This window comes from Gracilibacillus kekensis (genome assembly GCF_900143085.1).
Classification (GTDB): Bacteria; Bacillota; Bacilli; order Bacillales; family Amphibacillaceae; genus Gracilibacillus; species Gracilibacillus kekensis.
Window position 1 is genome coordinate 1 of the sequence record NZ_FRCZ01000002.1, and the last position, 115,343, is coordinate 115,343.

The following is a 115,343-nucleotide window of genomic DNA, read 5'->3' on the forward strand; positions in this document are numbered from 1 at the left end:
CTGTGGACCATTTTCCGACACGGCCGCAATTTAACCGACGTTCGTTATATTTCTCTTGAGCATATTCAGATTTATAGGATGCTTTTTGTGAATTACGCTTTAACTCTCTTGAAATGGTAGACGGCGAACGCTGAAGTTTTTCAGCGATGGTACGAATAGGTTTACCTTGTTCATATAGCGTTTCTATACGTGCTCGTTCAAATGTGGTAAGATGACTGTAGCTCATAACAGACCTCCGTGTATGTGTTTGTGTGGTTACTTACATTTTACACGAAGTCGTTATGGGCTGTTTTATTTTAGCCACATTTTTAGGTGTTGCACTTAATATTACAATTCGTCTTATAAAAAAAGTAGTGTAAAGGAGAATATCCTCTACACTACTTTTGGTAGTATCATATCAAATTATTGTTCAACTACTTGCTTTCCATCATATTGTCCACAAGATTTACATACGTGGTGTGGTTTTGTTAACTCACCACAATTAGAACATTCTACCATTCCTGGTACATGTAATTTTTTATGAGTACGACGTTGGTTTTTGACTTTTTTAGACGTTCTACGCTTAGGTACTGCCATACATTACACCTCCTTTAAAGAGAAGTAAAGATTTATCCTTTACTATCTTCCTCATTACTGTTGTCATCTAATAAAGACTTTAGCTTTTCGAGTCGTGGATCAACCTTTTCTGTAACTTCTTCTTCTGTTACAAGAGTCCATCCCTTTCCCTCTTTGACTGTATTTGCTTCTAATTTATCTTTTTCCGCAAACACTCGTAAAGGTATTTCTAATAATACATTTTCCTTGATATAAGGTGTTAAGTCAAGCACCTCACTATCAACTAAATGTACTTCAGCTTCCTCGCGATAAATAGAAGTGGTAAACGATTCGGCCGTATCAATGGAAAACTCAAACGGCACATCTACCAACGTCCTTGCACAAGGTAGAATCATCGTTCCTTGAATTTGAATATCACAGGTAATATCGTCACCATCTATTCTAGCTGTTCCTCTCACTAGAACAGGTTCAATACTTCGGATATCATTATCCATATTTGCTATATCTGAGATATCAATTTTTTCTTGAAAAGAAACGGGTTCTCCCTGTGATTGTTTAAGTTTTTGGATATATAATTTCATATAATTCACCTCAAGGCAACAAGAAATATTTTAAAAGGAAATTGCTTATTTGTCAATATATTTTCTTTACACTTTAAACTTTTGTTTATGAATATGCTATACTACATACTACAATATGCTTATCATAAACAGGTCACCAGAAATAATTCATTTTTTTCTATAGGAGGTACCCATGAAAGCTTGCGGACTAATTGTCGAGTACAACCCCTATCATAACGGACATCACTATCACTTTCAACAGGCAAAACAAATAACAGATTCTGATTGCGTGATCGCAGTAATGAGTGGTAATTTTTTACAAAGAGGCGAACCTGCAATCATCGATAAATTCAGTCGTGCTAAAATAGCGGTCGAACAAGGGATAGATCTAATCGTAGAGTTACCTTATTATTATGCGGTGCAGCATAGTGAGTTATTTGCTAAGGGCGCTATTAATATTTTAGACAGTCTTCAGGTTGATTCTATTTGTTTTGGCAGTGAACATGGAGATATACAGGACTTCACTCAAATGTATCAACTCATTAACACAAACCAAGAAGAGTATGATACCTATTTAAAAGATGCTTTAAAGAGTGGACATTCTTATCCGAAAGCAAATGAGTTAGCTTTTATAAAAATAGGTGGCAATACGCTATCCATTGATTTTACAAAACCTAACAACATTTTAGGTTTTCAATACATTAAAAACATTTATGATCTACATTCAAAAATAGAACCCTATACTATAAAGAGAATAAAAAATGACTATCATGACAAAGAAATTAATGATTCTATCGCGAGTGCAACAAGTATTAGAAAGCATCTATTGCATAAAAAGGAAGAAGATATAAAAAAAGCAGTGCCAAATAACACAAGAGAAATCATTGAAAATTATCAAGAAAAGTACGGTTCATGGCATGAATGGGGCATATATTTCCCTATACTGAAATACCGGATTTTAACGATGTCGAATGAGGAATTAAAGGCCGTTCATGGTATGAAAGAAGGCTTAGAGAATCGAATCATAGAAAAAGCAAGAGAAGCTAGTGACTTTGAAGAATTAATGGATTTAATCAAAACGAAAAGGTATACTTGGACAAGTTTGCAACGTATATTTGCCAATATTTTAACAAATACTAAGAAAATTACGATTGAAGAATTAGTAAATAAAGAAGAGTTACCAGGCATACGTGTATTGGCGATGTCCTCAACAGGTCAACAATGGCTGAACCAAAACAAAAAACAAATAAAAACGTGTATATATACAAGCAATAAAAAACCGTATCCGCTACAGGCATTGGATGATCGGATTGATCATGCATATTATAGTATCTTAGCGCCCACTATCCAACAAAAACTAATAAACCAATCCTACCAAAAACCAATATTTAAGACGCCCGAATAAGGCGTCTTTTAAAAGCACGAAAACTTATCATATAAAAACTAAACTGCGAAGTACCTGGAGTGGTAATTTTGAATGAAGGAATCTGTGTAACAACCGCTCCGGCTTGCCCACTTCGCTTTCCGGGGGGCATGCTCTTCAGCTAACTTTGAAAAGAAAAACACTTTTCAAAGTGGATCTTCAGATCATGCTAATCCCCCAGGAGTCGAAGTGGACGCCTGCGCTAGGTCAAATTCTACATTGAATGCGAGAATTGAAATTTCGACTATTTAACTCATTATTAAAATTAAATTCATATAGATAGCTCAGAATGATAACTGTCGCAACCGTTGCAGAATATATTTATAGCGTAGGCCGCCCACTTTCACTCCTGTGGGAATGTTTTCCCTGAAGATCCACTTTTTCAAGCGATCTGTGCTTGGAATAGTTAGCTGAAGGGAAAACCCCACTGCATAGAAAACACTACGAAAGCTTGCTTGAGTAGATGTTGCACTTGTGCCCGTGGTAAAAGGGAAGTGGGCAGCCGGAGCGGATGTCTAGTAAATAAAACATTTCAAAATTACTACTTTGGCTAATAAATTTACAACAGTTTACTTCGCAGTTTTTGTCTACTTAATTGAATGTTTAGTGTCTGAATTTATAGATTTTCCAGGTATTTGACTGCTTCGTCGAAATGATCGACAGGGACTATTTTCATGTCGGTTCCTATGTCATTCGCCACTTTTTTGGCTATTTCATAGTTAGATCCAGCTCTTCCATTTTCGTTCGGTGCAAAAAAGATATCACAACCAGCTCGATCTGCGGCCACTACTTTCTTATCCACCCCACCAATTCGTCCCACATTACCTTGATAATCCACTTCACCTGTACCTGCTACTTGATGACCTTTTGTCATATCTCGTTCTGTTAATTGATCATATATTTCTAACGAGAACATCAATCCGGCACTTGGACCACCGATGTCCCCACTTGAAAATTGTAATTCAGGTGAGACACTCACGGACCGATTCGTTACTAAACTAATACCAATTCCTGGTTGACCATCCAATTGTTCCAAAGCTTGTAAAGTGATTTCTTTCTCAATAGTCTGGTCTTCTCGCCGAATGGTCAATTCGATCTTATCTCCAGCTTGTTTCCCTGTCACATAGTCAATTAAATCTTTTGCTTCATTTATCTTTTGTTGATCTATTTTTATTATTTCATCTTCAGGTTGAAGTACTCCCTCTGCAGGCATATCCTCTACTACAGAAACAACATATACACCCTCGTATTCAATCTCTATTTCTTGATTCGCTGCTTCATAGGCAACAACTTTAGAGGACTCTTGAGAGTCTTCCATCATCATTAATTGCAATTCTCGGTATTCTTGATCTGTCATATCATCTGGTAATACATTTTCGACAGGTAATATATCATAATAGTCTCTCATTAACGCCATTAGATATTGAAAAGGAGTCGCCCTTCCGCCTTGAATTGTAACAAGATGCATATCTCCCTCACTCTCAAATCCTCCTTCAACCGCTACCACTGGATTCAACGGATCGGCATGACCAGGTTTATGGATATAATATGGTAATTGATAGCTAAAAAACAAAAAGATGCATACCAAAGCAATCATAAACATTATAATACGTGCTTTGCTTTTAAGTTGAAACATAAATACCCTTCTTTCTCTACATCACGATTTCCATAAAAACGTTATGAATTGTAATATTTCCTGTACAAGCTTGCGTATATATTAAATAGCAACTATTTTAAAACATACTATATTTTACTACTCATTCAAACAAAGGTACAGAAAAGTGCTACCAAAGGAGTGCAAAAGTTGAATCAAAAGTTATATTCTATTATCTATGCATCCATTTCCGTATTTATTGCGGTGATGGTAATATATTTCCCCCAGGAAGTACTAAAAGCTAGCCAAAGAGGATTGGAAGTTTGGGCAAATGTAGTATTCCCCTCCTTGCTCCCATTTTTCATCGTTGCAGAATTACTAATTGCTTTTGGAGTAGTACATTTTATCGGTGTCCTCTGTGAACCTATTATGAGGCCATTATTCAATGTTCCAGGAGTAGGGGGCTTTGTTTGGACAATGGGAATGGCAAGTGGTTATCCTTCTGGCGCAAAATTTACAGCACGATTAAGACAAGAAGGACAGTTAACTAAAACAGAGGCAGAACGACTTGTTACTTTTACTAATGCATCAAATCCATTATTTATTATCGGTGCCGTTTCTATCGGCTTTTTTTATGATCATCAACTAGGAATTTTATTAGCAATCACTCATTACCTGAGTAACTTTTGCGTCGGAGTATGCATGCGTTTTTATAAATATCATGAAAAAAAGAGCTATAGATTTCAAAATTTCTCCATTTCAAAAGCATTTCAACAACTACATCTTGCAAGGATCAAGGAAAAAAGAGCTCTTGGGAAGATTCTGGGTGATTCTGTTACAAACTCCATTCAAACACTATTAGTTATCGGTGGATTTATTATTTTATTTTCTGTTCTCACTGAGATAATGCGTGAAATACATTTGGCACATTTTTTTGCAGGTGGAATAGCTATTTTATTACAACTATTTCATTTACCGATAGAAATGGCACTTCCTTTATTCACAGGATTCTTTGAAATTACAATTGGTGCTAACGAAGTTTCACAGACGGAAAGTTCCATTCTTATAAAAGCAGTTTTTGTCTCGATTATATTAGCTTTTAATGGTTTTTCTGTACAGGCTCAGGTGGCTAGCATTTTAGCTGAAACAGATATCCGTTTTGCTCCCTATTTTTTAGCACGCATACTTCATGCTGTTTTTGCATGCTTTATTGTCATACTTTTATATGTACCGGTATACAAAAACCAGATCCATTCTACCATGGTTTCTTTTATGAAATGGGAGCAACCACCTCTAGAAAACATACAATTTTTATATCGAATAGTTGAACAATTCGGCTTTTTCTTCACTCTAATGGCATTATCTTTTTATCTCATCTTATTAATTAAGCAAAAATAGTCAACGAAACTTATTGATTAATGCATCTTCGACAACCTGTGGGACAAGATCTGAGACATTCGCTTGATATTTTGCTATTTCTTTAACCATACTTGAACTTAAAAAAGAATACTGATTGTTCGTCATCATAAAAAACGTTTCTATCTCTTCATTTAGTTTTCTGTTCATTGAGGTTATTTGCAGCTCATACTCAAAATCGGTTACAGCGCGAAGTCCTCTTAATACTGCTTGCGCATTCTTACTTTGGGCATAATCCATTAGTAACCCGCTGCATGAATCCACAGAAACATTATCCATATCTTTGGTCGCTTCTTCTAATAAATGCACTCTTTCTTCTACAGTAAAAAGTGGTTGTTTGGATTGATTATTAAAAACGGCAACAATGACTTCATCAAATATTTTTGAGCCTCGTCGAATAATATCTAAATGACCATTCGTCACAGGATCAAAACTGCCTGGACATATTGCTAATCTAGTCAATCTCGTTCACATCCTTTTGGAAAATGGTGATAGCTGTTGTATTGCTATATTCTTCATATTTAATCAAACTGTAATTATCAAATTTATCCTCTAGCTTTGTACTGGGATCGTGTTCACACACAATCCTTCCATTATCTTTTACGATATCCATTGATATAATACGGTCTATTAGCTTATCGTAAGAAACTTTATGATACGGCGGGTCTAAAAAAATCAAATTGAATTGAATATCTCTTTTTTTAATTGCTTTCAATGCTCTAAAGGCGTCATTACGATAAATTTCTACATTTTTTTCCAAACGCAAATGGTTAATATTTTGATGAATAGTAGCTATTGCTTTCGGATGATTATCAATAAGTATGGCTTGTTCCATCCCCCTGCTGAGTGCTTCAATAGCTAATGCCCCACTACCTGCAAATAAATCAAGGCAGTGTCCTCCATTAAAAAAAGGACCGATCATTTGAAATAAAGACTCCTTTATTTTATCACCTGTCGGTCGTGTTATTTTATTAGGAACTGGTTGTATTCTGTTTCCTTTAAATTCACCAGCAATTACTCTCAAAGCCTTTCCCTCTCTTCATTTTTTCTAAATCTCCCTTACTATAGCACGAAAGTAGTAAAATTCTCAAATTCATTGGTATAAAACGATCTGTCTTTGTACAAACTTTAAATACAGCAACGTTTATGGTTGCTTAAATTCGGAGAAGACTTACATTTCCCCATAAGTTCTTCCTCCGGTTTCTCCTCTCCCTTTATCTTTTTATTTTCTTTTTTTATGAAGAAAATAAAAAGAACCTGCAGTTAAAGGATAACTGCAGGTTTTTTTATATTCCCATTTTATAATCATATTCTTTTTCTTCTTTATCAAACACTTTTTGCTCATAATCGGTTTTAATAAAAGGTTTGTAAGATGGTTCAATTTTTGTAACGAAAGGTAATTTTATAAGCTTTTGATATGTATCATCCATTTGATCTTGATTGACATATATCATCGCATATTTTAATTTTTTAGATACATGAACCATGTGTCCAAATTTTTTTATGTGTTTGACATGTTTCATTTGATGAAACCAAACTACTAAACCTTGGCGTTTAACGATCATATAGATACCTCACTTCAAAATGGATTATACTTTAAGAGGCCTTGCAGCCACAACCGCTGCTTCCAGAACCACAGCCACAGCCGCCATCTGTTAGCGCAGCACCATCCATTGGAACTTTCACTTTATCACTCACACTAAAAGCAACAAGTTGGCTTACTTCATCAAGTAGTTTTTGCAAGTCTGTTTCAGCCATTTTATAAGCTGCAATGGTTTCATGCATATCCATTTCCCGTTTAGCTACACGAATTTCTTTCATAATTTTACTATAATCAGGATGATATCTGCCGAAGCGCTCCACCTCATCATAAGACTCCTTGACTTTAGTGAAGTGACTAATTAAGTCCTGTGCCTCTTGATCTTGATCCATCGTTTCTTTTGCTTTATTAAAATTCTGCATTATATCTGATTCGATAACCATTTGACCTAATGCTTCAGATTCATCTAAAATATCAACAATTTCCATTGTTGCTAACATGAATGACACACCTCCATATTTTTATCATAATGTAATCGTCCATAATACTCCAACAACATGGTGCTAAACGCTAAGTTGAAGATAAATATAGACGCTTACTTTCTGATAAATTTCGCCCACAATCAGTAAGAATTGAAAACATCTAGTGATTGAAGTCTTACTTTATCATACCAATAATTGAAGAGAAATAAAAGAGGCAGACTCTTAATCATTCCATGAGCCTGCCATTTCCATTAATAACCGTATCATTTGTATGTTTTGCTGTGTTTTTTCCAACCGTTGAGGTAATGTTTTTCCGTAATATTGCTTTGATGCTAACTCTAGTTCGCTTAATCTGTTAGGCTCTCTTGTTAGATAACGATACCATTGTGGATTTCTTCTGATAAAACGCCATATGTCTTCGCGCTGCTGTATCAATCGATAAGTGTCCGGTTCCATTCAAACCCCCCCTAATCTTTTGGACGATTGAACATCTGATCAGACGGAGAGGAAGATATTTGATTACTTCTAAATTGCTTAAATTGGTCAATTAAGGTTAATATATTGCCGATAGCTCCGTTCAAATCATTAATATGATTCTCAACTTGATTGACATCTAAGTGTTCTATGTGTTTCCATAACTTTTGATAAAGCTGACTGGAACTTGTGCTTTCTTCAGCCTTTACTTCACCATTTTTTTTATATTTTTCCCATGTAGGATCGTCTTCACCTAATAACACATATTTCTCATACGTTTCTTGCAGGTTTAATTCGCCCTCTCGCACTTTTTTTATCAATAAGGGGTGTTCATGAATAAACGTTTTAAATTGTTGAACAGAAGTATGAGATGAATTTTTCATTGTGCGTGCTCCTTCCCTCATGATCTTCCTATCTTAATATATGCGAATTACCTACATTTGTGTACTTACTTACTATTTTCCGAGAAAATTTTGTGTATAATACGATTGATAAACTCCTACACCTAAATGAGTATAATCTTCTTTTAATAAAGCCTCACGGTGTCCTTCACTGTTAAGCCAACCATGGATCACCGCTGGGCCATCGATATAATGAGCAGCGATGTTTTCACCCGCTACTAAATAATAGGCATTTGCAGCTAGCAAACGTTCCTTTAGACCATCTCCATTTTGACTATAATGTGAAAAGTAATTTTCTTTCACCATATCTTTACTGTGGTTCTTAGCTGCTTGAGCTGCCTGATCATCCCAAGTTAGCGTCTCTAGCTCATAAACCTTTCGAACTTCATTCGTTATTTCAAAAATCTGCTTCTCTATACTCAGTTCTATTTCTTCCATCTTACTTTCCGAAGGAGCATCAACTTCTTTTAACTTGCCCCAGTAAAATAGTTCATATGGTTTAAGTATTTCTAAAACTTCCTTATTTAACATTCGTATACCTACTAGTTTGTTTGAGAATTGATCCAGGTATAATTGAGCAAATACTTCTTCTGATAATGGAACTATCGGCCGTTGTTTAAGGTCTTGTTCCGATAATTTGAATTTAAGATGATCAACTTCTATTTCTTTAGTAAACGTATACGTGGTTTCTAAAGTTTCTACATCTTGTCCTATTTTTAAAGGTCTGAAATCCAGTGTAGACGAATTGGAATATATACTGATGACTTTATTATTTTTAACAGCGACCTGGATGTAATAATTTTCATTTTTATAAATCCACCAGTCATAGTTATACATAGATGGGTCTTTTCGCAGTGGGTCTCCAAACTCAGATTGGAATGTTTCTATATCCTGGTTAATATATTTCCAGATCGCATCCTGCTGTTCAATAAGTGTATGGTCTTTAGCAAATTGTTCTTTAATTTCTGTTGTCTGTACTAGTTTATTATGATAAATAGCTTCTTTCGGTTCTTCGTCTTGATCAAAATAAAATACACTAAAAGTGATTCCCACAAACAGAAAAAATATTACTGCTATAATTTTAAACTTCATCACACACCACCTAAATTGCTTGGAATTTATAATACTATTTTTATAACTATATGCATGTTCTTTTTATTGATGAAAGTTTTTATCAAGGAATATCCTTTTTAAATTGCATCTTTTCGCATTTCATACTATTATAGTTTTAGTGATAATTTTAGATGGGGTGAAAGTATGAAAATTACAGACACAGGAATTGAAGACAATTTAATCGATTTGAAGCCCTTAGACCATGCAATGGAAAAAGCTAACTTTGTACGTGCAGGGCAATGGGACTATGAAAGGGTTACATATGATTATAAAATCGGTTCACCAGAGAAAAACATTACGTATTACATAAGAGTGCAAGGATATGCGGTTGAAGGTGACGTAGATAAAGGTGATGCTGTCATCAAATTATTAACTCCTTTACTTGGGAAGCATTATTATCCTACGGGAATCGAATACGGCGAAAAGGAAGAGTTTCCACCTACAACAGTGGAGCGCGCTTCAACATTATTAAAAAACGCTAAGCAAAACTTCGAACCTTTTGTTAAAAACTAAGTTTCACTTTAAATGAGCGGCTGTATACGTAATACAGTCGTTTTTCATAATACATAAACATCTTCTTTCTGAAAGGAGTTATGATAGTAATTAAATGAAAAATATATCTAAAAAACATATAAAATTATTCTTTATTATACTTTTATTGATAGTAGCGGCTATTCTTATCTTGCCTGTATCTATCCCCTTAATTTTAGCTTTTATTACGGCATTAATTCTTAATCCTGTCGTACGCTGGATTATACAAAAACTTAGATTAAGCCGTAAACTAGCTGTAACAATTGTCTTTGTGATTTTTCTTGTAATTATTAGTACAATTGGTACTTATGCCGTTACTAAGATTATCGGACAAGTTGTAAATTTTGCTGAAAACGCACCTTCATATATGCTTTCAGTAAAAGACCAAGTATTAGAATGGGAAGAAGATTTGGATCATTTTACAGAAGATTTACCTAATGAATTCGTCATTGAAGTAAAAAAACAGATTCAATCAACTACAACATCCTTGAGTGATAACCTAAGAGATATGGTACGCATTGAAAAAATTGCTAATATAGCAAGTGAAATCCCTAATTATTTGGTTAGCTTTATCGTATATTTGATTGCTCTATTTATGTTTATGCTAGAGTTACCTCGATTAAAAGCAAATGCATATAAACATTTAAAAGAGACTACTGCTGAAAAAGTAAAATTCATGAATGATCGTTTGTCCTATGTAATATTTGGTTTCTTTAAAGCACAATTTTTAGTTAGTATTATCATATTTATTGTTTCCTTAATCGGATTATATATTATTGTGCCTGAATATGCGTTAATCATGTCCATTATTATTTGGATCATTGATTTTATACCTATCATTGGTTCTATTGTAATATTAGGACCATGGGCACTCTATATGTTAATCACAGGCGATTTATTTATTGGCAGTCAATTAGCCATACTTGCTGTCATCCTGTTAGCGATCCGAAGAACCGTGGAACCAAAAGTAATGGGTAAACATATAGGACTGTCTCCTTTAGCTACACTGATCGCCATGTATATCGGTTTAAAGCTATTAGGAATATTAGGATTTATTGTTGGACCGCTGATTGTTATCGCATTTAATTCTGCGAAAGAAGCAGGAATCTTTAAAACAAATTTTAAAATTTAGTATTTTCCTTAATTAAAATGCCCACAAGAAGTAGATCTTCTTGGGGGCATCCTTTGTTTGATTATTAAGTTCCGAGAATTGCTTTTAATAAGCTTGTGGTTTCTCCACCTTCATAAAATACATATAATAATAAATAGACAGCTACTCCTGTTATAGCAGTAAAAAACCATAACACACTAGTAACAGGACCAATTTTTTGATGCTTTTTTATATTTCGTTTAAAGGCTAATACCAAGGTTACAACGCCAAAAATAGCTCCTGTAGTTGCTAGCGTAATATGAAAGATTAGAAAAACTGTATAATAGATTTTTAAATCTTCCGGACCACCAAAGCTTGTATTACCGATAAAGATCGTCCTCGATATATAAATAATAAAAAAGCAAAGTGCGCTAATTGCTGCAGCAACCATTGTTTTTTTATGTGCCTTATATTGTTTTTTGACAATTAATCGCCAACCTATGGCAACGAGAATTGCACTTAAAACAATAAAAAAAGTACTTATTGTTGGTAAAATTTCCATTTTCCCAACTCCTTCCGACCTTATATTTGTTCTGTTTGATGATTTTCCGGTAACGGATCAATTTTATCTGTTCCACTTCTAAACCAAGGAAAGAAAATACGTGCCAGAATTGCTCCATAGATAATTTCTTGAGTGATCTTCATAACGATACCACCAAGTTGTTGATCTTCTAGTACCCCTATAGGGGAGAACATTTCAGGTCCACTTAATGACAGTCCACTTAACACATCTCCTGGCACACACAGTGCTAAAGCTTGAATCCATCCACCAGTTGCTCCATAAGTGGTGTAAATGGTATCTGTCGAAAATATAATAAGAGCACATGCAGGGGTGATTAATATCCCGTTGGCGGCAATATAACCTATTTTTAATAAAGGCGACATTGTATCCATTTCTTTTAATGGAGTGAAAATAGGCCACCATACTATAAAAGCAGTGAATAAAATAGTAAGTGAGATACTTGCATGTGCGATGTCATTTGCTTTGGCAAAATCAAAAATTACTGGGATATGATAAAAAGAAAATGTCCCATTGAACAATAATAATGCAATTAATGGTTTTGTTAGTAGTTTCAGTATTTGTTTCAATACTGGAACTTCAAATACTTTTCGCCAAAACCATGTAGGAATTCCTTTAATTATTAAAATTGGAAATAATAAATAGTACAAAGCCATTTGGATCATGTGTGCCGTAAACATTATATGTGATAATAAATCAATAGGAGATCCCTTAATAACATATAATAACAATAAACCGCCATAAAAAAACAGCATCTGTTGCATATCTGCTTTTTTTGAATCCTTTCGTCTTATAAAAAGAGCATAATAAACCAATGCTAATACTACAATGAACACGGCATAGTATGGACTCCATAATGCTCTAAAGCCGAATATTTGTAAATCCTCTAACATATATGATCACTCCAATTAATATCATGACAACTAGTCCTTATTATACCGAAGTTGCACAGGATTAAAAAGCAATATATCAACAATTATTCAACAATTTAATGAACAAAACAAAGCCCACTCAAAAAAACCAACCTTCAACAAAGTAGACAAAAACTGCGAAGTAAACTGTTGTAAATTTATTAACCAAAGTAGTAATTTTGAAATGTTTATTTACTAGACATCCGCTCCGGCTGCCCACTTCCCTTTTACCACAGGCACAAGTGCAACATCTACTCAAGCAAGCTTTCGTAGTGTTTTCTATGCAGTGGGGTTTTCCCTTCAGCTAACTTTTTAAGCATAGACCGCTTGAAAAAGTGGATCTTCAGAAAAAACATTCCCACAGGAGTGAAAGCGGGCGGCCTGCGCTATACATATATTCTGCAACGGTTGCGACAGTTATCATTCTGAGCTATCTATATGAATTTAATTTAAATAATGAGTTAAATAGTCGAAATTTCAATTCTCGCATTCATTGTAGAACTTCACCTTGCGCAAGCGTCCACTTCGACTCCTGGGGGACCAGCGCGATCTGAAGATCCACTTTGTAAAGTGACCTTCTTTACAAAGTTAGCTGAAGACGCGCCCCCTGGAAAGCGAAGTGGGCAAGCCGGAGCGGTTGTTACGCATATAATTACATTCAAAATTACCACTTCAGTTAATTCGCAGTTTAGTTTTATATATCATAAAAAAAGCTTGAGAAGTGTTTAGACTTCTCAAGCTTCATTTTTACCACCAAACTAATGCAGCTAATGCTAGAATGGTTAGAAAGGCTGCAAATGCTCCGCCGTAGAACATCATCGCTGGTAATTCATGTCCTTTATGACTCATATGCATGAAATAGTACAGTTGAAAACCTACTTGTATACCTGCTAATACGAGTAATATTGGAATTACGAATAATTTATCTAAGCCAGATGCTACCATTGCAAAAGCAATAATGGTGAAAATAATCATTAGAGCAAATGTAATTACCTGTTGTTTCATTTCTTCTTTTCTTTTTTGTTTTTCGTATTCAAATTGTACTGGAGATTCAGATACTTTTTCTGGCATTTAAAGCACCCCCATAAGATACACTACAGTAAAGATAAATACCCATACAACATCAATAAAGTGCCAATATAGACTCGCAACATAAAACTTAGGAGCGTTGTATAAATTTAAACCTCTTTTCGCGTTACGAATCATTAGGGAAACGATCCAAAGTAAACCGAATACAACGTGACCACCATGGAATCCGACTAACGTATAGAAAGCAGATCCAAAGGCAGAAGATCTCAACGTAAATTCATACTCATGAATATAATGATAGAACTCATAGATCTCAAATCCAAGGAATCCAAGACCAAGAGCTACCGTTATTCCCAACCAGATTTGCATCTTTTTAAAATCATTATTTTTCATATGATACATTGCATATACACTGGTCAGTGAACTTGTTAATAATAACATCGTCATGATAAATACTAACTCTAGACCAAACAACTCTTCTGAGGATTTACCACCATTTGTAGAATCATTAAGGGCTAGATACGTACCAAATAAACTAGCAAAAAGAACTGCTTCTCCACCTAAGAAAAACCAAAAACCCATAAATTTATTTTTACCTTCTAAGGTGGCTTTCTCAGGGTTTTGAGGCATTTGTCCTGGGTTTAATACATCATGTTCACTCATTATTCCCCTGCCTCCTTTTTCAAGTCTTCTTTATGGATATGGTATCCTAGATCATCTTTAACAGATCTGAGTAACATACACCCTAGAGTAATACCCATACCAACAAATACTAGTGATAACCATGCTATGTCTTGTTTTTGATAAATAAAACCAAATCCAGCGATAAACAAGCCTAGAGACATTACAAATGGTATGAAAGAATTGTTTGGCATATGGATATCTGTCAGTGGCTCTGCAGGTGTCATACCTTTTCTGCCTTCCATTTTTTCAATCCATAAAGGATCTAAACCACGTACTAATGGTAATTGTTTAAAGTTATAAAAAGGTGGTGGTGATGGAATTGCCCATTCTAAAGTACGTCCATCCCACGGATCTCCACTTACTTTTTCATTTTTTACAGATGTCTTAATAATATTAATTAATAAGACGATCGTACCAACTCCCATTAAGAAAGCACCTATTGTACTAATTAAATTACCTAAATCTAAATTCTGACCTTCTAAATAGGTCCAATAACGACGTGGCATCCCCATTAAACCTAAGAAATGTTGGATAAAAAATGTCAAATGGAAACCGACAAAGAATAACCAAAATGTTACTTTTCCTAATTTTTCATCTAAAATTGTTCCGAACATTTTCGGCCACCAATAATGGGTACCTGCAAATAAAGCAAATACTACACCACCAACTATTACATAATGGAAGTGAGCAACAACAAAGTACGTATCATGATATTGGAAGTCAGCAGATGCCGCTGCTACCATTACACCCGTCATACCTCCTAAAGTGAAGGTAGGTATAAATCCAAGTGCCCATAACATTGCTGTGTTAATTTGAATATTACCACCCCAAAGGGTAAATAACCAGTTAAAGATTTTGATACCTGTTGGTACAGCAATCGCCATTGTTGCTACAGCAAAGATTGAATTCGCTGCAGGTCCCATTCCAACTGTAAACATATGGTGAGCCCAAACCATGAACCCTAAAAACCCTATTAATACTGTCGCAAAAACCATTGCCGTATAACCAAATAGACGTTTTTTAGAAAAAGTTGAAATGATTTCACTAAATATACCAAAAGCAGGTAAGGCTAGAATGTACACTTCAGGGTGTCCAAAGATCCAGAATAAATGTTGCCAGATCACTGAATTACCACCCATTGAAGGATCAAAGAAACCTGAACCAAATAAACGGTCAAACATCATCAAAAATAAGCCAACCGTTAATGCCGGAAATGCAAATAAAATAAGTGCACTTGCAACAAAAGCAGTCCATGTAAATAAAGGCATACGCATATAAGTCATACCAGGGGCACGCATATTAACAATCGTTACTAGGAAGTTAATCCCCCCCATTAACGTCCCTGCACCTGAGATCTGAAGACCTAATACATAATAATCTACACCTTGACCAGGTGATGTTGTGGAAAGTGGCGCATAAGCTGTCCAACCAGCATCTGCCGCTCCACCAGTGAACCATCCTACGTTTAGCATGATACCACCAAATAAAAATAACCAGAAACTTAATGAGTTGACAAATGGAAATGCAACATCACGTGCCCCGATTTGCAAGGGCACTACTGCATTCATAAAAGCAAAAATTAACGGCATCGCTGCCAAAAATATCATGGTTGTTCCGTGCATGGTTATTAATTCATTGTAAAAACCCGCACTAACAAAGTCGTTCATCGGTTGCACTAATTGCCATCTAATTGCAAGTGCTTCTAAACCACCTAGGATAAAGAAGAAACCACCCGCAATTAAATACATAATAGCAATTTTTTTGTGGTCTACTGTTGTTAAGTAGTCCCAAATAGTAGAACCGAAGCTTTTTTTATTTGTAGCTACTAATGTACTCACGTTTAGTTAACCTCCCTTTAATTGTTGTTCTCTGTCTCATCTTTTTTAAATTGCTCTACACTATCTACAGGTTCATCTGTTGCTTTTAACTCCATCAAAAAGTCAGCAATTTTTTCTGCATCTTCTTCTTCCATTGAATTATCTTGTAAATATGGAGCGCTAAGCATACCATTACCTGGTTTTATTTCACCTGGATTCATAATCCAGTCTACAATAGCTTCTTTGCTGTAATTTTTGATACCAGCTACCATTGTTCGATTTCCAAAATCAGCTAAATTTGGTCCGACAACAGGGTTACTCGAACTAGCATCTATTGCATGACAGCTAATACAACTATTAGCGAACATTTCTTGTCCTTCTTGTGCTGTAGAAGATTCAGCTGTGTATTCAGGATCCGTGTTTTTCATACCTTCTACCCACTGATCATATTCTTCCTGACTAACCACTACAACTTTGAAATCCATTAAAGAGTGTGAATCACCACAAAACTCTGTACATTTCCCCCAATAAACGCCTTCTTCATATGCTTCAATGTACATCGTATTTTCATTATCAGGGTTTACATCCATTTTCCCTGAAATAGACGGTAACCAGAATGAATGAATCACATCACTTGATAACATGTTCAAATAAACTCTTTCATTTACTGGAATGTAAAGCTCCTGGCTTGTTTGTATTTCTTCATTTGCATATTCAAAATTCCACCAGAATTGCATCCCTTGCACATTAACATTAATACTGTCTTCTTTTTCTGATTCATCTGCTAAATCATATGTACTAGCAATGGTTGGAACCGCGATAATAATTAGAAGTAAAATAGGAATTACTGTCCAAACAACCTCTAACGTTTTGTTCCCCTCTGTTTGTTTCGGAATATGATTTTCTTGTCCTTTTCTTTGACGGAATTTAAAAATTACATACACATAAATCGCCATTACAACAATAAAGACAAAAATCATTACTAAAATTGATATCAAAATGACATTAAATGATTCCTCTGCTCCATATCCTTTTGGTACTAATGCAGTTAGATTGTCTTTACCGCACGCAGAAAGTATGATTACCAAAAAAGAAAATAATGACAGAGTTCGGATTTTTCCCATCCATTCTTTCATTTTTAACCCTCTCTTTCTCTTTTTAACTTAATATATTATTTAGAAAAACCTGAAAAAATTCAAGTTCTACTGACAAAAAACTCACACTAGCTATTATAACAAATTACTCGGAAAAGTAATAATAATCATTGAAAAGAAAATGATTGTTAAATATAACAAGGAATAGACAAACATTTGATTGGCCCATTTATGATCATCTTTTGCATAGAAACCCTTAATTGCTAAAACAAACCATCCGATATTTAAAATGGAAGCTAATACAATAAAAAGCAATCCCAACTGATGTAAGAAAAAAGGAATCGGGATTAAACAAATGATATAGATTAACATTTGTCGCTTCGTAATTTCAAAACCATGAATAACTGGGAGCATTGGTACATTAGCATTTCGATAATCTTCTACTTTTTTCATGGCTATTGCTAAAAAATGTGGTGTTTGCCAAATGAATATCAATAGGAATAACACCCATGCGATTGCGCCTGTATTAGGTTCTACGGCTGACCACCCGATTAATGGTGGTACGGCACCAGATAAACTTCCGATAGCTGTATTGATTGTATATTTGCGTTTAGACCAAATCGTATATAAAACCACATAGCTAAACCATCCTAATAAACCAAAAAGAGCCGTTTGAATAGATGCTAATGATAACACTAAAAGTCCTATTACGGAAAGTGCTATTCCGATCGTAAGCACATGGAAGATATTAATTGTGCCTGTCACAGTAGGTCTTGATTGAGTTCTTTTCATCATTTGATCAATATCACGATCATAATAATTATTAATCACACAACCTCCTGCTATAACAAATGCAGTTCCTATTAAAGTTACAAGCAAAACATGCCAATATTGTGATAAGGAGGAGCCAGTATAGAACAAGGCTAACCAAAAACCGGCAAATGCAGTCATTGTGTTCGAATTAATGATACCAACCTTCAACAATGATTTTAATTCTGACCAACTATACAAATATTCATTAGTGTGTGTTGATATAATCGGTTCATTCGAAGAAAACTCCATTTTATCCATTTTTATTGTTACCTCCTTTCCAATATTTCAATACTTAAAAGTATGTAAAATCAAGTAGATTACAAATAATAATCCCACTATGTAAAACATCAAACAATGATATTGTACCATGTATTACGCTGCTTCGCTATTTAAGTTGTCTAGAGATTTTTAAATATGACATTTTTGTGAACAATCAAATGAATAAGAATATATATGACACGAAGTAACTTTAATTTGTTATAATTAACAAGATTTTGATAAGATTCCTTCTATTATACCCTATTTATTTCTAGCATAATCCATTGTCATATTGCAAGATTTTTAACAAAGTGTATTTAGTAATGAAAGATGTTAAGCTATGAAAAGAATAATAGGTAATCAGCTAGACGAAGAGGTGTGTATATTCATGAAATTTTTAAAATATTTATCCGTTTTATCCACAATAGCTATGATGTTTGTACTCGTTGGAGGTGCCCTTGTAACTAAAACAGAGTCTGGTATGGGTTGTGGCGCTAATTGGCCATTCTGTTACGGTGATTGGTCTTTTGAAATGTTTATCGAGCTTAGTCACCGTTTAGTTTCAGGAGCCACAGGTTTTTTAGTACTGTTATTGTCCATTCTATCCTGGAAGTTAATCGGCCATATTCGAGAGACAAAATTTTTAGCATTTGTTTCGATTTTCTTTTTAGTTGCCCAAGGTTTAATAGGAGCTGCTGCAGTTCTTTGGTCACAGTCTGACTTTGTGTTGGCACTTCACTTTGGAATTTCTCTTATTTCTTTTGCTGCCGTTTTATTACTTACTTTATTAATTTTTGAAATAGACCAGAAGTTTGATGCATCCTCATTAAATATTACAGTAACTTACCGTAGACAGTTTATCTGGTTAACCGTTTATATAATGTTTGTAGTATATTCCGGAGCTTTAGTAAGACACATTGATTCTAGTCTAGCCTGTCAAAGCTGGCCATTTTGTAATAATAGTCAACCTTTTAGTTTTGACTATCATTTAGGCCAATGGGTACAAATGGGACATCGTTTATTAGCGGGAATTGCATTTGTTTGGACTTGGTTTATATTCTTTAGGATCAAACGTGATTATCGTCATCATCGAGTCATGTACCAAGGATGGATGATCGCGACTATTTTTATTTCCATCCAGGTTATTTTAGGAGCATTTATTATTTTTACCATTGGTAACTTAATCATAGCTTTATTACATGCATTATTTATTACATTGTATTTTGGATTGTTATGCTATTTCTTATTATTATCTTATCGGAGTAGTAAAATATAATACATTTAGGATTGTCAAACAACCTAAAAAAAGCAAAGCCTAATATTCTGGCTTTGCTTTTTTTATAGCTTATGACATTTTATCAAGACTTATTCGAAAGTAGAACTTATATTATCTTGAAGAATAGGTTTGTCTAAACCTATTGGAAGACACCTGTTTGTTTAATTCTAAATCTTCCGGCGTCGTTGAATTTTCATTGAATCGCTGATAATTTACATGTCTAGCAATGTTATTTAAAATACCAACAGAAAATAACAATACAACTAATGATGTTCCACCATAGCTAACAAATGGTAATGGTACACCTGTAATAGGCAATAACCCACTAATCGCTCCTAAGTTAATGATAGCCTGAATGCCTATCATAGCAGATATTCCTATCGCAAGGAGACTTCCAAATGCATTTTCGCACTTTTTAGCAATAAATAATCCTCTTAACACAATAATACTTAGATTAACGAGAACAAATAATACACCAAACAAACCAAGTTCCTCAGACACTACAGCCATAATAAAATCGCTTTCCGCTTGTGTTAAGTAACCTAATTTTTGTATGCCTTGTCCTATGCCTACTCCTGAAATACCTCCGGTACCGATTGCGATATAGGACTGAATAAGCTGATAACCGCTATCTTCAGGATCTTCAAATGGTTGATAGGCTCCAGTAAACCGTGATGCCTTTTCATCGGTTACCATTTGAAACCCGATTGCTACCAAAATAGTAATTCCGATAAAAATTAATAATGATAAGTGTCTGAATTTTATTCCTGAACTAAAGATAACCGTACAAGCAATTGAAAAAATGATAGCAGCTGTCCCTACATCAGGCTGCTTAATAATTAATGCTAGCAATAGACTGGTTATCGCAAGTGGTGGTAATACAGCTTTAAAAAAATCACCTATGTAAGCTTGTTTCTTTGTATAAATGGCTGCTAAATAGATAATTAAACCAATTTTAACAAGTTCAGATGGTTGAACTGATAAAGGTCCAAGGTGTATCCAAGATTTAGAGTAATTAATCGTAACCCCAAATAATTCAACAGCTACTAATGCCAGTAACATTCCTAGAACAATCCATTTGGTTAATTTCTGATAGACTTTATAATTAAAAAAACACGCAAATAAAAAACCAACTAATCCGATTACTAACCACATACCTTGCTTTAATGCCATACTATATGCGGGTTCACCTTTCACCAAAACAGATGTTACCATACTCGCACTATAAATCATTACAATACCAAACCCTGACAAAAGTAAAGGTGGTAGCATTAATAAAAAATCAAATGTCTTTGTTTTTCTTTTCATATTGTATACCTCGATATCTTCTATATCATTGTACTTATTCTATCACAAATAGAGCTTCTATTAATATAGGACATTTTATACAATATTAACTAGAAACATAAAAACTTTGCCAATAATGGCAAAGTTTTCGAACTTTTAAAATCACACGTTTTGTGATGCTTCGTGAAGTACATTTAGTTGTCTTTCCAAATTATCCAGTAACTCTTTACCATCCTCTTCTTGAATGAGATCTAATCGGACAGCAAAATCTATTTCTCTAGATAATCCAAACATCTGAGTATCTAATACTTCTTCGTATAAAGGGCACTGAGGCATGGTTAAATTATCTATTTGAACTTTGATTAATTGCAAAATCTTATCCGCATCTGCCTTTAGAAGGGCATAGGCTTGCTTCTCTTTACTTAAAGCCACTTCAGGTATCAAAAAATCCCCTCCGTCTATAAAACTTCTATTCTTAATTTTATCGTGAAAATTTCTAAATTGCAAGATAATAAAAATGTTCACAATCGATATTCAGAGTTATAACTACTTGAAATGCATTTTTTTCATGAGTCTGCTATCCTTAATAGTAACGTATAAATGAAGAGGTGAAAGATATTGATAATTCAAATTAAAGGAAATGTTAAATATCCTATAACATTAGACCCAAGTGTGTGGATCTTTGATGACAGAAAAGTCAAGTTGGAAGAGGCATTTAATGATACTCCTCCCTCAAACGAAGAAAAAATTGATTCTAACAGTAAGCTTAATAAACCACCTGTCAACAACAGCATCAAAAAATATAACAAAAAAGAATTACTCGAGAATTCGTATGTAATGCCTATCAAAGAATTTATTGAAAATGCTGAATTGAACGACAATGCTACCGAAGCTAACTTGATTATGAAAGAAAATAGTGAAAGAGTCTCAAAAGAGCAACTAATTAACAGTTATATGCTATTTTCTATCGATGGCAAACAAATAAATGATCAAGGTCCAGCATATTTGTATTTCGGCGATGGTTCAAATCAAAACAATCCAATAAAAGGTATTAAAGTGATCGAAATAATTTAAATAATTCATTCGTCCTTTCTTCTTCTCGTTAGTATATTTTATTATTTATTACAGAAAATATACGAAGAAGAAGGAGGGATTTTTTATGAGATATCTAATAGTGTGTATCATCCTGTTTTTGTTGTTAGGTTGTCAGCAGGACGTACAAGACAATGATCTATCCACTAGCACAGATGATTTTGGTGCAGTTCAAGTCAAAAACTCCGATCCATCTGTCACAGATGATTTGGATAATCAAGAAAAGGCTCAATATTTAGCTAACCTTGCAAGTAAAGTTCCAGATGTAAATGATGCTTCTGCTCTTATTACGAACAGAGGAGTAATTGTCAGTATTGATGTGAATGAAGATTTAGATAGGACGCATGTTGGATCAATAAAATACTCCGTGTTAGAAGCATTAGAACATGATCCATTCGGCAGAAAAGCAATCATTGTAGCTGATGCAGATTTGCATAAAAGAATACAAGGAATGGGAAATAAAATACAAGAAGGTCATCCTATTGAGGCAATAACTGAAGAACTTGCTAATATAACCAGTAGATGGATGCCTGAGCTACCTTTAAACAAAAATCAATCAGAAAATATAGATCAAAATAAACAAAAGATGGATGAAGAAGAAGAACAAGAATTGGAAAAAATAAATCAAGAGCAATCAAATCACCAGAAAGATCGGTAAATTAAAAACTTATAGAAAAACTCGGCATTAGTTAGTGCTGAGTTTTTCTTATAATTTGGACATTCGAACTTTCCTGATCGTCGAACTACTTCTTCGCTAATATTTTATGTTTTCGTAACCTACAATAATAAATTTTAATAAAAGAAGCCGTTATTTTTCGGCTTCTTTTGGTTAGGATTCTTTCACTTTATTATAATAATCAACGCCAAATTGAGAACCTTCAGCAACCATATCAGCGTTTTCTAAATTATCTCTTCCAGGGTCCCCTGCTTCTTCAATAGGCAACTCTGTGTCCTCATTAAGGAATGAGTTTCTTACTTCACTCCATTTATTCTTAAGCATATCTCTTCGGTTTTTATCCATTAATATATAGGATAAAGTAGCTACACCTGCAGCACCACCAACCATACTTATCATATTCCTTTTACGCATACCTAAACCATCCTTTCTGTAGTTCAATCTACTATAGTTTTACCCTGAGTTCCTAAAATAAAACCTGTTTTCGAATTTTATAAAGGTGTAAACTTCCAAAAGTGCGCTAGCATAAAAGGAAAATCACTTTATGGTTTTGTGCCGTTTTATGTTACAATTACAAAAAAGACAGACGAATAACTAGAGGTGATAACATGAGAGTGAAATGTGTAATATGTGATTCTATTAAAAAAATCGATAATGATTGCCCACAAGCTAAAAAGTTACGTAATCGTCTTATTCACACTTATATGTGCCCTGAATGTGACGAACGTATAAAGAAAAATACAATAGCAAGACATAAAACGGGTAATTTTAAACTATATAGAAAAAAAGAAGTACAAGATCAATATTTATCCTAATGATATAAGGGAAGAAAGCTTATAAAATAGTCAACTTTGTTTCATTGTTGTCACTTGAAACTTTTCGTTAAAACGATAAAACCGAGATAAACTCATAGGAAAGGCTGAGCAATCTTATTGCTCAGCCTTTTCGTTTGATTTATTTTGTTTTCGTTCTTGAGAAAGACGTAATCGATAAATCCCCATTACAACTGCTATAATAAATAAACTTTCTGCAAGTGGGAGATTCAATCCAAAAATAAGTGTTAAAATGAATACACCAATAAATAATAAGATATAAATAATTAAAGATTTTATAGGAGATAATTTTTTTGCAAACCCAAATTTATAAGCTAAAATTGCAAATAAAGCAACGGTCAGATAGAGTAATACAAACCCTCTAATTAAAATTGCCATCTCTCCATCATCTGCAACGTTTACCTCTCCGCCTAAATCCTTCATGAAAAAATCGGCCACTGGCCAAAGATTGTCGGGTACTTGAATAACTGTTTCTCTTTGCATGTGAAACCTCCAAAATTCTACATTCAAACAAATCTATTATACTTTAATCCACATATAAATACAATTTCTATAAAATTAAATTACTTTATGATATGCTTAAAAATAGTTCTATGTAGATGAGGTGACACAATGAAGTTTCAATTCTCGAAGTTTTTATTAGCAATTTGTGTGATTTTAGCATTTTCTGCAGCAGGCGTCGGTATTGCTCTTCGCAATATTTGGTTTATACTTGTAGCCTTTTTAATCGGATTTGCATTAATGGGTTTTGGAATCTCGCTAAAGAAAAAGGAATCCAAGTGAAAACTAGCAATCCTTTGACTGCTAGTTTTTTTCATTCATTTAGATTTATATTGTTTTACTTCAAATCAATATAATTGTCTAATAATTTCTCTTGTATTTGTTTATTTGTAGTTAATATGGTGTTCTTTTCTAAGATGTTAACTGGTTGTCCGTTTGCCTGGATAGTGACTCCGCCTACTTCATTCACTAAAATAAGTCCTGCAGCAAAATCCCATGGTGCTAAGCGCATAGTCAGATAAGCATCAACAATTCCTTCTGCTACGTATGCAAATTCTAAAGCTGCCGAACCATAAGATCTAGACCCACGACAATCCTTTATCAATTGCTGAACTTTTTTTTCATTAATGCGGCTATTTTCACATGCTAAAGAGCTATTTAAAGCGACAATACTTGTTTCTATATTTACTTGGTCAGACAATGGAGGTAACTTTATTGAATTTCGATAAGCTCCTTCTCCTCTAATTCCTGTATAAAGGACGTCATCCATGACATTATAGATAAAACCAATTTCACCAACTCCATTATGATATATACCTATTGAGATAGCAAAATTACGTTTTTGATGCACAAAGTTCATTGTTCCATCAATCGGATCGATAATCCATATCGTTCCATCCAGGGAGTCAACTTTATCTCCATATCCTTCTTCACCCACAATAAAATGGGAAGGATATTTTTCTCGTATTTTCTCGGCAAAAAACTTTTCCGTAGATCGATCTACTTCTGTTACTAAATCATTTACGTTTGACTTTGTATCGATTTGATAATTATCATGGATTTGTTCACGAATTAATTCACCCGCTTGATAAATCCATTTTTCTGCATCATTGTATATTTGTTGTCGGATTGGTATGTTCATCTACCTTCCTCCATTCTCCTTAGAGTACTTTCTATTTTAGCAAAGAAAGGAGTAATTGAAAAATATCAGGTATTTCTTTTGCATTTAAATAATAATTATTATAAAATTATAATGATAACAAACAGATAGAAAGGTGAAAATTATGACATTTAATGGTTTTAATAAGAAAGATTTTGCCACTTTCCATATTGAGGGGCTCGATCAAAGAATGGAAGCTATTCAAGAAAGAATTCAACCAAAATTTCAGAGTATTTACGAGGAAGTTGCCGATGATTTGAATGAAATCACCGGTCACCATATGTATTTACATATAGCCAAGCATGCTCGACGAACAGTAAATCCACCAAAAGATACTTGGTCTGCCTATTGCCATAACAAACGTGGATATAAAAAACACCCGCATTTTCAAGTAGGATTATGGAATGATAATTTATTTATTTGGTTAGCATATATATACGAATTGCCACACAAAAGTGAAATAGCAAAGAAATTTTTAAATGAATTAGAAGATATACAAAAAACAATTCCTAACGATTATCACATCTCGCTGGATCATATGAAAAATGAAGCATCACTAGTATCTGAAACGGATTTACAAGAATCATTAGAGAGATTTATGAAAGTAAAAAAAGGTGAACTGTTAATTGGAAGGAGAATTGCGGCAGATGATCCGATTGTTAAAGATGGAGAGCAATTAGTAGCAACAATCAAACAAACATTTCAGCAACTCGCGCCAATCTATCGCTCTTCATTGAATCTTTAAATAGTATCAAAGTGTCTCATAATGCTAAATAGAGACACCTTTTTGTCTATTTGTTGATACTTACATCTTTATCATCTCTTTATTGTCAAGCTCTTTTGCTTTCTTAATAACCCGAAAAGGGACATAACCAGACTGTTTTTCAAACTGTTTATCTAATTGTTTCTCTTCACTTTTAGATGGTACTATCTCTTTGTAACGATTGTAAGTGGCTATTAAATCTTGCTTCTGAACACCTTTTTCATAAGCTTTTTCAATCAAAGAATAATAATTAACCACATCTATAATTTCCTGAGTAGACCATGTTTCATCAATTGGATAGTTATAATTCATCGCATTACACCTCTTATTTAGATTCGATGATATTTTAACATGTTGTTTTATAGAAGTATAGCATCTAGCTATTCTTCTCATCAGAAGCGTGTATACTCGGTCTGATAACTCATTAATTAGTGGTTATTACACCATATTTTTATAAAACCAATAGCATTCCGTATATCCGGAAGTAAAGTGTGACATGCTTTTGTTCCTACCTTTATTTACTCTGGCAATTTTAATGTCATTGGATCAGCCATTTCATAGCCCTTCTCACGTAGACCTTTAACAATATCTTCTAATGCAGCGGCTGTCCACTCTCGGTCATGCATTAATAGATTAGCTCCTGGTTTTAGCAAGGAATATGTAACGTCTACTTCAGGACCTTCTCCGGAAATCATTGCCTCGGTTAATTTTTCAGCCTCCATATAAGGTTCAAAATAATCATAGCCATATGTCCAGTTCATTAATAACATTCCCTCGTCTTCTACTAGTTGCTTAGCATAATCAGTGTTTTCACCAAATGGGGCTCTGAAAAATTTTGGTTTTTCCCCTATGATTTGTTCAATGAGATTATTTAGATTAATTATTTCTTCCTTTTGCTTCTCTTTGGATAGATCGGTTAAATTAAAATGATTATATGTATGGTTCCCAATTGGAAAACCCATATCATGGATTTCACGTAACATTTCTTTATTTTCTTCACTTTCTAAGAAATGTCCATTTGCAAAAAAAATAGCTGATGCATCTAATTTTTTTAAAGTTTTTGCCATATCTAAGGCATAATCATCAGGTACGTCATCAATGGTTAGTAACACAACCTTTTCATTGGTACCCTCTTCTAATGGAATTAAATTCGACCCTTCATCTAATTCATACAGTGGTTCTTTAATTTCTTCATGAACAGAGGTTTGCTCTGTTTCATCTTCTATTTCAGTTTCTTCCTCAGATACTGTTTCTTCAGTCGGATTCGTTTCCTTGTTATTTGAATCTTGTTCTATTGCTTGACCTTCATCTGGTTTTTTTTCGTTTTCATGATTACTACATGCAACTACTAAAAGTAGTGAGCAAACTAATAGACACAATACTATACTTTTTCTAAACAAAACTAATTTCCTCCTAAAAAGTGTTATAATTTTTTGTAAAAAAAAGAGTCTGCACGCGCAGACTCTTTTTAACATTATTTTACAATGTGGATTGGTGTACCCATTGCAACTTCTGCTGCTTCCATTGTAATTTCACCTAACGTTGGGTGAGCGTGAATTGTGAGTGCTAAGTCTTCAGCTGTCATACCAGCTTCAATAGCTAGCCCAACTTCTGCAATCATATCACTAGCGTTAGGACCAGCGATTTGACCACCAATTAATAAACCGTCCTCTTTACGAGTAACAAGCTTAATAAAACCATCACTATCGTTCAATGATAAAGCACGACCATTTGCTGCAAATGGGAATTTAGATGCTACTGCATCATATCCTGCTTCTTTTGCATCTTCTTCTGTAAAACCTACAGATGCAAGTTCCGGATCAGAGAATACGACAGCTGGAATTGCATTGTAATCAATAACAGAATTCTCACCTGCAATAACTTCTGCGGCAATTTTACCTTCGTAAGATGCTTTGTGCGCTAATGGTGGTCCAGCTACAATATCACCAATTGCAAAAATATTATCTACACTTGTGCGACATTGCTCATCAATCTTAATAAGACCTTTGTCATCCATTTCAATTCCTACTTGCTCTAAGCCAATTTCTTCTGTATTTGGTTTACGACCAACCGTAACCAATACATAATCCGCATCAATGGTTTCTTCTTTACCTTTTGCTTCATATGTTACTTTTACACCATCTTTTGTTTCTTCTACACCCTTAGCCATAGCTTCGGTAACAATTGTCGCACCTTTATTTTTTAATTTCTTCTTCACTAAGGCACTCATTTGTTTTTCGAAACCACCAAGAATATCCTTCAATCCTTCAAGAATGATAACTTCCGTACCAAAATTGGCATAGGCTGTACCTAATTCTGTACCTACATATCCTCCACCAATTACTACCAGTTTCTTAGGAATTTCTTTTAAGTTAAGAGCACCTGTTGAATCCAGCACACGCTCAGAGTATTTAAAAGATGGTAATTCAATAGGAGTTGAACCTGTTGCAATAATACAGTTTTTGAAAGTGTATGTTTGAGAATTTTTATCATCCATCACTTTTGCTGTATTTTTGTCCACAAAATATACTTCACCGGATACAAGGTCCACTTTATTACCTTTTAATAATCCTTCTACACCGCCAGTTAATTTTTTAACCACGGAGCCTTTCCATTCTTGAACTTTAGAAAAGTCTACCGAAACATTTTCAGATTTAATTCCTAATGCTTCATCCCCATGTGCATGTTCTACACGGTGACCTGCTTGGATTAAGGCCTTAGACGGGATACAACCTACGTTAAGGCATACACCACCAACGTCACCTTTTTCTACTACTGTAACTTTTTGACCAGTCTGCGCTGCACGGATTGCTGCAACATAGCCCCCTGGCCCAGAACCTACTATTAGAGTATCTAATTCGATCGGAAAATCTCCTACTACCATTTGTTTACCCCTCCATCATAATTAATTGTGGGTCTTCTAATAAACGTTTGATTTGATTTAATGCGTACTGTGCAGTGGCACCATCCACAATTCTGTGATCAAAACTTAATGATAATGCTAATACTGGTGCTACAACAATTTCCCCATCACGCACTACTGGTTTCTCTGCAATACGTCCTATGCCTAAAATCGCTGCTTCTGGATAGTTAATGACTGGCGTAAACCATTGTCCACCTGCAGATCCAATATTTGTAATGGTACAAGATGCACCTTTCATTTCATTAGGAGCAAGTCTACCTTCTCTTGCTTTCCCAGCCAATTCATTAATTTCACTTGAAATATTAAAGATAGATTTAGCATCAGCATTTTTTACAACAGGTACGAGCAATCCTTTTTCCGTGTCTGCTGCAATACCGATATTATAATAATGCTTTTGAATAATTTCATCTGTATCATCATCTACAGAAGCATTTAAGATCGGATATTTACTTAATGCTGAAACCAACGCTTTTACAACATATGGTAAGTAAGTAAGCTTAATTTCTTGTTCAGCTGCAATTGGTTTAAATTTCTTACGGTGTGATACTAATTCTGTTACATCTACTTCATCATGCAATGTAACATGTGGTGCTTTGTGTTTTGAATTAACCATCGCATTCGCAATTGCTTTACGAATTCCACTCATTTTTTCGCGAGTTTCTGGGAATTCACCTTCAGGAACAGTACTCGCAGAAGTCTTTTCTTTTCCTTCACTAGACTGATCAGCAGACGCTGTTGATTCTGCTTTTTGATCACCGCCCAAGTAAGCTTCTATGTCTTCTTTTAATACACGATTATTTTTACCTGAACCTTGTACTTCCGTAATATTTACATCGTTATCACGTGCATATTTACGAACAGAAGGCATCGCAATTACGCGGTTGTTTGGATCTTTTGCTGCAGGCTCTTGGCTTTCTTGTTTATCCGCTTTTTCTTCAGAAGCTTCTTCTTTTTTCTCTTCCTTCGGTTCTTCTTTTGTTTCAGACTCTTGATTATCATCAGAAGAACCTTCATCTTCATAACCTTCTGCATCGATCGTGATAATGACTTCACCAACTGTCGCTACAGAACCTTCATCAAAATGAACTTCTTTAACTGTACCTTCTACTGGTGAAGGAATTTCAACCACAGCTTTGTCATTTTGAACTTCACAAAGGACATCGTCTTCTTTAATTTCTTCGCCAGCTTTTACAAACCATTTTACAATTTCACCTTCATGGATACCTTCACCAATGTCAGGCAATTTAAATTCAAAAGCCATTCAAATGACCTCCCGTCTCGATTTTGTTACTTAGAAATTAATAACTTTATTTACTTTTTCAATAATATCGTTATAGTTTGGTAACCATACTTCTTCTGCTTGAGTAAATGCATATACTGTATCAGGAGCGGCTACTGTTAAAATAGGAGCTTCTAAGTGTAGTATTGCTCTTTCTTGTACGTTAGATACCACATATGAAGCAATTCCTGCTTGACGTTGTGCTTCTTGTACCATAACCATACGATTGGTTTTTTCCACAGATTCGATAATTGTATCAAAATCTACTGGCATAACTGTGCGTAAATCTATTACTTCCGCATCGATACCGTCTTTTTCAAGGTCTTCAGCCGCTTTTAGTGCAGAGTGGACCATTGCCCCATACGCTACCAATGTTACATCATTACCTTCACGAACCACATTTGCTTTACCTAAATCAATCGTGTAATCATCTTCAGGTACTTCTTCACGGAAAGAACGATAAAGTTTCATGTGTTCTAAAAATACAACCGGATCATTGTCACGGATAGATTGAATAAGTAATCCTTTAGCATCATAAGGACCAGATGGAATTACCACTTTCATACCTGGCTGTTGTGTAATTAGTCCTTCTAGAGAATCAGCGTGAAGTTCCGGTGTATGTACACCTCCACCAAATGGTGAGCGAATAGTTACTGGCATACTAACAGTGTTACCAGAACGATAACGTAGACGAGCCATTTGACCATTAATCGCGTCCATTGCTTCATAGACGAAACCAAAGAATTGGATTTCAGGTACAGGACGGAACCCTTGTGTTGCAAGTCCTATAGATATACCAGCGATACCAGATTCTGCTAATGGTGTATCAAAGACACGATCTTCACCAAATTCATCTTGTAATCCTTCGGTAGCGCGGAAGACACCACCATTTTGTCCAACGTCTTCTCCATATACTAGAACATTTTCATCATTTTTCAATTCAACTCTTAAAGCATCAGTTATTGCTTGGATCATTGTCATTTGAGCCATGATTTACTTCGACTCCTTTGCTTTGTATTCTTCCATTTGTTCCTGCAAGTGAGCTGGAAGTTCTTCATACATATTGCTAATTAAGTCACTAACCTTTTGTTTTGGCTGCTCATCTGTTTTCTTAATAGCTGCTTTTATTTCTTCTTTTGCTTTTTCAATTACTTCATTTTCTTCTTCTTCTGTCCATAATCCTTTTTCTTCCAAGAATTTACGGAAACGTACGATGGGGTCTTTTTTCTCCCATTCACTGTCCATATCTTCTGTACGATAACGAGTTGGATCATCACCTGCCATCGTGTGCGGACCATAACGATATGTTAGAGTTTCAATTAAAGTCGGACCTTCACCGTTAACGGCACGTTCTCTGGCATCTTTAGTAGCAGCATAAACAGCTAAAATATCCATACCGTCAACCTGAATCCCTTCTATACCAGCTGCCACAGCTTTTTGCGCTAATGTTTTAGCAGCTGTTTGTTGTTCAACTGGAACAGAGATAGCAAACTGGTTGTTTTGTACAACAAAAATAGCTGGCGCTTGGTATGCACCTGCAAAGTTAATACCTTCATAGAAATCACCTTGAGACGTACCACCATCACCTGTATACGTGATCGCTACAGCTTTTTTGTCACGCTTTTTCATTCCTAAAGCAACACCAGCTGCTTGTGTATATTGTGCACCTATAATTATTTGTGGGCTAAATGCATTTACACCTTCAGGCATTTGATTTCCGTGATAATGACCACGAGAAAACAAAAACGCTTGGTATAATGGTAGACCATGCCAAATTAACTGTGGTACATCACGATAACCTGGTAAAATAAAGTCTTCTTTTTCAAGAGCAAACTGTGTACCTAATTGTGAAGCTTCCTGTCCTGCGGTTGGTGCATAAAATCCTAAACGTCCTTGACGATTAAGAGCAATTGAACGTTGATCAAGAATTCTCGTGTACACCATACGATACATTATTTCTTTTAAATCTTCATCTGAAAGTTCAGGCATTGCATCTTCATTAACAATTTTACCTTCTTCATTCAGAATTTGAAACGTTTCAAACTGTTCTTCAATATTTTCTAAACTACGTTTCAAAAGAATTCACCTCTTCCTTTCTCAATCCCTAATTTAAATTTATCAAAATTAGCTTTCCCAAAAGATTAAAAAATCTGTACCAAAGTCATTATTATTGCTATACCCAGTTAGGATAAAAATTAATCAGCATATGCACAATTCAAACTGTTACATATAAATGGACTATTTAAACTGGTACAATTTTTTCTCATTTATAGTTTAGCTTATTGAACTAAGTTGGTCAAACACTTTGCACATTTATTTATATTTTAACTAGCAGCTTTCGTACGGATGGTTCATTACAAATTAAAGCGCTTTTATATCATCTGTTTCATTTTGTTTTCATATCTGTACTATTTTTTTAAAATAAAAAATTTCAAAATAAAAAAGCTTTCGAATGATTCGAAAGCTTAGTTTTACTCATATACCACATTTAATTCTACTGATTGATAAAAATCTTCTTTTAATTGATTGTATTGATCAGTTAATTCGTTAAACTTATTGTTTATTTCCGTTACTTTATCATATGAATTATTGACAGTTTCTATTTGTGAACGTAAATCCTCTTCTGTTAACTCTTCATCCATAAATAATTCATATAATACTTTATCTTGATCTAAAGATGCATGATAAGCTTCATTAAGCTGACCGTATGTATTATAACGTTCTTCCATCGTTTGGATCATATCGCTCGCAATACTTTTTGGATCTTCTTCTAAATCTTCCACATAGTCGTTCACTTGAGAAAACTCTTGCTCTGCTGCTTCCATGCTTTCCAATTCTGTTTGCAGCAATTCTTTTCGCTCGTCGATGGTTGTAATTGCCTTTTCAGATAGTGACGTAATTTTATCCATCTCATCAGCTGACAATTCGATAATTTGATTATATAAATCCTGTTCTTCTTGCTCTAACTCCATGAATGGTTCTTGTTGCTCTACAAACGTCTTCTCAATTTCTACCGTTTCTTCAAGATGATTATACATGTCATTAGCTACTGTTTCTCCACTACACCCAACTAGAAAAAGGGTTAGTAAAAAAGCAATGAACAATAATTTTCTCATTCTTAAAATCCTCCTAAAACAACTTCTTTATTAATAAGCGAATTTATTATAACATAAAAATGACTATCTTTTAGTTGAAAAGTAAAAATTGCTTATTAGAATTCTATATTTTTATTTTATTTTTCGTTAAGATAGATATTACTACTATTTATGAAGAGGTGGATATCAATGATTACTATGAAGGATATCGTGAGAGAAGGGCATCCTGTTCTAACCCAAGTAGCCAAAGATGTGGAATTACCGTTAAATGAGAACGATAAAAAGACATTAGAAGAAATGCTTCTATTTTTAAAAAATAGCCAAGACGAAGAAATTGCTCAGAAATACGATTTGAGAGCCGGAGTGGGACTAGCAGCACCACAACTTGGTATTTCAAAGCGAATGATGGCTGTTCATTTTCAAGATTTTGACGAGAACGAGTATAGTTATGGCTTAATAAATCCCAAAATAGTCAGTCATTCCATTGCACAAACGTATTTATCAAGTGGTGAGGGTTGCTTGTCTGTAGATCGGGAAGTTCCAGGCTATGTTCCCAGATACCAGAAAATCACCATCAAAGCTACAGATTTAGATGGAAATGAAGTTAAATTAAAGCTGAGAGGATATGCTGCCATTGTTTTTCAACATGAATTGGATCATTTAAATGGTGTCATGTTCTATGACCATATTAACAAACAAGACCCTTTTACTATTCCAGAAAACGCAAAGGCCTGTGATCAATAAGAAAGTTAGGGCTATAACTTATTTAGAAGATTAGCTAAAGTCGGTATAGGAACTTTTGAGAGAGCTTGTATGCCGTGCTCCGGAAGGAGTACTATTCACTCGTTTCAAAGTTATCACTCTTATTAATAAATACTCATCAGTATATAGCTCAATATGCTCCTAAAACGTATGCAATCCAAACGATTCAAATACTTGAAATCGTTTGGATTTTTGTAATTGTAAATTTTAACTTTCCAGTCTCTTAACGATTTTTTTAGTTGATTAATGACAAATGTTTGATAGCTTTACTTAATCCATCATTATCTACATCATCAGTAACATAGTCGGCTACTGCTTTTACTGCATCTACACTGTTTCCCATTGCTACTCCCGTATTTACTTTTTCGATCATTTCTATGTCATTTAAGCCATCTCCAAAAGCATACGTATCCTTCCAGTCGATTTCCATCGCTTGAATAAATTGTTCGATCCCATGTGCTTTAGATCCTATAAAAGGCATAACATCACATGAAAATTGATGCCATCTCACAAATTTCAAGTGTTCAAATTTATCCTCATAGGTTGCTTGTTCATCTTCCGTGTTAAACAATAAAACCTGAAATATGGTTTGCTGTTTATAGTATTCAGTATCTACCAGAGGATGTTCTCTTTTTAGACTCTCCATTCCTTTAGTTATATAAGGATGATCACTTACAGATGATTTCATATCGTGAATACTTTGATAAACTAATGGGTGCTTATTTTTTATACTAAATTTTGTAATTTCTTCCAATTGATTTAATGCAATCGGGTTTTGATGAATTACCTCCCCTTCGTGCACAACAAACTGGCCATTAAAACTTATATAAGTAGAAATATTTAGTTCTGTTAATAAATCTTGAAACATAAATGGTGCTCTACCTGTGGCAATTGAAACAATTACACCATTATCCTGTAACTTTTTCACTGCTTTCTTTGTAGCAATTGGTATTTTTTTTTCATGATTATAGATTGTCCCATCAATATCAAGAAATACTACTTTTTGTCCCAAATCAATTCTCCTCTATCTATTTGTATTATGCATAAAACAATAGCAATTATATCACGAATAGAGTGAATAAGCATGTTTATCATTGTTAAAACTAAACAAAAGATCGCAGTGAAAATACTATTTAAATCAGCACTTATTGGCTGGTTATGAAAAATAATTCAGTTATTTCAGCCTTTTTTGTTTCAAATTTCGAAAAATCGTACTATACTATATAGTAATAGGGATTGGATCGGTTCGTTGAATTTGCTTTGCTTTTCTTTTCTATATCTGGATAGGAAGGAGTTGGCAGATATCATGTTAAAACGTTTAAGAGAGAAATTAAAACGACGCATGCGGGAAGCTTTACGGAGAAAACGTATACCAACAACAATTAATCGTTCTGGAAATGTAACAGGCAACACCAAACAAACCATAGAATCTAAAAACAAATAACAACTAAAGGAGAGATACCGTGATATATAAAGTACTTTATCAAGAAAATGCATTAGAAGTACCTGTACGGGAACATACGCAAAGCTTATATGTCGAAGCTACTTCAGAAAAAGATGTACGCGATATATTAAATGAAAAAAACTTAAACATAGAATTCATCCAATTATTAAATGAGGCACATTTAGAATATGAACAACAATCTCCTTCTTTTAAAGTGGAGAATGGCTAATTATGAAATTTGTAAAAAATGATCAAACTGCAGTTTTTGCACTAGGTGGTTTAGGCGAAATTGGTAAAAACACTTACGCTGTTCAATTTCAAGACGAAATCATCTTAATTGATGCAGGTATAAAGTTTCCAGAAGATGAATTATTGGGAATTGATTATGTAATACCTGATTACACCTACCTTGTGCAAAATCAAGACAAAATTAAAGGTTTATTTATTACCCACGGTCATGAAGACCATATTGGTGGTATTCCTTACCTGCTACGAGAGATCAATGTGCCGATCTATGCAGGTAAGTTAGCAATGGGACTAATTAGAAACAAATTGGATGAGCACGGATTATTAAGAACAGCTAAGCTTCACACTTATCAAGAAGAAGATGTATTTAAGTTTAGAAAAACATCTGTATCGTTTTTCCGAACGACCCATAGTATTCCAGATTCATATGGTATTGTTGTTAAAACACCTCCAGGTAACGTAGTCCATACTGGTGATTTTAAATTTGATTTTACACCTGTAGGTGAACCAGCTAATCTTTCTAAAATGGCTGAAATCGGTAAAGAAGGGGTTCTATGTCTACTATCCGATAGTACAAATAGTGAAGTGCCTGGATTTACATTGTCTGAACGTGTAGTTGGAGACAGCATAAATGATATATTTTCCAGAATAGATGGCAGACTAATTTTTGCCACATTTGCTTCCAATATTCACCGCTTACAACAAGTCGTTGAAGCAGCCGTTAAACATAACCGTAAAGTTGCCGTATTTGGTAGAAGCATGGAAGGTGCGATTAAAATTGGACAAGAGCTCGGTTATATTCGTGCACCGAAAAATACATTTATCGATGCACATCAAATTAATCAACTTCCAGCAAACGAAGTAACGATCCTATGTACTGGTTCTCAAGGTGAGCCTATGGCAGCATTATCAAGAATAGCTAACGGAACACACCGACAAATTCAAATAATACCTGGTGACACAGTTGTATTCTCTTCTTCACCAATCCCTGGGAATACATTAAGTGTTAGTCGTATTATTAACCAATTATACCGTGCAGGAGCTGAGGTCATTCATGGACCATTGAACGATATTCATACTTCAGGACATGGTGGTCAACAAGAACAGAAATTAATGTTACGATTAATTCAACCCAAGTTCTTTATGCCAATTCACGGTGAATATCGCATGCTAAAAGAACATACAAAATTAGCAGATGATTGCGGCATTTCACCTAAAGACAGCTTTATAATGGATAATGGAGAAGTACTAGCTTTAGGTAAAGATAATGCTACCATCGCTGGAAAAATCCCTTCAGGATCTGTATATGTTGATGGAAGTGGAATTGGCGACATAGGAAATATTGTATTACGTGACCGCCGAATTCTTTCTGAAGAAGGTCTAGTCATCGTAGTAGTAAGCATCAATATGAAAGAATTCCAAATTGCTTCAGGTCCAGATATTATTTCTCGCGGGTTCGTATATATGAGAGAATCCGAAGATCTAATTAATGAAGCCCAAAAACTTGTTTCCAAACACTTGAATAAAGTTATGGAACGCAGAACCACACAATGGTCCGAAATTAAAAATGAAATAACGGATACAATTGCTCCATTCCTATTTGATAAAACAAAACGTCGTCCAATGATCTTACCGATTATTATGGAAGTATAAGCAAAAAGCCCGATGTAAAATCATCGGGCTTTTGTTATTAACAAAAATAAAGAAAACTAAGCATAATATCTAAACTGCGAAGTAACTGAAGTGGTAATTTTGAATGAAGGAATCTGTGTAACAACCGCTCCGGCTTGCTCACTTCGCTTTCCAGGGGGCGCGTCTTCAGCTAACTTTGTAAAGAAGATCCACTTTTTCAAGCGATTTGTGCTTGGAAAAGTTAGCTGAAGAGAAAACCCCACGGAAAGGGAAGTGGGCAGCCGGAGCGGATATCTAGGAAATTAAACATTTCAAAATTACTACTTTGGCTAATAAATTTACAACAGTTTACTTTGCAGTTTTTGTCTACTATTGTCTATGATTTGATTAACACAGCAAGGGTGTAATAATTGGCTTTGGGTCAAGCTTGTAACATTAGTCTTCTACTACCAGCTGTTTTTCAAAACGGGAGATGTCTTTGTCTGCACCGATTACAATTAGAATATCGTCCTTTTCAATTTGTTGTGTGGCCATTGGTGATACATTGATACCTTTTTCATCTGCTTCTTTTATGGCGACAACGTTACATCCAAATTGAGCTCTAATATCTAACTCAATTAATGTCATGCCGTCCATTTTATCTCCTGCCTTCACTTCAACAATACTGTGATCATCTGACAACTCTAGATGATCCAAAATATTCGTTGAAATAATACTATGAGCAATTCTTCTACCCATATCACGTTCTGGATGAACAACATGATCTGCCCCGATTTTATTTAATACTTTTTCATGATAGTCATTTTGGGCTTTCACGGTAATTTTATTAATACCTAGTTCTTTTAACATCAACGTAGTTAATATACTTGCTTGAATATCGTCCCCAATTGCAACGATTACGTGATCAATATTACGAATTCCAATTTCTTTTAAGACATTTTCGTCAGTTGTATCAGCTATGACAGCATGCGCTGCTATATTTTTAAATTCTTTCACTTTATCTTCATGAATGTCGATTGCTAGCACATCCATACCTTCTGCACTTAACTCACGACATATACTTCCCCCAAATCGACCTAAACCTATGACTGCAAACTCACGTTTCATAATAACTCCTCCAAAAAATTAGAATCTATCTTATTTTACCATATCCATTAAAAAAGGAAACCAGTTTATCGTTAACTGGTTTCCTTATCATTATCACAGCGTAACCGTCCGTAAAACCCTAAACGAAAAGATTCGAATATAGACAGAGAAGCTAAGTGGGGGATAAACGGACGGTAACATCCTGATAAGTTTCGCTAACAATCAGCGGGAGTTAAAAACTCCCACTGATTGTAGTCTCACTTTATAACGCATCTAACATTTCAAATTGAGATTTAACAAGGTCATAATACTCCCCTTGCTTTTTCATTAACTCATCATGGTTACCTTGTTCTAATATTTTCCCATGTTCTAGAACGATGATATTATCTGACTCTCTAATGGTCGATAAACGGTGGGCAATCATAATTGCTGTCCGGCCTTCAAGCAGCTTTTTCAGGGCTTTCTGTATTTTAACTTCTGTTTCCGTATCAATACTTGCCGTCGCTTCATCTAATATTAAGATTCTAGGATCCGCTAATAAGGCACGAGCGAACGATAACAATTGTCTTTCACCAGCAGAGAGAATGTTTCCTCTCTCTTCTACTTCTGTTTGATAACCATTTGACAGACGTTTAATAAAGTCATCCGCGCCAACAACCTTTGCAGCCTCCATAACTTCATCGTCACTAGCTTCTGGTCTGCCAAATCGAATATTTTCCATAATCGTTCCAGAGAAAATAAAAGTATCTTGTAAGACAACAGAAATATTCGTACGAAGACTATCTAGTCGCATGTCTCGTAAATCATGACCATCAATTCGCACTTCCCCTTTTGTTGGGTCATAGAAACGACTAATCAAATTAGCTATCGTAGATTTACCTGAGCCAGTGTGCCCAACGAGTGCAACCGTTTGGCCTTGTTTCATTTCTAAGGAAATTTCATGTAAAGCAACTCGATCTTCATCATAAGAAAACTGCACTTTATCAAAAACGATATTCCCTTTCATATCTTTAAATGCTTTAGCATCTTTCTTCTCTTCAACGTTTGGTTGTTCGTCTAAAAATTCGAATATTCTTTCTGACGAAGCCATTGCTACAAGTAATTGATTATAAATTTGACCAAGTCTTGAAATAGGTTCCCAAAACATACCTAAAAAAAAGGCAAAAGTAACAAATGTACCAATATCAATTTGGCCAATGATGATTAAGTGAGCCCCATACGATATAAGGATCACAGTACCAACCGCATTGCTCATTTCAACAAACGGTCCAAAATAAGCACTTTTCTTCATGGCAAGTCGTTCTTTTTCATAATTATCCGTATTTACTCCGTTAAAGAATTCCGTATTTTCTTTTTCCTGTGAAAAAGATTGCGTAATTCGAATCCCTTGCATACTTTCATTTAAATGAGAGTTTAATCTTGATTTTTGAATACGAACATCCTGCCAAGTACGGCGAATTCTTCTTCTCAATTTAATAGAAATAAGAAACATAATCGGTAAAATAATTAACACTGCTAATGCTAACGGTGGGCTAAATACAAATAAGATAACGATAATACCCGATAACATTACTACATCCATAAGCAAATTAATAATACCATTCGTGAATAACTCTTGTAGTGAGTTTACATCATTTAGTATTCTTACTAAGATCGAACCAGCTGAACGCTTGTCGAAAAAGTTATGTGACAGTCGTTGTACATGTGAAAATAGACTTTTCCTTAAATTATGAATAACACGTTGTCCTAAAATATTTACCCATTTAATTCGATACATGTTGGCAACGTAACTTAATAAATATAAAATCGAAATTCCGATAATCATATAAGTTAACAGACTTACATCTTTATTTCCAATAGCCTTATTGATTACTACCTCCCCTATTATGATCGGAACAACTAAACGAACCATAGTCGAAATTAACATGGCAATTATAGCTGCTGGCATTAATGTCTTCGAATAGGGTTTTAAATAAAATAATAGTCTCAGCATTTGTTTCCAGTTAAAAGGTTTTTCTACCGCTTGATCTAAAGGATAATAAAATCTTTTTAAATGTGGACTATTCTTTTTCATCTCTTCTGCTGTCATAGATTTTGACACTAGTAGTACCCTCCTTTTTATTTAATCACGTTGTAATGTCCTTAATATCGACTTTAAGATTCAAACCTAAGCAAGAATGTTAAAGTCGGGATAAACGGATGCTAATTACATTTCGCTAATCCAGCAGAAGTTTATATCTCCCGCGGATTGAAGTCTTATTTTATTGATTGCATAACAATGTCTCTATCCTGATATTGAATATCATATATCCTTCGATATGGCCCATTCTGATTAATTAACTCATCATGCGTTCCACGTTCTTTAATTTTTCCCTCTTCTAAAACTAAAATTTCATCTGCATGTTTCAATGAAGAAATACGGTGCGCAATGATAAATGTGGTTCTGCCATCCATTACTTCTTTTAATGCTTTTTGAATACGAAATTCTGTTTCCATATCTACGGCTGAAGTAGCATCATCTAACACTAAAATACTAGGATCAATTAAGATAGCACGAGCAATTGCTATACGTTGTTTTTGACCACCCGATAACCCCATCCCTCTCTCTCCTAATAAGGTGTCATACCCTTTCGGCATCTGCATAATAAATTCATGAGCTTGTGCTCGTTTTGCAGCTGAAACAATTTCTTCCATAGAAGCTTCCGGGTTACCATAAGCAATGTTCTCTTTTATTGTAGTTGAAAATAAGAATGATTCTTGTAAAACAAAACCAATATGTCTTCGTAACCATTTCAAGGAATAGGAGCTCGTAGGTTTACCGTCTACCAACACGTCACCCTCTTCCGGTTCATAAAACCTTGTGATAAGTTGTGTAATACTTGTTTTACCTGCACCAGTCGGCCCAATTAGCCCAATTACTTTCCCTGGAGGAGCATCAAAAGAAATGTCCTTCAGTGCCGCATCATCATCTTCCGTATACGTTAACGTAACATTCTTAAACGCAACATGACCTTTAATGCGTTCGGGAATAATTGGATCTTTTTCTTCTTCAATATCTTCAGGAGCTTCTAGAATTTCTAACAAACGCTCACCAGAAGCTTTTGCTTGAGAAAATTGGTTAACAATAAAACCTAAGTGCATTAATGGTCCTAATATATAGGTGACTAAACTAAAGAATGCTACTAACTCTCCTAACATTAGTTCTCCATTAATAACTAAGTATCCTCCATATATCAACAATGCTACCATACATATGTTTCCGATAAATTCCATGAAAGGAAAATATCGAGCCCATATATTGGACGTGAAAATATTTACTTCCTTATAATGTGCATTACTACTTGTGAACCGATCGATTTCAAAATCCTCTTTAGATAAAGATTTAACCGTATTCATACCACTGACATTTTCTTGAATACGTGTATTTAATCTTCCTAAAGACTTTCTGATATTACGAAAAGCTGGGTGTACTTTTCTATCAAATTGAAATACAACTACTGCCAAGAAAGGCATTGCTGCCATGGTAACTAATGCCAAAGGCACGGAATAATAAAACATAACACCTAAACTAATGATAATTAACAACGATACTCTGATTAATTCTCTAAAACCTGCAGCTAAGAAAAATCTAAATCCTTCCACGTCCATTGTTAATCTCGACATTAGATCCCCAGTTCGAGCATTATCATAGTAAGTAAAAGAAAGCCTTTGCAATTTTTTGTATAATTCATCTCGTAACGTGTAAACTGATTTTACTCCAAATAGATCGCCTAAATATTGCTGCGAGAAGTTGGCGAAACCTTTTACAATCATAATTAATAAAAATCCAACTGCAAGATATGGAATTAATTGATATTCGCCAGGAGTTACGACGTCATCAATTGTAATTTGTAAAATGATTGGGTATATTACGGTAATACTTGTTACAATCATTACAAATAAAACGGAATAGAAAAAATACTTTCTAAAAGGCCAATAAAAATCTTTTAATTTTTTAAATGTTTCCATCTAGTTTGCACCCCCTATTTTTTTACGTATGTATAAATATAACGGCAACCGAAATAAATTTCCACCTTTTCGACTTATTTTCTTAATTTTTTTTCAGAAATGATTTCAAATATAAATTCCAGGCACATTTTTCTTGCGTTAGTGTGAATTAATTGCTCTGTCGTCCTACTTTATGTATCGCAAATTATTTCTTAGGTTATTAATGTAATAGTTGCTAGTTGTTTTTGTATTTAATATGATAGTACTATCACCGAAAGAGGAGGAAGATGGATGTTTGAAGATGGATTAGAAATAAATTGGGGCTACATTTTGGACAGTGTAATTACATACGGGATTCAAGTCGCAATCCTTATTATCGCTATATTAATAATAGCCCCTATAGGTAAAAAACTAATAAAAACTGCATTAAAAAAGTCTAGTGCAAAACAATCCGAGGCAAGAATACAGACATTAGAGAAATTGTTATTAAATGTTTTTTCTTATGTGTTAATCTTTATTTTCATTGTTATGTTTTTTGGTATCATTGAACAACCTATCGGCCCATTGCTAGCAGGTGCTGGTGTTATAGGGTTAGCAATAGGTTTCGGCGCCCAGGGATTAGTAAGCGATGTCGTGACTGGCTTTTTCATTTTATTAGAAAAACAGGTCGAAGTTGGAGATTATGTAACTGCTGCTGGTTATGACGGGATTGTTGAAGAAGTAGGTCTAAGAACAACGCAAATTCGTGGATTCGATGGTACGTTACACTTTGTACCAAATCGTGAAATTGCAGGTGTGAGTAACCACTCCAGAGGCAATATGCGTGCACTAGTTGATATTGGTATAAGTTATGATGATAATATTGACCAAGCTATGAATATATTGCAAGGTATTTGTGATGAATTTGCAGAGGACTCTCGTTTTGTTGAAGGACCTAATGTGCTTGGTGTACAAGCATTTGGTTCGAGTGAGATTGTACTTCGTATTCTTGGAAAAACGGTTAACATGGAACAATGGGGTGCTGAAAGAGATATTCGAAAACGCATAAAAGAGGCATTTGATCAAAATAACATCGAAATCCCTTTCCCACACCAAGTAAACATTCAAAAGAGTCAATAAGTAATAATTCTAAATGAAAATATTAACATAAATGAAAAACCCGAATGACATCAAATTTACATGTACATTCGGGTTTTTTCAATTTCTAAAATATAATTTCAACTTGCTACGTATAAGAAGGATTATACAACATAACCTGATGGAAATTTTGACATGATATATGAGTGTAGTACCCGCTCCGGCTTGGCCACTCCCCTTTCCATGGGGTTTTTCCTTCAGCTAACTTTTTAAGCGCACTTTGCTTAAAAAGTTAGCTGAGGAGAAAAAACCGCGGAAAGGGAATCGGACAAGCCGAAGCGGTTGTTACGCAGTTCTCAAATCTCATAATTACCACAAGAATTATATCGCATTGTCCTGCTTTTGTTCATTTTCATTTACAGATCTCTGATCATGGCGGTTACGGCGTTTATGCCTACTTTAATGGCATCTTCGTCAGGGTTTAGTTTACTATGGTGTAATCCATATGGGGAATCTACCCCAAGCCAGAACATAAAGCCTGGTATCTCTTTTAAGAAATAACCAAAATCTTCTCCTGTCATGGCAGCATTGGCTTCAACATATTCGATTCCTTCTTTCCCAACTACCTCTGCGAAGCGATTGACATATTCACCCTGATTACTGACTTGATAATACATTGCACCGTAATCAACATCTATTTTACAATCGTACACTATTTCAAATCCTCGTATAATATGTTCTAACTCTGTTTTTATAATCTCCATTGTCGCTGGTTGCAAAGTGCGAATGGTTCCTTCAAGTCGCGCTGTTTCCGCAATGATATTCTGGACAGTTCCTGCAGTCATTTTTCCGATGGTTATCACACCACTATCGAGTGGGTCAATTTTTCGAGAAATAATTTGTTGTAACTGCGTAACAAAACTGCTTGCGGTAACAATCATATCTTTCGTTAGATGTGGATATGCAGCATGTCCACCTTTTCCAGTAAAGTCTAAAAATAATTCACTCGTATTGGCAAATAATAATCCTTCACGACTTGAAACAGTACCTACTGGTAATTCTGGGGCAATGTGCAAAGCAAATATGCTATCCACCTTCCAATTCTTAAAGGTTTCAGATGCTAACATTGGCTCTGCTCCACCTGGCCCTTCCTCTGCCGGTTGAAAAATAAATAAAACATTATCATTAATTGGTTGTTCACTTATATGCTCTAACGCCCCTAAGGCAATCGTCATATGTAGATCGTGTCCACATGCATGCATATTTTCACTATGTTCTGAACGAAATTCTAAGCCTGTGTCTTCTTTTATTGGTAAACCGTCGATATCAGATCGATATGCAATCGTTTTGGTTGGATTTTTTCCCTTTACAAAAACAAAAAGACCTGTTTTCCATTTCATTATTTCAATGTTTGATCTACCCATTTCCTCAATCTTTTTTATTAATAAAGCTTGTGTTTTGAATTCTTGGAATCCTAGTTCAGGTATTTGATGTAATTGGCGTCGAGTAGCTAATAACTTTTCAATGTTCATTATAAACTCCTTCCTCTCTTTAATTAAGCGATAAAGAAGACAGGACCATTGACGATGATCCTGCCTGTTTTTGATAATTAATTATCTAATTTGCGTAATGCTTCCATAATTTCAGTTTTCGATTTTGTTTGATCATCGATATCTTTAATTACTTTTGCAGGAGTACCAGCAACTACTTTATTTGGTGGTACATCTTTTGTAACAATGGCACCAGCTGCTACAACAGCTCCTTCACCTACTCGTACACCTTCTAAAACGACCGCATTCGCACCGATCACAACACCATCTTCAATAATAACTGGTTGTGCAGATGGTGGCTCAATAACGCCTGCTAAAACAGCACCCGCACCAACGTGACAGTTTTTACCTACTGTAGCGCGTCCACCTAATGATGCATTCATATCAATCATAGTTCCTTCACCAATAACGGATCCGATATTAATCATCGCACCAAACATAATAACAGCACCATCACCAATTTCTACTTGTTCGCGGATAATTGCACCGGGCTCGATACGTGCATTAATGTCCTTCATATCTAATAATGGTATCGCAGAATTACGACGGTCATTTTCAACTACATAATCCTCAATTTTTTCGCTGTATGTATCAAGTAATGCTTTTACTTCTTTCCATTCTCCGAAAATTACACCATTCGTATCGTTTAAAAATGTTTGAATGGAATCTGTAGCTTCTATTGCAGCTAAGCCAGTCCCTTTTACATATACTTTAACAGGGGTTGATTTTTTACTGTTTGAAATAAATGATATTATCTCGTTTGCATCCATTTGTTTCATCTTTTAGTTCCTCCAATATGTTTGTTTTTATTAATGTAACAAAAAATCAATTACTTTTACAAGTAGAATTATTCACTAGCGTACATAGACTTGTTTACTTCCTTTAAAATAGCACGTCTGGTTAAAATACCGAGGAAATACCCTTCTTCGTCCACTACACATGCAAAAGCATGATCTATTACTATTTTTAAACTCGTTAAAAACTCTGTATCTTTCATTAATGTTGGTTGATCTTTTTGCATCACAGCTTCTACTTTTGTTTCTGATAGTTTTTCCATTTCAAACCGTTCAATTCCCATTATACTTTTAAGTATAGGTGTTTTTGCTATTGTACCTTTAAATTTATAATTTAGATCAAGTACAGGTACAGATGAATAACCCGATTCAACTAAAACGAGTAAGGCATGTTCAATCGGATTACCTTCTTGAACATGTGCTACCTTTTCCGCTGGTATCATGAGATCAGCTACCGTCAAATCGGTAAGTGTTCGTTTTAATACACTGGACATATAGACACTCCTTTATCTATTGGTGAAGGAGCTATGAAGACAATCACCTTAACTATTTTAACATATTATTAAATATTTTGTGTAAACTCAGCACTATATATTTTTATTGTTAAACTTCATGCTATAATGTCATCATATGTGAATATAGGAAGGGCATTGTGATTTTATGAAACGTAGAACTTTTTTAAAGAGACTCTTTGGCAGTTTCGTAACTTTATTCGGCCTAAGTGGTGGTACTTATTATTATGCAAGAGAGTTAGAGCCGAATATGTTAGATATTCATACTGTGAATATTGAATCACCAAAAATAACAAATACTTTTGAAAATTATAAAATACTGCAATTTTCTGATACACATCTAGGATTCAATTATACACTTCAACAATTAGAAGATTTGGTTAGTAAAATTAATCAACAAAATCCTGATATCGTCGTTTTTACAGGGGACTTAATTGATAATCCTAGAACATATAAAGTAACTCAAAAACTAGTAACCATACTCGATCAAATACAAACTAAAGATGGAAAGTACTGGATTTATGGCAACCATGATCATGGTGGTTATGGAACAGACATACTTAGAGATATTTTCAACCAAGGCGGTTTTGAATTGTTACAAAATAGACACAGACAGATTAATAAGAATGGTGATATCATCAATATACTAGGTGTTGATGATGTGTTATTAGGGAAACCCGATATAAAGCAAGCCTTACAAGAAGTAGATCAGAACTTTTTGACTATTCTCCTGGCACACGAACCTGATTTTGCGGATGTAGTAAAAAACTACCCAGTCGACATTCAATTATCTGGTCATAGTCACGGAGGTCAAGTTCAACTACCATTCATAGGTTATATATATACACCACATCTAGCTGAAAAATATGTGGAAGGTTTCTATTCTGTCGGTAGTTTTCCATTACAATTATATGTAAGTAGGGGAATCGGGACAACCCGGCTACCTTACCGATTCTTCTGCAAACCAGAAATTACCGTTTATCATTTAAAACAAATATGAAGTAATGAGGTGTTTATATATGTTAAAAAAGGTATGGATTGCATTACCATTCATTATTATTTTAACTGCTTGTGGTGGAAATAATATATTAGGGGAAAATAACCAAAGTAATAATGAGAATGAATTTTCATATGAAGTAGAAGACTTTACTTTCACGAATCAGGATGGTGAGGAATTTTCTAAAAGTGAATTAGACGGTAAATATTGGATTGCTAATATGATCTTTACGAATTGTGAAACGATTTGCCCACCTATGACAGCTAATATGGCTCGTTTACAAGGATTATTAGAAGAAGAAAACATGGATGCGGAACTTGTATCATTTAGTGTTGATCCTGACAATGATTCACCTAAAGTATTAAGAGAATACATTGAACAACGTGGAGGTACTTTTGATAATTGGCACGCACTAACCGGCTATTCAAATGAAGAAATAAAGAGCTTTGCCCAAAACTCTTTTAAAGCTTTTGTAGAAAAACCCGAAAATAGCGATCAAGTCATTCATGTTAAAACATTCTATTTAGTTTCCCCTGAGGGAAATGCTATTAAAGGATACAACGGAGAAAAAGCAGATAATATGAAAAAAATTGTTGAAGATATCAAGTCTTTGAATTAAAGTAAAAGTAGAAGGAACCCTATTCCTTCTACTTTTTTAATACAATATTATGGAAGGTGAATAAATGCCAAAACTAAACTGTACACTAGAAAATATAGGGCAAGCATTATTTATTGTGAATCGTCACGCTAAAACAGCACCTGACCCAACGTATCTTTATAAACTAAAGAAAGAAACGATGAAAAAGTTAATCAGTGAAGAAAAGGCTCACAAGATAGGATTGCATTATTCTAATAATCCGAAACTTAGTCGTCAGCATTCCGTTCTATTAGTACAAGTGGGCGATTACTATTTTCATATGCCTCCTACAAAGGAAGATATCAATTCATTAGAACATTTAGGACATTTAAATGACTCCTATCGAAACCCTAAACCCACCCTTTCACTTACTAAATCCAAAAAGATATTACAAGAATATCTGAATTGGATCGACCCAAAACGAAAATCAACAAGATCTCATTATTCTAACCAAACCTCTTCTCTCTCTCCTTTTTATCACAAAAGAAAACGATGGTAAGTTTGTAAGCACAGGAAGCATCAATGCGATTTACTTCCTGTGTTTAACCTAATCTCTCCTAATAACCAAATATACGATCAGTCCTATAACTGGAAAAAACAGCGTTCCAATTAACGCCAAAATTGCATACTCTTTACTATTACCATTACGAATCGCATCTCGATATGTCCAAATACTAGTAATAATATTTAGAATAAACAAAAGTAAAATGAATAATAAAGGAAAAAAGACAACTACCATTTCCATTTCAAACGCCTCCTTATATATTCATTTACGTAATGGCAATACATTTGGTTACAAATTCACTAAATAATTTTACTAGAACCTCCAACTCAAAAATCGATTATGTTAGGGTTTGTATTTGCTTGTTCTTAATTTAAGCCCTCTTTTTATGCTCAGGATGATCGAGAAGATTATGATTGCGTAAAGAACATAACGCCAATCTTCTACGTTGATCATTGCTGAGGTTAACCAGAACATGAGAATAACTGCCATAATATAGGTCAAAAACACACTCCATTCTAAGGCTATAACAAATTTAACAAATGGTTGTAATAATAAAAATAAAAGTGATAAACCTAATAAAACGTAGATAACAAAGAACATTTCTGTTTGCATTGTTAATAATAAATAGTCACTAATTCTTAACATTTCCTTCCACAGTTGTTCCAACAAATTGCATCCCCCCTTTACATATGTGATAAAATAATGCTAGATTTTTAATTTTAATATTATTATCACCATGCTACTCAATAGATATAAGTCATGTAGGAGGTATTTTTATGGAACAACTACTAAATAACCGTGTCAAAAATATAGAAATTTCAGGTATACGACAATTTTTTAATATGGTAGCAGACAAAAAAGATGTGTTATCTTTAACAATAGGTCAACCAGACTTTCCGACACCTCACCACGTAAAAGAGAAAACAAAAGATGCGATAGATAAAAACCATACCACTTATACACCGAATGCTGGCATTTTATCATTACGAAAAGCGATCACAGATTTTAACAATTATAATTATCATTTAAATTACAATTATGAGAGTGAAGTAATTGTAACAGTCGGTGCTTCCCAAGCGATTGACGTTACATTAAGAACCATTTTGAATGAAGGTGATGAAGTGATTCTTCCTGGACCTGTTTATCCAGGATATGAACCATTAATCACTTTAGCTGGAGGCATTCCTGTACATATTGATACTCGTGAGAACCAATTCAAAATTACCGCTCAACAAATTGAACAAATGATCACAGATAAAACAAAGGCTATTATTATTCCTTATCCTTCCAATCCTACTGGGGTTACTTTATCTAAAGCAGAATTAGAAGAGATAGCGTCTGTAATAAATAAACATGATGTATTTTTGATAGCGGACGAAATTTATAGTGAATTAATTTATAAAGACACACATGTATCTATTGGAAGTTTTATGAACATTAGAGATAAAGTTATTATCATAAATGGGGTATCGAAATCACATTCAATGACAGGCTTTCGAATCGGATACATACTAGCAGCAGAATGGCTGACTAAACAAATGTTAAAAGTTCATCAATATAATGTTTCATGTGCTTCTTCTATCAGTCAATACGGTGCCTTAGAAGCGATTGAAAATGGGCAAAATGATTCTATGGAAATGAAAGAGATTTATCAGCTAAGACGGGATTATGTATACGATAGGTTAAAAAAAATGAATGTGGTGACTTATCTACCGACTGGAGGATTTTATTTCTTTGTTGACATTAGTCACTTAAAAGAAGATTCATTTACGGTTGCTTTAAAGTTAGTAGAAGAAGCAAAAGTTGCTCTCGTTCCTGGAAGTGCATTTTCCCGATTCGGAGAAGGATTTTTACGTTTATCTTATGCTTATGACTTAGAAACAATTAAAGAAGGGTTAGACAGAATAGAGCCATTTATTAAAAAGAATACAAAGTAACAAATCGGAAATAATTCCAAAAAATTAACGTACATCAGAAATATAACTATTAAGTCATCCCTGGTGTTTTTGCTTATCGTTCGTTTGCTGTTTATATTGTTCATAATCATTTAATAATTCATCTAATTCTTGACTTATATGTAAAGACTCTTTACTCGTTATCCCTTTTTTAAGAGCAACATCGGTCATTTCTTTGCGCAATTTCTCTATTTTACTTATTAATTTAACTGAATTTAGTGACATTATACCGAGTTACCCCCTATATAATATTTGCTTGGTTTCAAGAAAAAGTGATTGGTAAACGCTATTGATTATCCCAAATAATTTAATTAATGTAAAGTAAACCGCAAAATAAGACACGTTTTTCACAAGAATTAACAATATTCTTTTCATTTCTATGAGGATTCGACAAATTCACCCTATTTTATGATATAGTATGTGTAATCTGGATTTTTAAGGGTGATTTTTTCAATGCATTATAAAAGAAATGAAGCATTCCGCTATCAATTCAAAGAGAAGATTACAGCAGAAATTACAATTGACAGATTATATACTATTGAAATTATACTCATTGATGTTAGTCCAAAAGGAATGAGATTTAGTAGCACGAAAAAGATCCCGATAGATTCGAATATATGTATTGAATATAAAATTGTTCATGAAAAATTACAAATTAATGGATTCATTGTATGGCAAATTGATTATGGAACATTTTATCAATATGGAGCTTCTTTAGAAGATAATAAAATATATCAAAAACAATTAATAAATGAACTAAAAAAACTTGCTAAGACAAAACCTCAATAGTCTATATCTATTGAGGTTTTTAATGTTTTTTAAATTATTTAACACGATCAAACAAACTAAATCCGACACAACCAATCAAAATGATAAAACATAATATTCCAAAAATTGTAGAACCCACAAGTTCACTCCTCTTTTTTCTTAATTTTTCTATATTAATAGTATACCTAATTGAATAATTTTATTAAAGAATATTGTTCTTTATTTTATAAAGATTTTCCATTTTCATGCTATAATATGTATAACTATCTTGAACGAATTGCAGAAGGTGAGGTCTTACATTGTCTTTTTGTCCTAAATGTGGTGGCCAGGTTCAGGAGATGGAGAGTTTTTGTGTCTCTTGTGGAAAAAGGCTACCTGAAGATTTAAAGGAAAGAAACCTGCCCGAAAAACCAACAAAAAAATGGTGGTTTCTCCCTGTTTTTTCTTTAGTAATTGCTTCTATTATTCTATTTTCTATTTATATTTTTACTAATTATCAATCTAATAAAGCATTAGAATATTATGAAGAAGCAGAAGAAATGGCTTTAATAGGAGATTACGATCAGGCAAAAGAATTATTGCAGCAAGCTTTGCAATATAAGGATAAGTTTCCATCCGCTAAAGAAGTATTAAGTTTTTTACAGGTGGCTTCTGAAGTGGAAAACAACTTACAAAATGTGCACCAACTAAATGAGGACAAGAATTTTCCCGAAGCATTTGATGCGATTCGACAAACAGAAAATGAACTAAAGAAATATAACGGGAACTTAGTCGATCAAATGACAGAAAAAACGATAAACATTAAAGATCAAACTTTATTGAATCAAGCCACTTATAAGTTAAATAATGACCCTACTATAGAAGATTTAAAGACATTAGTTTGGGAAACAGAAGATTTATCACATGAACAAGCTCCAGAATTAATAGATCAAGTACAACAAAAATTAGTTGCTATGACTTATCAAGAAGCTACTAATTCATTAGATAACCTTCAATTCTCACATGCTTTACGTATTATAGAAGATACATTGATGGTTATCGAAAATTCCGAACAATTGGAGAGCTTAAAAACTACAATAAATAAAGAAAAAACTGCTTTTGAATCGGCGCAAGAACAGCGTATAGAGCAAGCACTCTCTGTATTTGAAGAAGAACAGGAATTAAATGAAAGTCACGCTATTGAATTAATTGATATCCAATTAAAAACAGAGGAAGACAAATGGCTGATCAGTGGTCAATTAAAAAGTGTCGCAACCGTACCTATTCATTCTATTTTAGTTAGTTATTCCATTATAGACGAAAACGATAAAATCATACTGGAAAATGACGTCTATGTCTATCCTGAGACGCTTTACCCAGAAGAAGTTGGAAACTTTGACTTCACTCATTTTGATGCCAATACAGAAAATACCAGATTAACAGCTAAAGTAGAGGAAATCACGTGGTATCTGGAATAAAGTGATACTCCGATCAAAGAAAATCTAAGCCACTTTGATTTGCGAAACTTATCGGGAGCTAGTGTCCGTATATTCCTCACTTAATTCGTTGCAAAAGTCAGATACAATAAGTGACGATATACGGACGATTACACCGTGATACACAACGGAGGAATATAATGTACAAGAAGAGGAAATTTATCCCTGTTTTTATATCTATTCTCATTTTACTTACAGCACTAATTATCGCCTTCTTTCATGTTCATGATTGGCGTAGCCAACCCTATTTATTGGATAATACACTTGCAACAAATATAGAAAATAGTAAAAATGAAATCAATTTAAAAAATATTATTCACGAATCTCAAAAATCTGTTGTACAAATTGAAACAACGAACAAATTAAATAATAAAACAGGGTCAGGATTTGTGATTAATAATGAGGGCGATATCATCACTAACGCGCACGTCATTGAAGATGCTGAGTCTATTGTTGTAAAATTATCAAATGGCAGGCAATATCCTGCAGCAATTGTAGGTATTGGCAAAGAACAAGACTTTGCTGTTATTAGAGTCCCTGAATTACACAATTTAGAACCTATTACAATCGATTCAGAATATCAAGCAGAAATCGGAGACGAGATAATAGCAATAGGGAGTCCCGTAGGCATTCAAAATAGTGTATCCTTAGGTTTGGTAGTTGGAACAGATCGCTCCTTCACGATTAACAATTTTCAATATGATAATGTATTTCAAATATCCGCAAATATCACGTACGGAAACAGTGGAGGTCCACTTATTTTACGAAATAGTGGTAAAGTAATTGGCATTAATTCTGCTGGCATTTCAGATACTGATATCGGCTTTAGTATCCCCGTAACACAAGCTAAAGACCAAGTAGAGAAATGGATTAAAAATGCAAATAATAAGGAATTAGAGTACCTACCGGTTGTGGGTCAACAAATTAACCAACAACAATTAGAAGAAGATGCATTGTATCTTGTAGATTATCTGTTCGATAATATATCTTTAAGAGATTACGTGAATGCTTACTCTATGTTTGGCAGCGAATATCAAAGTCTGACAAGTTATACTGAATTTCGTCAATCTTTTCAATCTTTACTTGGTTTAAATACTAAAGAAAAATCAATCCTTGAAAAAAAGAATGGTATTGTCCAAATTAAAGTAGATTTGGAAGTGACAGTAAGAGATGAGTCATACCAGGAAGTACAGGAAGATTGGCACTATACAATAGTAATTGGATATGAGAACGATCAGTTAAAAATTCTGAAAATGTCAAGATCCACGTAATATAGGTTGGAGGTGTTTTTATGAAGAAATTACTTTGTTTATTGCTTTTATTCTTAATAGCATGCAGCAACCATGAATCAGAGCCGATGATAACCAAAGAAGAACCGCAAGAACCTGTTGAAGAATTATTAGAAAAAGAAGAGATAACGGATATACCTCAAGAAAAGCAAAATCTTGAGATAGAATTTATCTTGAAAGATGAAATTATTACTTTGAATACTAAAAACATTACGATTTTGGGCTCATTTTTAAAAACCGTAAAAAATAAGCAAAGCGCGATAGCAAATATGGAGTTAAAAAAACTTGAATTGGATAGACTCTATTTATTATCATTTAATTGCAGTGAGGATACTTGTTCCTACCTTCTATTAGATAGAAACGAGCCCAATCGCTCCTTTCTGATCGATGATTTAGCATATATAAAAGAAATAAACTACTCTCCTGAGGAGTCAAAGCTGTTATTTATAATTGAAACATATCATACAGATACATATAAAGTTTTTCATTTAGAAGACTGGACACCGAAGTCGTATGAACCTAAACTTCCAGAAGAAAACATTAGAATTGAAAATGCAATGTGGTTGGATGAGGAGACAATAAAGTTGGAATATCTGCTTCGTTCAGATAATACATCACATGAGATGACATTAAGACAAAGTCAAAAAGCGCTCTTTGATTAACTTGAGTCCTTAAAAGAAACCTGAAACCTAAATATCCTTTAATGTATAAAATCCAAGCGATAGTTCAATCGCTTGGATTTTTGTACGGTAAATTCTTTTTATTTAGTTTCCGTCTCTTTAATTAAATTTTATTTCACTTTTTGTTTTAATATCAATTCTCTTTTCTTCTATAAAAAATTGTGTGTGGACATAAACTTTATGAACACCTTTATCAAGTGACGGAAATTTCAAAGGCTCTTGTGGATGATATTGCAAACCAGGTTCCATTTGTTTTGAAATCGGACTTCCTGTAAAAACCGCATTATCAGCATTAATCGTTACTTGAGTAAGTGGTGTTCGATGTCTTACCATAATGTCTTCTTTCCCAATATATTCAATTGACCGTAATACTTGAAATCCTTCCTCTGTTTTTTCAATCCTAATATGTACAATAAAATCCTCATATTGCTCCTCAATCTTGACGGATTCATCTAAAGACGGTTTTACAATACCTTTAAGAATCAACAATGAGATTGCTCCAATACATGCTATTATAGCGATGACAATCGTGATTTTTTTCCACATTTGTCACTCCCCCCTCGCTACGTTTTTTATAAAGTATGACTTTAATCTAAAGGAATTATGAACTTCTACTGATCATTAACGAATTATATCAGTTAGTTAAGGTCCGCTTTTCCCCATTTAGCTTATACTTATATCTTGAAATGAGGATTTTATGGACGATTGATCATCCTTTCATAAATATATAGACGAATTTATTACCCTATAGGTTTCATTTGTGATGTATACTTTCTTCAAAATTCTGCAATATATATATATAGTTTATTAAGCAAAAGGAAGGAAGTAAAAAATGAAGCGCATATATTTAGTACTTATTTTCACTTTCATGAGCCTAGTAGCATGTAATAATCCCGAACAATCTACCCATAATAATTCTACAGATATAGTGATGCTAAATTCTGAAACATCAACTAATTTTGAGCAAAATTCCATTCCAAGAATAGCACAGTCCTATTTAGACGACCAATCAAATGGCATTTCTACCTATAAAGCCATTCATGTAAATGACCAACTTTTTGTAGCATTTAATGCAACACCATTAAAACAAGCGACAGAACAGAAAGTAGAGAAGAAAGTCAAAAAGGATCTTAAAGAGCTAACACAAATTAACAATATACATGTAACCTCTGATCAGAAGTTTTTTTTTGAACTAACAAAGCTTGAGAATGAAGAATTAACAAAAGAAGAGGTTGTTAAACGCCTTAAAAAACTTAAAAAATTATCTAAAGAACAAACCTGACGGAGGATATTAAAATGAAATACAAAGACTATGAAAAAACGATAGAGCCTAAAAGACCTCTTTTAAAAAACTGTATTAAAGCATTCTTAGTAGGTGGCTTCATTTGTGTTATTGGGCAAGCAATCTCTACTTTTTACATGTACTTTTTTTCATTTACCGAACAAACTGTCGGTAATCCAACAGTGGCAACCTTAATATTTATCACGATGTTACTGACTGGTTTTGGTTATTATGATCGCATCGCACAATTTGCAGGCGCAGGTACAGCTGTCCCAGTTACTGGATTTGGTAATGCTGTTATATCTGCCGCGATTGAACACAGGACAGAAGGTTTCGTACAAGGTGTTGGTGGCAATATGTTTAAATTAGCTGGATCTGTTATATTATTCGGCGTCTTTTCAGCTTTCATAGTTGCTCTTATTAAAACAATCTTTTCTTATATAGGTGGTGCATCATGATAACCGGAAAACAAACATTGGAATTTGAATATCCCCCCTCTATTATATCTACAGGAGTCGTAGGCGGTCCGTTTGAAGAATTAGGTAATATCCCTGCTGATTTTGATTATTTTTATTCCGATCAATGGATGGATGAAAAATCGTTTGAAATTGCTCATCAGCATATGATAGAGGATGCATGTCACTTTGCGATTGAGAAGGCGAACTTAGAAACAAGTGATATGCAGTTTTTCTTGCATGGCGATCTTATAAATCAATTAACTCCCTCAAATTTTGCAGCTAAGAATCTTGCTATTCCTTACTTAGGTCTATTTAGTGCTTGTGCAACATCTATGGAAGGCTTGGCATTATCTGCACTAATTATCAACCAAATGAAAGCAGGCTATATTATAACTGGGGCTGCGAGTCATAATTCAGCGGTAGAAAGACAATTTCGCTACCCCACCGAATATGGCAGTCAGAAACCTGATACTTCTCAATGGACTGTGACAGGAGCAGGCATTGCTATCATTTCATCAAAGGGAGAAGGACCTAAAGTTACTTCAGCAACTATTGGAAAAGTAGTGGATCGTGAGCTCAAAGACCCCTTTAATATGGGGGGAGCAATGGCTCCTGCAGCTTATGACACAATTACAAGACATTTAAAGGATAGAAATCTTGAACCAGATTATTATGATTATATAATCACCGGGGACCTAGCAAAAATAGGAAGAGATATTTGCCTCGACTTATTTGAACAAAACAAAATAAATATAAACAATGATCAGTTTATTGATTGTGGTTTAACCATTTATAAACCCGAACAGCAAGTTTTCGCAGGTGCTAGTGGTGCAGCATGTTCTGCTATTGTTACTTATGGTCATTTTCTAAACAAACTGAATAAAGGTGAATGTGATCGTATCTTAGTTGTTGCTACCGGTGCTCTACTGTCTCCTTTAACCGTTCAACAAAAACAAACGATTCCATGTATCGCACATGCGGTTTCTATCGAAAATATATAATTAATTTTATTTTTACTAGTATAGATTAAAATAAGAACTCACAACCATTAACGGATGTTAAAAGAGGTGATAATTTATGGTGTTTTTATGGGCTTTTATTGTTGGTGGACTAATTTGTGTGATTGGTCAACTTTTACTTGATGTGGCGAAGCTCACTCCAGGACATACGCTAAGTATGTTGGTCGTAGCTGGTGCTATACTCGATGGATTCGGTTTATATGAACCGTTAATTGATTTTGCTGGTGCCGGTGCGACCGTACCGATCACTAGCTTTGGTAATTCCCTAGTACATGGTGCTTTAGCTGAAGCAGAAAAACACGGAATAATAGGTGTTGTCACAGGAATGTTTGAAGTAACAAGCTCCGGCATCTCTGCTGCTATTATCTTCGGAATGATAGGTGCTATTTTTTTCAAAGCAAAAGGCTAAACCCTTTAAGAAACTTCGATATACCAATTTAATACGATTACAAATGAGATTGTGACTATAGCTGAACATAAGAATGATTATACGACATAAAACAGGTGGCAATTATGAGATGATATAACTGCATAACAACCGCTCAGGCTTGTCCGTTTCGCTTTCCGCGGGTTTTTCTCCTCAGCTAACTTTTTAAGCAAAGCTCGCTTAAAAAGTGGATCTTCAGATAAAAACTTCCCGCAGGAGTCGAAACGGACGCCTGCGCTTTTTAATGCTCTACAACTAAAGTAAGGATAATCATATTGGCGTTACTCAATATCGCCTATGAAGTTGTCTTTAGATTACTTATCATTATTTAACAAATAAACTCATATCTGTAACATTCCAAAATGCTAGCATTTACAATCTTTGTAGAAATCATATTCAGCGTAGGCGACCACTTCCACTCCTGTGGGATCGTTTTCCCTGAAGATCCACTTTTCCTTGCGGTTTTTGCGTGGAAAAGTTAGCTGAGGGGAAAACCCCACGGAAAGGGAAGTGGTCAAGCCGGAGCGGTTACTACGCACATTTATCATTTCAAAATGGATACCAGAGTTTTGTCGTATAATCCTGCTTTTATGCAATTGTAAAAATCTGATTATTAACTTATTTTTATCCTTGGTCTTTCTCTCATCTTCGGTGTTATTTTGCAAAGTCTATATATACCTTCCCTAGTTGTTCTTGTGAAGCTAAATAAGAGAAGGCTTGATCAATTTGATCGAATGCAAATCCTTTGTCAATTATCGGACTAATTTTATATTGATTTATTAATTTAATTAACTCGTGTAGTTCTTCCCTGCTCCCCATAGTAGAGCCGATTAATTTATATTGACCATAGAAAAATTGCCTTAAATTAAACGTGAACTCATCATTCGTCGAAGAGCCATAAGTTACGATTCGTCCTCCCTTTTTTAATACATCTAAAGATTTGTTAAATGTAGCGCCACCAATACTTTCAATCACCATATCTATTTGTTCATCCGCTAATTCTCTCTTCCAAACACCCGTTGTTAATACGCCACGGTCAAAACCCAACTTTTCTGCTTCTTCAAGCTTTTTCGGATCTCTGGAACTGGTAATGACTCTTGCTCCTAGTGCTTTAGCCATTTGTATTATAAAGGAGTTTACTCCCCCACCGACACCAGGTATAAACAATGTTTCTCCTTTTTCTAATCCTCCCTGCGTAACTAAAGCGCGATAACCTGTCAACGCCGATAAAGCAAAGACACCTGCTTCCTCCCATGAAAGATGCTTTGGCTTCGGTTCAATAAAATCTTTATGTATTAGGATGCTATCAGCGAACGTACCTGCAAATGGCACACCTACTATCTCAAATTCTTTTGGCGGTGCCTCTGATTTATGATACCAATTCAAACTAGGATTAATGATTACCTCTTCACCAATTTGATAACGAGTAACATTATCTCCCAATTTTTCAATAGTTCCTGCACCATCTGAACCTAAAGTGAAGGACTTGCTTTTATCCTTAACTCGATCTTTTATCTTTAAATCACGATGATTTAATCCTGCCACTTTTAATTTCACCAATACTTCGTTGTTTTTTGGGCTTGTCTTTGGAACATCACTTACACGATATTCTCCGTCTATTACAACATAAGCTTTCATATCAAATTTCACCTTCCTTATTTATGTAAAGGAACATTTGAAGTAATGCTCTCTTTTAATAATCGTTGCATATCACCAATCCCTTTCGACCCTAACAATGGAAATTGAATCGAATCCGCGTGCGAAAAAGTGTTATTAATAATTGGACGATATTTTTGTCCAGTTAATACAATGATATCATTAAAATGTTCCAGTTTCTTTTCTTTTAGCTGCCGTTGCAATGTCTTAACAGAAACCACTCTAGGATCATTTGGTCTAAACGTAACATCATAGTTTTCTGGCACAATATCATCTGGCAATAATATTCCGTGTTTTCCCGAAATAATCACCCAGTTATTAAAATAGTTTGTTACATATTGCTGACATAAATTATGCAGTACACCTATATATGCATTTTGTGCTTCTGTCTCTGCAACATCAGGGAACTTATCCCATATTTTCCTTTTACCACATGGTATAATACAAAGTTGATTCATCTAATACCTCTCTTAGTGTTAGTACATTAAAGCAATTGTAATAAACAATCATCCGTTTCTCCATTTATTATACAAAATTATTAATAGGAAGAAAAACAAGTAATTTATTATAAATAATTACTAGAAATAAAAAGCAGACAACGACAACATTGTAATCGCTTACTGTTGTATTCTCTAAAATAAATGTCAGAAAATTATCAAAAAACGGTTGACCAAACAGCATTTTGGTTGTATGATTGTCGTCAATCAGATATTTCTGAAAAGTTAATCATTTTCAAGAATTACCTGTAGACAGGATATAATCAATCGTATAGTATAAACTATAGAAGGTTAAATATAATTTTAAAAACGTTGACGGGAACAAAAGAACAGGACCCTGTATTAATAGAGAGCCAAGGATGGTGGAAGCTTGGTAATACACCCTATTCTGATTACTCATCCCTGAGTGTTATGTTGAAAAGTTTTCTTAGTAAACATAACCAGGTGAATTATTCACCTGTTATCAAAATGAAGCTAGTAAAGTATTAGCTTCATAAGGCAATATTTGTAAAAATATTGTAAATCAGGGTGGTACCGTGAAAAGAAAGGCCTTTTCTCCCTTGTTGATTGCTGATTATTGGCAATTACAAGTTAGAAATGGCCTTTTTTCTATATTCTAATGATAATAAAGATATCAAATAAAATTTTCTAGATTCTATAATTTAGGAGGGATTAGAATGGAAAGATCACAAAAACAAGAACAATCAGCTGCAGAAACAAAAGAACCAAAAACAGGTGCTGATCTACTTGTCGAATCGTTAATCAACGAAGGTGTTGAGACTTTATTCGGTTATCCTGGTGGAGCCGCTTTACCAATATTTGATGCGTTATACAAAGCTCAAAACTCTTTTGATCAAATTCTTGCACGACATGAACAAGGTTCGATTCATGCTGCCGAAGGATACGCTAGAGTATCTGGGAAACCAGGTGTTGTAGTAGCTACTTCAGGTCCGGGTGCAACGAATCTTGTGACAGGAATTGCTGATGCAATGATTGATTCCTTACCGTTAATTGTTATCACAGGTCAAGTTGCCCAAGGAGTAATCGGAACCGATGCCTTTCAAGAGGTTGATGTAATGGGAGTGACTACACCGATTACGAAGCATAACTATCAAGTACGTGACGTTAAGGATCTACCTCGAATTGTTAAGGAAGCATTCCATATTGCAACAACTGGTAGACCTGGACCTGTTTTGATTGATATGCCAAAAGATATCTCAGCAGAAGTAATTGAAGCAGAATTTCAAGCAAATGTGGAATTAGATTTACCTGGCTATCAACCAACAACAAAACCTAATCCACTACAAACCAAAAAATTAGCAGAGGCAATCGGAAACGCTAAAAAGCCTGTACTATTAACTGGGGCTGGGATCCTGTTCGCAGAAGCTTCCGAACAGGTTAGAGAATTTGCAGAGAAGTATTCACTACCTGTTGCTTCTACCCTTCTAGGCTTAGGTGCATTCCCAGGGGACCATCCATTATTTATGGGGATGGCAGGTATGCATGGGACATATACTTCAAACACTGCGCTTTATGAATGTGATTTACTAATCAACATCGGTGCTCGTTTTGATGACCGTCTAACAGGAAAACTAACTTCTTTTGCGCCAAATGCGACCGTTGCTCATATAGATATTGATCCGGCAGAAATTGGTAAAAATGTACCAACTGATATTCCGATTGTTGGCGATGCAAAAGAAGCCTTAACAAAATTATTGACACATGATATCAAGCAACCAGAACATGATGAATGGCTTGTTCAGATTCATGAAAACAAAGAAAATTATCCGTTATGGTTTAATACCCCTGATCAAGAGATGATTGGTCAATGGGTAATCAAGAAAGTTCATGAAGCAACAAAAGGAAATGCGATTGTCACTACAGATGTTGGTCAACACCAAATGTGGACTGCCCAGTACTATACGTTTACACAACCAGATCGTTGGGTTTCATCCGGTGGTTTAGGAACAATGGGATTTGGCTTCCCTGCGGCAATAGGTGCTCAATTAGCAAAACCAGATGATACTGTAGTTGCTATTGTAGGTGATGGTGGCTTTCAAATGACGTTGCAAGAGCTATCCATCCTACAGGAGAAAGGTTTACCTGTAAAAGTCATTATCGTTAATAACCAGGCATTAGGGATGGTAAGACAATGGCAAGAAGCATTCTATTCAGAACGTTATTCTCAATCTATCTTTAGCATACAACCTGATTTTGTAAAATTAGCAGAATCTTACAACATTAAAGGAATGCAACTTAAAACACAAGATGAATTTATCAAAGCATTGCCTGAAATTTTTAATTATGAAGGCCCTGTAGTTGTGGATGCTCGCGTGTTGCAGCAAGAAAATGTATTCCCTATGATTGCTCCAGGTTCAGGAATAAATGAAATGATTGGGGTGAAACCATGAAACGAATTATAACAGCAACCGTTCGAAATCGTAGTGGTGTTCTAAATCGAGTAACAAGTCTTCTTCAACGTCGACAGTTTAATATTGAAAGTATTTCTGTAGGAAGAACGGAAACAGAAGGTATGAGTAAAATGACTTTTGTGGTCGATGTAGAGGATTTTCAAAAGCTCGAACAAGTAACCAAACAATTAAACAAACAAATTGATGTCATTAAAGTCTCAGACATTACTGATAAAGCGATTGTTGCTCGAGAATTAGCATTAATTAAAATCGTGAGCAATAGTCAGTTACGCGCCGAAATACAAGGTATTATTGAACCATTTCGTGCTACAATAATTGACGTAAGCAAAGATAGCTTATCGATTCAAGTCACAGGAAAACCAGATAAGGTCGAAGCATTAATTGAATTGTTGAAACCCTATGGCATTAAAGAGTTAGCAAGAACCGGATTGACTGCTTTTGTTCGTGGTCACCAACCGAATACACAAGATGGCAGTTTTCAATCTCTATTAGGTTAATAATAAGTAAAATTATTATATAAAAAATACAAATTATTTGAGAGGATGTAGTTTTTCATGACTAAAGTACTTTATAACAACAATATTAACGAAGAGGTATTACAATCTAAAAAAATCGCGATAATTGGGTATGGCTCCCAAGGGCATGCACATGCGTTAAATTTAAAAGAAAGTGGATTTGACGTTGTCGTTGGTCTACGTAAAGGTCGTTCTTGGGATAAAGCAGTTGAAGATGGTGTTGAAGTAAAATCTGTTGCAGATGCATCTAAAGAAGCAGATGTAATTATGATTCTTCTTCCAGATGAGTATCAACCATCGATCTACAAAGAAGCAATTGAACCAAACCTAGAAGCTGGAAATGCATTAGTATTTGCTCACGGTTTCAATATTCATTTCAACCAAATCGTACCTCCAGCAGACGTTGATGTCTTCTTAGTTGCACCTAAAGGTCCTGGTCATTTAGTACGTAGAACTTATGAAGAAGGTGCTGGTGTACCTGCTCTTTATGGTATTTTCCAAAATGCTACTGGTAGCGCTGTTGATGTTGCCCTAGCGTATGCGAAAGGAATCGGAGCTGGTCGTGCTGGAATTCTTGAAACTACTTTCCAAGAAGAAACAGAAACAGACTTGTTCGGTGAGCAAGCGGTACTTTGTGGTGGTACTTCTGCATTAGTTAAAGCAGGATTTGAAACACTAGTAGAGGCTGGTTACCAACCAGAAGTTGCTTATTTCGAATGTCTGCACGAATTAAAACTAATCGTTGATTTACTATATGAAGGTGGACTAGAAGGTATGCGCCATTCTATCTCTGACACTGCTGAGTGGGGTGACTTTGTTTCTGGACCACGTGTTGTTGATCAAGATACGAAAGCACGCATGAAAGACGTTCTTACGGATATTCAAACAGGTAAATTCGCTCAAGGATGGATCCTTGAAAACCAAGCAAATCGTCCTCGCTACACTGCAACTAAAAAAGCAGAGAGCGAACACCAAATTGAAAAGGTAGGGAGAGAGCTACGTGAATTAATGCCATTTGTAAAGCAAAAGGCGATTAATAAAAAGGAAGTGGTCTCTAATGACTCAAATTAAGATTTTTGATACGACACTAAGAGATGGTGAACAATCACCAGGTGTCAATCTAAATCAGCTAGAAAAGTTAGAGCTTGCAAAACAATTAGAACGCTTTGGGATAGATGTAATGGAAGCAGGATTTCCTGCTTCCTCCCAGGGTGATTTTGATGCAGTTAAAAAAATTGCTGAAACTGTCAAAAATGTCTCGGTAACTGGTCTTGCTCGTGCGGTAAAGTCAGATATCGATGCATGTAGAGACGCATTAAAAAATGCTACTTACCCAAGACTTCACGTTTTTATCGCTACCTCCCCTATTCATATGGAATATAAACTAAAGAAAACTCCTGAAGAAGTGATCGATACTGCTGTAGAAATGGTTACTTACGGTAAACAGTTCTTTGACCATGTAGAATGGTCAGCAGAAGATGCTTCTCGTTCAGATTTAGCGTTTTTAGCAAAAATTATTGAAAAAGTGATTGATGCTGGAGCGACAGTAATTAATTTGCCAGATACTGTTGGTTACACGATGCCTCGTGAATATGGAGCAATGTTTAAATATATTAAAGAAAATGTGCCAAACATTGATAAAGCTGACCTTTCCTGCCACTGTCATGATGACTTAGGAATGGCATTAGCAAATTCGTTTGCAGCAATTGAAAATGGTGCCACTCAAGTTGAAGGTACGATTAATGGTATTGGTGAACGTGCAGGCAATGCTTCATTAGAAGAGTTTGCAGTAGCCTTGAAAATTCGCAATGATTATTATCCTTATCATACTAATTTAGTATTAAATGAAATTAAACGAACAAGTGACATGGTAGGTAAATTTACAGGTATGACTGTTCCTGGCAACAAAGCGGTTGTCGGACGCAATGCTTTTGCACACGAATCAGGTATCCATCAAGATGGTGTGTTAAAAAATGCCGAAACGTATGAAATTATCACTCCTGAACTTGTTGGAGTGCATTCGAACAACCTAGTCTTAGGTAAACATTCTGGTCGTCATGCTTTTACTGATAAAATTAAACAGCTTGGTTATGAGCTTCCAGAGGCTAAACTAAAAGAAGCTTTTAAAGCGTTTAAATTGCTTACAGATCGTAAAAAGGAAGTTACGGATGATGATTTGTTTGCGATCCTTACTGACATACAAACAGATACTTCGAATGTGAAACGTTATAAACTAGAACATTTCCAGGTACAATATGGTTCTAATGATCAACCTAGTGCCACTGTATCTTTATCGACACCTAGTGATGAGATCGTTGAAGAATCCAGCACAGGTTCTGGTAGTGTTGAAGCACTTTACAATACTCTAGATCAAATAATTACAGAGGAAACACATCTAACAGACTTTCAACTAAATTCAATTGGTCAAGGTCGTGATGCTTTAGCTGAGGTTCATGTTAGTCTAACAGTCGATAACAAAACCGTTAGTGGACGTGGATCAGCACAAGATGTTTTAGAGGCCGCAGTTCAGGCATACTTAAATGGAGTGAATCGTGCCATTTATCGAAAGAAAGCAAACTAAGCCCGTTTGGAGGTTATAGAATTGAGCAATAAAATCGTACTGCTTCCGGGTGATGGAATTGGAGCAGAAGTAATCTACGCTGCCAAAGATGTCCTCGAAGCTGTAAGTAAAAAATTTAATACAACTTTTGAATTTTCTTCACACGATATTGGCGGGATTGCCATTGATAATCACGGCACTCCCCTGCCAAATGAAACCGTTAATGCATGTAAAAATGCTGATGCCGTTTTATTAGGAGCTGTTGGTGGACCAAAATGGGACAATAATCCATCTGACTTGAGACCAGAACGTGGCTTATTAGGTATTCGTAAAGCATTAGATCTATATGCTAATTTACGTCCTGTTAAAGGGTTTCCCAAGTTATTACACGCATCGCCTTTGAAAGAAGAAATTATCCAAGGCAGTGACCTTCTCATCGTTCGTGAATTAACTGGTGGTTTGTATTTTGGCCAACCAAGTGAACGATTAGATAATGGCAATGCTGTCGTAGATACGTTGTCGTATACTAAAAGTGAAATGGAACGTATTATTGATAAAGCTTTTCAAAGTGCCCAATTACGTAATAAGCATCTAACTTCTGTTGATAAAGCAAACGTGTTAGAATCTAGTAAACTATGGCGAGAAATTGTTGAAGAAAAGAAAAACGATTATCCTGATGTAACGGTGGAACATGTTTTGGTGGATGCTGCAGCGATGAAACTAATCACAAACCCAACTCAATTTGATGTTATTGTTACAGAAAACATGTTTGGTGATATTTTAAGTGATGAGGCTTCAGTATTAACCGGATCACTGGGAATGCTCCCTTCGGCAAGTCTTGCTGAAGATGGTGTTGGGCTTTATGAACCAGCACATGGTTCTGCACCAGATATTGCTGGTAAAGGCATTGCTAACCCAATTGCGATGATCCAGTCAGCTGCTATGATGCTTCGCTATTCGTTTGATAAAAATGAAGAAGCACAAGCAATTGAAGATGCTGTTGAGAAAGTTTTAAATCAGAATTACCATACAGCCGATTTAAAAAATGACAACGGAACTTTAGTCAGCACAACAGAAATGACCCAACTAATTGTCGATGCTATCTAAGTTCTTGAATAATGGAAAAAGTCTTTGAAAAACTTCGGCGTTACCAATCATATACTTTGGTCGCCGATGTTTTTCTACCCATAACAACAGGTAAGGAGTGAAAACGATGAGAAAACCAAAAACAATTGTTGAAAAAATTTGGGAAAAGCACATGGTGCATCAAGAAGCAGGTAAACCAGACCTTTTATATATTGATTTGCATTTAGTTCATGAAGTTACCTCCCCTCAAGCTTTTGAAGGGTTACGAATGAACAACCGAAAAGTGCGTCAACCTGATCGTACTTTTGCTACGATGGATCATAATGTGCCAACCATTCATCGTAATGTCATCAAAGATGAAGTGTCAAAAACACAAATGGAAACATTAAAAGCAAACTGTGATGAATTCGGAGTACCTTTAGCAGATATCCATCATCCAGATCAAGGAATCGTGCATGTTATTGGTCCTGAACTTGGTTTAACACAACCAGGCAAAACGATCGTTTGTGGTGACAGCCATACCTCAACACATGGTGCATTTGGTGCCTTAGCATTTGGTATTGGTACAAGTGAAGTCGAACACGTTTTAGCAACGCAAACAATCTGGCAGCAAAAACCGAAGACCTTAAACGTAAAAGTGAATGGTAAATTAGGTACTGGTGTTACCGCAAAAGACTTAATTTTAGCGATTATCGGAAAATATGGGGTTAGATTTGGAACTGGTTATGTCCTTGAATATACAGGTGAAGCTATTCGCGATTTATCAATGGAAGGTCGTATGACAGTATGTAACATGTCGATAGAAGCTGGTGCACGTGCCGGTTTAATTAGTCCTGATGATACCACTGTAGAATTCTTAAGAGGAAAACGACATGTTCCTGATGGTGAAGCATTTGATAAACTTGCTGAAGAATGGAAGGATCTTGCTACCGATGAAGGTGCTGTCTATGATGAGCAAGTAGAAATTGATGCAAATGAAATCGAACCACAAGTAACGTGGGGAACAAATCCTGGTATGTGTATTCCAGTAAGTGCAAATGTTCCTACTCCCGAAGATGTACAAACGGATAATGATAAAGACGAACTTAAACGTGCATTGGAATATATGGGGCTAGAAGGCGGCGAACCCATCTCTTCTGTAGCAATTGAGCATGTATTTATTGGTTCTTGTACGAACTCTCGCTTAGCTGATTTGCGTAAGGCTTCAGAAATAATAAAAGGCCAAAAAGTCAATCCAAGTGTTACAGCAATTGTTGTGCCTGGTTCTCATAGTGTAAAAACACAGGCAGAAAAAGAAGGTATCGATATACTCTTCAAAGAAGCCGGATTTGAATGGCGTGACGCTGGATGCAGTATGTGTCTTGCCATGAACGATGACGTTGTACCAGAAGGCGAACGTTGTGCTTCTACTTCTAACCGAAACTTTGAAGGACGTCAAGGTACCGGTGCTCGTACACACTTAGTAAGTCCTGAAATGGCTGCAGCTGCTGCGATTAAAGGGCATTTCGTGGACGTAAGACACTTAGGTGTAGCTACACCAAGCTAATTGATAAAGGGGGTAACAACGAATGGAACCAATTCGTAAACATGAAGGGCTTGTCTTTCCATTAAATCGAGCAAATGTGGACACAGACCAAATCATTCCTAAACAATTTCTGAAACGAATTTCACGTCAAGGTTTTGGACAGTTCGTTTTTTACAATTGGCGTTTTGATTCAAAAGGCGAATTACGTGAAGACTTCTCATTAAATCAACCAAAATATGAAGGAACTTCTATCTTAGTAGCTGGTGAAAATTTTGGATGTGGATCTTCCCGTGAACACGCACCATGGGCATTGCAGGATTATGGCTTCCGGGTTATTATTGCGCCAAGCTATGCAGATATCTTTTACAACAACTGTACCAAAAATGGTATCCTTCCTGTAAAATTAACAGAGGAACAAGTACAGACTTTAATCAAAAATGCCGAAGCAGACCAATATAATCTGACCGTTGATTTAGAAGAGAAAAAAGTCTACGACAATCAAGGTTTTGAAGCGTCTTTTGACTTAGATGCTTATAAACGTGAAATGTTGTTAAACGGTTGGGATGAAATTGCTGTTACATTAACACATGAAGATAAAATTACGCAATTTGAAAAAGCAAGAGGCTAATCTTGAATCTGACTTTCTTCTCGAAGAAAGTCAGATTTCTTTATGTAAGCTAATTTTCCCCTCTTCTACTCCAAATTATTCTTTCTAGAATTTCCAAAAACATCTTTACTTAAAATGACTTTATCGGTGATACTAAACGTGTAAGGAGGTGCAGTAATGATTGAACAAAGACAACTGCAGCAATGTAGAAATGAACTCCTTTCACGTAAAGAAACTGTTAAGAAGCATGTGAAAGACTATTATGGTTTAGGGTTAGAGCATAATAAAGAATCGACTTCCGAGTTATCGAATTATGATAATCATCCTGGAGATACAGGAACTGAATTATTTGAAAGAGAAAAAGATATTGCTTTAAATGACCATGCAGAACAGGAATTAAAAGATATAGACACTGCTCTACAAGCCATCGACCAAGGCACCTATGATAAATGCGAGGAATGTGGTGCAGAGATTCCTGCGCAAAGACTTTTGTCAATGCCGACGACAAGACGTTGTATACAGCATGCGGAACATCATATATCAAAAACACGTCCAGTTGAAGAAGATGTTATTCATTCCAGCATTAATGAAATGGAATCAGAAGTTGATGAAGAAAAATCAACCATATTTGATGCGGAAGATTCCTGGCAAAGAGTTGAAAAATACGGATCTTCTGATGGCCCATCAGATTTTTATGATTCCCAAAAAGATTATGACGACATGTTTTTTAACTCAGATGAATTGGTCGGAAGTGTAGAAGAATTAGAAGGTTTTTTACTTTCTGACATCAATGGTAAATTTATTGGTGTTAATGAAAAACATGAACGATATGAAGATTATTTGGATGAAAATGATATCGGATCTATTCTATATAGTGAGAGATAAATATCAAAAGTGGACTATCTTTTATGATAGTCCACTACAAAATCAGAGCTATTTCAGATGATCTGGTGGTGGTTCCTGATGACCTTTGTTTGCAACTTCTTCAAAGATGTTATCTTGTTGTTTTTTATTTACTTCATCCATTTTATTTTGCAATTGTGTTAATTGATTCGTTAATGTTTTCAGATCTTTCTTTGTAGCAGGTTGTGCCTCTTGTTTCAAAATAAAACCTAATTGGCCGTTTGGTTCTAATGTTGCCCATTCTACATCACTAATATTTGAAACACTGTTTTGTCTTAACAACATCTCCAACAGATCAACGGTTATTCGATATTTCTTTAAGTTCTGTTCGATAATCTGTCCATTTTTTATTAATATAGCTGATTTTCCAGTAACGATACTTTCCACTTTGTCCATTCGTAGTTGAGCATACTCCACTACAACTAATGTAATAACCAAAATCCCACTTACCCCAAATGTTACCCAAATACTTTTCCCAGCTACTGGCTGAATAAGTAATGAGCCAATCCCTATCATTAAGACGGTTTGAGCTAATGACATTTGAGAGATCGATTTTCTACCAGCTATGCGAAGGAGCATTGTACCTATAAGTATAATTAAAATTGCTTTCCAAATCCAATCTAAATCCATCCAATCCCTCCTACTGTATTAGGTTGGCTTGTCCCGATTGAATTATTCATGCAATTATATAAGATCTATCATTGCTAACATACCAGTAACTGCATACATATTCCAAATTATATGAAGGAAAATTGGTACAACTAATGACTTGGTTAATCGATATAACAAAACGAATATTGCTCCCATAATTGCAGCAGATAAGAAATGTCCCGGATGGAGAGCACCAAAGATAACAGATGAAACAATCAAGCCAATCCAGAAATGATATTTCACATCTAAAAACTTATGGACTAGTCCTCTGAACATAATTTCTTCTTTAATCGGTGTAATAACTGTAAAGGCTACGTAAAGCAATAAAATATTAAACCAATGATCCGAAACCCCTTCTAAACCAAACGTATCTACCTGACTTGTACCATCTTCCCATTTTAAGACATTTAGTATGAGAAATTGACTTATATAATTGATGATAAACGCAGCAAGTAAGAATAAGTATGTACTTCCTTTTTTTAATGGTGCAAATGAAAAGGCGGTCTTTAGAAATTGGCGAACCCTCTTAAATAGTAATAGTGCAAATACAAATCCGATCGCATCTAAAATCAGCATATAATGACTTTGCATAAATAGATTTGTATAATAACCTTCTGTTCCTCGATCTAATATCACAACTAGAATGCCTATTAGTATTCCCGTTACTATAATAATAAAGAGATATGAGGCAAAAAAGCCGATGACTCCACCCCACCCCATTTTTGCATTAGCTTTATTTATATCTTGATGCTCCTTATGTATAACCTCTTCTTCGTACATGTGACTCTCCCCTTCTTTTATCATACCTACTATGTATACGTCATAATTACCATGAAAGTTTCAGTAAACTAATATTTACTGGCGACATTCAGTCCGTTACTGTCAACTTTATGCTTTTACTGGCAACTTTGATATGTTTACTGGCAACTCTGATGCTTTTACTGGCAACTTTGTAGAATTACTATTAGAAGTATCTATTAATAGAAAAAGGATACAACCTTCCTTCAGGTTGTATCCTTCCCTTTAATAGTCGCTATTACTTTCTTCTCCTTTGATAATCGACACACTTGCACTTGCACCGATTCTGGATGCTCCTGCGTCTACCATTGCTTGTGCGGTTTTTTGGTCGCGGACACTGCCGGAAGCTTTCACGCCAATTTCTGGTCCAACGGTTTTACGCATTAATGCGATATCTTCTGTTGTTGCGCCACCAGATGAGAAACCTGTTGATGTTTTTACATAATCGGCACCTGCAGCAACTGCTAATTGACATGCTTTTTGTTTTTCAGAATCTGTTAATAAACATGTTTCAATAATAACTTTAACCAGTGCGTTTCCTTCTGCAGCTTGGACGACTGCTTCAATATCTTTTTGGACAGCTTCATGATTTCCATCTTTTAATGCCCCAACATTTATCACCATATCAACTTCTGTTGCACCTTTTCCAATGGTATATTTGGTTTCAAATGCTTTTACAGCTGATGATGTAGCACCTAATGGGAAACCGATAACGGTACAAACTGCTACATCAGTACCTTTTAATAGTTCTGAAGCCAAGGGTACCCATGTCGGATTAACACAAACGGAATAAAAACCATGTAACTTAGCTTCATTACATAGTGTTTCGATTTGCTCCTTAGTTGTATCTGGCTTTAATGCGGTATGATCAATTTTGTTAGCTAATGGCATTATAATTCCTCCTTATTTTTTTGCGTGTGATAGATCGTCTGAGATAAATGCTCCCGGTAGCAGCTCACTGACGGTTGTTTCTAGCACATCATCTTGCAAGTTTGTTAATATGACTTTCATGTTGGCGTCACATAATTCTGCTAGTACTTGACGACATGCGCCGCACGGAGATACTGGTCGATCTGTATCTGCCACAACTGCCATCATTTTGAAGTTTTTCGAGCCATTCGCATATGCGTGGAATAAAGCAGTTCTTTCTCCACAATTACACATCGAATAGGCAGCATTTTCGATGTTACAACCGTGAAAAATGTTACCTTGATCATCTAATAATGCAGCTCCTACCTTAAAATTAGAATAGGGAACATAAGCTTTTTCACGTGCTTTTTTTGCTTCTTCGATTAATTGTTGATCCATCTAGGTTCCTCCTCTTATCCAATCTCTTTAATTAATTGTTTAACAAACGTTAGAAAGGATTCTCGAACCTTTTCTGTAGTCTCTATCACTTCATCATGTGTTAACGGCTGATCTAGAATCCCTGCTGCCATGTTCGATATACATGAAATCCCTACACATTGAGTACCTGCATGACGAGCAACGGTTACTTCAGGTACAGTTGACATACCTACTGCATCACCGCCGATTTTTTCTAGCATCCGGATTTCAGCAGGTGTTTCATAGCTTGGTCCCGTATTCCAAACATAAACACCTTCTTTAAGGGTGATATTTAATTGACTTGCTACTTGTTTGGACACTTTTTGAAGATTACGGTCATAAGCTGTTGACATATCTGGAAAACGAACACCGTGATCACTTAGATTTTCACCAATTAAAGGATTTTGCCCTGTATTATTAATATGATCAGTGATTAGCATTAAATCACCTGGTTCTAAATCACGGTTAATTCCACCAGCAGCGTTTGTCACCAACAACTTATCGATACCTAACTCCTTCATAACACGTACTGGAAATGTAACGGCCTCTAAGCCATACCCCTCATAATAGTGGAAACGTCCTTGCATCGCAATTACCTCTACACCTTGCAGATTGCCAATTACTAACTGACCAGCATGTCCTTCGACCGTTGAGATAGGGAAACCTGGTATTTCTTCATACTTTATTTTGGTTGGATTCTCTATTTCATCTGCAAGCATCCCAAGACCTGAACCTAAAATTAATCCAACTTTTGGTTTTGTCGTAATTTTAGTTTGGAGATAGGATGTTGCTTCGTTTAAATGATTCATTGTCGTGTCCTCCTAATTATTCAATATCCTTTAGAAAACTCTTCCCGTTCGATGGTAATGATACACCAAAATTTTTGGCAATGGTCGCGCCGATATCCGCAAATGTTTCTCTCACATCTAGTTGTTTACCATTCATGATTTGATTATGATGAACCAATAATGGTACATACTCTCTGGTATGATCTGTGCCATGATGGACGGGATCATTTCCATGATCAGCGGTAATGATTAACAGGTCATCTTTCTTCAATTTCTTTAGAACTTCAGGTAATCGTTTATCGAAGGTTTCTAATGCTTCCCCGTACCCTTTAGGATCACGACGATGTCCATATTTCGCATCAAAATCAACTAAATTTAAGAAATTAAGCCCATGAAAATCTTTGTCGATGGATTGGATGAATTTTTCCATGCCATCGTCATTATCTTTGGTTCGTATTGATTCGGTAACACCTTCTCCATCATAAATATCAGCTATTTTCCCTAAGGCAATAACATCAAAGTCACTATCAGCAAGGTCATTCATTACCGTTCTTCCGAAAGGTTTCAACGCATAATCGTGCCTGTTAGACGTACGTTCAAAGGACCCTGGATCCCCTATAAATGGACGCGCAATAATGCGACCTACCATGTAGGTATCATTTTTTGTTAATTCTCTTGCGATCTCACAAATTTGATATTGTTCTTCGATTGGAATAATCTCTTCATGGGCAGCAATTTGTAAAACAGAGTCAGCAGATGTATATACGATTAAATCTCCACTCTTCATATGCTCCTCACCAAGTTCTTCAATAATAGCAGTTCCTGAGGCAGGTTTATTTCCAATAATCTTACGGCCAGTTTTTGCTTCTAATTGTTGAATTAAATCGTCTGGAAAACCATCAGGGAAGGTTTGAAAGGGTTGTTCAATGTGCAGACCCATGATTTCCCAATGACCAGTCATCGTATCTTTACCATTGGAGGCTTCCTGCATTTTTGTATAATGAGCTTTAGGTTTTTCTGCTTTTTCGATTCCTTTTATATCTCTAATATTGCTCAAGCCTAATCTACCGATATTCGGCATATCGAGACCATTCATATGTTCCGCAATATGTCCTAAAGTATCTGCTCCTTCATCATTAAATTGAGCAGCATCCGGAGCTTCACCGATTCCAACTGAATCCAAGACAACTAAAAATATTCGTTTAAATGGTTGATGCATCATGTTTTCTTCCTTTCTTTTGTCTTAATTAAAATAATAAGTACTTTAACGTATTAATTTTATAAATATATAAAAGGTACCTTTATGATTATTCCCAACGTTTAGATTTACTACTAGTGCTTCCAGGACTTTTCCCCTCAAAGAAATTTGATCTCGGTAGGATGTCCAACCTTTATCATTGTGTATAAAGCCCTTCTCAATAAAGTAAAAGGGCTTTCTTTTTAATTAATAATATCATAAATTAAAGGTTGTACAGAAACTTTTTGATCTGTAATTGAATACGCTTGCTGTATTCTTTCTTCTACTTCTTCAACGTTTTCTTGATTGCTATATATTCGAACAATGACATCTCCTTTATTTACTACTTCCCCAATTTTTTTCTGTAAAACCACACCTACCGCCAAATCAATTACAGAATCTTTGGTTAAGCGTCCTGCACCTAACATACTTGCTGAGGTACCTATTTCATCTGCAATAATTTCACGAACGTATCCTGACTTTTGTGCTTTCACCTCGAAAACGTGCTTTGCTTTTGGTAATTTTTCAGGTTGATCAACTACAGTAGCATCGCCACCTTGAGAAGTAATAAATGCTTTGAACTTTTCGATGGCTTTACCTGAAGCAATCGATTCTTCTAATTTTTCTCGCGCTTCTTCTAAAGAATCTGCCTTTTTCGCTAAAAGCACCATTTGACTGCCTAAAGTTAAACATAATTCATATAGATCTTCCGGTCCTTGTCCCCGCAGAGTGTCTATCGCTTCTTTTATCTCTAAAGCATTTCCAACTGCGTAACCCAACGGTTGATTCATATCTGAAATTACCGCAATCGTGTTCCTTCCCGCTCCATTACCAATATCGACCATTGCTTTTGCTAGTTGTTTAGCATCATCTAATTCTTTCATAAATGCGCCTGACCCTGTTTTCACATCTAATACAATCGCATCTGCTCCTGAAGCAATTTTCTTACTCATAATCGAACTGGCGATTAATGGAATAGAATTTACAGTTGCCGTTACATCACGTAAACCATATAACTTTTTATCTGCAGGTGTCAGGTTACCACTTTGTCCAATTACTGCTACCTTCTGATCATTTACAAGCTGATTGAATTTTTCCGCAGTTAATTCAACTTGAAATCCTTCAATTGACTCTAATTTATCGATCGTTCCTCCTGTGTGTCCTAAGCCTCTTCCTGACATTTTGGCAACAGGCACACCTACTGAAGCTACAAGTGGAGCAAGGATCAATGTAGTAGTGTCACCAACACCTCCAGTTGAATGCTTATCTACTTTAATGCCTTCAATATCAGACAAATCCACTTGATCTCCAGATTCAACCATTGCCATTGTTAAAGCAACTCGTTCTTCCGTTGTCATTTCTTGAAAATATAAAGCCATTGCCATTGCCGACATTTGATAGTCCGGTATTTCTTCTTTCGTATAACCATTTATCATATAATTAATCTCGTCTTTAGTTAAAGCATGACCATCTCGTTTTTTTGCAATTAAATCAACCATTCTCATTTGTCATTTCTTCCTTTCTTTAATTACAACAAATTTTAAAAGAACATACCTGCTACAGCTGCACTTAATAAAGATGCTAACATTCCTGCAGCAACTGCTTTTAATCCCATCTTAGCAATATCTTTACGGCGATTCGGAGCAATTCCACCAAGTCCGCCTAAAAGTATCGCCATTGAACTTAAATTAGCAAAACCACATAAAGCAAAGCTTACAATAAGATTCGTTTTAGCTGATAAGTTTTCCATTTCGGGTGAAAATGATGCATAAGCAACAAATTCATTTAACACTAGTTTTTGTCCAATGAAACCGCCTGCCATAACAGCTTCAGACCAAGGGACACCAATGGCAAAAGCGACAGGAGCAAATACATAACCTAAAATCAATTCTAGTGTAATTCCTCCAAATATACCTAATATTCCATTAATAAGCGCAATTAATGCGATAAACGCCAATAACATTGCTCCAACATTTAACGCTAATTTCAACCCATCTGAGGCACCTTTTGCAGCCGCGTCAATCACGTTAGTTGACTCTACATCTTTTTCGATCTCTATTTCATCAGTGGTTTCAGACACCTCGGTCTCTGGCATCATTATTTTAGCCATAATTAAACCTGCAGGCGCTGCCATAAAACTTGCCGCTAATAAATATTCTAAAGGTACTCCCATTAAAGAATAACCGATTAAGACAGAACCTGCTACAGATGCTAATCCACCGGTCATTACCGCAAATAACTCGGAATGAGTCATTTTTGATAAAAATGGTCGTACAACTAACGGTGCTTCTGTCTGTCCAACAAAGATATTAGCAGCTGCAGACATAGATTCAGACTTACTAGTTCCTAACAGCTTGGACAATCCTCCACCAAGAATTTTAATAATCCATTGCATAACTCCTAAATAATACAATACCGAAATTAATGAGGAAAAGAAAATAATGATTGGTAACACATGAAAAGCAAATATTGTCCCAATCTCATCCCCATCTGCTAAAGGGCCAAATAGAAAAGCAATACCTTCATTTGCATAGTTAATAATATCTTGTACTCTAAGAGTAAACCATTCTAATCCTTCTTTTCCACTTTCCCACTTTAATACAATAAAAGCAAATAAGAATTGAATTGCTAATCCACCTACTATTGTTCTTAAATTAATTGCATTCTTTTTAGTTGAGAATAAGAAGGCAATGCTTAATACGACAATTACACCTATGACACCCCATACAAAATTCATTATATTATCCCCTCCCTTAAAATTGATTGGACGTCCAACAACTTACACAAAAAATGAAAACCCTTTCCAAACAGGGTTCGGATTTTATTATATAAGTTGGACGTCCAACAAGTCAATAACTAAATATTTCAAAAGAAAAACCACTCAACATTTGAGTGGTTTACTTAAAGTACTCTTTTTCGATAAACACTAAAGCTCACTTGATCCGAACGGAAAAAATTTAATGAATATAAAATAGGCTTATCATTTAAATCATAATGAATTTGTTTAAGAATTAACAATGGCTCATCTTGTTCTGCTGCTAGAATGTCAGAAATCTCTTCATGATATCCGATTGTTTTTATATCCGCTTTGGCATAACTAATGGTAATCCCCTTTTTTTCCTGCAATGAATTTAACATTGATTCCTCATTAAAGTTATAATCTTCACCAATTATAGATGTCGGTATTTTATCGATACAGTAAACTAAAGGTACCCCATCAGCAGTTCGTACCCGTTTCACCAAATAAACACGGTCATTATCTGTCAAATTTAATTCTTGTTTGTCCTCGCCAACAGCACCTACATTACCATGATAGAGTAACTGTGTACCAGGCTCTTTACCTTCCCTCTTGATGAAATCAGTTATACTAAACAGCTCTTCAATCCCACCTGAAAAAATCGGTTTTTTATTCACAAATGTACCAATACCATGCTTACGTATAATCACATTTTCTTCTTCCAAAATTCGAAGCGCTTCCCTTAACGTGTTACGAGAAACATTTAATTGCTTTGCAAATTCCATTTCAGATGGTAAACGCTCTCCTGACTCTAGTTCACCATCATTTATTTTTGCCTTTATTTGTTCTATTACATGCAAATAACGCGGTGTTTGATAGTCAAATGCCACTTTCCTACCCCCTCTGCTCACCCGTACAACGTCAATATGTATATATGATACCACATCTAACTTATAAAAAATAAGTCTAAATCTCATAATTTTCTGAAATCTAGTTTCTCTTGACACCTCTTTCATTTTATGATAATTATTATGTGTTAGCACTCTAGCATCAAGAGTGCTAACCTACATACTATTTTTATTTATTAGGAGGACGTTACTAATGGAACAAAAACAATTCCAAGCTGAATCAAAACGATTACTTGAGATGATGGTTCATTCCATATATTCACAGAAAGAAATCTTTTTACGCGAACTTATCTCTAATGCCAGTGATGCCATCGATAAAATCTATTATAAAGCACTGACAGATGATAGTATATCATTCAATAAAGATGATTATTATATCCGTATTGAAGCAGACAAAGAAGAACGCACATTAACCGTGAAAGATACGGGTATTGGCATGACTAAAGAAGAGTTAGAAGACAATTTAGGAACAATTGCTAAAAGTGGTTCACTCGCCTTCAAAAATGAAGTTGAGATGAAAGACGGTCAGGAGATTATTGGTCAATTTGGTGTTGGCTTCTATTCTTCTTTTATGGTGGCAGATAAAGTAACTGTCTTTACTCGTGCACTTCACAGTGAAGAAGGCTATAAATGGCAGTCAGATGGTGAAGAAGGATACACCATTGAATCTTATAATAAAGAAGATGTTGGAACTGAAATCATTATCCAATTGAAAGAAAATGCGGATGAAGAAAATTACGATGAGTATTTAGAAGAATATAAATTGAAATCAATTATTAAAAAATATTCTGATTTTATTCGCTATCCAATTAAAATGGATGTAACCGAACAACACCCACAAGAAGATAATGAAGAAGAAACAGTGGAAGTAACAGAAGAACAAACAATTAATAGTATGGTACCAATATGGAGAAAAAATAAACAGGAATTATCGGATGAAGACTATGAAGCATTCTATCAAGAAAAACACTTTGGATTTGATAAACCTCTTAGCCACCTGCATATTAGTGTTGATGGAATGGTGCGATTCCAATCCATTCTATATATACCGGAGCAGTTACCATTTAATTATTACTCCCAAGATTTTGAAAAAGGCTTAGAGCTTTATTCAAATGGTGTGTTAATTATGGATAAATGTGCAGACCTTTTACCAGATCATTTCAGCTTTGTTCGTGGTATTGTGGACTCTGAAGATTTATCATTAAATATTTCTCGTGAAATTTTACAACAAGACCGTCAAGTAAACCTAATTGCTAAAAATATTGAGAAAAAGGTGAAGAATCACCTGCAAAGCATGCTCAAAAACGATCGTGAAAAATACGAAAAATTCTATGAAGCATTCGGTCGCCAAATTAAATTTGGTGTGTACAATGACTTTGGGGCCAATAAAGAGAAATTACAAGACCTGCTTCTCTTCTATTCTTCAAGTGAAGAAAAACTGGTATCACTGAAAGAATACGTAGAGCGCATGCCTGAGGATCAAGAACATATTTATTATGCGACAGGAGAGTCACATGACCGCATTGAAAAACTGCCACAAACAGAGATGGTAAAAGATAAAGGATATGAAATACTTTATTTCACAGATGAAGTCGATGAATTTGCGATCAAAATGTTAGTAAAATACGATGATAAAGAATTCAAAAATGTCTCAAGCGGTGACCTTGATCTCGAAGATGAAGAAACCAAAAAAGAAGCAGAAAAACAGAAAGAAGAACATAAAGATCTGCTAACTGAAATGAAAGAAATTCTAGGCAATAAAGTAAAAGACGTCAAACTATCCACTCGTTTAAAATCACATCCTGTCTGCTTATCTGCAGAAGGTGATGTTTCGATTGAGATGGAGAAAGTCTTAAAGCAAATGCCTGATAACCAAAATATCGAAGCAACGAAAGTATTAGAAATCAACAATAAACATGATATTTTCAAAGCTCTCATTAGTGCACACGAATCTGACAAAGACAAAGTAAAACTATACACTAATATCTTGTATAACCAAGCTCTTCTTATCGAAGGATTACCAGTTGAAGACCCAGTGGCACTAACGAATGATATGTGTAAAGTGATGGTATAACTAAAAAAACCGAGAATGCCCTACCCGGTCCTTATAGTGGTAATTTTGAAATGAGAAATAGGTATAACAACCGCTCCGGCTTGCCCACTTCGCTTTCTAGGGGGCGCGTCTTCAGCTAACTTTGTAAAGAAGATCGCTTTACAAAGTGGATCTTCAGATCGCGCTGATCCCCTAGGAGTCGAAGTGGAAGCCTGCGTTAAATAATACTCTACAATGGGTGTAAGTAGTAATATGGCGACTTTTATGTTAATAAATCTCGACAATTTAGCTGTCACAAAAGATGTAGAACCACCATATAGCGTAGGCCGTCCGCTTCCACTCCTATGGCATCTGTTTTCCCTGAAGATCCACTTTTTTGAGCGTTTTTTGCTCAAAAAAGTTAGCTGATGGGAAAACGCCATGGAAAGGGAAGTGGACAGCCGTAGCGAGGGATTAATAGTTACTATATTTCACTACATTGAAAAAGCATTGATACCGCGAATGTTATGCTTTCCTTGGTTATCAAAAAAGCCATTCAAGATCGATTACGATTTTGAATGGCTTTTTCTATTCGTTTTCTTTACCAAAATATACTCACCTCTATACTTAAACTGATTTTAAAAGTTTATCAACAAATAAAATGTGTAATATACATAATAAAGCACAATATAAAATCGAACAAGTTTATATTAAGGAGGACTGATGGGAATGAAACAAAATGTGGCACAGAAGTTAATACAACAACATCTTATTTCTGGAGAAATGAAGCCCGGTAACGAAATCGGTTTGAAAATTGATCAAACATTAACCCAGGATGCTACTGGAACTATGGTTATGTTGGAATTAGAAGCAATGGGAATTGACCGGGTAAAAACAGAAGCTTCTGCTCAATATGTAGACCATAATTTAATCCAGGAAGACTTTCGTAATGCGGATGATCACTTATTTTTAAGAAGCGCTGCCCGTAAATTCGGAATTTATTATAGTCGCCCTGGTAACGGTGTTAGTCACCCTGTGCATATGCAACAATTAGCAAAACCAGGAAAAACCTTACTAGGCTCTGATAGTCATACTTGTGCTAATGGCTGTATGGGAATGTTAGCTATCGGTGCAGGCGGCATTGATGTTGCGATGGCGATGGCAGGTGAACCTTACCATATAAAAATGCCAAAAGTTATGGGGGTAAAATTAACAGGTTCATTGCCAGATTGGGTGAGTGCAAAAGATGTTATTCTTGAGATGTTGCGCAGACATGATGTTAAAGGCGGAGTTAATAAAATAATCGAATATTATGGACCTGGTCTTAAAAACCTATCTGCAATGGATCGTCACGTGATTGCAAATATGGGTGCTGAATTAGGGGCAACCGCCACTGTCTTTCCTTCCGATAAAGAAATTAAACACTTTTTAAAACAACAAGGTCGTGAAGATGACTGGATTGAGTTAACGGCGGATCGTGGGGCTCAATATGACGAAGAAGAACATATTGATTTATCCACATTAGAACCGTTAATTGCAAAGCCCTCTAGTCCGGGAAATGTAATACCGGTTAAAGAAATAGAAGGAGAAACCATTTACCAATCGTATATCGGCTCATCAGCAAATCCAGGGTATCGAGATTTTGCAATTGCTGGTGAAATTGTAAAAGGAAAAGAAATAGCTGCAGGCATTTCTTTTGATATTAACCCTACCTCCCGTCAATTATTAGAACAATTGGTGGATAACGGTCATATCGCTAACCTTCTATCTGCAGGTGCTCGTATGCATCAAGCAGGATGTAATGGTTGTATCGGAATGGGACAAGCTCCTGCAACTGGTCGTAACAGCTTACGAACAACACCTAGGAACTTCCCAGGACGTTCAGGAACAAAAGAAGATAGTGTTTTCTTATGTAGTCCTGAAACGGCTGCAGCATCAGCATTGACCGGTGAAATTACAGATCCAAGAACTTTAGAAATGAAATATCCAAAAATACAAGAACCAAAGAAATTCAAAACGGAGGGTATGTTGGAAGCTCCCCCTAGTGAACAAGCAAGTGATATCGAATTGGAAAAAGGACCAAATATTACTACCATTCCGGATTTTGAACAAATTGAGGATAATTTTGATTTACCTATTTTATTAAAAATGAGTGACAATATTTCAACCGATGAGATTTTAGCAGGTGGATCTCGTGTACTACCATTTAGAAGTAATATTCAAAAAATAAGTACATTTGCTTTTGAAATAATTGATGAAAACTATTATGAAAAGGCAATGAAAAAGCGGGATAGTGGTGGTCATATGCTTCTAGCGAGTTCAAACTATGGCCAAGGATCAAGTCGTGAACATGCTGCACTTGCACCACGTTATTTAGGTTTAAAAGTTGTTCTTGTTAAAGATTTTGCTCGTATTCACCTGCAAAATTTAATTAACTTTGGGATCTTACCATTAACGTTTGTAGATGATAGTGACTTTGACCATTTATCACAAGACGATATTTTAGAGTTTAGAAATGTCCATCAGTCCATTAGGGACGGTCGCACGCTTGAAATACAAGTTAAAGGATCCAATCGTAAAATAGAGGCTCAGCACGATTTAACACAACGCCATATTGACATTATTTTAGCAGGCGGAATTATCAATTGGATTAAACAAAAACAAAGCTAATATCAGAAAAGGAGTTCAACAATGGGATCACAACATATGAGATGTAAGGCTTGTGAAGGGACTGGGTTATTAATGGATGATGAGGAGTGGCGTTACACCTGCTCGATTTGCCACGGAGATGGCTTCATTTCAAGATACGAATCCAAAGAAAATCAAGACCTAATCGATGTAGATATTAATAATAGAACTATAGAATAAAATTGATCAAACCATGTTGGTAATTATGAAATGATTTGCATGCGTAAAAACCGCTCCGGCTTGCCCACTTCCCTTTCCATGGGCTTTTTCCTTCAGCTAACTTTTCCAAGCAAAAACCGCTCGGAAAAGTGGATCTTCAGGAAAAAGGATCCCATAGGAGTGGAAGAAGCCGCCTACGCTAGAGGGGGCTCTACAACTATTGTAAATGCTAGTATTTTGGAAGATTACAATTAAACTATATATCAACTTGTATCGACAACAATGATAAATTAATACGCCAACATGATTATTCTTGCTTGAGTTGTGGAATATAAAAAAGCGCAGGCGTCCGCTTTCACTCCTGCGGGAAGTTTTTATCCGAAGATCCACTTTTTAAGCGCACTTTGCTTAAAAAGTTAGCTGAGGAGAAAAACCCGCGGAAAAGGAAGCGGACAAGCTGGAGCGATTGCAAAGCACATATTAAATCTCATAATACCATAATAGTTAGCTCGCTTTGTCCTGCTTTCATTCAATAACATGTAATTAATTGTCTTAATTAGTTGATTTTATTGATCATAACACCTTGTAGTGTCGTTTTTATTTGATATTAAAAGGCCACTTTGCGTAAGTGGCCTTTTGGTTATGCGTGTATGAATTTTAAACATACTGCTTCTGGAGCTTTTACGTCTTTTTGGATTAGAGTCAATGTACCTTTATTTGGATCACGCTCAAATAATACTAATGTACCTGACTCCTGATTAGAGGCAACGATAAATTGTTCGGATGGATCCAGGACAAAATCACGTGGCCAGTCACCTTCTGTATCCGTCCACTCGATAAATTCTACCGTAAAATCATCTGCTACTCGATAAACTGCAATAGAATTATGTCCACGGTTACCAGCATAGACAAATTTACCATCAGAAGATAAATGAATGGCACTGCCTTGATTATTTTCCTTAAAATCTTCAGGGAGTGTGGTAATATACTGCAATTCTTCAAATGAACCATCCGATTCATTATATTTTAATACAATTACTTCATTACTTAACTCTGTCATTACATAAGCATATTTACCATTTGGATGAAATGCTAAGTGTCTTGGTCCACTTCCGGACTTTGTATTCAAAACACTGATCTTTTCAAGCTTATCTGCATCAGGACGATACGTTGTGATCGTATCACTGCCCAGATCAACCACTACTACAAACTGTTGATCAGGTGTAAAGCCAGCATAATGTAAATGTGGTTTTTCCTGGCGTTCATGTGGACCATTTCCCTCATGCTCTACCGACTTAGAAGCTTGAACAGTACCATCTTGATTGGTTAAATGTGCTTCTACTTGTTTGGTATGATAATTCGCTGTTACAACTAAGCTATTATCGTTTTTTACACTTACATGACAGGGTGCAGACCCGTCCGTTGCTTCACTATTCAACTTCTTTAAATTCCCCTCTGAATCAGAAATTTCAAACGCAGTGACACCACCCTTATCCTCTTCTTTTGAAACGGCGTATACATAACGATTATCATTACTAACTGTCAAGTAGGTAGGATTATCAAGAGGTGCTGCTACTTCAACGTTCTTTATTTCTTTATCGCCTGTATCTAGAATAAAACGGTAAACACCTTGGCTTTCTTTTTTAGTATAAGATCCAATATAACCTATGTATTGTTTCCCCATTCTTTCAAATCCCTTCTCTTTCAATATTTAACTCTTGTAATTATAACAAATTTCAGAAATGAAAGAAAACTTGGCAATGACCAAGTTTTCCATTTCATTATATCGTTTTATCTTTTTTCATTTGATAATATGCATATGCTCCAATACCGATAGAAGCTAACATCGGTAACATTTTAGCTCTTCTTCTCATCTGTATCCCTCCATTTTGTTTTGGGTACAACATTATTCTGTGCTTGTTAGCCATTATTACTCCAAGCTAATCAAGGAATTATTGGAATTTACTCCCTACAAAAAGAAAGAATAAAATAAAGAGCCCGATAGTAAATGGCAAGGCACCTATTAGACTTAAGCTCATTCCATTATATCCGCCTACAATCTCATTACCGATTAAATAAATGATTACACCAGCTGCACAACTTAAAAATCCCCACCAATAGGGTAATTTTTTAACTATGCTATAAAGGACACCGATGAAAAACAAGCATAAAAAGATCCATGGTAGAACAACATATATAATATAACTCATAACAGACATCCTTTGAATAAATTAAGACTCACATGTATAGGTATAGAATTTCCCAGTGATGACCCTTCATCCATTATATACCTAATTTTCAAAAGAAAAAACCAGAAACTTTTTTTAAGCTCCTGGTTTTAATAGTCCTACATCATTCTGATTATAATTTTCTTTAATTAACTTCCTTGCTCTGAAAATTCTTGTCTTAACAGCAGAATGTGTAATATTTAATATTTTTGCTATTTCATGGTCATCTAATTCTTGTTTGAATTTCAGATCAAAAACACTTTTTAATTTATCATTTTTTACGATATACTGCTCTAAATCCTCCACCGTACATGTCCAATTAATGTGTTCATCGACATCATTGGTTGCACATATATTGATTTCTTCTAACAAAGAAGGATCATCAAACATAAAGGATTTAGAACGTTTTTCTTTTCGTAATAGATCGATCGCTGTTCTTGAGGTGATTGTTCGTAACCATGCTCCAATTTTTTCGATTTTGTTATCATTTAAATGTTGGAAAATTTTGATCCATGATTCTTGTACCACATCTTCAGCTAATTGTCGATCCTTTACAATCTTTATAGCTACATAAAACATCATACTTTGGTATTGATCCACTAAACGCTCATACACACCTTCTACGAACATGTATTCACCTCCTCTTCTCTCCTTATTTAAAATTCTCTAAAACAAATGCAGGAAGTTGCTTTTCATTAACACGAAAACTTGTGATGAAGTTGTTGGTAGTGACCTCATATAAACCAATCTCCCAATCACCTTTCATCGTTTCTTGCTCCCATAAGGAATAAACTTGATCTAGTTGCTCTCTGTCTTGGATTATAAGCAAATTATCATCGTCAATCTCGTTAGGGCGAGACAAATCATAAAACAACTCTCTATTATTGTCGCTCGTCCTCATTACTGCTGCCATTGCTACATCCTCTTTTCCAAAGAAAATACCTCGATTTAATTGTTCTTCTTCCAGTACTTCTTTTAAATTCTCATAATCATTTACAATAGGAACATGATAAAATTGTTCTGGTTTCTTCTCAAATTCGATACTGCCTAAATCTTGAAAGTATCCTTGTGTTATCTCTTCATACGAAGCATTCATATAATCTTTTTTCAATGCTTCAATTATTTTCACCATGGTGTTTTGATTATCTATTTCGTGATTTCCATGAAAACCATATAGAGAAATTTTATGAAAGTTACTAATATCATCATACAACCAGGCAAGGTTAGATCGTTTAAAACTGTCTGATTCTAATATGGGTTCCACTAAGTGACTGAGCTCACTCATCGAAGGAATAAAATACCTTCTATTTATTTTTTGACCATTTTCTAAATAGTAATTAATAAAAAAGGTTTGAGAGTCTTCCGTGTAATTCCTGTTATGAGCTTTCTCGTAATACTCATCATCTAATATGGTTTGGTGAAGTCCAATTATTTTTTTAATTAATTCTGGATCTGTAATGTTTGCATTATCTTTCGCGTTTTCACCACTTTGGTACGTATTAAAGCGAAACGAATCATCAGTTATAAAAACACTCTCCACATTTTCAGGTTCTGGAATTCGCTTTTCAAATCCATAGATATCAAATACAATGGATAATAAAACCAAAAGTGAAACACCAATGTATAGTAATAAACCTTTCCATTGATGGAAAATCCGCCATGTTTTTTGAATCAGCATTTCCGCTAATAAGTAACCAATGAATGCTCCGAATAAATAACCAAAAGAAATCCAGCCAAGAAATTGCCCCTGAACAAATCCGAAATACGTACCACCTAATAACATAAAACAGAAAGTAACACCGATTTTAAATACTGGTTTAAGAATCGTGAAAGCTAGCGCTTGATTGGCTGCTTCAACATTCCGCCCCCGATAAATTATGATTGAAGAAACAATACAAATAAGCGAGATTATCCAATAAAATGAAAAATTTTTAATATCCAACTCACGAAATTGTATATCAAAAACCTGGATAAATGGTGATAAATTAGATAAATTATTTCCCACAGCATATTCCGGACTAAAACCGATCAATAGCATCTCCAAATTATAGTAGATTAACATAGAGATACCTGCTGGGAATAGCAGAAAAATATAGCTTAAAGCTGCTTGGACAGTCGATATACCAGTCAAAACACCGATTAATACAGAGAATGTATAAAATAACGTATTGATCATAATCGTGAAATATAGCCAGTTCCCAATATCTGCGTGTTGATACATATGATCAACATCCATCGTTCCGTAAAGTGCAAGCAACAATAAAGCGTTAATTATAGCTGGTACAATCACCATCAAATATCCCAGTAAAAATTGGTGATAAAAAAGCTGTGATCGTTTAATTGGTAAACTATGCATGAAATCTGCCGACCCTTTTACTTGCATATACCGAAAAGTAAAAATACTTGCTAATACTGGTGCAGTAATCATTAATAAACCTTGAATTTCACCATTAAAATACAATAAATGATGCACGTTTTCCTGATAATAAGTAATCGTTTCTTGATCAACGCTCGATAGTTCCATAATGATTTGGAGTGGTAATACGAAAATAAGGGCGATAAAATAAGCAATTCCTATCCAGCCAGAAGTTCGAAAACTTTGTTTCCAAATTTCCTTTTTAAAGTAAGATGTTTTCGATGGCATACCCTACACCCTCCATTTCATAAATGAAAATTTCTTCTAATGTTAATGGCAACATATCAAAAACTACGGGTTCATATTTATTAATGTGACTTTCCACCTGTTGATATTCGCCTCTTACAATGCATACGAACACACTACCTCTTTTTTCCTGATATAAAATGTCTAAACCTTCAAACAATGAATCATCAACGTCATTCTTGAAAGCAATTTGTACTTTATGGATATCTGCTTTGAGATCATCTAAATCTTTTTCTACTAATAATTCACCCCGATGTAAAATACCAACTGCATCACAAATATCTTCGACTTCTTCTAAATTATGGGAAGATACTAGCACTGTCATTTCACGTTCTGCTACATCTTGAATGATCCAAGACTTTATTTTTCTGCGAATTACCGGGTCTAATCCGTCAAATGGCTCATCAAGAATTAGATAATCAGGCATTGCACATAATGCTAACCAGAAAGCCACCTGCCGTTGCATTCCTTTTGAGAACCTCTGAATTTTTTGGGTTACATCTAATTTCAGTAGTTTTTGCATTTGCACAAATCGTTCCTGATTCCAGTTAGGATAGAGGTTCTCATAAAAGCTTGCCATTTGATTGACGGTATAATGCGAGAAAAAAAACAGAGCATCAGGAATGAAAATTAGTCGTTCCTTCAGTACAATATTCTCGAAGACGGGTTTACGTTCTATTTCTACTGCACCGTTATTTTGTTTGATAATGCCTGCAATTGTCTTTAACAACGTCGTTTTGCCAGCCCCATTTGAACCTAATAATCCATAAATAGAACCTTTTTCAATTTTTAAGCTGACATCTGCTAATACGATATCTTTTTCAAATTTCTTTTTCACGTTCTGAACTTGGATCATTTGTTTCCCCCCCTGCTACCAATTCATTTGCTTCTGTTATGAGTACCTGTAATTCTTTTATGGTTACACCTAAAAACAAAGCTTCAGACATTTGCTTTTTTATTTGTTCTTTTACTTTCTTTAGTTCAGCTGAGTTATCCGTTATTAGCATATGATTCACAAAACTTCCCTTCCCTTTTACCGAATATATATAGCCTTTTGTCTCAAGTTCGCGATAAGCTTTTTGAATCGTATTAGGGTTAATTGACAACTGTTGGGCAAGCGTTCGTACAGAGGGTAATTTTTCGTCTTGCTTCAGAACATCATTGATGATCAATTGTTTTAATTTTTCGACTAACTGTTCATATATAGGCTTTCTGCTACGTAAGTCAAGCTCAAACATAACACCCTCCCTTTCCACTGTATGATCTGTATTAATTGTATTAACTGTATCAATATATTTAGTACAGTTATATTATATGACAACTAGTTAAAAATACAAGTATTATTTTCAAAAATCAGCAAAAATTAAATTGTTACGTATAAACAAGACAATGTGACATAACTCTAAAGGTAATTTTGACAGGTTATATGTGCGTAGCAATTGCTTCGGCTTGCCCACTTCCCTTTCCGCGGGTTTTTCTCCTCAGCTAACTTTTTAAGCAAAGTTCGCTTAAAAAGTGGATCTTCGAATAAAAACATCCCGCAGGAGTAGAAGCGGACACCTGCGCTTTTTATATGCTTTCTAACTAAAGTAAGAATAAAATTGTTGGCTTTATTTCATAACATATCCTTATGAATTTATCTTTAGATTACTTATCCTAATTAACATAATATGTTCATAACTGTAACAATCCAAAATGCTAGCATTTGCAATATTTGTAGAGTTCCATTCAGCGTAGGCGGCACTTCCACTCCTGTGGGATTGTTTTCCCTGAAGATCCACTTTTCCATGCGTTTTTTGCTTGGAAAAGTTAGCTGAAGGGAAAACCCCACGGAAAGGGAAGTGGGCAAGCCGAAGCGGATACCACCCACATACTTCATCTCATAATGACCACAAGAGTTATGTCGGATAATCCTTCTTTTATGCAACAATTTGAAGTTTATTTTTATACATATTGAGAATATTTACAGAATTTTTTCTATTAAAAAAAGCTATGCACCTTGGAGGAGGTTGCATAGCTTACATTTAGATTATTTTATTTTGATACCATTCTTTGGCTGCTTCTACTTCTGTTCTTGTTAATTGATGACCGTTATTTTCCCAATGGACTTGAACTTCTGCACCATTTTCCGTTAGTATCTTTTCAAGATCGATCGATTCTTGTTCGGTACATAGGGGATCATTATGGCCGGCTGTGATCAAGACCTTAACTCCCGATAGATCAGGTAACTCGACTCCTCTTTTTGGAACCATCGGATGATGTAGTACCGCTCCGTTTAAGACATCTTGATAGTTGAACAGTAAACTACCTGCTATATTAGCTCCATTGGAATAACCAACAGCTATCACATAATTACGATCAAATCCATATTCCTCAGCTGACTCATCTATAAATTCATATAATTCCTTCGTACGCAACATTAAGTCTTCTTCATCAAAGACACCTTCTGCTAATCGTTTAAAAAAACGTGGCATTCCATTTTCAGAAACATTACCTCTTACACTTAGAATATTTGCGTCAGGATCAATTATCTCAGCAAGGGGTAATAAATCATTCTCAGTCCCACCTGTACCGTGAAGTAATAATAATGTAGGACCGTTTAGACTTTTTCCCTCTTTAAAAATATGTTTCATTTAAACACCTTCCTTTTTTCAATTTATCTCAACTTCGAACTATTTTCTTCTATTTTAAAAGAATCTCCTTCTAGTGTAAGAAACCTTACTAACATCTGTCAATTAGCTTGCCTTGACTAACTATTGCGTCTACAATAAAATGAGAATTCAATTTTACACCCACTTTGCTCGATGAAATGTATCAGAAAGTAATCAGTTAGTTTCTTCGATATAATCGAATCTTTTCGTTTAAGTTTTTACGGAAAGGTAACACCTGATAAATTGAATAGGAGGTGCCATCATAGCTTATCTGCCATTGCTTGTTAATTTAACTAATAAAGAAATAATAATTATTGGTGGAGGAAAAGTGGCTGAACGACGATTACGTCAATTATTAGAGTATAAACAATCAATCACTGTAGTTAGTCCAACCCTCACTGATACCATGAAAGAAATAGTTACTATTAATAATATAAAATGGACAAATGAACCTTTCAAAAAAGAAGATGTAGAAAATGCCGATCTAATTATTGCAGCTACAAACAATGAGGGGATCAATGACGAAATTATTAAGCAAGCACCTAAAAAAGCATGGATTAATGCGGCACATCATGGTGAAAAAGGTACCGTATATTTTCCTATCACGTTACAACGCGGACGATTACAAATAGCAATATCCACAGGTGGTGCAAGTCCCCTTCTCGCAAAACGGATCAAAAAGCAAATAGACTTACAATTTCCAGATGACTATGAAACCTATATCGACTTTTTATTTGAAGCAAGAGAAATAATAAAAAAATTAGACATGGATAAAAAAGAAAAACATCGATTACTTAAAGATATCGTGCAGAACCCTATCTATGACAAAAAAGCTCAAAAAACTTTTATAAAGTCATTAAAAAAACAAATGTGAAGGGTTATTTTACCTCACATTTGTTAGAAATAACGGACTCTAGTTTGCTCAATCCATTGCCGTCTCTCAGTTGTCGTTTCGCAATGTTAATTCCCTCTTCTACTGAATCAGTATGATGAAATAAATAGTAGCGTAAACCTGCATTTAGTAACGTTTGATTATAATAATAACGATACTCAGGTTTCGACTCTCCCGATAAAATCGATCGAATAATTGCTGCCTGTTCCTCTGCATATAATTTATTGGATTTATCAAACTCTTTATATTCAAGTCCATATTCGTTCGGTTTGATGATAAAGGATTCTAAGTTTTCGGGTGTCCAATCAAACACAAAGCTATTACGATGAACAGGAACATCTTCTGAACCTTCTAATCCCTGAACTATATATACATGACGATAATTTAACTGTTTGAAAACATCATTCAATTTATGAATGGCTGTTCGGTGAAAAGCACCTAACATCACGTTCTTTGCCTGAGGTAAATTAATAAGCTTCTCTACTGTATTAAATAATGTCCGTACTCCTATTTCCTCCCTGATATGGCGAACGGAAGCCAATGGGTTACAAAAGTATTCCGTATCAACAAATCCAAAAGACTCATTCTCGATGTTCATTTCTATCTGTTCCTTAGAAAGTGTCACATCAACACCTAATGACTTCATAATCGCTTTAAGTGATGTCCCATATTTCGGTGGTAATGTGTCACTTGCTGATAGAAAAGCGGGTATTCCCTGATCCGCTAATAATAAAGAAACTGGAACTGTAGCAGCAAAGGAGTTACGACCATTGTATGGGCCTGCAAAATCAATTAATTTATCTTGCAGCTCATTAGAGATAGTTAATCGATTTGCATGTTTTTCTAACGTCTCAATAAATGCACACAATTCATCTGGTGATTCTGTTTTAATTCTTTCGGCAACTAAGTAGGCGGCAATTTGAGCATCTGTTGCTTTACCTGAAAGGATTTGCTCTGCTACTGCGAGAGTTTCTTCATAGGTTAAATCTTTTGCCCCTTTTTTACCTCTAGCTACTTCTTTTAACCATTGCTGCATCAGAGTTCGCTTCCTTTCTAGCTTCTGCCACACGACTTATTAACACTTCAGTTACATTCGGATGATGTCCTAAGTAATCGGCAAGCAGTAGTTTTTGGTCTTTTTGAAGCTCAAATTGCTCAATGAACTCTTTTATTCCTTTATCTAATAAACCAGTAAAAAGTAAATAAGGTAAAATAAGAACAGATTTATTATCTTTCACTTTTTCTAATAAAAGTGCTTCAAACTTTGGTTCGCTTGCAGCAAGAAAGCACTTCTCTATTTTATTATTTGGGTAATATTCTTTTAGAAGATGGACAATTCTTTCAGTATCCTCTACAGCAGATCGATCACTACTTCCCCGACCTACAAGGAGCAGATCATATTCTTCTACTTCAGAAGTACAAGTTGAAATACGATCGATTAATATTTCTACCATTTTATAGTCAACTTCAATTGCTCGCCCATAAATAAAATCAACATCAGGGTATTTATCTTTTTCTTTATCGATTATATTTGGTATGTCCTTTTTAGCATGGCCAGCTGTCAGCAACAAAATTGGCATAATAATTACATTAGTGGCACCTTTTTCAATCACTTTGTGAACGGTTTCTGAAAGTGTCGGTTCTTGCAACTCCAGGAAACACGTTTCTTGTAAAGGTATATCTACGCCTTTTTTCACTTTATCGATTAACGCATAAGACTCTATCTTTGCCTTCTGTAATCGACTGCCATGACATATATAGATGACAGCTTCCATTTATATCCACTCCTAATATGCTTCTAATGCTGAGATTTCAACAGGCTGCTGCTGATAACGTTCTTTTAAATATTGTAATTTTTCGCCTACTTTTACTACTTCGCCTACGACAATCATTGCTGGGTTTTTTACTTTGTTTTGTTCTGCTAAATGTACTATAGATTGCAGGCTCCCACTAACTACTTTTTGATTTCTAGTCGTTCCTTCCTGAATAATTGCAACAGGAGTTTTTGCAGACTTTCCAGATTTGATAAGTTTTTCTATTATAAATGGTAAATTACTCATTCCCATATAGATTGCTAATGTGTCCACAGATTTCGCTAAATATTCCCATTTAATATCAGATGGTTCACCATTTTTGCAATGTCCTGTTACTACCGCAAAAGAGCGGCCCAATTCACGATGTGTGATTGGAATGTCTGCATAGGCAGGTGCAGCAATTCCAGAAGTGATCCCTGGCACTACTTCATAGGCAACGCCATTTTTAGCCAAAGCGACTGCTTCCTCTGCACCTCTTCCAAAAACAAAGGGATCTCCACCCTTTAATCGTACAACATTTTTACCTTTTTTTCCATATTTAACTAACAAATGATTAATGGTATCTTGCTTCATTAGGTGTAATTTTGGAAGTTTCCCACAGTAAATCAAATCAGCATCCCGTTTTGCCTGTTCTAATAATTCTTGGTTTACCAAACGATCATAAAGAATAACTTCCGCTTGTTGGATCGCCTTTAAAGCTTTTACTGTTATTAAATCCGGATCTCCCGGTCCTGCACCGATCAAATAAACTTTCCCCATTTTTATTCCCCACCATTCATGTTTCTTTGTTAGCTCCGAGAGAATATCTTTCTGCCCGGAGCGTTAGTTCATTATTTTTCCGGAACTTCCACAAATACTTGATTTTCTTCTACAGTTGTCTTGTAAGTCTGCACACAACCTTCATCAGGAGCTTGTACGAGACCATCTGTGACATTAATTTTCCAATCGTGTAATGGACAAAAAACATGTTCGCCACTTACCATTCCTTCTGACAAAACACCCCCACGATGGGGACATTTGTTTTCAATTGCCTTTACATTGCCATTGGAAAGTCGGAAAACAGCCAATTCTTTGTCATCTATAACGACTGCTTTTCCTAAGCTTACTGGTAAATCATCATAATTAGCTATGAATATCTTGCGTACGATCTGTTCCATAAACGTTTCCCCCATCCTTTATTTCGCTGTTACTTTTTGGTAAAGATCTTTAAGCGTTGTTTCACTCTCTAACACTTCGTTCCAAGGTTCTTTATAGACACCTAACGCTTCATCCATACGAACATTTAATTCTTTACGTAATTGATCATCATTAACAACTTCTTTTACGTGTTCGATGCCTACACGTTCTAAATAATGAGAGGATCTTTCTAGGTATCTAGCATTCTCGCGATAATATTGTAAAAATGCAGCGGTATATTCCAATACTTCTTGCTGTGATTTGACTTTGACTAATAGTTCTGCTTTACGTAATTCGGTACCACCATTACCACCAACATACACTTCCCAGACACCATCTAACCCTACAATACCTACATCTTTTATACCGCCTTCTGCACAGTTACGCGGACAAGCAGATACCCCCATTTTCACTTTGTGAGGCGTATTTAACCCTTCAAATTTCTTCTCTAATTGAATTCCCATCCCTGTAGAATCCTGTGTTCCGAACCTGCAAAATTCTGCACCTACACATGTTTTCACCGTTCTCACAGATTTACCATATGCATACCCTGAAGGCATCCCTAAGTCCTTCCACACGTCAGGTAAATCTTCTTTTTTCACACCTAATAAGTCAATTCTTTGCCCACCAGTTAATTTAATCATTCCCACATCGTACTTTTCCGCTACATCTGCAATCGTTCGTAAATCTTTGGCATTGGTTACCCCACCATACATTCTGGGAACTACAGAATAAGTACCATCTTTTTGAATATTAGCGTGAAGACGTTCATTGACAAAACGTGATTCTCTTTCATCTTCATGTTCCTTCGGATAAACCATGCCTAAATAATAATTAAGTGCTGGTTTACACTTGGAACATCCTTCTTCCGTTTTCCATTCCAGTACATTCATAACTTCTTTCGTGTGTGTCAAACCTTTCTCTTTTATTTCAGCTATCACTTCATCACGTGATAAATCGGTACAAGCACAAACGGTCTCTTTTGTATCTGCTTCATACTCATCACCAAGCGTGTCTGTCAATAAATCAGATACTAAATTTTTACAAGTACCACATGACCTGGAAGCATTAGTAGCTCCTTTCACCTCTTCTACAGAGGTTAATCCATCAGATTTGATCGCACTTACAATCGCACCTTTGGATACGCCATTACAGCCACAGATAATTTCATCATCACTCATCGACGCAACAATGCTTTCCCCATCGTCTGCTGCTGATTGACTTTCCAGATAATCCTCAACATTCGCACCTTTTTTGATAAGACTAAGTAATTTCGTGCCTTCTTTTGTATTACCAAATAATACAGCGCCTTTCAATTTATCGTCCTGTACAAGAATTTTTTTGTAAGTATTTTGCCATTCATCAAATACTTTTATTGATTTTGTCTCTGCTGTTTCATTAATTAAGCCCGTTGAAAAAACATCCACACCTGAAACCTTCAATTGAGTAGATAATACAGATCCTTTGTAACCTTGATGGTTCATACCACAAATATGTTTGGCTAATGCTTGACCTTGCTCATACAAAGGTGCAACTAACCCATAAACCATTTGATCATGTTCCGCACATTCTCCAACTGAGTATATGTTCGGTACATTTGTTTCCATGTGATCGTTTACGACAATACCACGATTTACTTCAATGCCTGATTCCTGAGCTAATGCTACATTCGGTTTAATCCCAACAGCCATTACCACTAAATCTGCCGGAATCCAGCCACCATCTTTGAATTTCAAACCTGTCACACGTTTTTTACCAGTTATTTCAGCAGTTTGTTTCTCTAATAAAAAATTCATTCCTTGAGACTCTAATTCCTTTTTTAGTAGTTCACCAGCTGGTTGGTCTAGCTGACGCTCCATTAAATAATCTGCAATATGAATAACATCTACTTCCATTCCGAGATTCAATAATCCTCGAGCTGCCTCTAAACCTAGTAACCCTCCACCAATTACAGCTGCTCTTTTATAATTTTTAGAAGCATCAATCATTTTCTCGCAGTCTTCTATATCACGAAATGCTGTTACTCCTTCTTTATCCGCTCCTAGTAACGGAAGCATAAACGGATTGGAACCAGTGGCAATGATCAAATAATCATATGGCGTTTCTTTTCCTTTATCGGTATAAACGACTTGTTGATCTTTATCTATTTTTGTTACTGTTTCTCCTGGATATAGCAAAATGTCATTATCTTCATACCATTGCCATTCATTTAACGTTATATCTTTTAATTCTGTATCACCCTGTAATACTTTCGATAATTGAATTCGATTATAGTTCGGATATGGTTCCTTCCCAAACACGGTAATCTCGAATTGATCCGGTAATAACTTGATTATTTCCTCGATCGTCCGGATACCAGCCATACCATTTCCTATTAATACAAGTTTTTTCTTATCCATTTTTAGTCCCCCAATATCATTTGGAAAATTTAACTTGTATTCATCGTACCTATCAAAAAGTAATCTTGCTATCGACTTGTCAGCTTATCTGACACGCTTTTTGGAGCATCTAAAATACACCTTTAAAGAAATAACGTTATATTATCTGACATGATCACGGACAAAAATAGTTGGATCATGATAGTCTTCGAGATGATAACGAACGAAAGATCAGTGTCATTAGGAGGTATTATAAAAATGAATAAAAAAAGACTTGTCGTGATCGGAAACGGGATGGCAGGCTTAAAAACGATTGAATATTTGTTAAGAGAAAATTCATCTTTATATAATATTACAATCTTCGGATCTGAACCCTATACCAACTATAGCCGGATCATGTTGTCTTCTGTTTTACAGGGTAATGTTTCGTTTGAAGATATTACAATACACGATTGGCAGTGGTATAAGGATCATCAAATAAAACTGTTCACAAACGAAACGGTTCTATCTATAGAAAGAAATAAAAAATTAATCATAACGGACAAAGAGAGAACCGTACCTTATGATCACTTAATTATTGCGACAGGCTCTAACCCGTTTATCTTACCTGTTCCAGGAATCGATAAAAAAGGGGTTATGTCTTTCAGGACGATTGATGATTGTAAGGAAATGATCGATGTATCGAAACAGCATAAGAAGGCTGCAGTAATTGGTGGTGGTTTATTAGGACTCGAAGCAGCAAGAGGTTTATTAAATTTAGGCATGGATGTTAACGTCATTCATTTATCCAACCAGCTAATGAATCATCAATTAGATCAGACAGCAGGTTCTATGTTAAAGCATTCGTTAGAAGAACAAGGCATGCGTTTTATATTTGAAAAAGAAACAGCTGAGATTTTAGGAACGGATCGTGTTGAAGGTTTACGTTTTTTAGATGGAACAAGACTTGAAACTGATTTAGTGGTGATGGCAGTTGGAATAAGGCCTAATATTTCATTAGCAGATCAAGCTAAATTAGAAACGAATAAAGGGATTATCGTAAATAATGTTTTACAAACAAATGATCCAGATATCTTTGCCGTAGGTGAATGCGCCGAACATAAAGGAGCAGTTTACGGTCTCGTTAAACCGCTGTATGACCAGGCAGAAATACTTGCAAAACATTTAACGAATCAACAAGTTACTTATCAAGGTTCTACAATATACACACAATTAAAGATATCAGGAATTGATCTGTTTTCTGTCGGTCAAATTAATGAAACAGAGACCACAAAAGCAATCTATACGTATGACTCGATAGCGGATAGCTATAAAAAAGTATTATTTGAAAACGATAAAGCCATTGGTGCTGTGTTATTTGGTGATACATCGATGGGGTCAATCTTGCTTGATCACATTCAGAAAAAGAAATTTATACCTAACAATAAAAAAACTACTTTACTACAAGCCGTTAAAATTGAAGAATCATATGCGGCAACATTACCTAAAAATGAAAATATTTGCACATGTAACAATGTTTCAAAGGGATGCATTATCGAACAAGTACTTGCAGAAGACTTATCAACAGTTAACGATGTCAAAAAATCCACTAAAGCATCTAGTTCATGTGGTGGATGTAAACCAGTAGTCCAAGAACTACTCGACTATATCAACAGTGACTTTTTTGATGAGAAGGTAAAAGATAAGCGATTTTGCAATTGTACAACACTCTCTGAAGATGAAATAGTTCGAGAAATACAGGAACAGAAATTAACGAATCTTGACATGGTTTTCAACTCTTTAAACTGGAAAAACCTTAACGGATGTGAAACGTGTATTCCAGCTCTACATTATTATTTGGACATGATTTATCCAGAATATCAACAAAACGATTACTTCTTTTATCTCGATCCACAGACAAATGCATGGTTAGAAACAGATGGCACCTATAGCGTGACGCCTCAATTATATGGTGGTAAAGCAACTAGTAGTCAATTACGTAAAATAGAGGCGGTTTTGCGTAAATATTCCTTGCCTAGCTTAACCATAACTGAAGATCAACGATTAAAAATAACTGGTATTCACGAAAAGAACTTAATCTCCATTTGTAGTGACCTCAATATGAGATTACATTCACCAGAAAACCATGTATTGAAAAAGGTGCAAATAATCGGAACTACTCCCCAAATCGGTAACGAAATCGAGAATATAGCTTATCAAATTGAAAAACAAACAGAGTTTTTAACAATGGCTAGCAATCTTAAAGTGAAACTTTTCACTAATAAAGCTCTCTTGTTAGAGCATTATTTTGATCTAGCACTAATAAAGGAAAATGCGGGCTGGGAGTTAATTGTACAGGAAAACAGTAAACAATCATTATTAGCTATTGCTAAAACAAATCATGAAATCATCTATCTGACCCTTTCATTCCTTCAATATTACCGGCAATCCGCCAATTTTAACGAGAAAGTCGGAACGTGGCTGGAAAGAGCAGGAATGGTTCATGTTCGTGAAGTGTTATTTGATCAAGAGAATCAAACGATGTTGCTGCAAAATCTCCATAATGATCAAAGTGATCGCACAAAAACCTTTGTTTCAACGTTGTAAGAAAGGATGTCTAGAAAATGACAGAACTAATGCTTAAATATTTCCGGGATAAACAACAAAAAGTACAATCCGAAAAAATATATGACACACAATGCCCATATTGCAGCATGCAGTGCAAAATGCAATTGATTGAACAACGTGTTATATCAAGAAAAAAACATAAAACGGTCGGTAAAGATAATCCCACTTCTGAAGGACGCCTTTGTGTAAAAGGAATGAACGCCCATCAACACGCACTTCACACGGATCGAATTAAACAGCCTTTGCGAAAAGTAAATGGTGAATTTAAACCAATATCTTGGGAAGAAGCGTATCAGCTTATCGTTGAACGTTACCAAGAAATAAAAAGGATCGATGGTAAAGATGCTTTATCTGTATATGGTAGTGCCTCGATAACAAATGAAGAAGCTTATTTACTCGGTAAATTTGCTAGAGTTGGCTTGCAAACTCGACATATTGACTACAATGGCAGATTATGTATGGCCTCTGCTGCCACAGGTGCTAACCTCACATTTGGCATGGACAGAGGCTTTACAAATACATTAGGAGAAATTCCACATACACGTTGCATTATATTAGCCGGAACTAATATCGCAGAATGCCAGCCAACGATTATGCCTTATTTTGAAAAAGCCAAAGAAAATGGTGCCTATATTATTGCAATCGACCCACGAGAAACAAGTACTACAAATCTAGCTGATTTACATTTAAAAAACAAACCAGGCACAGATGTTGCCTTAGCAAGTGGGATTCTAAAAATCTTAATTGATTTAGACTTAGTCGATCACAAATTTATTCAGCAGCGCACGGAACATTTTGAGGACGTTAAGAAATATATACAATCGGTAAATCTTGATACGATCGCAACGGATACCGGCATATCGTTAGATGATTTATATCAAACAGCTCTTGTGTTTGGTCGTGAATCAAGTGGCATGATTTTTACCGCACGAGGAGTAGAACAACAAATAAATGGTACAGACACGGTAAGGAGCTTCTTAAATCTATTATTAGTCACCGGAAAAATCGGAAAAAAATATTCTGGATATGGTGCCATTACTGGGCAAGGAAATGGTCAAGGAGCTAGAGAACATGGTCAGAAAGCAGATCAACTGCCAGGTTATCGCTCGATTGAAAAGGAAGAAGACCGAAAATACATCGCTAAGGTCTGGGGGATAGAAGAACAGACTCTTCCAAGAAAAGGTGTTTCTGCCTATGAAATGTTCGAAAAAATAATAGATGGCGAGATTACTAGTATGTTTGTAATGTGTTCAAATCCGATTGTTTCCAATCCCAATGCAAACCTCATTCAAAAAGCATTAAAAAAATTAAAGTTTTTAGTTGTAGTCGATTTATTTTTATCGGAAACAGCTAAATTAGCTGACCTTGTACTCCCTACTACTTCGTATCTAGAGGATGAAGGTACCTTAACAAATGTAGAAGGACGAGTAATGTTACGTGAAGCTAGTTATCCTATCCAGGGAGAAGCCAAACATGATTGGGAAATTTTATGTGATATTGCACGGTTACTTGGAAAAGGATCATTTTTTAATTTCAAGAATGCTGAGGAAATATTTGAAGAACTGCGAATCGCAAGTAAAGGTGGAAAAGCGGACTATTCTGGAATAACTTATGACCGTATTCGCAAAAAACAAGGGATCCTATGGCCCTGTACTAACTGCAATACGGCTGGTACAGAGAGATTATTTGAAACAAATTTTGCTCATGAGAATGGAAAAGCAAAAATGGCAGTTATTCCGATCTCAGACACAAAAAAACCGAGTATTAACAACGAATTCCCCTTATATTTAACGACTGGAAGAGTGATGTCCCACTATTTAACTGGGGAACAAACTCGAAAAAGTCCTTCCTTGGCAGCAAGAAACTTTGAAGCTTTTTTAGAAATACATCCAGATACCGCTGAGTTATATGGAATTAAACCAGACTCTCTCGTTCGAGTCACATCTAAAAAGGGGTGGATTATCGTTCGGAGTAAATGGTCTACATCGATTAGGAGAGACACCGTTTTTGTACCGTTTCATTGGACAGAAAAACAAAATGTGAATCGATTAGTTGACGATACCCTTGATCCTTATTGTCGAATGCCCGGTTTTAAAATGAGCACCGTACGAATAAGCCCAATTAACTAATCAACCAACCTAAAAAGTATTTCCTATTCGCAAAAGTAGGGTTATGCGACATATCTCTTGTGGTAATTATTAGATGTGAGAACTGCGTAACAACCGCTTCGGCTTGTCGGCTTCCCTTTCCGCGGGTTTTTCTCCTCAGCTAACTTTTTAAGCAAAGGGCGCTTAAAAAGTGGATCTTCGGAAAAAAACATCCCGCAGGAGTGAAAGCCGACGCCTGCGCTTTTTAATGCACTACAACTCAAGCAAGAATAATCCTGTTGATTTTATTAAATTTTGACTATGAATAGCTTTTCAATATTAGCAAAATAAGCTCATAGTTATAGCAATTCAAAATGCTAGCACTTGCAATCTTTGTAGAACTTCATTCAGCGTAGGCGGCCACTTCCACTCCTGTGGGATCATTTTCCATGAAGATCCACTTTTCCATGCGGTTTTTGCTTGGAAAAGTTAGCTGAATGGAAAACCCCAAGGAAAGGGAAGTGGGCAAGCCGAAGCGGTTACCACGCTCATATAACCTTTCAAAATTACCACCAGAGTTATGTCGCATAATCTTACTTTTATTCAGTAAATAATTGTTTAATCTTAATAGACAATAAATATTTTGTTACAAAAATTAGAATGTATCTAATGAGTGATCAGTTACGGACGGTTAAGTTATTTTCAAGAAAAGGTTAGGTTAGATCCAGCAACCTATTCCATTAATATTAAAGAAGCTGATCAGACATTCTATGTAAGATTATATTACTGTTTCGTTGTTTCATAACCTTATCTTCTTATAATGAAGTTATCAACACTAAATGGAGGTACTTGAAATGAACACAGGTCATAAAGGAAATATAAAAACACTAGGATTCACTACTTTAGCTTTCTTTATCACATTTGTCGTCTGGTTTAATATGGCGCCATTTATGACAACGTTAAAAAAACAATTTAGTCTAACAAATGATGAAATTGCATTACTGGCAGTGGCAAACGTCACGCTTACCATTCCAGCACGGATCTTAATAGGTATGCTCGTTGATCGGTTTGGACCGAGAAGAGTATTTTCAAGCTTATTAATGATATTAAGTATTCCGTGTTTCACGTTTGCTTTATCCAATACCTTTACTCAATTAATGGTTTCCAGAATATTCTTAGCATTAATTGGTGCCGGATTTGTTATCGGTATTCGTTTAGTATCAGAATGGTTTACTGAGAAAAATGTTGGATTTGCTGAAGGCATTTATGGTGGGTGGGGCAATTTTGGATCTGCAGCTGCGGCAATGACACTACCAGCTTTGGCAATTCTCTTCGGAGGTGAAGATGGATGGCGTTATGCTATTGGTCTAACGGGATTAATCAGCTTAATTTATGGAATTCTTTTTCTCCGATTAGTGAAAGACACACCAGATGGAGTGTCCTTTAAAAAACCAAAGAAAAGTGGTGCATTAGAAGTTACTAGCTATCGCGATTTAATTGGCTTAATGTTAATGAGCATTCCACTTTTCGGTATTTTAATTTTTCAAAGTTTTCGTTTATGGGATTTAGATTTTATAACTTTTCAAATTATGCTAATTATAATTCTATCGCTTGTCGTATTGTTTTTCTATAATTTATCAAAGATATGGAATGTTAATAAAGAGCATTTGAAAAAAGGAGTACCAGAAAATGAAAAATACTCGTTTAAACAAGTAGCTATTCTTAATTTCGCTTATTTCTGCACTTTTGGTTCAGAATTAGCAGTAGTCTCAATGTTACCTCAATTTTTTGAAGAAACCTTTGCACTTGGAGTGGCTCAAGCTGGAATCATTGCAGGAAGTTTTGCCTTTATGAACCTAATGTCTCGGCCAAGCGGGGGTTGGTTCAGTGACAAATTTGGTCGTAAAAAAACTTTAATGATATTTTTAGCAGGTCTTGCGGTTGGATATATAGCTATGGCATTAATTGGTTCCAGTTGGCCGATTTGGTTTGCCGTTTTAGTAACCATTGGTTGTTCCTTCTTTGTTCAAGCAGGTGAAGGTGCCGTCTATGCAATGGTTCCTACGATTAAAAAGCCTGTTACAGGACAAATTTCTGGTATGGTTGGAGCCTATGGAAATATCGGAGCAGTTGTGTTCTTAACGATTTTTACAATGGTAAACCCATCCGTCTTCTTTATCATAATCGGATTAACAGCGATAGTCTGTTTCTTTTGTATCTTCTTCCTAGATGAGCCACAAAGAGCGACTGCAAAAGAGAAAATAAAAAAAGCACAAACGAAAGATGCAGTATCATATTAATATTGAAAACGGATGGGATAGAATACTTATCTTCACGTAAAACCAATATAATATAGCGTAACTTAAGGATACTGCGCAGTAACTGACTTAGTAATTCTAACAAGTTATTAGTGCTTAGAAACCCGCTTATAGTTTGCCCACTTTCACTCCTGTGGTGGGTAGCTTAAGCGGATAATTATCAGTTAGAACCTTTCAAAATAATCTATAAACTAATTGCTATTTAACGATAACCTCTTTTCCAATGATTTCTGGTATTTGTACTAATTCAAAAACCTCTAAAATATCTTCTTTCACATTCAAGATTTTCACTTTTTGATTTTCTTCCTTTAATTGTGTGACAACTCGTATTAATAAACCCATACCGGACGAATCAATGAAATCAACCTTTTGAAAATTTAAATGAACTTTGGATTGATTCCTTAATTCAGGTATCAATATTTCATTTACAAGTTCAGTAGATTCTATATCAAAATCTCCATTTAATGATACGGTACAGTGATTAGCTGCTTTTTCTAGTTGATATTCTAACATAACTGAACCTCCCTACTCGAAAATTATCTGTCCATTTTCATCTAATTTCGCTTTTATAAACTTTTCCTCTTGAAATAACTGTCTAACAGCATCCCCAATGCGAAGAATTGTACCTTCATACGCTCGCATTATTATAATAGATCTGTCAGAGGCAGTGGATATAAGCGTTTTCGTACCACTTATTGCTCCGGCTTCATTTACCTTAACTCCTAATCTACCGTATACTTCGCCACCTCTTAAAATACCGTCGACTTTCAACTGGCCACCAGAATGTACTTTAGTATTAATACAGCCCTTCCCAATTATATTGACATTCCCACTTGAATAGATCTTACTATTTGTTGTATCAGATATAGTGATGTAAGAATTAGGTTCCACATCTGATTCGGTTGTATTCGCTAATTCTAGCATCAAATCTTTTAGTATTGCTAACTTTTCAATGGTTATTGTTTCATTCGATAACGTAAGAAACATCGTTTTCAGGTCATGACCTACTTTTTTCCATTCGGGTTCTTCAATGTAAGCGTCTGCTTTTTCTACAATATCAACATATTTACTTGCAGTGTTTTTAAAATCTTTGAATTTTTTTTCAGATAATAAAATGATTAATGGTTGTAAACCTTTCATTTTTAGCTCTTGAGAATTATATGCCTTGGAACTTGTAAGTTGTTCAATAATAACAAGCATCTTTTCTAATTGTTTCTCTAATATCGCTAATAGATGTCCTAACTCAATAACAAGCAAATGATGCTTTCCAGCTGTCAAACTAGAGTTAGTGACATTTCCTTTTGCGGTTAAAGACTTGGAGGCAGTAATGTTCGATTCACTAATTGACCGATGAATATATATATCACCACCGGCTTCAACAATCATGTTTTCTTCTACTTCTCCCAAAATTTCAATATCTCCACTAAAACGGATATTACCAGACTCAATATTGACATTACCATCATGAACCAGTTTCGACATAATCATGGCTTTCACAGTCCGACCTCTTTGCTCAATTACAGGTCTTCCAGATTCTGTTGCAATAATTTTATCTTCTATTAAATCTACACCTTTTCCTGAAACCAGTCTTAATTCATGAGTCTTTTTTGTCGGTATCTCTTCATCCAAAACAGAACGACCTGGTAAACCAGGGATCGGCGGGTGTAGAATTGCCATAATCGTACCAACTTCTACATTTGGAATAATATTGGCGTCTTTAAAATTAATATTTCCCTTTTCATCTTCAACAAGTCCATTCTCAGCGTTAATATCTACCCTTACTTCTAATTCACCGTCTAATCCATGTTTTGCCTCTTTACCCTGGGCAATTACGAAGCGACCTTCTTCTTCTGTTTCAATAGCATGTTCAATCGCCATTTCATTTAAACCAAAAGTAATATTCTGGTTTTCAAGTTCTTTTATTATATCCTGTCTGGATAATGTATTAATAATTTCAGTTTGTGACTTTAATACAATTTTAATATGTTCGCTAGGGGGAGTATCCTGTAATGTATAGGAAACTTTTTCTCCTGGGTACACATCTAATATCGCTTCTAATCCACTTTTAATAATTGATATTTTCCACGACATTGACTTTTCTGTAAATTGCTCGTAATCAATCTTATATTCGTCATCTTCACTTAGTAGTATTGCTTTTTTATTGATTAATTGTCCGTTTTTATATAACCAAACCTTCTCACTAATTGAAGCGGTTGCATATTTATTATTAGCACTTTTTATAAAAAGCTGATTATTAGTAATCCAGGCTGTACCTTCTTTTTCATCTTCTGGTGAAGGTTCTTTTAATGCTTCGATTTCAATACTCTCTAGTTCTGATGTTTCATTAATCGCATTCTCTACTAGTTTATCTAAATCTGCTATCTCTTGAGTACCTTTATCATTAGTGTTTTGTTGTTCAGATTTCGATAATTTAACGATCGCTTCTTTCTTACCTATACCCATAAAGCCATCTGTATCATATTGGAGGATTTCAATATCGACTTCCTGCTTCGATATTTGCATTAATTTAAGTCCTTTATCAATTGCTTCTTCTACTGATTTACCTTTTGAAATAAACTGATTCATGTTTATCCCTCCTTTTCAGAAGCAAACTTACTAGCTACCGGAATTCTTTGGATTTCAATTACTAAATAAGCTTTCATACACCTATTACCCAACTTTTTAATGAAATAGGCATTTTTGATAAAAAAAAGTCCACCATTGAAGGTGGACACAAAGAGTAACTACTTTCTTTAGCAGGCTCTTTTGGTATTCCTTATCCTTCGGCAACCCGGCTATCCTAGTTAATTGACCTTAGATCCATAGGCTTTGCGTCCTTACTTTTCAATAAGTTTGCCATTTTCGTTAATAGTAAAAAAGTCATGTTATGATTTCATTTTAAAAGAGATTTCTCTTTTCGTCAATACACTTGTATGCGCTATTAATAAGCGAACTATTCACTTAATTAGAAAGTGTTAAACCAGGTACTATTGTCCTACGCAATAATCAAAAAAAGAAATAATTTTATATTGAGCCTTACTTTCCTAAGATCCAAGAAAAACCGGAAGTTCCATTCCACCCGTTAATATCTCGGATTATATGCTTCTCTAATAAAAAAACCAAAAGATTTCGAAATTTCATTCGAAAATCTTTTGGATTTTTCACATGATAAAAATATTTTCTCTGAGCTCTTTTGCTATATGAAATTATCTATACATTTAAATTAAATCTTGATGCCTGGTTCTGCAATCGTCTGCCACCATATGATCAAACTAATAATAATAGCAATAAATACAATTAAACTTTTCACCGCATATGGTAGACGATTTGGAATAAACTTCAGAGCTAATCCCATAACGAGACCTGCTATAAACATATAAATAACTGCATATATCAACATTCCCAAAAAGTTATCGACAGGTGTTGCCATTGATTGTTGTATCAAGTCCATATTTCCACCTCATTATCATACAAAATCATCAAATTCTTTTCTTCACAAATACTATCATACAAATAATTTTATTATTATGAAAGTACTTTTTTCATTTTTATTCGATATTGTTAAAGATTGTAAAGTATTGTATAGATTTTTTAACACCAGATTTAAACTGCTTTCATACTTCTTTTTTATAATCAGCAATAAGGTACAAGCATTTGAGTTAAAGGAGATATACATATGTATTCAGTCGAACTAATCAATGTAGACAAAACGTATGACAACAAGCAGCTTGTTGTCAAAGATGTAAACATTACGATCCAATCTGGAGAGTTTTTTGTGCTTGTCGGGCCTTCAGGCTGTGGCAAAAGTACGCTGTTACGAATGATTGCTGGATTGGAGGGAATTTCTGCTGGCACGCTTCGAATCGATGGAAAAAAAGCGAATCATTTACCACCAAGCAAAAGAGAACTATCGATGGTTTTTCAAAATTATGCTTTATATCCTCATATGACGGTTGAAGATAATATTACATTTGGATTAGATGTAAAGAAAATTCGTAAGAAAGAACAGAGAAAAAAATGTAATGATATAGCTGAAATGTTAGGATTAACAGAATATTTGAAACGAAAACCCCGTCATCTATCAGGTGGGCAAAGACAACGGGTAGCTCTGGCGCGTGCTATTATTACCAATTCACCTATCTGCTTAATGGATGAGCCTTTATCAAACCTAGACGCCAAATTGCGTGCACACATGCGTGCTGAAATAAGAGAATTACAACGTAAACTAGGAATCACCCTAATTTATGTTACCCATGATCAAGTGGAAGCAATGACAATGGGTGATCGCATTATGGTATTAAACGAGGGTGAAATTCAGCAAGTTGGAAAACCGATTGATGTCTATAATTCACCTGCAAATCCTTTTGTAGCTAAATTTATAGGATCCCCTCCTATGAATCTTACAACAGGACTTGTAAATCGGGAGAAACATCATATCACTCTGCAAGACCAATTATCAATTCCAATCGATCCAATGGTCTTAAACAATATTGAGAATAATAAGGTAATCGTTGGAATACGACCAGAAAATATCGAAATTAGCTCTGCTAACAGTCAAGCTAATCTTTCATTTGAAGTAAAGATAGATCATTTAGAAATATTGGGTACAGAAACGTTGATAAAGTTTAAATGGAATAACTCGGATTGGTATGCAAAGTGGCACGGTCAATGGAATATCGACGTTGGTCAAAGCCTTCAACTGCAATTGGATAAGGATTCACTATGTATCTACGATGAACATACAGAAAAACTAATAGTTAAGCCTAGCAATATTCAAAAACAGAATGTCCGTGAGGGGATTATATGAAGAACGCAACAGCATTTCAAGAAAAAACGCTAACTCAGATCGATACAAAATGGCGTTTTGTCCATTGGCGTTCAGCTATTCTTTACCTTTTACCTTCTATGATCCTATTTAGTGTATTTCTGTTTTATCCATTAGGAAAAACACTATATTTAAGTTTCTTTCTAACCGATCAACAAGGGGTCGCAAATGTTTTTGTAGGGTGGGAAAATTACCAGTATATATTACAAGCGGAAAGTTTTCATAAAAGTATTAAAGCAACTTTATTATTTGTGCTATATACGGTTCCAACCGGAATTTTAATTTCCTTATTTTTAGCATTACTTGCGAATGAAAAACTAAAAGGTGTTGGTTTCTTTCGAACAATTTATTCCTCAACCATGGGTGTCTCCGTAGCAGCCTCTGCTGTCGTCTGGTTGTTTATCTTTCATCCTAGTATGGGGATCTTAAATCAACTAATAGCATCGGTTGGCGGTACTTCTATTGATTGGTTATTACATCCAGATTGGGCGCTCGTTTCCGTTGCTGTGACCACAATTTGGATGAATATTGGATTTTCTTTTTTAATTATTTTAGGCGGACTACAAAATGTTGATGAACATCTATACGAAAGTGCCAAAATATCTGGTGCAGGTTACTTTTATCAATTAAGACGTATTACGATTCCGATGTTATCCCCTACTCTGTTTTTTGTCGTAACAGTATCATTGATTAATGCGTTTCAAACTTTTGGTCAAGTAGATATTTTGACACAAGGTGGACCATCTGAATCCACGAATCTCATTGTATATTCTATTTATCGTGAAGCTTTTGTGAATTATCAGTTTGGTACTGCTAGTGCACAATCGATCTTTCTATTTCTATGCATTTTAATTGTAACGATTTTGCAATTTAAATTTGGCGAAAGGAAGGTGCACTATCAATGAGAGTATTTCGACCGATTATTACCTATGTATTATTAATCATCACAGCGATTATTGTCTTTTTTCCGCTTGTATATGCCTTTTTTATTAGTTTTATGAGTGGCTCAGAACTTTTGCAAGGTAAATTTATTCCAGAATCCTTCCACTTGGATAATTATAAAAAAGCATTTGAACGGTTACCATTAGCACATTATTTATGGAATAGTTTCTTTATTTCAACAGTCGTCATGCTCGGACAATTGCTGGTAAGTGCACTTGCTGCATTCGCGTTTGTCTTTATTCCTTTTAAAGGACGGAATATAGTTTTCTTTATCTTTATTTCAACGATGATGATTCCTTGGGAAGCTACCATGATACCGAATTTTATTACGATCCAACAATTGGACTGGATTAACAGTTATCAAGGCCTAACAATACCCTTTTTTGCGATTGCATTTGGAACATTTCTACTGCGACAACATTTTCTAACGATTCCTAAAGAATTAAAAGAAGCTAGTGATATTGCTGGGCTTCGCTCATTTAAGTTCTTCTGGAAAGTGGTGATTCCATATAGTAGAACTTCTTTTGTTACATTAGGAGCTTATGGATTTCTGACGACATGGAATATGTACCTGTGGCCTTTACTTGTGACAAATAATGATGATGTTCGTCCAGTACAAATTGGTTTAAAACAATTACAAACCCAAGAGATGGCTACAGATTGGGGGGTGGTAATGGCCGGCGTTATTATTGTAATCATTCCAACATTAATACTGTTGTTTTTAGGACAAAAACAACTCCAAAAAGGGCTCGCTCAAGGTGCTTTAAAATAACAAGGGGGAAATAAAAGATGAAAAAGTTTTTATTAATATTATTAACAATCTGCTTTGCAATGCTGATCACTGCATGTTCAAATGATGCGGATGGTCAAGAAGTAGATGAGGAATCAAACGAGTCAGAAGAAACGAACGAAACTACGGAAACAGAAGAAGAAACAACTGAAGAAGCATCAGACGAAAAAGTAGAAGCTGTATTCTGGCATGCTATGTCAGGTGGCGGACAAGAATCGATAGAAGCAATTGTAGACAATTTTAATCAATCACAGAACGATTACACAATTATTCCAGAATTCCAAGGTTCTTATGAAGAAGCGTTGACAAAATATCGTAGTGTTGGTGGCACAGAGGACGCTCCTGCCATTATTCAAACGTTTGAAGTTGGAACAAAATATATGATTGATAGTGGTTTTATTGAACCAGTTCAATCATTTATCGATGAAGAAGGCTATGATGTCTCACAACTCGAAGAAAATATCCTTAATTATTATACAGTGGATGACCAGTTATATTCGATGCCTTTTAACTCTTCCACTCCTGTCATGTTATATAATAAAGACGCTTTTAAAGAAGCCGGACTTGACCCTGAAAATCCACCACAAACATTTACTGAAATTAAAGAAGCAGCTGAAAAGCTTACGGTTAAAGATGGTGACAATACAGAACGTTACGGTTTCTCGCTTTTAAATTACGGATGGTTTATTGAAGAATTGATCGCGACACAAGGCGGCCATTTTGTTAACAATGATAATGGTCGATCTGAAGCGGCAACAGAAGCTGTATTTAATGGTGAAGAAGGCTTGCGCATATTCGAATTAATGGATGAAATGAATAAAGCTGGTACATACGGAAATTTCGGCTCTAACTGGGACGATATTCGTGCAGCATTCCAAACAGAAAACACGGCGATGTATTTAGACTCCTCTGCTGGTGTAGCTAGTACGATTGAAAATGCACCATTCGAAGTTGGCGTTGCTTATATTCCTTATTCAGAAGAAGCAGAAAGAAATGGTGTGATCATCGGTGGTGCTTCACTTTGGATGTCTAATGGTATTGATCCAGAAAAACAACAAGCAGCATGGGAGTTTATGAAATTCTTACAATCAGCTGAAAGCCAAGCGAAATGGCATATTGATACAGGATACTTTGCAATTAACCCATCTGCATATGAAGAAGATATTGTAAAAGAAAGATGGAAGGAATTTCCTCAATTAAAAGTAACAGTCGATCAATTACAAGAAACTAAGCCTTCCTATGCGACACAAGGTGCTTTGATTTCTGTTTTCCCTGAAGCAAGACAGCAAGTCGTTACAGCAATGGAAAATGTTTTACAAGGAACAGATCCTAAAGAAGCGTTGGATAAAGCAGCTGAGGAAACAAATCGAGTCATCGAGCAAGCAAATCGGGCAAATCAATAAGAAAAGCGCAGAGCGCCCGCTTAGAAACGTAGCGAATGGAGCGAATCGACTGAGATAAAGGAATCACTGAGAAAAGCGAACCGATGATGACTTATCGTAGGACGATTTCGTGAAGTCGCCTAGTTTCTGGCGCTCGGAGCTAGACATGACGCCGCTTATATGCTTTCTTATAAAAACAAAAAGAAAAACATGGCATCTACATAATGTCATGTTTTTCTTTACTTATTGGTAATTATACTATTGCAATTCTTTAATAACTGCGTCAGGCTTTTCTTTGTTTAATGCTTGCAAAGCGTTCTTAGCTGCAAAAAATTTCATTTCTTCACGTGTTTCGGCAGTAGCGGATCCGATATGTGGTAATGTTACTACATTGTTCATTTTCAAAAGTGGATTTTTAGGATCGACTGGTTCTTGCTCGAATACATCTAAGCCTGCACCAGCAATTCTCCCTTCTTGAAGTGCATCGATCATTGCATCTTCATCGACAACTGCGCCTCTAGAAGCATTTATAAAAAAGCAGGTTTCCTTCATGCTTTCAAATGCTTTTTCACCTATCAAATGATAGGTTTGTTTTGTCAAAGGAGTCATTAATAAAATAAAATCAGACTCTTTTATCAATTCGTCAAATTCTTGAAAATTGACTCCTAATTCTTTTTCCAGTTGTTCTTTTCTACTTCTATTATAATAAGTTACATCCATTTCAAATCCTAGTTTCGCTCTTCTGGCAACTTTCTCGCCAATCCGTCCCATCCCTACTATACCTAGTTTTTTATGATGGACATTGCGACCGAATAAAGGTAGGTCGACAGCTTTGTTCCATTTCCCTTGTTTAACATAGTGATCAAGTTCTGGAATTCTTCTTGCACTACTTAGAATCAAACCGAAAATAAGATCTGCTACGGTTTCATCCAGTACATAAGGAGTATGAGTTGCTATAACATGAGAGCGCTTTAACGCTTCCACATCAAAATTATCGTATCCTACCGATATGTTACTAACAACTTCTAGTTTCTTTGCTTTGTTAAGTAATTCGTCATCAATTTTATCCTTTGCAGTAATTAGGCCATGGTAGTCCCCTATCGTATCTAGTAATTGCTGTCTTGGCATCTGATCAGGACTATCCCAAGTATCTACCTCCACTTGTTCTTTAAGGTGATTTTTCACGTTTTCAGGTATTGGTTCTGTTATTAAAATTCTTTTATTCATGATGGCCTCCTTGAATTATTGCTCTGTTATACCATTCATTTTAGCATTATCTTTTCCTTTAATCGATAAAAGCGATTTCAAAGATTTCATTAAATGTGTGTTATCTCATAGTGATGTGGGAATAGTATACAAAATATGAAATGATGAGGAGAATGAAAATGTCTAATCGATTTACGGGTAAAGTTGCTGTTGTAACAGGTGGGAGTTCTGGTATTGGAAGAGCCTCAGCTATCTCCCTCGCCCAAGAGGGTGCTAAAATTTGTTTAATGGATATTAAAGAAGAACAGGCTAATAAAGTAAAAAATGAAATTGAAGATATTGGTGGTGAAGCAATAATTGCAGATGTGGATTTATCAGATCCTCAACGTGTTCAATCAGCTATGGAAGAAGTAAATAATAAGTGTGGCAGGCTTGATATTGTCTTTGCAAATGGTGGTATTAATGGTGTTCTTGCTCCAATTGAAGATTTAGACCCTGAAGACTGGGACAAGACGATTAATACAAACCTAAAAGGAACGTTTCATACCGTAAAATATGCTGTACCTTTTTTAAAAGAACATGGTGGAAGTATTATTATTACCAGCTCTGTTAATGGCAATAGAATTTTTTCGAATTTTGGAATGTCAGCTTATAGTACTTCAAAAGCTGGACAAATGGCTTTTGGAAAAATGGCAGCTCTCGAACTTGCACAATATAAAATTAGAGTAAACATCATATGTCCTGGAGCTATTGAAACGAACATTGGCAAGAATACCGAAAAGACTCCGGAATTGAAAAAAATCGATATACCAATGGAATTTCCTGAAGGTGATAAACCACTAGAAAATAGACCTGGTAAACCAGAAGAAGTAGCAAAGCTGGTAAGTTTTCTAGCCTCCGACGATTCCAGCCATATAACAGGCACAGAAATGTTCATAGACGGAGCAGAGTCATTATTAAAATAAAGTTAGTTCACTAAAGTAGGACAATGCGACACAACTTTGTGGTAATTATGAGATGCTTTGTGTGCGTAAAAACCGCTTCGGCTTGTCCACTTCCCTTTCCATGTGCTTTTTCCTTCAGCTAAATTTTCCAAGCAAAAATTGAATGTGGATCTTCAGGAAAAAGAATCCCATAGGAGTGGAAGTGGCCGCCTACGCTTAGTGGGATTCTAAAACTATTGCAAATGCTAATATTTTGGATTATCGCTTAAATTATTTACCACAAAAGCTAGTTATTATAGCAAAAATGAGTTCTCTTGCTTAGTTGTAGAGTATAAAAAAGCGCAGGCGTCGGCTTTCACTCCTGCGGGATGTTTTTATCCGAAGATCCACTTTTTAAGCGCCCTTTGCTTAAAAAGTTAGCTAAGGAGAAAAACCCGCGGAAAGGGAAGTCGACAAGCCGAAGCGATTGCAAAGCACATATAACATCTCATAATTACCACCACAATAGTGCCGCATAATCCTGCTTATACTCATCACTGATATTAAAAACATAAAAAAAGTAGAAGCTTATATTTCGCTCCTACTTTTGGTTTGCTCGCATGTTCGTGATGACGCCTGCTGTTTCTTCGATTGATTTATCGGAAACGTTAATGACAGGGCAAGCTAATTTGGTCATTAATTCGTTCGCAGTCTTTAACTCCTTTTTGATCTGCTCCATTGAAGCATATTTAGATTGAGCCGGTAGACCTAATGTTTTTAACCTTTCCGTTCTTATCTTTAATAAATGACCAGGGTCTATAGTTAAACCAACAATCATACGTTCTTCTTTTTGAAATAGCTCTTCTGGAGCTTCCATATCGGGTAAAATTGGAAGGTTCGCTGTTTTTATACCTTTATGTGCTAAGAAAATGCTTAATGGCGTTTTTGACGTTCTGGAAACACCAATAAGCACAACATCGGCTAATAACAAACCTTTTACATCTTTACCATCATCATATTTAACAGCAAATTCGACTGCTTCAATTCGTTTAAAATATTCTTCATCAAGTACTTGTCTTTGACCTGGTTCAGGTTTAGGATTGCCGTTAAATGTGTCAATGTATGCTTGCATCATTGGTCCCATTACATCCACCGCCCGAATATCATAGCGAATCGCATCTTGTTGCATTTTTGCTCTTAGCTCAGGTTGAACTAGAGTATATGCGATAAAGCTTTGGTTAGCCCGCACTTCTTGAACAATGGTTTCGATTTCTTCTTCTGATTGAATGTGACTATATCTTTTCACCTGTACATTACTGTTGGTGAATTGTCTGACCGTTGCTCGAACAACCGCCTCTGCTGTCTCGCCTACTGCGTCGGAACAAACATAAATAAACGACTTATTTTTTGTCATACCTAATATCCCCCTTGCATTATGCTTCGGATCCCATATCAATTAATGCTTTTACTATATTCGTTTTAGTGATACGCCCTATCACTTTATTTTTATTGTCATCTTCAAGTTT

The 115,343-nt window shown here is 35.3% G+C and carries 117 protein-coding genes and 1 riboswitch (1 of these 118 running past the window's edge); of the genes, 47 read left to right on the top strand and 70 right to left on the bottom strand.

Features of this window, described 5'->3' with window-relative positions:
- From BUC25_RS05475 to BUC25_RS05485, 3 genes are all read right to left on the bottom strand, one after another.
- Positions 1-226 (bottom strand): helix-turn-helix domain-containing protein (locus BUC25_RS05475; RefSeq protein ID WP_139251766.1); only part of this gene is annotated, 226 nt, incomplete at its 3' end.
- Between the two features lie 176 nt (positions 227-402).
- The gene (gene rpmF, locus BUC25_RS05480; RefSeq protein ID WP_018932780.1) at positions 403-576 is read right to left on the bottom strand and encodes a 50S ribosomal protein L32; all 174 of its coding nucleotides are present in this window, start codon (positions 574-576) and stop codon (positions 403-405) included.
- Positions 577-608: 32 nt separating this feature from the next.
- Positions 609-1,136 carry a YceD family protein gene (locus BUC25_RS05485; RefSeq protein WP_073200541.1) on the bottom strand — a complete coding sequence of 176 codons (528 nt, stop codon included), beginning with the start codon at positions 1,134-1,136 and terminating at the stop codon, positions 609-611.
- Positions 1,137-1,308: 172 nt separating this feature from the next.
- On the opposite strand from BUC25_RS05485, the gene BUC25_RS05490 reads away from it, so the two are divergent.
- The gene (locus tag BUC25_RS05490; protein ID WP_073200543.1) at positions 1,309-2,520 is read left to right on the top strand and encodes a nucleotidyltransferase; all 1,212 of its coding nucleotides are present in this window, start codon (positions 1,309-1,311) and stop codon (positions 2,518-2,520) included.
- 634 nt (positions 2,521-3,154) lie between these two features.
- On the opposite strand, the gene BUC25_RS05495 is transcribed toward BUC25_RS05490, so the two are convergent.
- Complete coding sequence (locus tag BUC25_RS05495) at positions 3,155-4,174, bottom strand: SepM family pheromone-processing serine protease (protein ID WP_073200545.1); 1,020 nt, start codon at positions 4,172-4,174, stop codon at positions 3,155-3,157.
- Between the two features lie 159 nt (positions 4,175-4,333).
- Between BUC25_RS05495 and ylbJ the strand changes: the two genes are divergently transcribed.
- Complete coding sequence (gene ylbJ / locus BUC25_RS05500) at positions 4,334-5,530, top strand: sporulation integral membrane protein YlbJ (RefSeq protein ID WP_483188984.1); 1,197 nt, start codon at positions 4,334-4,336, stop codon at positions 5,528-5,530.
- Here ylbJ and coaD read toward each other — a convergent pair whose 3' ends face one another.
- The 7 genes from coaD to BUC25_RS05535 all read right to left on the bottom strand — a co-directional run bounded on the left by coaD (position 5,531) and on the right by BUC25_RS05535 (position 9,537).
- Positions 5,531-6,010 (bottom strand): pantetheine-phosphate adenylyltransferase, encoded by a 480-nt coding sequence (coaD, locus tag BUC25_RS05505; RefSeq protein ID WP_073200549.1) that lies wholly within the window; start codon positions 6,008-6,010, stop codon positions 5,531-5,533.
- Complete coding sequence (gene rsmD, locus BUC25_RS05510; protein WP_073200551.1) at positions 6,003-6,572, bottom strand: 16S rRNA (guanine(966)-N(2))-methyltransferase RsmD; 570 nt, start codon at positions 6,570-6,572, stop codon at positions 6,003-6,005. Before rsmD ends, coaD begins: the two co-directional genes overlap by 8 nt.
- A gap of 262 nt (positions 6,573-6,834) precedes the next feature.
- A complete protein-coding gene (locus BUC25_RS05515) occupies positions 6,835-7,113 on the bottom strand; it encodes a YlbG family protein (protein ID WP_073200553.1) in 279 nt (92 codons plus the stop codon).
- A 31-nt stretch (positions 7,114-7,144) separates the two neighbouring features.
- Complete coding sequence (locus BUC25_RS05520; RefSeq protein ID WP_073200555.1) at positions 7,145-7,588, bottom strand: YlbF/YmcA family competence regulator; 444 nt, start codon at positions 7,586-7,588, stop codon at positions 7,145-7,147.
- Between the two features lie 204 nt (positions 7,589-7,792).
- Positions 7,793-8,026 (bottom strand): YlbE-like family protein, encoded by a 234-nt coding sequence (locus BUC25_RS05525; protein WP_073200557.1) that lies wholly within the window; start codon positions 8,024-8,026, stop codon positions 7,793-7,795.
- A gap of 11 nt (positions 8,027-8,037) precedes the next feature.
- Positions 8,038-8,427 (bottom strand): spore coat protein YlbD, encoded by a 390-nt coding sequence (gene ylbD / locus BUC25_RS05530; RefSeq protein ID WP_073200560.1) that lies wholly within the window; start codon positions 8,425-8,427, stop codon positions 8,038-8,040.
- 72 nt (positions 8,428-8,499) lie between these two features.
- Positions 8,500-9,537 (bottom strand): CAP domain-containing protein, encoded by a 1,038-nt coding sequence (locus tag BUC25_RS05535; RefSeq protein WP_073200561.1) that lies wholly within the window; start codon positions 9,535-9,537, stop codon positions 8,500-8,502.
- Between the two features lie 165 nt (positions 9,538-9,702).
- Here BUC25_RS05535 and BUC25_RS05540 point away from each other — a divergent pair, with 165 nt between their 5' ends.
- Entirely contained in the window at positions 9,703-10,071 is a 369-nt protein-coding gene (locus tag BUC25_RS05540; RefSeq protein ID WP_073200564.1) for a YugN family protein, read from the top strand.
- A 94-nt stretch (positions 10,072-10,165) separates the two neighbouring features.
- On the top strand, positions 10,166-11,221 hold the full coding sequence (ytvI, locus tag BUC25_RS05545; protein WP_073200565.1) for a sporulation integral membrane protein YtvI: 1,056 nt from the start codon (positions 10,166-10,168) through the stop codon (positions 11,219-11,221).
- A 64-nt stretch (positions 11,222-11,285) separates the two neighbouring features.
- Here the strand turns inward: ytvI and BUC25_RS05550 are convergent, their stop codons facing one another.
- The 7 genes from BUC25_RS05550 to cyoE form a co-directional block, all read right to left on the bottom strand.
- Positions 11,286-11,741 carry a DUF420 domain-containing protein gene (locus tag BUC25_RS05550; protein WP_073200567.1) on the bottom strand — a complete coding sequence of 152 codons (456 nt, stop codon included), beginning with the start codon at positions 11,739-11,741 and terminating at the stop codon, positions 11,286-11,288.
- A gap of 20 nt (positions 11,742-11,761) precedes the next feature.
- Entirely contained in the window at positions 11,762-12,652 is an 891-nt protein-coding gene (gene ctaG, locus BUC25_RS05555; RefSeq protein WP_073200569.1) for a cytochrome c oxidase assembly factor CtaG, read from the bottom strand.
- Positions 12,653-13,417: 765 nt separating this feature from the next.
- A complete protein-coding gene (ctaF, locus tag BUC25_RS05560) occupies positions 13,418-13,741 on the bottom strand; it encodes a cytochrome c oxidase subunit IVB (protein ID WP_073200571.1) in 324 nt (107 codons plus the stop codon).
- On the bottom strand, positions 13,742-14,362 hold the full coding sequence (locus BUC25_RS05565) for a cytochrome (ubi)quinol oxidase subunit III (protein WP_073200572.1): 621 nt from the start codon (positions 14,360-14,362) through the stop codon (positions 13,742-13,744). It abuts the gene before it with no gap.
- Complete coding sequence (gene ctaD / locus BUC25_RS05570) at positions 14,362-16,221, bottom strand: cytochrome c oxidase subunit I (protein WP_073200574.1); 1,860 nt, start codon at positions 16,219-16,221, stop codon at positions 14,362-14,364. Before ctaD ends, BUC25_RS05565 begins: the two co-directional genes overlap by 1 nt.
- 17 nt (positions 16,222-16,238) lie before the next feature.
- Positions 16,239-17,336 carry a cytochrome c oxidase subunit II gene (gene coxB / locus BUC25_RS05575; RefSeq protein ID WP_073200576.1) on the bottom strand — a complete coding sequence of 366 codons (1,098 nt, stop codon included), beginning with the start codon at positions 17,334-17,336 and terminating at the stop codon, positions 16,239-16,241.
- 93 nt (positions 17,337-17,429) lie between these two features.
- Complete coding sequence (cyoE, locus tag BUC25_RS05580; RefSeq protein WP_073201310.1) at positions 17,430-18,356, bottom strand: heme o synthase; 927 nt, start codon at positions 18,354-18,356, stop codon at positions 17,430-17,432.
- Positions 18,357-18,753: 397 nt separating this feature from the next.
- On the opposite strand from cyoE, the gene BUC25_RS05585 reads away from it, so the two are divergent.
- On the top strand, positions 18,754-19,641 hold the full coding sequence (locus BUC25_RS05585; RefSeq protein WP_073200578.1) for a COX15/CtaA family protein: 888 nt from the start codon (positions 18,754-18,756) through the stop codon (positions 19,639-19,641).
- A gap of 111 nt (positions 19,642-19,752) precedes the next feature.
- Here the strand turns inward: BUC25_RS05585 and BUC25_RS05590 are convergent, their stop codons facing one another.
- Positions 19,753-20,949 (bottom strand): FtsW/RodA/SpoVE family cell cycle protein, encoded by a 1,197-nt coding sequence (locus BUC25_RS05590; protein WP_073200580.1) that lies wholly within the window; start codon positions 20,947-20,949, stop codon positions 19,753-19,755.
- 141 nt (positions 20,950-21,090) lie between these two features.
- On the bottom strand, positions 21,091-21,372 hold the full coding sequence (locus BUC25_RS05595; protein ID WP_073200582.1) for an Fpa/YlaN family protein: 282 nt from the start codon (positions 21,370-21,372) through the stop codon (positions 21,091-21,093).
- Between the two features lie 174 nt (positions 21,373-21,546).
- Here BUC25_RS05595 and BUC25_RS05600 point away from each other — a divergent pair, with 174 nt between their 5' ends.
- A complete protein-coding gene (locus BUC25_RS05600) occupies positions 21,547-22,002 on the top strand; it encodes a hypothetical protein (protein ID WP_073200584.1) in 456 nt (151 codons plus the stop codon).
- Positions 22,003-22,087: 85 nt separating this feature from the next.
- Positions 22,088-22,678 (top strand): YhcN/YlaJ family sporulation lipoprotein, encoded by a 591-nt coding sequence (locus BUC25_RS05605; RefSeq protein WP_073200586.1) that lies wholly within the window; start codon positions 22,088-22,090, stop codon positions 22,676-22,678.
- 171 nt (positions 22,679-22,849) lie between these two features.
- Here the strand turns inward: BUC25_RS05605 and BUC25_RS05610 are convergent, their stop codons facing one another.
- Complete coding sequence (locus BUC25_RS05610) at positions 22,850-23,110, bottom strand: hypothetical protein (RefSeq protein WP_073200588.1); 261 nt, start codon at positions 23,108-23,110, stop codon at positions 22,850-22,852.
- A 194-nt stretch (positions 23,111-23,304) separates the two neighbouring features.
- Between BUC25_RS05610 and BUC25_RS05615 the strand changes: the two genes are divergently transcribed.
- Complete coding sequence (locus tag BUC25_RS05615; RefSeq protein ID WP_073200590.1) at positions 23,305-23,511, top strand: YlaI family protein; 207 nt, start codon at positions 23,305-23,307, stop codon at positions 23,509-23,511.
- Between the two features lie 114 nt (positions 23,512-23,625).
- Here the strand turns inward: BUC25_RS05615 and BUC25_RS05620 are convergent, their stop codons facing one another.
- Positions 23,626-24,012 (bottom strand): YlaH-like family protein, encoded by a 387-nt coding sequence (locus BUC25_RS05620; RefSeq protein ID WP_073200592.1) that lies wholly within the window; start codon positions 24,010-24,012, stop codon positions 23,626-23,628.
- Positions 24,013-24,141: 129 nt separating this feature from the next.
- Here BUC25_RS05620 and BUC25_RS19285 point away from each other — a divergent pair, with 129 nt between their 5' ends.
- Complete coding sequence (locus BUC25_RS19285) at positions 24,142-24,312, top strand: DUF5325 family protein (protein WP_170862650.1); 171 nt, start codon at positions 24,142-24,144, stop codon at positions 24,310-24,312.
- 55 nt (positions 24,313-24,367) lie between these two features.
- On the opposite strand, the gene BUC25_RS05625 is transcribed toward BUC25_RS19285, so the two are convergent.
- Positions 24,368-25,171 (bottom strand): inositol monophosphatase family protein, encoded by an 804-nt coding sequence (locus BUC25_RS05625; RefSeq protein ID WP_073200594.1) that lies wholly within the window; start codon positions 25,169-25,171, stop codon positions 24,368-24,370.
- Between the two features lie 142 nt (positions 25,172-25,313).
- Between BUC25_RS05625 and BUC25_RS05630 the strand changes: the two genes are divergently transcribed.
- On the top strand, positions 25,314-25,934 hold the full coding sequence (locus BUC25_RS05630; protein WP_073200596.1) for a YktB family protein: 621 nt from the start codon (positions 25,314-25,316) through the stop codon (positions 25,932-25,934).
- Positions 25,935-25,994: 60 nt separating this feature from the next.
- Here BUC25_RS05630 and BUC25_RS05635 read toward each other — a convergent pair whose 3' ends face one another.
- The 7 genes from BUC25_RS05635 to BUC25_RS05665 all read right to left on the bottom strand — a co-directional run bounded on the left by BUC25_RS05635 (position 25,995) and on the right by BUC25_RS05665 (position 33,270).
- Complete coding sequence (locus BUC25_RS05635; RefSeq protein ID WP_073200598.1) at positions 25,995-26,264, bottom strand: UPF0223 family protein; 270 nt, start codon at positions 26,262-26,264, stop codon at positions 25,995-25,997.
- A 206-nt stretch (positions 26,265-26,470) separates the two neighbouring features.
- Positions 26,471-27,352 (bottom strand): polysaccharide deacetylase family protein, encoded by an 882-nt coding sequence (locus BUC25_RS05640; protein ID WP_073200600.1) that lies wholly within the window; start codon positions 27,350-27,352, stop codon positions 26,471-26,473.
- A gap of 74 nt (positions 27,353-27,426) precedes the next feature.
- Positions 27,427-28,836, bottom strand: a complete 1,410-nt coding sequence (lpdA, locus tag BUC25_RS05645; protein ID WP_073200602.1) for a dihydrolipoyl dehydrogenase — start codon at positions 28,834-28,836, stop codon at positions 27,427-27,429.
- Between the two features lie 4 nt (positions 28,837-28,840).
- A complete protein-coding gene (locus BUC25_RS05650) occupies positions 28,841-30,136 on the bottom strand; it encodes a dihydrolipoamide acetyltransferase family protein (RefSeq protein WP_073200604.1) in 1,296 nt (431 codons plus the stop codon).
- Between the two features lie 30 nt (positions 30,137-30,166).
- Positions 30,167-31,144, bottom strand: a complete 978-nt coding sequence (locus BUC25_RS05655) for an alpha-ketoacid dehydrogenase subunit beta (RefSeq protein WP_073200606.1) — start codon at positions 31,142-31,144, stop codon at positions 30,167-30,169.
- Between the two features lie 3 nt (positions 31,145-31,147).
- Positions 31,148-32,230, bottom strand: coding sequence for a pyruvate dehydrogenase (acetyl-transferring) E1 component subunit alpha (gene pdhA, locus BUC25_RS05660; RefSeq protein WP_073200609.1), 1,083 nt, complete (start codon positions 32,228-32,230; stop codon positions 31,148-31,150).
- Positions 32,231-32,625: 395 nt separating this feature from the next.
- Positions 32,626-33,270: a YkyA family protein gene (locus tag BUC25_RS05665; RefSeq protein WP_073200610.1), complete on the bottom strand. Its 645-nt coding sequence runs from the start codon at positions 33,268-33,270 to the stop codon at positions 32,626-32,628.
- 168 nt (positions 33,271-33,438) lie between these two features.
- On the opposite strand from BUC25_RS05665, the gene def reads away from it, so the two are divergent.
- Positions 33,439-33,993 (top strand): peptide deformylase, encoded by a 555-nt coding sequence (def, locus tag BUC25_RS05670; protein ID WP_073200612.1) that lies wholly within the window; start codon positions 33,439-33,441, stop codon positions 33,991-33,993.
- Positions 33,994-34,246: 253 nt separating this feature from the next.
- On the opposite strand, the gene BUC25_RS05675 is transcribed toward def, so the two are convergent.
- Positions 34,247-35,023 carry a Cof-type HAD-IIB family hydrolase gene (locus BUC25_RS05675; RefSeq protein ID WP_073200614.1) on the bottom strand — a complete coding sequence of 259 codons (777 nt, stop codon included), beginning with the start codon at positions 35,021-35,023 and terminating at the stop codon, positions 34,247-34,249.
- Positions 35,024-35,317: 294 nt separating this feature from the next.
- Between BUC25_RS05675 and BUC25_RS19290 the strand changes: the two genes are divergently transcribed.
- The 3 genes from BUC25_RS19290 to rnjA are packed head-to-tail and all read left to right on the top strand — an operon-like array spanning position 35,318 to position 37,354.
- Positions 35,318-35,455 carry a hypothetical protein gene (locus tag BUC25_RS19290; RefSeq protein WP_170862651.1) on the top strand — a complete coding sequence of 46 codons (138 nt, stop codon included), beginning with the start codon at positions 35,318-35,320 and terminating at the stop codon, positions 35,453-35,455.
- A gap of 19 nt (positions 35,456-35,474) precedes the next feature.
- Positions 35,475-35,684, top strand: coding sequence for a DNA-dependent RNA polymerase subunit epsilon (locus BUC25_RS05680; protein ID WP_073200616.1), 210 nt, complete (start codon positions 35,475-35,477; stop codon positions 35,682-35,684).
- Between the two features lie 2 nt (positions 35,685-35,686).
- Entirely contained in the window at positions 35,687-37,354 is a 1,668-nt protein-coding gene (gene rnjA / locus BUC25_RS05685; protein WP_073200618.1) for a ribonuclease J1, read from the top strand.
- 414 nt (positions 37,355-37,768) lie between these two features.
- Here the strand turns inward: rnjA and BUC25_RS05690 are convergent, their stop codons facing one another.
- The 3 genes from BUC25_RS05690 to BUC25_RS05700 all read right to left on the bottom strand — a co-directional run bounded on the left by BUC25_RS05690 (position 37,769) and on the right by BUC25_RS05700 (position 42,427).
- Positions 37,769-38,440 (bottom strand): potassium channel family protein, encoded by a 672-nt coding sequence (locus BUC25_RS05690; protein WP_073200620.1) that lies wholly within the window; start codon positions 38,438-38,440, stop codon positions 37,769-37,771.
- A gap of 241 nt (positions 38,441-38,681) precedes the next feature.
- Positions 38,682-40,508 (bottom strand): ABC transporter ATP-binding protein, encoded by a 1,827-nt coding sequence (locus BUC25_RS05695; protein WP_073201311.1) that lies wholly within the window; start codon positions 40,506-40,508, stop codon positions 38,682-38,684.
- A 167-nt stretch (positions 40,509-40,675) separates the two neighbouring features.
- Positions 40,676-42,427 carry an ABC transporter ATP-binding protein gene (locus BUC25_RS05700; protein WP_073200622.1) on the bottom strand — a complete coding sequence of 584 codons (1,752 nt, stop codon included), beginning with the start codon at positions 42,425-42,427 and terminating at the stop codon, positions 40,676-40,678.
- Between the two features lie 270 nt (positions 42,428-42,697).
- Between BUC25_RS05700 and BUC25_RS05705 the strand changes: the two genes are divergently transcribed.
- Entirely contained in the window at positions 42,698-43,525 is an 828-nt protein-coding gene (locus BUC25_RS05705) for a mechanosensitive ion channel family protein (protein WP_073200624.1), read from the top strand.
- A 374-nt stretch (positions 43,526-43,899) separates the two neighbouring features.
- Here BUC25_RS05705 and BUC25_RS05710 read toward each other — a convergent pair whose 3' ends face one another.
- The 3 genes from BUC25_RS05710 to cbpB form a co-directional block, all read right to left on the bottom strand.
- Positions 43,900-45,015, bottom strand: coding sequence for an N-acetyldiaminopimelate deacetylase (locus tag BUC25_RS05710; RefSeq protein WP_073200626.1), 1,116 nt, complete (start codon positions 45,013-45,015; stop codon positions 43,900-43,902).
- Between the two features lie 77 nt (positions 45,016-45,092).
- Positions 45,093-45,812 carry a 2,3,4,5-tetrahydropyridine-2,6-dicarboxylate N-acetyltransferase gene (gene dapD / locus BUC25_RS05715; protein ID WP_073200628.1) on the bottom strand — a complete coding sequence of 240 codons (720 nt, stop codon included), beginning with the start codon at positions 45,810-45,812 and terminating at the stop codon, positions 45,093-45,095.
- A 68-nt stretch (positions 45,813-45,880) separates the two neighbouring features.
- The gene (gene cbpB, locus BUC25_RS05720) at positions 45,881-46,321 is read right to left on the bottom strand and encodes a cyclic-di-AMP-binding protein CbpB (protein WP_073200630.1); all 441 of its coding nucleotides are present in this window, start codon (positions 46,319-46,321) and stop codon (positions 45,881-45,883) included.
- A gap of 166 nt (positions 46,322-46,487) precedes the next feature.
- On the opposite strand from cbpB, the gene BUC25_RS05725 reads away from it, so the two are divergent.
- The 3 genes from BUC25_RS05725 to BUC25_RS05735 all read left to right on the top strand — a co-directional run bounded on the left by BUC25_RS05725 (position 46,488) and on the right by BUC25_RS05735 (position 48,472).
- A complete protein-coding gene (locus tag BUC25_RS05725; RefSeq protein WP_073200632.1) occupies positions 46,488-47,339 on the top strand; it encodes a metallophosphoesterase in 852 nt (283 codons plus the stop codon).
- Between the two features lie 19 nt (positions 47,340-47,358).
- The gene (locus BUC25_RS05730; RefSeq protein WP_244535145.1) at positions 47,359-47,955 is read left to right on the top strand and encodes an SCO family protein; all 597 of its coding nucleotides are present in this window, start codon (positions 47,359-47,361) and stop codon (positions 47,953-47,955) included.
- A 64-nt stretch (positions 47,956-48,019) separates the two neighbouring features.
- Entirely contained in the window at positions 48,020-48,472 is a 453-nt protein-coding gene (locus tag BUC25_RS05735) for a YkyB family protein (RefSeq protein WP_073200636.1), read from the top strand.
- 48 nt (positions 48,473-48,520) lie between these two features.
- Here the strand turns inward: BUC25_RS05735 and BUC25_RS05740 are convergent, their stop codons facing one another.
- Together BUC25_RS05740 and BUC25_RS05745 are read right to left on the bottom strand one after the other, a co-directional pair.
- Complete coding sequence (locus BUC25_RS05740; protein ID WP_073200638.1) at positions 48,521-48,718, bottom strand: PLDc N-terminal domain-containing protein; 198 nt, start codon at positions 48,716-48,718, stop codon at positions 48,521-48,523.
- Between the two features lie 102 nt (positions 48,719-48,820).
- On the bottom strand, positions 48,821-49,147 hold the full coding sequence (locus BUC25_RS05745) for a hypothetical protein (RefSeq protein ID WP_073200640.1): 327 nt from the start codon (positions 49,145-49,147) through the stop codon (positions 48,821-48,823).
- A gap of 107 nt (positions 49,148-49,254) precedes the next feature.
- Between BUC25_RS05745 and BUC25_RS05750 the strand changes: the two genes are divergently transcribed.
- A complete protein-coding gene (locus BUC25_RS05750) occupies positions 49,255-50,415 on the top strand; it encodes an aminotransferase A (RefSeq protein WP_073200642.1) in 1,161 nt (386 codons plus the stop codon).
- A gap of 54 nt (positions 50,416-50,469) precedes the next feature.
- Here BUC25_RS05750 and BUC25_RS05755 read toward each other — a convergent pair whose 3' ends face one another.
- On the bottom strand, positions 50,470-50,658 hold the full coding sequence (locus BUC25_RS05755) for an aspartyl-phosphate phosphatase Spo0E family protein (protein WP_073200644.1): 189 nt from the start codon (positions 50,656-50,658) through the stop codon (positions 50,470-50,472).
- A gap of 228 nt (positions 50,659-50,886) precedes the next feature.
- Between BUC25_RS05755 and BUC25_RS05760 the strand changes: the two genes are divergently transcribed.
- The 4 genes from BUC25_RS05760 (at position 50,887) to BUC25_RS05775 (ending at position 54,627) form a co-directional block, all read left to right on the top strand.
- A complete protein-coding gene (locus tag BUC25_RS05760) occupies positions 50,887-51,222 on the top strand; it encodes a PilZ domain-containing protein (RefSeq protein WP_073200645.1) in 336 nt (111 codons plus the stop codon).
- 278 nt (positions 51,223-51,500) lie between these two features.
- Entirely contained in the window at positions 51,501-52,658 is a 1,158-nt protein-coding gene (locus BUC25_RS05765; protein ID WP_073200648.1) for a hypothetical protein, read from the top strand.
- 158 nt (positions 52,659-52,816) lie between these two features.
- Positions 52,817-53,947: a S1C family serine protease gene (locus BUC25_RS05770; protein ID WP_073200650.1), complete on the top strand. Its 1,131-nt coding sequence runs from the start codon at positions 52,817-52,819 to the stop codon at positions 53,945-53,947.
- 20 nt (positions 53,948-53,967) lie between these two features.
- Positions 53,968-54,627 (top strand): hypothetical protein, encoded by a 660-nt coding sequence (locus tag BUC25_RS05775; protein ID WP_073200652.1) that lies wholly within the window; start codon positions 53,968-53,970, stop codon positions 54,625-54,627.
- A 117-nt stretch (positions 54,628-54,744) separates the two neighbouring features.
- On the opposite strand, the gene BUC25_RS05780 is transcribed toward BUC25_RS05775, so the two are convergent.
- A complete protein-coding gene (locus tag BUC25_RS05780; RefSeq protein WP_073200654.1) occupies positions 54,745-55,191 on the bottom strand; it encodes a hypothetical protein in 447 nt (148 codons plus the stop codon).
- Positions 55,192-55,477: 286 nt separating this feature from the next.
- Here BUC25_RS05780 and BUC25_RS05785 point away from each other — a divergent pair, with 286 nt between their 5' ends.
- The 4 genes from BUC25_RS05785 (at position 55,478) to spoVAE (ending at position 57,813) form a co-directional block, all read left to right on the top strand.
- Entirely contained in the window at positions 55,478-55,927 is a 450-nt protein-coding gene (locus tag BUC25_RS05785) for a YhcN/YlaJ family sporulation lipoprotein (RefSeq protein ID WP_073200655.1), read from the top strand.
- A gap of 14 nt (positions 55,928-55,941) precedes the next feature.
- Entirely contained in the window at positions 55,942-56,385 is a 444-nt protein-coding gene (gene spoVAC / locus BUC25_RS05790) for a stage V sporulation protein AC (RefSeq protein WP_073200657.1), read from the top strand.
- Entirely contained in the window at positions 56,382-57,386 is a 1,005-nt protein-coding gene (spoVAD, locus tag BUC25_RS05795; protein ID WP_073200659.1) for a stage V sporulation protein AD, read from the top strand. The genes spoVAC and spoVAD overlap by 4 nt, the downstream gene beginning before the upstream one ends.
- A gap of 76 nt (positions 57,387-57,462) precedes the next feature.
- Positions 57,463-57,813: a stage V sporulation protein AE gene (spoVAE, locus tag BUC25_RS05800; RefSeq protein WP_073200661.1), complete on the top strand. Its 351-nt coding sequence runs from the start codon at positions 57,463-57,465 to the stop codon at positions 57,811-57,813.
- Between the two features lie 672 nt (positions 57,814-58,485).
- Here spoVAE and BUC25_RS05810 read toward each other — a convergent pair.
- Together BUC25_RS05810 and BUC25_RS05815 are read right to left on the bottom strand one after the other, a co-directional pair.
- Positions 58,486-59,469 (bottom strand): zinc-binding dehydrogenase, encoded by a 984-nt coding sequence (locus BUC25_RS05810; protein ID WP_073200665.1) that lies wholly within the window; start codon positions 59,467-59,469, stop codon positions 58,486-58,488.
- A gap of 17 nt (positions 59,470-59,486) precedes the next feature.
- Complete coding sequence (locus BUC25_RS05815) at positions 59,487-59,945, bottom strand: DUF6884 domain-containing protein (protein ID WP_073200668.1); 459 nt, start codon at positions 59,943-59,945, stop codon at positions 59,487-59,489.
- Positions 59,946-60,661: 716 nt separating this feature from the next.
- Here BUC25_RS05815 and ilvB point away from each other — a divergent pair.
- The 8 genes from ilvB to BUC25_RS05855 all read left to right on the top strand — a co-directional run bounded on the left by ilvB (position 60,662) and on the right by BUC25_RS05855 (position 69,594).
- Entirely contained in the window at positions 60,662-62,395 is a 1,734-nt protein-coding gene (gene ilvB / locus BUC25_RS05820; protein WP_073200670.1) for a biosynthetic-type acetolactate synthase large subunit, read from the top strand.
- Positions 62,392-62,913 carry an acetolactate synthase small subunit gene (gene ilvN, locus BUC25_RS05825; protein ID WP_058306944.1) on the top strand — a complete coding sequence of 174 codons (522 nt, stop codon included), beginning with the start codon at positions 62,392-62,394 and terminating at the stop codon, positions 62,911-62,913. Before ilvB ends, ilvN begins: the two co-directional genes overlap by 4 nt.
- Positions 62,914-62,970: 57 nt before the next feature.
- Positions 62,971-64,002 carry a ketol-acid reductoisomerase gene (ilvC, locus tag BUC25_RS05830; protein WP_058306943.1) on the top strand — a complete coding sequence of 344 codons (1,032 nt, stop codon included), beginning with the start codon at positions 62,971-62,973 and terminating at the stop codon, positions 64,000-64,002.
- Positions 63,989-65,512: a 2-isopropylmalate synthase gene (locus BUC25_RS05835; RefSeq protein WP_073200672.1), complete on the top strand. Its 1,524-nt coding sequence runs from the start codon at positions 63,989-63,991 to the stop codon at positions 65,510-65,512. The genes ilvC and BUC25_RS05835 overlap by 14 nt, the downstream gene beginning before the upstream one ends.
- A gap of 21 nt (positions 65,513-65,533) precedes the next feature.
- Positions 65,534-66,598, top strand: a complete 1,065-nt coding sequence (gene leuB / locus BUC25_RS05840; protein WP_073200674.1) for a 3-isopropylmalate dehydrogenase — start codon at positions 65,534-65,536, stop codon at positions 66,596-66,598.
- A 106-nt stretch (positions 66,599-66,704) separates the two neighbouring features.
- Positions 66,705-68,123, top strand: a complete 1,419-nt coding sequence (leuC, locus tag BUC25_RS05845; RefSeq protein ID WP_073200676.1) for a 3-isopropylmalate dehydratase large subunit — start codon at positions 66,705-66,707, stop codon at positions 68,121-68,123.
- Between the two features lie 22 nt (positions 68,124-68,145).
- Positions 68,146-68,730, top strand: coding sequence for a 3-isopropylmalate dehydratase small subunit (gene leuD, locus BUC25_RS05850; RefSeq protein WP_073200678.1), 585 nt, complete (start codon positions 68,146-68,148; stop codon positions 68,728-68,730).
- Positions 68,731-68,886: 156 nt separating this feature from the next.
- Positions 68,887-69,594 carry a TraR/DksA C4-type zinc finger protein gene (locus BUC25_RS05855; protein ID WP_073200680.1) on the top strand — a complete coding sequence of 236 codons (708 nt, stop codon included), beginning with the start codon at positions 68,887-68,889 and terminating at the stop codon, positions 69,592-69,594.
- A gap of 48 nt (positions 69,595-69,642) precedes the next feature.
- Here BUC25_RS05855 and BUC25_RS05860 read toward each other — a convergent pair whose 3' ends face one another.
- The 9 genes from BUC25_RS05860 to BUC25_RS05900 form a co-directional block, all read right to left on the bottom strand.
- Positions 69,643-70,242 carry a DUF421 domain-containing protein gene (locus BUC25_RS05860; protein WP_073200683.1) on the bottom strand — a complete coding sequence of 200 codons (600 nt, stop codon included), beginning with the start codon at positions 70,240-70,242 and terminating at the stop codon, positions 69,643-69,645.
- A gap of 54 nt (positions 70,243-70,296) precedes the next feature.
- A complete protein-coding gene (locus BUC25_RS05865; RefSeq protein WP_073200685.1) occupies positions 70,297-71,043 on the bottom strand; it encodes a CPBP family intramembrane glutamic endopeptidase in 747 nt (248 codons plus the stop codon).
- A 243-nt stretch (positions 71,044-71,286) separates the two neighbouring features.
- Positions 71,287-71,952, bottom strand: a complete 666-nt coding sequence (deoC, locus tag BUC25_RS05870) for a deoxyribose-phosphate aldolase (RefSeq protein ID WP_073200688.1) — start codon at positions 71,950-71,952, stop codon at positions 71,287-71,289.
- A 12-nt stretch (positions 71,953-71,964) separates the two neighbouring features.
- The gene (locus BUC25_RS05875) at positions 71,965-72,369 is read right to left on the bottom strand and encodes a cytidine deaminase (RefSeq protein ID WP_073200689.1); all 405 of its coding nucleotides are present in this window, start codon (positions 72,367-72,369) and stop codon (positions 71,965-71,967) included.
- Positions 72,370-72,383: 14 nt separating this feature from the next.
- Positions 72,384-73,196, bottom strand: coding sequence for a purine-nucleoside phosphorylase (locus BUC25_RS05880; protein WP_073200691.1), 813 nt, complete (start codon positions 73,194-73,196; stop codon positions 72,384-72,386).
- A 16-nt stretch (positions 73,197-73,212) separates the two neighbouring features.
- Complete coding sequence (deoB, locus tag BUC25_RS05885; RefSeq protein WP_073200693.1) at positions 73,213-74,394, bottom strand: phosphopentomutase; 1,182 nt, start codon at positions 74,392-74,394, stop codon at positions 73,213-73,215.
- A gap of 221 nt (positions 74,395-74,615) precedes the next feature.
- Positions 74,616-75,917, bottom strand: a complete 1,302-nt coding sequence (locus tag BUC25_RS05890; protein WP_139251783.1) for a pyrimidine-nucleoside phosphorylase — start codon at positions 75,915-75,917, stop codon at positions 74,616-74,618.
- Positions 75,918-75,952: 35 nt separating this feature from the next.
- Positions 75,953-77,149 carry a NupC/NupG family nucleoside CNT transporter gene (locus BUC25_RS05895; RefSeq protein ID WP_073200695.1) on the bottom strand — a complete coding sequence of 399 codons (1,197 nt, stop codon included), beginning with the start codon at positions 77,147-77,149 and terminating at the stop codon, positions 75,953-75,955.
- A 164-nt stretch (positions 77,150-77,313) separates the two neighbouring features.
- Positions 77,314-78,039: a GntR family transcriptional regulator gene (locus tag BUC25_RS05900; protein WP_073200697.1), complete on the bottom strand. Its 726-nt coding sequence runs from the start codon at positions 78,037-78,039 to the stop codon at positions 77,314-77,316.
- Positions 78,040-78,250: 211 nt separating this feature from the next.
- On the opposite strand from BUC25_RS05900, the gene htpG reads away from it, so the two are divergent.
- The 3 genes from htpG to BUC25_RS19295 all read left to right on the top strand — a co-directional run bounded on the left by htpG (position 78,251) and on the right by BUC25_RS19295 (position 82,957).
- Positions 78,251-80,131: a molecular chaperone HtpG gene (gene htpG, locus BUC25_RS05905; RefSeq protein ID WP_073200699.1), complete on the top strand. Its 1,881-nt coding sequence runs from the start codon at positions 78,251-78,253 to the stop codon at positions 80,129-80,131.
- A 687-nt stretch (positions 80,132-80,818) separates the two neighbouring features.
- On the top strand, positions 80,819-82,759 hold the full coding sequence (locus BUC25_RS05910; protein WP_073201313.1) for an aconitate hydratase: 1,941 nt from the start codon (positions 80,819-80,821) through the stop codon (positions 82,757-82,759).
- Positions 82,760-82,780: 21 nt separating this feature from the next.
- Positions 82,781-82,957 (top strand): hypothetical protein, encoded by a 177-nt coding sequence (locus BUC25_RS19295; RefSeq protein WP_170862652.1) that lies wholly within the window; start codon positions 82,781-82,783, stop codon positions 82,955-82,957.
- Positions 82,958-83,576: 619 nt separating this feature from the next.
- Here the strand turns inward: BUC25_RS19295 and BUC25_RS05915 are convergent.
- The 7 genes from BUC25_RS05915 to BUC25_RS05950 form a co-directional block, all read right to left on the bottom strand.
- Complete coding sequence (locus tag BUC25_RS05915; protein ID WP_073200701.1) at positions 83,577-84,620, bottom strand: lactonase family protein; 1,044 nt, start codon at positions 84,618-84,620, stop codon at positions 83,577-83,579.
- A gap of 268 nt (positions 84,621-84,888) precedes the next feature.
- Positions 84,889-85,146, bottom strand: coding sequence for a hypothetical protein (locus BUC25_RS05920; protein ID WP_073200703.1), 258 nt, complete (start codon positions 85,144-85,146; stop codon positions 84,889-84,891).
- 114 nt (positions 85,147-85,260) lie between these two features.
- The gene (locus BUC25_RS05925; protein WP_073200705.1) at positions 85,261-85,794 is read right to left on the bottom strand and encodes an RNA polymerase sigma factor; all 534 of its coding nucleotides are present in this window, start codon (positions 85,792-85,794) and stop codon (positions 85,261-85,263) included.
- A 22-nt stretch (positions 85,795-85,816) separates the two neighbouring features.
- The gene (locus BUC25_RS05930; protein WP_073200707.1) at positions 85,817-87,808 is read right to left on the bottom strand and encodes a hypothetical protein; all 1,992 of its coding nucleotides are present in this window, start codon (positions 87,806-87,808) and stop codon (positions 85,817-85,819) included.
- Positions 87,783-88,682 (bottom strand): ABC transporter ATP-binding protein, encoded by a 900-nt coding sequence (locus tag BUC25_RS05935; protein WP_073200709.1) that lies wholly within the window; start codon positions 88,680-88,682, stop codon positions 87,783-87,785. Before BUC25_RS05935 ends, BUC25_RS05930 begins: the two co-directional genes overlap by 26 nt.
- Entirely contained in the window at positions 88,648-89,064 is a 417-nt protein-coding gene (locus BUC25_RS05940; protein ID WP_073200711.1) for a GntR family transcriptional regulator, read from the bottom strand. The genes BUC25_RS05935 and BUC25_RS05940 overlap by 35 nt, the downstream gene beginning before the upstream one ends.
- 786 nt (positions 89,065-89,850) lie before the next feature.
- Positions 89,851-90,459, bottom strand: a complete 609-nt coding sequence (locus BUC25_RS05950; protein WP_073200715.1) for an alpha/beta hydrolase — start codon at positions 90,457-90,459, stop codon at positions 89,851-89,853.
- Positions 90,460-90,754: 295 nt separating this feature from the next.
- On the opposite strand from BUC25_RS05950, the gene BUC25_RS05955 reads away from it, so the two are divergent.
- Positions 90,755-91,351 (top strand): NAD(P)-binding protein, encoded by a 597-nt coding sequence (locus BUC25_RS05955; RefSeq protein WP_170862653.1) that lies wholly within the window; start codon positions 90,755-90,757, stop codon positions 91,349-91,351.
- A 4-nt stretch (positions 91,352-91,355) separates the two neighbouring features.
- On the opposite strand, the gene BUC25_RS05960 is transcribed toward BUC25_RS05955, so the two are convergent.
- From BUC25_RS05960 to nirB (BUC25_RS05980), 5 genes are all read right to left on the bottom strand, one after another.
- The gene (locus BUC25_RS05960; RefSeq protein ID WP_073200719.1) at positions 91,356-92,405 is read right to left on the bottom strand and encodes an anthranilate phosphoribosyltransferase; all 1,050 of its coding nucleotides are present in this window, start codon (positions 92,403-92,405) and stop codon (positions 91,356-91,358) included.
- Positions 92,377-93,144, bottom strand: coding sequence for a sirohydrochlorin chelatase (locus BUC25_RS05965; RefSeq protein ID WP_073200721.1), 768 nt, complete (start codon positions 93,142-93,144; stop codon positions 92,377-92,379). The genes BUC25_RS05960 and BUC25_RS05965 overlap by 29 nt, the downstream gene beginning before the upstream one ends.
- A 12-nt stretch (positions 93,145-93,156) precedes the next feature.
- Positions 93,157-93,942, bottom strand: a complete 786-nt coding sequence (gene cobA, locus BUC25_RS05970) for a uroporphyrinogen-III C-methyltransferase (protein WP_073200723.1) — start codon at positions 93,940-93,942, stop codon at positions 93,157-93,159.
- A 71-nt stretch (positions 93,943-94,013) separates the two neighbouring features.
- The gene (nirD, locus tag BUC25_RS05975; RefSeq protein ID WP_073200725.1) at positions 94,014-94,340 is read right to left on the bottom strand and encodes a nitrite reductase small subunit NirD; all 327 of its coding nucleotides are present in this window, start codon (positions 94,338-94,340) and stop codon (positions 94,014-94,016) included.
- Between the two features lie 18 nt (positions 94,341-94,358).
- Complete coding sequence (nirB, locus tag BUC25_RS05980) at positions 94,359-96,758, bottom strand: nitrite reductase large subunit NirB (protein WP_073200728.1); 2,400 nt, start codon at positions 96,756-96,758, stop codon at positions 94,359-94,361.
- Between the two features lie 237 nt (positions 96,759-96,995).
- Between nirB (BUC25_RS05980) and nirB (BUC25_RS05985) the strand changes: the two genes are divergently transcribed.
- The 3 genes from nirB (BUC25_RS05985) to BUC25_RS05995 all read left to right on the top strand — a co-directional run bounded on the left by nirB (BUC25_RS05985) (position 96,996) and on the right by BUC25_RS05995 (position 103,731).
- Positions 96,996-99,323 (top strand): nitrite reductase large subunit NirB, encoded by a 2,328-nt coding sequence (nirB, locus tag BUC25_RS05985; protein WP_073200730.1) that lies wholly within the window; start codon positions 96,996-96,998, stop codon positions 99,321-99,323.
- A gap of 17 nt (positions 99,324-99,340) precedes the next feature.
- Positions 99,341-101,473 (top strand): assimilatory nitrate reductase catalytic subunit NasC, encoded by a 2,133-nt coding sequence (gene nasC, locus BUC25_RS05990; RefSeq protein ID WP_073200732.1) that lies wholly within the window; start codon positions 99,341-99,343, stop codon positions 101,471-101,473.
- A gap of 812 nt (positions 101,474-102,285) precedes the next feature.
- Positions 102,286-103,731 (top strand): NarK family nitrate/nitrite MFS transporter, encoded by a 1,446-nt coding sequence (locus tag BUC25_RS05995; RefSeq protein ID WP_139251784.1) that lies wholly within the window; start codon positions 102,286-102,288, stop codon positions 103,729-103,731.
- A gap of 216 nt (positions 103,732-103,947) precedes the next feature.
- Here BUC25_RS05995 and BUC25_RS06000 read toward each other — a convergent pair whose 3' ends face one another.
- The 3 genes from BUC25_RS06000 to BUC25_RS06010 form a co-directional block, all read right to left on the bottom strand.
- The gene (locus tag BUC25_RS06000) at positions 103,948-104,262 is read right to left on the bottom strand and encodes an STAS domain-containing protein (protein WP_073200737.1); all 315 of its coding nucleotides are present in this window, start codon (positions 104,260-104,262) and stop codon (positions 103,948-103,950) included.
- 12 nt (positions 104,263-104,274) lie between these two features.
- Positions 104,275-106,335, bottom strand: coding sequence for a flagellar assembly protein A (locus BUC25_RS06005; protein ID WP_073200739.1), 2,061 nt, complete (start codon positions 106,333-106,335; stop codon positions 104,275-104,277).
- Positions 106,336-106,531: 196 nt separating this feature from the next.
- Positions 106,532-106,617, bottom strand: a riboswitch (cyclic di-GMP riboswitch).
- 355 nt (positions 106,618-106,972) lie between these two features.
- Positions 106,973-107,200 carry a hypothetical protein gene (locus BUC25_RS06010; protein ID WP_073200741.1) on the bottom strand — a complete coding sequence of 76 codons (228 nt, stop codon included), beginning with the start codon at positions 107,198-107,200 and terminating at the stop codon, positions 106,973-106,975.
- 225 nt (positions 107,201-107,425) lie between these two features.
- On the opposite strand from BUC25_RS06010, the gene BUC25_RS06015 reads away from it, so the two are divergent.
- Genes BUC25_RS06015 through BUC25_RS06030 form a run of 4 tightly spaced genes read left to right on the top strand, consistent with a single transcriptional unit; the run spans position 107,426 to position 111,709 of the window.
- Complete coding sequence (locus BUC25_RS06015; protein ID WP_073200743.1) at positions 107,426-108,556, top strand: ABC transporter ATP-binding protein; 1,131 nt, start codon at positions 107,426-107,428, stop codon at positions 108,554-108,556.
- Positions 108,553-109,479: a carbohydrate ABC transporter permease gene (locus BUC25_RS06020; protein WP_073200745.1), complete on the top strand. Its 927-nt coding sequence runs from the start codon at positions 108,553-108,555 to the stop codon at positions 109,477-109,479. The genes BUC25_RS06015 and BUC25_RS06020 overlap by 4 nt, the downstream gene beginning before the upstream one ends.
- Positions 109,476-110,288, top strand: coding sequence for a carbohydrate ABC transporter permease (locus BUC25_RS06025; protein WP_073200747.1), 813 nt, complete (start codon positions 109,476-109,478; stop codon positions 110,286-110,288). The genes BUC25_RS06020 and BUC25_RS06025 overlap by 4 nt, the downstream gene beginning before the upstream one ends.
- A gap of 17 nt (positions 110,289-110,305) precedes the next feature.
- Positions 110,306-111,709, top strand: a complete 1,404-nt coding sequence (locus BUC25_RS06030) for an ABC transporter substrate-binding protein (protein WP_073200749.1) — start codon at positions 110,306-110,308, stop codon at positions 111,707-111,709.
- 237 nt (positions 111,710-111,946) lie between these two features.
- On the opposite strand, the gene BUC25_RS06035 is transcribed toward BUC25_RS06030, so the two are convergent.
- Complete coding sequence (locus tag BUC25_RS06035; protein WP_073200751.1) at positions 111,947-112,915, bottom strand: 2-hydroxyacid dehydrogenase; 969 nt, start codon at positions 112,913-112,915, stop codon at positions 111,947-111,949.
- A 158-nt stretch (positions 112,916-113,073) separates the two neighbouring features.
- On the opposite strand from BUC25_RS06035, the gene BUC25_RS06040 reads away from it, so the two are divergent.
- Positions 113,074-113,859: an SDR family oxidoreductase gene (locus BUC25_RS06040; RefSeq protein ID WP_073200753.1), complete on the top strand. Its 786-nt coding sequence runs from the start codon at positions 113,074-113,076 to the stop codon at positions 113,857-113,859.
- 559 nt (positions 113,860-114,418) lie between these two features.
- On the opposite strand, the gene BUC25_RS06045 is transcribed toward BUC25_RS06040, so the two are convergent.
- Both BUC25_RS06045 and BUC25_RS06050 read right to left on the bottom strand, forming a co-directional pair.
- Positions 114,419-115,231 (bottom strand): pyruvate, water dikinase regulatory protein, encoded by an 813-nt coding sequence (locus BUC25_RS06045; RefSeq protein WP_073200755.1) that lies wholly within the window; start codon positions 115,229-115,231, stop codon positions 114,419-114,421.
- 19 nt (positions 115,232-115,250) lie between these two features.
- Positions 115,251-115,343, bottom strand: the final stretch of a protein-coding gene (locus BUC25_RS06050; protein ID WP_073200757.1) for a helix-turn-helix transcriptional regulator. 537 nt of this gene lie beyond the right edge of the window; the window shows 93 of its 630 coding nt (coding positions 538-630); its start codon lies off the right edge, out of view; it ends in the stop codon at positions 115,251-115,253.

What these genes read in the sequence shown, in the direction of transcription:
- BUC25_RS05775 (WP_073200652.1), top strand. Translation starts at nt 53,968, where the DNA reads ATGAAGAAATTACTTTGTTTATTGCTTTTATTCTTAATAGCATGCAGC.
- spoVAD (WP_073200659.1), top strand. Translation starts at nt 56,382, where the DNA reads ATGATAACCGGAAAACAAACATTGGAATTTGAATATCCCCCCTCTATT.
- BUC25_RS06010 (WP_073200741.1), bottom strand. Translation starts at nt 107,200, where the DNA reads ATGGACTTGATACAACAATCAATGGCAACACCTGTCGATAACTTTTTG.
- nirD (WP_073200725.1), bottom strand. Translation starts at nt 94,340, where the DNA reads ATGGAACAGATCGTACGCAAGATATTCATAGCTAATTATGATGATTTA.
- BUC25_RS05490 (WP_073200543.1), top strand. Translation starts at nt 1,309, where the DNA reads ATGAAAGCTTGCGGACTAATTGTCGAGTACAACCCCTATCATAACGGA.
- BUC25_RS05520 (WP_073200555.1), bottom strand. Translation starts at nt 7,588, where the DNA reads ATGTTAGCAACAATGGAAATTGTTGATATTTTAGATGAATCTGAAGCA.
- BUC25_RS19285 (WP_170862650.1), top strand. Translation starts at nt 24,142, where the DNA reads ATGAAGTTTCAATTCTCGAAGTTTTTATTAGCAATTTGTGTGATTTTA.
- ylbD (WP_073200560.1), bottom strand. Translation starts at nt 8,427, where the DNA reads ATGAAAAATTCATCTCATACTTCTGTTCAACAATTTAAAACGTTTATT.
- BUC25_RS06005 (WP_073200739.1), bottom strand. Translation starts at nt 106,335, where the DNA reads ATGAATCAGTTTATTTCAAAAGGTAAATCAGTAGAAGAAGCAATTGAT.
- BUC25_RS06035 (WP_073200751.1), bottom strand. Translation starts at nt 112,915, where the DNA reads ATGAATAAAAGAATTTTAATAACAGAACCAATACCTGAAAACGTGAAA.
- BUC25_RS06015 (WP_073200743.1), top strand. Translation starts at nt 107,426, where the DNA reads ATGTATTCAGTCGAACTAATCAATGTAGACAAAACGTATGACAACAAG.
- dapD (WP_073200628.1), bottom strand. Translation starts at nt 45,812, where the DNA reads ATGAAACAAATGGATGCAAACGAGATAATATCATTTATTTCAAACAGT.
- ytvI (WP_073200565.1), top strand. Translation starts at nt 10,166, where the DNA reads ATGAAAAATATATCTAAAAAACATATAAAATTATTCTTTATTATACTT.
- BUC25_RS06040 (WP_073200753.1), top strand. Translation starts at nt 113,074, where the DNA reads ATGTCTAATCGATTTACGGGTAAAGTTGCTGTTGTAACAGGTGGGAGT.
- BUC25_RS05875 (WP_073200689.1), bottom strand. Translation starts at nt 72,369, where the DNA reads ATGGATCAACAATTAATCGAAGAAGCAAAAAAAGCACGTGAAAAAGCT.
- BUC25_RS05550 (WP_073200567.1), bottom strand. Translation starts at nt 11,741, where the DNA reads ATGGAAATTTTACCAACAATAAGTACTTTTTTTATTGTTTTAAGTGCA.
- ilvN (WP_058306944.1), top strand. Translation starts at nt 62,392, where the DNA reads ATGAAACGAATTATAACAGCAACCGTTCGAAATCGTAGTGGTGTTCTA.
- spoVAC (WP_073200657.1), top strand. Translation starts at nt 55,942, where the DNA reads ATGAAATACAAAGACTATGAAAAAACGATAGAGCCTAAAAGACCTCTT.
- BUC25_RS05515 (WP_073200553.1), bottom strand. Translation starts at nt 7,113, where the DNA reads ATGATCGTTAAACGCCAAGGTTTAGTAGTTTGGTTTCATCAAATGAAA.
- coxB (WP_073200576.1), bottom strand. Translation starts at nt 17,336, where the DNA reads ATGAAAGAATGGATGGGAAAAATCCGAACTCTGTCATTATTTTCTTTT.
- BUC25_RS05525 (WP_073200557.1), bottom strand. Translation starts at nt 8,026, where the DNA reads ATGGAACCGGACACTTATCGATTGATACAGCAGCGCGAAGACATATGG.
- BUC25_RS05995 (WP_139251784.1), top strand. Translation starts at nt 102,286, where the DNA reads ATGAACACAGGTCATAAAGGAAATATAAAAACACTAGGATTCACTACT.
- BUC25_RS05635 (WP_073200598.1), bottom strand. Translation starts at nt 26,264, where the DNA reads ATGAATTATAACTATCCAATTGATGAAACATGGTCTACTCAGGAAATT.
- BUC25_RS05495 (WP_073200545.1), bottom strand. Translation starts at nt 4,174, where the DNA reads ATGTTTCAACTTAAAAGCAAAGCACGTATTATAATGTTTATGATTGCT.
- BUC25_RS05585 (WP_073200578.1), top strand. Translation starts at nt 18,754, where the DNA reads ATGAAATTTTTAAAATATTTATCCGTTTTATCCACAATAGCTATGATG.
- cbpB (WP_073200630.1), bottom strand. Translation starts at nt 46,321, where the DNA reads ATGTCCAGTGTATTAAAACGAACACTTACCGATTTGACGGTAGCTGAT.
- BUC25_RS05880 (WP_073200691.1), bottom strand. Translation starts at nt 73,196, where the DNA reads ATGAATCATTTAAACGAAGCAACATCCTATCTCCAAACTAAAATTACG.
- BUC25_RS05815 (WP_073200668.1), bottom strand. Translation starts at nt 59,945, where the DNA reads ATGAATCAACTTTGTATTATACCATGTGGTAAAAGGAAAATATGGGAT.
- BUC25_RS05650 (WP_073200604.1), bottom strand. Translation starts at nt 30,136, where the DNA reads ATGGCTTTTGAATTTAAATTGCCTGACATTGGTGAAGGTATCCATGAA.
- BUC25_RS05935 (WP_073200709.1), bottom strand. Translation starts at nt 88,682, where the DNA reads ATGATCCAAGTTCAGAACGTGAAAAAGAAATTTGAAAAAGATATCGTA.
- BUC25_RS05565 (WP_073200572.1), bottom strand. Translation starts at nt 14,362, where the DNA reads ATGAGTGAACATGATGTATTAAACCCAGGACAAATGCCTCAAAACCCT.
- leuC (WP_073200676.1), top strand. Translation starts at nt 66,705, where the DNA reads ATGAGAAAACCAAAAACAATTGTTGAAAAAATTTGGGAAAAGCACATG.
- cyoE (WP_073201310.1), bottom strand. Translation starts at nt 18,356, where the DNA reads ATGGAGTTTTCTTCGAATGAACCGATTATATCAACACACACTAATGAA.
- BUC25_RS05810 (WP_073200665.1), bottom strand. Translation starts at nt 59,469, where the DNA reads ATGAAAGCTTATGTTGTAATAGACGGAGAATATCGTGTAAGTGATGTT.
- leuD (WP_073200678.1), top strand. Translation starts at nt 68,146, where the DNA reads ATGGAACCAATTCGTAAACATGAAGGGCTTGTCTTTCCATTAAATCGA.
- ilvC (WP_058306943.1), top strand. Translation starts at nt 62,971, where the DNA reads ATGACTAAAGTACTTTATAACAACAATATTAACGAAGAGGTATTACAA.
- def (WP_073200612.1), top strand. Translation starts at nt 33,439, where the DNA reads ATGATTACTATGAAGGATATCGTGAGAGAAGGGCATCCTGTTCTAACC.
- BUC25_RS05755 (WP_073200644.1), bottom strand. Translation starts at nt 50,658, where the DNA reads ATGTCACTAAATTCAGTTAAATTAATAAGTAAAATAGAGAAATTGCGC.
- BUC25_RS05895 (WP_073200695.1), bottom strand. Translation starts at nt 77,149, where the DNA reads ATGAATTTTGTATGGGGTGTCATAGGTGTAATTGTCGTATTAAGCATT.
- rpmF (WP_018932780.1), bottom strand. Translation starts at nt 576, where the DNA reads ATGGCAGTACCTAAGCGTAGAACGTCTAAAAAAGTCAAAAACCAACGT.
- nirB (WP_073200728.1), bottom strand. Translation starts at nt 96,758, where the DNA reads ATGGATAAGAAAAAACTTGTATTAATAGGAAATGGTATGGCTGGTATC.
- BUC25_RS05665 (WP_073200610.1), bottom strand. Translation starts at nt 33,270, where the DNA reads ATGAGAAAATTATTGTTCATTGCTTTTTTACTAACCCTTTTTCTAGTT.
- ctaG (WP_073200569.1), bottom strand. Translation starts at nt 12,652, where the DNA reads ATGTTAGAGGATTTACAAATATTCGGCTTTAGAGCATTATGGAGTCCA.
- BUC25_RS05915 (WP_073200701.1), bottom strand. Translation starts at nt 84,620, where the DNA reads ATGGGGAAACAATACATAGGTTATATTGGATCTTATACTAAAAAAGAA.
- BUC25_RS05625 (WP_073200594.1), bottom strand. Translation starts at nt 25,171, where the DNA reads ATGAACATACCAATCCGACAACAAATATACAATGATGCAGAAAAATGG.
- BUC25_RS05700 (WP_073200622.1), bottom strand. Translation starts at nt 42,427, where the DNA reads ATGGAAACATTTAAAAAATTAAAAGATTTTTATTGGCCTTTTAGAAAG.
- BUC25_RS05910 (WP_073201313.1), top strand. Translation starts at nt 80,819, where the DNA reads ATGAAACAAAATGTGGCACAGAAGTTAATACAACAACATCTTATTTCT.
- BUC25_RS05940 (WP_073200711.1), bottom strand. Translation starts at nt 89,064, where the DNA reads ATGTTTGAGCTTGACTTACGTAGCAGAAAGCCTATATATGAACAGTTA.
- BUC25_RS05930 (WP_073200707.1), bottom strand. Translation starts at nt 87,808, where the DNA reads ATGCCATCGAAAACATCTTACTTTAAAAAGGAAATTTGGAAACAAAGT.
- deoB (WP_073200693.1), bottom strand. Translation starts at nt 74,394, where the DNA reads ATGCATCAACCATTTAAACGAATATTTTTAGTTGTCTTGGATTCAGTT.
- nasC (WP_073200732.1), top strand. Translation starts at nt 99,341, where the DNA reads ATGACAGAACTAATGCTTAAATATTTCCGGGATAAACAACAAAAAGTA.
- BUC25_RS05540 (WP_073200564.1), top strand. Translation starts at nt 9,703, where the DNA reads ATGAAAATTACAGACACAGGAATTGAAGACAATTTAATCGATTTGAAG.
- BUC25_RS05705 (WP_073200624.1), top strand. Translation starts at nt 42,698, where the DNA reads ATGTTTGAAGATGGATTAGAAATAAATTGGGGCTACATTTTGGACAGT.
- ctaF (WP_073200571.1), bottom strand. Translation starts at nt 13,741, where the DNA reads ATGCCAGAAAAAGTATCTGAATCTCCAGTACAATTTGAATACGAAAAA.
- BUC25_RS05925 (WP_073200705.1), bottom strand. Translation starts at nt 85,794, where the DNA reads ATGTTCGTAGAAGGTGTGTATGAGCGTTTAGTGGATCAATACCAAAGT.
- BUC25_RS05740 (WP_073200638.1), bottom strand. Translation starts at nt 48,718, where the DNA reads ATGGAAATGGTAGTTGTCTTTTTTCCTTTATTATTCATTTTACTTTTG.
- htpG (WP_073200699.1), top strand. Translation starts at nt 78,251, where the DNA reads ATGGAACAAAAACAATTCCAAGCTGAATCAAAACGATTACTTGAGATG.
- BUC25_RS06000 (WP_073200737.1), bottom strand. Translation starts at nt 104,262, where the DNA reads ATGTTAGAATATCAACTAGAAAAAGCAGCTAATCACTGTACCGTATCA.
- ilvB (WP_073200670.1), top strand. Translation starts at nt 60,662, where the DNA reads ATGGAAAGATCACAAAAACAAGAACAATCAGCTGCAGAAACAAAAGAA.
- BUC25_RS05890 (WP_139251783.1), bottom strand. Translation starts at nt 75,917, where the DNA reads ATGAGAATGGTTGATTTAATTGCAAAAAAACGAGATGGTCATGCTTTA.
- rnjA (WP_073200618.1), top strand. Translation starts at nt 35,687, where the DNA reads ATGAAATTTGTAAAAAATGATCAAACTGCAGTTTTTGCACTAGGTGGT.
- BUC25_RS19290 (WP_170862651.1), top strand. Translation starts at nt 35,318, where the DNA reads ATGTTAAAACGTTTAAGAGAGAAATTAAAACGACGCATGCGGGAAGCT.
- BUC25_RS05485 (WP_073200541.1), bottom strand. Translation starts at nt 1,136, where the DNA reads ATGAAATTATATATCCAAAAACTTAAACAATCACAGGGAGAACCCGTT.
- cobA (WP_073200723.1), bottom strand. Translation starts at nt 93,942, where the DNA reads ATGGGGAAAGTTTATTTGATCGGTGCAGGACCGGGAGATCCGGATTTA.
- BUC25_RS05960 (WP_073200719.1), bottom strand. Translation starts at nt 92,405, where the DNA reads ATGCAGCAATGGTTAAAAGAAGTAGCTAGAGGTAAAAAAGGGGCAAAA.
- deoC (WP_073200688.1), bottom strand. Translation starts at nt 71,952, where the DNA reads ATGCCATTAGCTAACAAAATTGATCATACCGCATTAAAGCCAGATACA.
- BUC25_RS05760 (WP_073200645.1), top strand. Translation starts at nt 50,887, where the DNA reads ATGCATTATAAAAGAAATGAAGCATTCCGCTATCAATTCAAAGAGAAG.
- BUC25_RS06025 (WP_073200747.1), top strand. Translation starts at nt 109,476, where the DNA reads ATGAGAGTATTTCGACCGATTATTACCTATGTATTATTAATCATCACA.
- BUC25_RS05605 (WP_073200586.1), top strand. Translation starts at nt 22,088, where the DNA reads ATGAGATATCTAATAGTGTGTATCATCCTGTTTTTGTTGTTAGGTTGT.
- BUC25_RS05780 (WP_073200654.1), bottom strand. Translation starts at nt 55,191, where the DNA reads ATGTGGAAAAAAATCACGATTGTCATCGCTATAATAGCATGTATTGGA.
- BUC25_RS05610 (WP_073200588.1), bottom strand. Translation starts at nt 23,110, where the DNA reads ATGCGTAAAAGGAATATGATAAGTATGGTTGGTGGTGCTGCAGGTGTA.
- BUC25_RS19295 (WP_170862652.1), top strand. Translation starts at nt 82,781, where the DNA reads ATGGGATCACAACATATGAGATGTAAGGCTTGTGAAGGGACTGGGTTA.
- BUC25_RS05535 (WP_073200561.1), bottom strand. Translation starts at nt 9,537, where the DNA reads ATGAAGTTTAAAATTATAGCAGTAATATTTTTTCTGTTTGTGGGAATC.
- BUC25_RS05770 (WP_073200650.1), top strand. Translation starts at nt 52,817, where the DNA reads ATGTACAAGAAGAGGAAATTTATCCCTGTTTTTATATCTATTCTCATT.
- BUC25_RS05730 (WP_244535145.1), top strand. Translation starts at nt 47,359, where the DNA reads ATGTTAAAAAAGGTATGGATTGCATTACCATTCATTATTATTTTAACT.
- nirB (WP_073200730.1), top strand. Translation starts at nt 96,996, where the DNA reads ATGAATAAAAAAAGACTTGTCGTGATCGGAAACGGGATGGCAGGCTTA.
- BUC25_RS05750 (WP_073200642.1), top strand. Translation starts at nt 49,255, where the DNA reads ATGGAACAACTACTAAATAACCGTGTCAAAAATATAGAAATTTCAGGT.
- BUC25_RS05710 (WP_073200626.1), bottom strand. Translation starts at nt 45,015, where the DNA reads ATGAACATTGAAAAGTTATTAGCTACTCGACGCCAATTACATCAAATA.
- BUC25_RS06020 (WP_073200745.1), top strand. Translation starts at nt 108,553, where the DNA reads ATGAAGAACGCAACAGCATTTCAAGAAAAAACGCTAACTCAGATCGAT.
- BUC25_RS05725 (WP_073200632.1), top strand. Translation starts at nt 46,488, where the DNA reads ATGAAACGTAGAACTTTTTTAAAGAGACTCTTTGGCAGTTTCGTAACT.
- BUC25_RS05695 (WP_073201311.1), bottom strand. Translation starts at nt 40,508, where the DNA reads ATGACAGCAGAAGAGATGAAAAAGAATAGTCCACATTTAAAAAGATTT.
- BUC25_RS05690 (WP_073200620.1), bottom strand. Translation starts at nt 38,440, where the DNA reads ATGAAACGTGAGTTTGCAGTCATAGGTTTAGGTCGATTTGGGGGAAGT.
- BUC25_RS05965 (WP_073200721.1), bottom strand. Translation starts at nt 93,144, where the DNA reads ATGGAAGCTGTCATCTATATATGTCATGGCAGTCGATTACAGAAGGCA.
- BUC25_RS06045 (WP_073200755.1), bottom strand. Translation starts at nt 115,231, where the DNA reads ATGACAAAAAATAAGTCGTTTATTTATGTTTGTTCCGACGCAGTAGGC.
- BUC25_RS05860 (WP_073200683.1), bottom strand. Translation starts at nt 70,242, where the DNA reads ATGGATTTAGATTGGATTTGGAAAGCAATTTTAATTATACTTATAGGT.
- BUC25_RS05615 (WP_073200590.1), top strand. Translation starts at nt 23,305, where the DNA reads ATGAGAGTGAAATGTGTAATATGTGATTCTATTAAAAAAATCGATAAT.
- BUC25_RS05785 (WP_073200655.1), top strand. Translation starts at nt 55,478, where the DNA reads ATGAAGCGCATATATTTAGTACTTATTTTCACTTTCATGAGCCTAGTA.
- BUC25_RS05920 (WP_073200703.1), bottom strand. Translation starts at nt 85,146, where the DNA reads ATGAGTTATATTATATATGTTGTTCTACCATGGATCTTTTTATGCTTG.
- BUC25_RS05855 (WP_073200680.1), top strand. Translation starts at nt 68,887, where the DNA reads ATGATTGAACAAAGACAACTGCAGCAATGTAGAAATGAACTCCTTTCA.
- spoVAE (WP_073200661.1), top strand. Translation starts at nt 57,463, where the DNA reads ATGGTGTTTTTATGGGCTTTTATTGTTGGTGGACTAATTTGTGTGATT.
- BUC25_RS06030 (WP_073200749.1), top strand. Translation starts at nt 110,306, where the DNA reads ATGAAAAAGTTTTTATTAATATTATTAACAATCTGCTTTGCAATGCTG.
- BUC25_RS05630 (WP_073200596.1), top strand. Translation starts at nt 25,314, where the DNA reads ATGACATTTAATGGTTTTAATAAGAAAGATTTTGCCACTTTCCATATT.
- lpdA (WP_073200602.1), bottom strand. Translation starts at nt 28,836, where the DNA reads ATGGTAGTAGGAGATTTTCCGATCGAATTAGATACTCTAATAGTAGGT.
- BUC25_RS05865 (WP_073200685.1), bottom strand. Translation starts at nt 71,043, where the DNA reads ATGTACGAAGAAGAGGTTATACATAAGGAGCATCAAGATATAAATAAA.
- BUC25_RS05590 (WP_073200580.1), bottom strand. Translation starts at nt 20,949, where the DNA reads ATGAAAAGAAAAACAAAGACATTTGATTTTTTATTAATGCTACCACCT.
- BUC25_RS05655 (WP_073200606.1), bottom strand. Translation starts at nt 31,144, where the DNA reads ATGGCTCAAATGACAATGATCCAAGCAATAACTGATGCTTTAAGAGTT.
- BUC25_RS05620 (WP_073200592.1), bottom strand. Translation starts at nt 24,012, where the DNA reads ATGCAAAGAGAAACAGTTATTCAAGTACCCGACAATCTTTGGCCAGTG.
- BUC25_RS05950 (WP_073200715.1), bottom strand. Translation starts at nt 90,459, where the DNA reads ATGAAACATATTTTTAAAGAGGGAAAAAGTCTAAACGGTCCTACATTA.
- BUC25_RS05735 (WP_073200636.1), top strand. Translation starts at nt 48,020, where the DNA reads ATGCCAAAACTAAACTGTACACTAGAAAATATAGGGCAAGCATTATTT.
- BUC25_RS05835 (WP_073200672.1), top strand. Translation starts at nt 63,989, where the DNA reads ATGACTCAAATTAAGATTTTTGATACGACACTAAGAGATGGTGAACAA.